110 protein-coding genes, 1 tRNA gene, 1 pseudogene and 1 riboswitch (1 of these 113 cut by a window edge) are annotated in these 112,213 nt (G+C 55.2%); of the genes and pseudogenes, 56 read left to right on the top strand and 56 right to left on the bottom strand.

Annotated elements, in window-relative coordinates:
- Together ABLV12_RS07360 and ABLV12_RS07355 are read right to left on the bottom strand one after the other, a co-directional pair.
- On the bottom strand, positions 1–216 hold the 5' portion of the coding sequence (locus tag ABLV12_RS07360) for a multifunctional CCA addition/repair protein (protein WP_004105877.1). It extends 1,026 nt beyond the left edge of the window; 216 of the gene's 1,242 nt are visible here — the first part of the coding sequence; it begins with the start codon at positions 214–216; its stop codon lies beyond the left edge, outside the window.
- Positions 217–276: 60 nt separating this feature from the next.
- Positions 277–897: a TIGR04211 family SH3 domain-containing protein gene (locus ABLV12_RS07355; RefSeq protein WP_004105876.1), complete on the bottom strand. Its 621-nt coding sequence runs from the start codon at positions 895–897 to the stop codon at positions 277–279.
- 214 nt (positions 898–1,111) lie between these two features.
- Here ABLV12_RS07355 and ABLV12_RS07350 point away from each other — a divergent pair, with 214 nt between their 5' ends.
- From ABLV12_RS07350 to hldE, 3 genes are read left to right on the top strand one after another with little or no spacing between them, the layout of a single operon-like run.
- Entirely contained in the window at positions 1,112–2,410 is a 1,299-nt protein-coding gene (locus ABLV12_RS07350) for an inorganic triphosphatase (protein ID WP_348866948.1), read from the top strand.
- 23 nt (positions 2,411–2,433) lie between these two features.
- A complete protein-coding gene (gene glnE / locus ABLV12_RS07345) occupies positions 2,434–5,268 on the top strand; it encodes a bifunctional [glutamate--ammonia ligase]-adenylyl-L-tyrosine phosphorylase/[glutamate--ammonia-ligase] adenylyltransferase (protein WP_004105874.1) in 2,835 nt (944 codons plus the stop codon).
- A 58-nt stretch (positions 5,269–5,326) separates the two neighbouring features.
- Complete coding sequence (hldE, locus tag ABLV12_RS07340; RefSeq protein ID WP_004115631.1) at positions 5,327–6,760, top strand: bifunctional D-glycero-beta-D-manno-heptose-7-phosphate kinase/D-glycero-beta-D-manno-heptose 1-phosphate adenylyltransferase HldE; 1,434 nt, start codon at positions 5,327–5,329, stop codon at positions 6,758–6,760.
- A 153-nt stretch (positions 6,761–6,913) separates the two neighbouring features.
- On the opposite strand, the gene ABLV12_RS07335 is transcribed toward hldE, so the two are convergent.
- Positions 6,914–7,042 (bottom strand): hypothetical protein, encoded by a 129-nt coding sequence (locus tag ABLV12_RS07335; RefSeq protein WP_306462301.1) that lies wholly within the window; start codon positions 7,040–7,042, stop codon positions 6,914–6,916.
- On the opposite strand from ABLV12_RS07335, the gene glgS reads away from it, so the two are divergent.
- Positions 7,034–7,243: a cell surface composition regulator GlgS gene (gene glgS, locus ABLV12_RS07330; RefSeq protein WP_004105872.1), complete on the top strand. Its 210-nt coding sequence runs from the start codon at positions 7,034–7,036 to the stop codon at positions 7,241–7,243. The genes ABLV12_RS07335 and glgS overlap by 9 nt on opposite strands.
- Positions 7,244–7,296: 53 nt before the next feature.
- On the opposite strand, the gene ubiK is transcribed toward glgS, so the two are convergent.
- On the bottom strand, positions 7,297–7,578 hold the full coding sequence (gene ubiK, locus ABLV12_RS07325; protein ID WP_004105871.1) for a ubiquinone biosynthesis accessory factor UbiK: 282 nt from the start codon (positions 7,576–7,578) through the stop codon (positions 7,297–7,299).
- Between the two features lie 120 nt (positions 7,579–7,698).
- Positions 7,699–7,850, top strand: a riboswitch (FMN riboswitch).
- 105 nt (positions 7,851–7,955) lie between these two features.
- Between ubiK and ribB the strand changes: the two genes are divergently transcribed.
- Positions 7,956–8,609, top strand: a complete 654-nt coding sequence (ribB, locus tag ABLV12_RS07320; protein ID WP_004105870.1) for a 3,4-dihydroxy-2-butanone-4-phosphate synthase — start codon at positions 7,956–7,958, stop codon at positions 8,607–8,609.
- Between the two features lie 61 nt (positions 8,610–8,670).
- Here ribB and zupT read toward each other — a convergent pair whose 3' ends face one another.
- On the bottom strand, positions 8,671–9,441 hold the full coding sequence (gene zupT, locus ABLV12_RS07315) for a zinc transporter ZupT (RefSeq protein ID WP_026055884.1): 771 nt from the start codon (positions 9,439–9,441) through the stop codon (positions 8,671–8,673).
- 195 nt (positions 9,442–9,636) lie between these two features.
- On the opposite strand from zupT, the gene ygiD reads away from it, so the two are divergent.
- Complete coding sequence (ygiD, locus tag ABLV12_RS07310; RefSeq protein ID WP_004105868.1) at positions 9,637–10,428, top strand: 4,5-DOPA dioxygenase extradiol; 792 nt, start codon at positions 9,637–9,639, stop codon at positions 10,426–10,428.
- Between the two features lie 45 nt (positions 10,429–10,473).
- On the opposite strand, the gene ABLV12_RS07305 is transcribed toward ygiD, so the two are convergent.
- The 3 genes from ABLV12_RS07305 to tolC all read right to left on the bottom strand — a co-directional run bounded on the left by ABLV12_RS07305 (position 10,474) and on the right by tolC (position 13,938).
- Positions 10,474–11,634, bottom strand: coding sequence for a glutathionylspermidine synthase family protein (locus ABLV12_RS07305; RefSeq protein WP_004105865.1), 1,161 nt, complete (start codon positions 11,632–11,634; stop codon positions 10,474–10,476).
- A 5-nt stretch (positions 11,635–11,639) separates the two neighbouring features.
- On the bottom strand, positions 11,640–12,308 hold the full coding sequence (locus ABLV12_RS07300; protein ID WP_269776734.1) for a DUF1190 family protein: 669 nt from the start codon (positions 12,306–12,308) through the stop codon (positions 11,640–11,642).
- A gap of 169 nt (positions 12,309–12,477) precedes the next feature.
- Positions 12,478–13,938 carry an outer membrane channel protein TolC gene (tolC, locus tag ABLV12_RS07295; protein WP_023330044.1) on the bottom strand — a complete coding sequence of 487 codons (1,461 nt, stop codon included), beginning with the start codon at positions 13,936–13,938 and terminating at the stop codon, positions 12,478–12,480.
- Positions 13,939–14,133: 195 nt separating this feature from the next.
- Between tolC and nudF the strand changes: the two genes are divergently transcribed.
- Genes nudF through parE form a run of 5 tightly spaced genes read left to right on the top strand, consistent with a single transcriptional unit; the run spans position 14,134 to position 18,538 of the window.
- On the top strand, positions 14,134–14,766 hold the full coding sequence (gene nudF / locus ABLV12_RS07290) for an ADP-ribose diphosphatase (protein ID WP_004105859.1): 633 nt from the start codon (positions 14,134–14,136) through the stop codon (positions 14,764–14,766).
- Positions 14,763–15,185 carry a DUF1249 family protein gene (locus ABLV12_RS07285; RefSeq protein WP_004105856.1) on the top strand — a complete coding sequence of 141 codons (423 nt, stop codon included), beginning with the start codon at positions 14,763–14,765 and terminating at the stop codon, positions 15,183–15,185. The genes nudF and ABLV12_RS07285 overlap by 4 nt, the downstream gene beginning before the upstream one ends.
- A 24-nt stretch (positions 15,186–15,209) precedes the next feature.
- Positions 15,210–16,037, top strand: coding sequence for a 3',5'-cyclic-AMP phosphodiesterase (cpdA, locus tag ABLV12_RS07280; protein WP_023321648.1), 828 nt, complete (start codon positions 15,210–15,212; stop codon positions 16,035–16,037).
- Entirely contained in the window at positions 16,037–16,612 is a 576-nt protein-coding gene (gene yqiA / locus ABLV12_RS07275; RefSeq protein ID WP_348866947.1) for an esterase YqiA, read from the top strand. Before cpdA ends, yqiA begins: the two co-directional genes overlap by 1 nt.
- Before the next feature lie 30 nt (positions 16,613–16,642).
- Entirely contained in the window at positions 16,643–18,538 is a 1,896-nt protein-coding gene (gene parE / locus ABLV12_RS07270) for a DNA topoisomerase IV subunit B (protein ID WP_004105850.1), read from the top strand.
- 42 nt (positions 18,539–18,580) lie between these two features.
- Here parE and ABLV12_RS07265 read toward each other — a convergent pair whose 3' ends face one another.
- From ABLV12_RS07265 to qseB, 4 genes are all read right to left on the bottom strand, one after another.
- Positions 18,581–18,895 carry a putative quinol monooxygenase gene (locus tag ABLV12_RS07265; protein ID WP_004105848.1) on the bottom strand — a complete coding sequence of 105 codons (315 nt, stop codon included), beginning with the start codon at positions 18,893–18,895 and terminating at the stop codon, positions 18,581–18,583.
- A gap of 90 nt (positions 18,896–18,985) precedes the next feature.
- Positions 18,986–19,567: an NAD(P)H-dependent oxidoreductase gene (locus ABLV12_RS07260; RefSeq protein ID WP_004105846.1), complete on the bottom strand. Its 582-nt coding sequence runs from the start codon at positions 19,565–19,567 to the stop codon at positions 18,986–18,988.
- Between the two features lie 106 nt (positions 19,568–19,673).
- Positions 19,674–21,023 carry a quorum sensing histidine kinase QseC gene (qseC, locus tag ABLV12_RS07255; RefSeq protein ID WP_017145413.1) on the bottom strand — a complete coding sequence of 450 codons (1,350 nt, stop codon included), beginning with the start codon at positions 21,021–21,023 and terminating at the stop codon, positions 19,674–19,676.
- Positions 21,020–21,679, bottom strand: coding sequence for a quorum sensing response regulator transcription factor QseB (gene qseB, locus ABLV12_RS07250; RefSeq protein ID WP_004105839.1), 660 nt, complete (start codon positions 21,677–21,679; stop codon positions 21,020–21,022). The genes qseC and qseB overlap by 4 nt, the downstream gene beginning before the upstream one ends.
- A 151-nt stretch (positions 21,680–21,830) precedes the next feature.
- On the opposite strand from qseB, the gene ABLV12_RS07245 reads away from it, so the two are divergent.
- From ABLV12_RS07245 to ABLV12_RS07225, 5 genes and pseudogenes are all read left to right on the top strand, one after another.
- The gene (locus ABLV12_RS07245; protein WP_004105835.1) at positions 21,831–22,238 is read left to right on the top strand and encodes a YgiW/YdeI family stress tolerance OB fold protein; all 408 of its coding nucleotides are present in this window, start codon (positions 21,831–21,833) and stop codon (positions 22,236–22,238) included.
- A gap of 150 nt (positions 22,239–22,388) precedes the next feature.
- On the top strand, positions 22,389–24,647 hold the full coding sequence (parC, locus tag ABLV12_RS07240) for a DNA topoisomerase IV subunit A (RefSeq protein WP_004105833.1): 2,259 nt from the start codon (positions 22,389–22,391) through the stop codon (positions 24,645–24,647).
- 183 nt (positions 24,648–24,830) lie between these two features.
- On the top strand, positions 24,831–25,568 hold the full coding sequence (gene plsC, locus ABLV12_RS07235; protein ID WP_004115619.1) for a 1-acylglycerol-3-phosphate O-acyltransferase: 738 nt from the start codon (positions 24,831–24,833) through the stop codon (positions 25,566–25,568).
- A gap of 84 nt (positions 25,569–25,652) precedes the next feature.
- Positions 25,653–27,065, top strand: a complete 1,413-nt coding sequence (gene ftsP / locus ABLV12_RS07230) for a cell division protein FtsP (RefSeq protein WP_004105829.1) — start codon at positions 25,653–25,655, stop codon at positions 27,063–27,065.
- 30 nt (positions 27,066–27,095) lie between these two features.
- Positions 27,096–29,310, top strand: a pseudogene (locus tag ABLV12_RS07225) (YgiQ family radical SAM protein); the annotation flags it as partial.
- A 153-nt stretch (positions 29,311–29,463) separates the two neighbouring features.
- On the opposite strand, the gene ABLV12_RS07220 reads toward ABLV12_RS07225, so the two are convergent.
- The 3 genes from ABLV12_RS07220 to yqhD all read right to left on the bottom strand — a co-directional run bounded on the left by ABLV12_RS07220 (position 29,464) and on the right by yqhD (position 32,141).
- Positions 29,464–29,919 carry an HIT family protein gene (locus tag ABLV12_RS07220; protein ID WP_004105825.1) on the bottom strand — a complete coding sequence of 152 codons (456 nt, stop codon included), beginning with the start codon at positions 29,917–29,919 and terminating at the stop codon, positions 29,464–29,466.
- Between the two features lie 98 nt (positions 29,920–30,017).
- On the bottom strand, positions 30,018–30,845 hold the full coding sequence (gene dkgA, locus ABLV12_RS07215) for a 2,5-didehydrogluconate reductase DkgA (protein ID WP_004105823.1): 828 nt from the start codon (positions 30,843–30,845) through the stop codon (positions 30,018–30,020).
- 132 nt (positions 30,846–30,977) lie between these two features.
- Positions 30,978–32,141, bottom strand: coding sequence for an alcohol dehydrogenase (gene yqhD / locus ABLV12_RS07210; protein ID WP_017145414.1), 1,164 nt, complete (start codon positions 32,139–32,141; stop codon positions 30,978–30,980).
- A gap of 196 nt (positions 32,142–32,337) precedes the next feature.
- Between yqhD and ABLV12_RS07205 the strand changes: the two genes are divergently transcribed.
- Positions 32,338–33,237 carry an AraC family transcriptional regulator gene (locus tag ABLV12_RS07205; RefSeq protein WP_016808000.1) on the top strand — a complete coding sequence of 300 codons (900 nt, stop codon included), beginning with the start codon at positions 32,338–32,340 and terminating at the stop codon, positions 33,235–33,237.
- A gap of 43 nt (positions 33,238–33,280) precedes the next feature.
- Here ABLV12_RS07205 and yghB read toward each other — a convergent pair whose 3' ends face one another.
- Together yghB and metC are read right to left on the bottom strand one after the other, a co-directional pair.
- The gene (yghB, locus tag ABLV12_RS07200) at positions 33,281–33,940 is read right to left on the bottom strand and encodes a DedA family general envelope maintenance protein YghB (protein WP_004105816.1); all 660 of its coding nucleotides are present in this window, start codon (positions 33,938–33,940) and stop codon (positions 33,281–33,283) included.
- A gap of 132 nt (positions 33,941–34,072) precedes the next feature.
- The gene (gene metC / locus ABLV12_RS07195; RefSeq protein WP_348866946.1) at positions 34,073–35,260 is read right to left on the bottom strand and encodes a cystathionine beta-lyase; all 1,188 of its coding nucleotides are present in this window, start codon (positions 35,258–35,260) and stop codon (positions 34,073–34,075) included.
- A gap of 251 nt (positions 35,261–35,511) precedes the next feature.
- On the opposite strand from metC, the gene exbB reads away from it, so the two are divergent.
- From exbB to ABLV12_RS07170, 5 genes are all read left to right on the top strand, one after another.
- Positions 35,512–36,243, top strand: a complete 732-nt coding sequence (gene exbB / locus ABLV12_RS07190) for a tol-pal system-associated acyl-CoA thioesterase (RefSeq protein ID WP_004105812.1) — start codon at positions 35,512–35,514, stop codon at positions 36,241–36,243.
- 6 nt (positions 36,244–36,249) lie between these two features.
- Positions 36,250–36,675, top strand: a complete 426-nt coding sequence (gene exbD / locus ABLV12_RS07185) for a TonB system transport protein ExbD (RefSeq protein ID WP_335270412.1) — start codon at positions 36,250–36,252, stop codon at positions 36,673–36,675.
- A 145-nt stretch (positions 36,676–36,820) separates the two neighbouring features.
- Positions 36,821–37,315 (top strand): TIGR00645 family protein, encoded by a 495-nt coding sequence (locus tag ABLV12_RS07180; RefSeq protein ID WP_004105804.1) that lies wholly within the window; start codon positions 36,821–36,823, stop codon positions 37,313–37,315.
- Between the two features lie 121 nt (positions 37,316–37,436).
- Positions 37,437–38,324, top strand: a complete 888-nt coding sequence (gene yghX / locus ABLV12_RS07175; RefSeq protein ID WP_023330039.1) for a YghX family hydrolase — start codon at positions 37,437–37,439, stop codon at positions 38,322–38,324.
- A 78-nt stretch (positions 38,325–38,402) separates the two neighbouring features.
- Complete coding sequence (locus ABLV12_RS07170) at positions 38,403–38,690, top strand: DUF2623 family protein (protein ID WP_004105801.1); 288 nt, start codon at positions 38,403–38,405, stop codon at positions 38,688–38,690.
- Between the two features lie 35 nt (positions 38,691–38,725).
- Here the strand turns inward: ABLV12_RS07170 and yghU are convergent, their stop codons facing one another.
- Both yghU and ABLV12_RS07160 read right to left on the bottom strand, forming a co-directional pair.
- Entirely contained in the window at positions 38,726–39,592 is an 867-nt protein-coding gene (gene yghU / locus ABLV12_RS07165) for a glutathione-dependent disulfide-bond oxidoreductase (RefSeq protein WP_004105799.1), read from the bottom strand.
- Between the two features lie 60 nt (positions 39,593–39,652).
- Entirely contained in the window at positions 39,653–40,213 is a 561-nt protein-coding gene (locus ABLV12_RS07160) for a thioredoxin domain-containing protein (protein ID WP_004115608.1), read from the bottom strand.
- Between ABLV12_RS07160 and ABLV12_RS07155 the strand changes: the two genes are divergently transcribed.
- The 3 genes from ABLV12_RS07155 (at position 40,213) to ABLV12_RS07145 (ending at position 43,740) form a co-directional block, all read left to right on the top strand.
- Positions 40,213–40,344, top strand: a complete 132-nt coding sequence (locus tag ABLV12_RS07155) for a hypothetical protein (protein ID WP_306344562.1) — start codon at positions 40,213–40,215, stop codon at positions 40,342–40,344. The two genes, ABLV12_RS07160 and ABLV12_RS07155, sit on opposite strands and share 1 nt — an antisense overlap.
- Before the next feature lie 76 nt (positions 40,345–40,420).
- Entirely contained in the window at positions 40,421–42,292 is a 1,872-nt protein-coding gene (gene gss, locus ABLV12_RS07150) for a bifunctional glutathionylspermidine amidase/synthase (RefSeq protein ID WP_004105796.1), read from the top strand.
- A 266-nt stretch (positions 42,293–42,558) separates the two neighbouring features.
- Positions 42,559–43,740: a PLP-dependent aminotransferase family protein gene (locus ABLV12_RS07145; protein ID WP_064397091.1), complete on the top strand. Its 1,182-nt coding sequence runs from the start codon at positions 42,559–42,561 to the stop codon at positions 43,738–43,740.
- Between the two features lie 329 nt (positions 43,741–44,069).
- Here ABLV12_RS07145 and ABLV12_RS07140 read toward each other — a convergent pair whose 3' ends face one another.
- The 3 genes from ABLV12_RS07140 to ABLV12_RS07130 form a co-directional block, all read right to left on the bottom strand.
- The gene (locus ABLV12_RS07140) at positions 44,070–44,258 is read right to left on the bottom strand and encodes a hypothetical protein (protein ID WP_004105789.1); all 189 of its coding nucleotides are present in this window, start codon (positions 44,256–44,258) and stop codon (positions 44,070–44,072) included.
- A 180-nt stretch (positions 44,259–44,438) separates the two neighbouring features.
- On the bottom strand, positions 44,439–44,777 hold the full coding sequence (locus ABLV12_RS07135) for a hypothetical protein (RefSeq protein ID WP_004105787.1): 339 nt from the start codon (positions 44,775–44,777) through the stop codon (positions 44,439–44,441).
- 106 nt (positions 44,778–44,883) lie between these two features.
- Positions 44,884–45,486: a short chain dehydrogenase gene (locus ABLV12_RS07130; protein WP_348866945.1), complete on the bottom strand. Its 603-nt coding sequence runs from the start codon at positions 45,484–45,486 to the stop codon at positions 44,884–44,886.
- Between the two features lie 98 nt (positions 45,487–45,584).
- Here ABLV12_RS07130 and ABLV12_RS07125 point away from each other — a divergent pair, with 98 nt between their 5' ends.
- On the top strand, positions 45,585–46,484 hold the full coding sequence (locus tag ABLV12_RS07125; RefSeq protein ID WP_348866944.1) for a LysR family transcriptional regulator: 900 nt from the start codon (positions 45,585–45,587) through the stop codon (positions 46,482–46,484).
- 79 nt (positions 46,485–46,563) lie between these two features.
- On the opposite strand, the gene ABLV12_RS07120 is transcribed toward ABLV12_RS07125, so the two are convergent.
- Together ABLV12_RS07120 and ABLV12_RS07115 are read right to left on the bottom strand one after the other, a co-directional pair.
- A complete protein-coding gene (locus ABLV12_RS07120) occupies positions 46,564–47,709 on the bottom strand; it encodes a PLP-dependent aspartate aminotransferase family protein (protein WP_049112486.1) in 1,146 nt (381 codons plus the stop codon).
- Positions 47,710–47,719: 10 nt separating this feature from the next.
- The gene (locus ABLV12_RS07115; protein ID WP_064397229.1) at positions 47,720–49,090 is read right to left on the bottom strand and encodes a cystathionine beta-synthase; all 1,371 of its coding nucleotides are present in this window, start codon (positions 49,088–49,090) and stop codon (positions 47,720–47,722) included.
- Positions 49,091–49,635: 545 nt separating this feature from the next.
- Between ABLV12_RS07115 and ABLV12_RS07110 the strand changes: the two genes are divergently transcribed.
- Positions 49,636–51,024: a DASS family sodium-coupled anion symporter gene (locus tag ABLV12_RS07110; protein WP_348866942.1), complete on the top strand. Its 1,389-nt coding sequence runs from the start codon at positions 49,636–49,638 to the stop codon at positions 51,022–51,024.
- 137 nt (positions 51,025–51,161) lie between these two features.
- Here the strand turns inward: ABLV12_RS07110 and ABLV12_RS07105 are convergent, their stop codons facing one another.
- From ABLV12_RS07105 to ABLV12_RS07090, 4 genes are all read right to left on the bottom strand, one after another.
- Positions 51,162–52,322, bottom strand: coding sequence for a hypothetical protein (locus ABLV12_RS07105; RefSeq protein ID WP_187416161.1), 1,161 nt, complete (start codon positions 52,320–52,322; stop codon positions 51,162–51,164).
- A gap of 50 nt (positions 52,323–52,372) precedes the next feature.
- Entirely contained in the window at positions 52,373–54,853 is a 2,481-nt protein-coding gene (locus ABLV12_RS07100; RefSeq protein ID WP_077266537.1) for a fimbria/pilus outer membrane usher protein, read from the bottom strand.
- An 82-nt stretch (positions 54,854–54,935) separates the two neighbouring features.
- Entirely contained in the window at positions 54,936–55,634 is a 699-nt protein-coding gene (locus ABLV12_RS07095) for a molecular chaperone (protein WP_064397082.1), read from the bottom strand.
- Positions 55,635–55,682: 48 nt separating this feature from the next.
- Positions 55,683–56,201, bottom strand: a complete 519-nt coding sequence (locus ABLV12_RS07090; RefSeq protein ID WP_064397081.1) for a fimbrial protein — start codon at positions 56,199–56,201, stop codon at positions 55,683–55,685.
- A 791-nt stretch (positions 56,202–56,992) separates the two neighbouring features.
- Between ABLV12_RS07090 and ABLV12_RS07085 the strand changes: the two genes are divergently transcribed.
- Positions 56,993–57,358: a RidA family protein gene (locus ABLV12_RS07085; RefSeq protein ID WP_224314498.1), complete on the top strand. Its 366-nt coding sequence runs from the start codon at positions 56,993–56,995 to the stop codon at positions 57,356–57,358.
- 143 nt (positions 57,359–57,501) lie between these two features.
- Here the strand turns inward: ABLV12_RS07085 and ABLV12_RS07080 are convergent, their stop codons facing one another.
- Positions 57,502–57,906, bottom strand: coding sequence for a VOC family protein (locus ABLV12_RS07080; protein ID WP_004105765.1), 405 nt, complete (start codon positions 57,904–57,906; stop codon positions 57,502–57,504).
- A gap of 637 nt (positions 57,907–58,543) precedes the next feature.
- Here ABLV12_RS07080 and ABLV12_RS07075 point away from each other — a divergent pair.
- A complete protein-coding gene (locus ABLV12_RS07075) occupies positions 58,544–59,368 on the top strand; it encodes a transcriptional regulator (protein WP_004105763.1) in 825 nt (274 codons plus the stop codon).
- On the top strand, positions 59,361–59,834 hold the full coding sequence (locus tag ABLV12_RS07070) for a hypothetical protein (RefSeq protein ID WP_004105761.1): 474 nt from the start codon (positions 59,361–59,363) through the stop codon (positions 59,832–59,834). The genes ABLV12_RS07075 and ABLV12_RS07070 overlap by 8 nt, the downstream gene beginning before the upstream one ends.
- 39 nt (positions 59,835–59,873) lie before the next feature.
- On the opposite strand, the gene ABLV12_RS07065 is transcribed toward ABLV12_RS07070, so the two are convergent.
- Entirely contained in the window at positions 59,874–60,422 is a 549-nt protein-coding gene (locus ABLV12_RS07065; RefSeq protein ID WP_004105759.1) for a LuxR C-terminal-related transcriptional regulator, read from the bottom strand.
- Between the two features lie 389 nt (positions 60,423–60,811).
- On the opposite strand from ABLV12_RS07065, the gene ABLV12_RS07060 reads away from it, so the two are divergent.
- On the top strand, positions 60,812–61,678 hold the full coding sequence (locus ABLV12_RS07060) for a nucleoside deaminase (RefSeq protein WP_228262641.1): 867 nt from the start codon (positions 60,812–60,814) through the stop codon (positions 61,676–61,678).
- Positions 61,679–61,833: 155 nt separating this feature from the next.
- Positions 61,834–62,727, top strand: coding sequence for a PHP domain-containing protein (locus ABLV12_RS07055; RefSeq protein ID WP_070556273.1), 894 nt, complete (start codon positions 61,834–61,836; stop codon positions 62,725–62,727).
- A 212-nt stretch (positions 62,728–62,939) separates the two neighbouring features.
- Here ABLV12_RS07055 and ABLV12_RS07050 read toward each other — a convergent pair whose 3' ends face one another.
- The 3 genes from ABLV12_RS07050 to ABLV12_RS07040 all read right to left on the bottom strand — a co-directional run bounded on the left by ABLV12_RS07050 (position 62,940) and on the right by ABLV12_RS07040 (position 65,295).
- Positions 62,940–63,851 carry an alpha/beta hydrolase gene (locus tag ABLV12_RS07050; RefSeq protein WP_348866940.1) on the bottom strand — a complete coding sequence of 304 codons (912 nt, stop codon included), beginning with the start codon at positions 63,849–63,851 and terminating at the stop codon, positions 62,940–62,942.
- A 546-nt stretch (positions 63,852–64,397) separates the two neighbouring features.
- Positions 64,398–64,473, bottom strand: a tRNA-Phe gene (locus ABLV12_RS07045).
- 105 nt (positions 64,474–64,578) lie between these two features.
- A complete protein-coding gene (locus tag ABLV12_RS07040; RefSeq protein WP_004115404.1) occupies positions 64,579–65,295 on the bottom strand; it encodes a DUF554 domain-containing protein in 717 nt (238 codons plus the stop codon).
- A gap of 437 nt (positions 65,296–65,732) precedes the next feature.
- Here ABLV12_RS07040 and ABLV12_RS07035 point away from each other — a divergent pair, with 437 nt between their 5' ends.
- Complete coding sequence (locus ABLV12_RS07035) at positions 65,733–67,871, top strand: ornithine decarboxylase (RefSeq protein ID WP_160886231.1); 2,139 nt, start codon at positions 65,733–65,735, stop codon at positions 67,869–67,871.
- 67 nt (positions 67,872–67,938) lie between these two features.
- On the opposite strand, the gene ABLV12_RS07030 is transcribed toward ABLV12_RS07035, so the two are convergent.
- The 4 genes from ABLV12_RS07030 to mutY all read right to left on the bottom strand — a co-directional run bounded on the left by ABLV12_RS07030 (position 67,939) and on the right by mutY (position 71,883).
- Positions 67,939–69,195, bottom strand: coding sequence for a nucleoside permease (locus ABLV12_RS07030; RefSeq protein ID WP_016807921.1), 1,257 nt, complete (start codon positions 69,193–69,195; stop codon positions 67,939–67,941).
- Positions 69,196–69,388: 193 nt separating this feature from the next.
- Complete coding sequence (gene mltC, locus ABLV12_RS07025) at positions 69,389–70,474, bottom strand: membrane-bound lytic murein transglycosylase MltC (protein WP_004105745.1); 1,086 nt, start codon at positions 70,472–70,474, stop codon at positions 69,389–69,391.
- Positions 70,475–70,521: 47 nt separating this feature from the next.
- The gene (locus ABLV12_RS07020; RefSeq protein WP_004105744.1) at positions 70,522–70,797 is read right to left on the bottom strand and encodes an oxidative damage protection protein; all 276 of its coding nucleotides are present in this window, start codon (positions 70,795–70,797) and stop codon (positions 70,522–70,524) included.
- Between the two features lie 27 nt (positions 70,798–70,824).
- Entirely contained in the window at positions 70,825–71,883 is a 1,059-nt protein-coding gene (mutY, locus tag ABLV12_RS07015) for an A/G-specific adenine glycosylase (protein WP_004105734.1), read from the bottom strand.
- A gap of 136 nt (positions 71,884–72,019) precedes the next feature.
- Here mutY and trmB point away from each other — a divergent pair, with 136 nt between their 5' ends.
- The 4 genes from trmB (at position 72,020) to ABLV12_RS06995 (ending at position 74,953) form a co-directional block, all read left to right on the top strand.
- Positions 72,020–72,739, top strand: a complete 720-nt coding sequence (gene trmB / locus ABLV12_RS07010; protein WP_004115399.1) for a tRNA (guanosine(46)-N7)-methyltransferase TrmB — start codon at positions 72,020–72,022, stop codon at positions 72,737–72,739.
- Positions 72,739–73,065: a YggL family protein gene (locus tag ABLV12_RS07005; RefSeq protein WP_004105731.1), complete on the top strand. Its 327-nt coding sequence runs from the start codon at positions 72,739–72,741 to the stop codon at positions 73,063–73,065. The genes trmB and ABLV12_RS07005 overlap by 1 nt, the downstream gene beginning before the upstream one ends.
- A gap of 50 nt (positions 73,066–73,115) precedes the next feature.
- Positions 73,116–73,835: a DUF2884 domain-containing protein gene (locus ABLV12_RS07000; RefSeq protein ID WP_017145429.1), complete on the top strand. Its 720-nt coding sequence runs from the start codon at positions 73,116–73,118 to the stop codon at positions 73,833–73,835.
- A gap of 110 nt (positions 73,836–73,945) precedes the next feature.
- Positions 73,946–74,953, top strand: coding sequence for a DUF1202 family protein (locus ABLV12_RS06995; RefSeq protein ID WP_016807918.1), 1,008 nt, complete (start codon positions 73,946–73,948; stop codon positions 74,951–74,953).
- A 190-nt stretch (positions 74,954–75,143) separates the two neighbouring features.
- Here ABLV12_RS06995 and ABLV12_RS06990 read toward each other — a convergent pair whose 3' ends face one another.
- The 8 genes from ABLV12_RS06990 to ABLV12_RS06955 all read right to left on the bottom strand — a co-directional run bounded on the left by ABLV12_RS06990 (position 75,144) and on the right by ABLV12_RS06955 (position 81,594).
- On the bottom strand, positions 75,144–76,445 hold the full coding sequence (locus ABLV12_RS06990; protein WP_004105725.1) for a TRAP transporter large permease subunit: 1,302 nt from the start codon (positions 76,443–76,445) through the stop codon (positions 75,144–75,146).
- Positions 76,445–76,948: a TRAP transporter small permease gene (locus ABLV12_RS06985; protein WP_004105723.1), complete on the bottom strand. Its 504-nt coding sequence runs from the start codon at positions 76,946–76,948 to the stop codon at positions 76,445–76,447. The genes ABLV12_RS06990 and ABLV12_RS06985 overlap by 1 nt, the downstream gene beginning before the upstream one ends.
- 45 nt (positions 76,949–76,993) lie before the next feature.
- Positions 76,994–77,980 (bottom strand): TRAP transporter substrate-binding protein, encoded by a 987-nt coding sequence (locus tag ABLV12_RS06980; protein ID WP_335270424.1) that lies wholly within the window; start codon positions 77,978–77,980, stop codon positions 76,994–76,996.
- A gap of 303 nt (positions 77,981–78,283) precedes the next feature.
- On the bottom strand, positions 78,284–79,420 hold the full coding sequence (gene hemW / locus ABLV12_RS06975) for a radical SAM family heme chaperone HemW (RefSeq protein ID WP_160887729.1): 1,137 nt from the start codon (positions 79,418–79,420) through the stop codon (positions 78,284–78,286).
- Positions 79,413–80,006: an XTP/dITP diphosphatase gene (locus ABLV12_RS06970; RefSeq protein WP_004105717.1), complete on the bottom strand. Its 594-nt coding sequence runs from the start codon at positions 80,004–80,006 to the stop codon at positions 79,413–79,415. Before ABLV12_RS06970 ends, hemW begins: the two co-directional genes overlap by 8 nt.
- Positions 80,007–80,018: 12 nt before the next feature.
- Complete coding sequence (gene yggU / locus ABLV12_RS06965; protein ID WP_004105716.1) at positions 80,019–80,309, bottom strand: DUF167 family protein YggU; 291 nt, start codon at positions 80,307–80,309, stop codon at positions 80,019–80,021.
- On the bottom strand, positions 80,306–80,872 hold the full coding sequence (locus ABLV12_RS06960) for a YggT family protein (protein ID WP_004105714.1): 567 nt from the start codon (positions 80,870–80,872) through the stop codon (positions 80,306–80,308). Before ABLV12_RS06960 ends, yggU begins: the two co-directional genes overlap by 4 nt.
- 17 nt (positions 80,873–80,889) lie before the next feature.
- Entirely contained in the window at positions 80,890–81,594 is a 705-nt protein-coding gene (locus ABLV12_RS06955; RefSeq protein WP_016807917.1) for a YggS family pyridoxal phosphate-dependent enzyme, read from the bottom strand.
- A 16-nt stretch (positions 81,595–81,610) separates the two neighbouring features.
- Here ABLV12_RS06955 and ABLV12_RS06950 point away from each other — a divergent pair, with 16 nt between their 5' ends.
- Both ABLV12_RS06950 and ABLV12_RS06945 read left to right on the top strand, forming a co-directional pair.
- Positions 81,611–82,591 carry a type IV pilus twitching motility protein PilT gene (locus tag ABLV12_RS06950; RefSeq protein ID WP_004105710.1) on the top strand — a complete coding sequence of 327 codons (981 nt, stop codon included), beginning with the start codon at positions 81,611–81,613 and terminating at the stop codon, positions 82,589–82,591.
- Positions 82,592–82,939: 348 nt separating this feature from the next.
- A complete protein-coding gene (locus ABLV12_RS06945; protein ID WP_064356378.1) occupies positions 82,940–83,593 on the top strand; it encodes a LuxR C-terminal-related transcriptional regulator in 654 nt (217 codons plus the stop codon).
- Positions 83,594–83,648: 55 nt separating this feature from the next.
- Here the strand turns inward: ABLV12_RS06945 and ruvX are convergent, their stop codons facing one another.
- The 8 genes from ruvX to metK form a co-directional block, all read right to left on the bottom strand.
- Positions 83,649–84,065 carry a Holliday junction resolvase RuvX gene (gene ruvX / locus ABLV12_RS06940; RefSeq protein WP_004105707.1) on the bottom strand — a complete coding sequence of 139 codons (417 nt, stop codon included), beginning with the start codon at positions 84,063–84,065 and terminating at the stop codon, positions 83,649–83,651.
- Positions 84,065–84,628 (bottom strand): YqgE/AlgH family protein, encoded by a 564-nt coding sequence (locus ABLV12_RS06935; RefSeq protein WP_004105705.1) that lies wholly within the window; start codon positions 84,626–84,628, stop codon positions 84,065–84,067. The genes ruvX and ABLV12_RS06935 overlap by 1 nt, the downstream gene beginning before the upstream one ends.
- 176 nt (positions 84,629–84,804) lie before the next feature.
- The gene (gene gshB / locus ABLV12_RS06930; protein ID WP_348866939.1) at positions 84,805–85,752 is read right to left on the bottom strand and encodes a glutathione synthase; all 948 of its coding nucleotides are present in this window, start codon (positions 85,750–85,752) and stop codon (positions 84,805–84,807) included.
- A 20-nt stretch (positions 85,753–85,772) separates the two neighbouring features.
- Positions 85,773–86,504 (bottom strand): 16S rRNA (uracil(1498)-N(3))-methyltransferase, encoded by a 732-nt coding sequence (gene rsmE / locus ABLV12_RS06925; protein ID WP_348866937.1) that lies wholly within the window; start codon positions 86,502–86,504, stop codon positions 85,773–85,775.
- Positions 86,505–86,595: 91 nt separating this feature from the next.
- A complete protein-coding gene (gene endA, locus ABLV12_RS06920; RefSeq protein ID WP_004115375.1) occupies positions 86,596–87,303 on the bottom strand; it encodes a deoxyribonuclease I in 708 nt (235 codons plus the stop codon).
- Between the two features lie 94 nt (positions 87,304–87,397).
- A complete protein-coding gene (locus ABLV12_RS06915) occupies positions 87,398–87,898 on the bottom strand; it encodes a SprT family zinc-dependent metalloprotease (RefSeq protein ID WP_024274713.1) in 501 nt (166 codons plus the stop codon).
- Between the two features lie 77 nt (positions 87,899–87,975).
- Positions 87,976–89,370 (bottom strand): sugar porter family MFS transporter, encoded by a 1,395-nt coding sequence (locus ABLV12_RS06910; RefSeq protein WP_004105696.1) that lies wholly within the window; start codon positions 89,368–89,370, stop codon positions 87,976–87,978.
- A 383-nt stretch (positions 89,371–89,753) separates the two neighbouring features.
- Positions 89,754–90,908, bottom strand: a complete 1,155-nt coding sequence (gene metK, locus ABLV12_RS06905) for a methionine adenosyltransferase (protein ID WP_004115371.1) — start codon at positions 90,906–90,908, stop codon at positions 89,754–89,756.
- A gap of 702 nt (positions 90,909–91,610) precedes the next feature.
- Here metK and yqgB point away from each other — a divergent pair.
- From yqgB to speB, 3 genes are all read left to right on the top strand, one after another.
- Positions 91,611–91,742: an acid stress response protein YqgB gene (yqgB, locus tag ABLV12_RS06900; RefSeq protein ID WP_127472328.1), complete on the top strand. Its 132-nt coding sequence runs from the start codon at positions 91,611–91,613 to the stop codon at positions 91,740–91,742.
- Between the two features lie 8 nt (positions 91,743–91,750).
- Positions 91,751–93,727, top strand: coding sequence for a biosynthetic arginine decarboxylase (speA, locus tag ABLV12_RS06895; RefSeq protein ID WP_004105692.1), 1,977 nt, complete (start codon positions 91,751–91,753; stop codon positions 93,725–93,727).
- Positions 93,728–93,938: 211 nt separating this feature from the next.
- The gene (gene speB / locus ABLV12_RS06890) at positions 93,939–94,859 is read left to right on the top strand and encodes an agmatinase (protein WP_004105690.1); all 921 of its coding nucleotides are present in this window, start codon (positions 93,939–93,941) and stop codon (positions 94,857–94,859) included.
- Positions 94,860–94,862: 3 nt separating this feature from the next.
- Here speB and ABLV12_RS06885 read toward each other — a convergent pair whose 3' ends face one another.
- Complete coding sequence (locus tag ABLV12_RS06885; RefSeq protein ID WP_160887723.1) at positions 94,863–96,074, bottom strand: MFS transporter; 1,212 nt, start codon at positions 96,072–96,074, stop codon at positions 94,863–94,865.
- 425 nt (positions 96,075–96,499) lie between these two features.
- Here ABLV12_RS06885 and ABLV12_RS06880 point away from each other — a divergent pair, with 425 nt between their 5' ends.
- From ABLV12_RS06880 to ABLV12_RS06815, 14 genes are all read left to right on the top strand, one after another.
- Positions 96,500–96,823: a non-heme iron oxygenase ferredoxin subunit gene (locus ABLV12_RS06880; protein WP_004105687.1), complete on the top strand. Its 324-nt coding sequence runs from the start codon at positions 96,500–96,502 to the stop codon at positions 96,821–96,823.
- On the top strand, positions 96,820–97,128 hold the full coding sequence (locus ABLV12_RS06875; RefSeq protein WP_004105685.1) for a recombinase-like helix-turn-helix domain-containing protein: 309 nt from the start codon (positions 96,820–96,822) through the stop codon (positions 97,126–97,128). The genes ABLV12_RS06880 and ABLV12_RS06875 overlap by 4 nt, the downstream gene beginning before the upstream one ends.
- 10 nt (positions 97,129–97,138) lie before the next feature.
- Entirely contained in the window at positions 97,139–98,161 is a 1,023-nt protein-coding gene (locus tag ABLV12_RS06870; protein ID WP_160887721.1) for an aromatic ring-hydroxylating dioxygenase subunit alpha, read from the top strand.
- Positions 98,161–98,910, top strand: a complete 750-nt coding sequence (locus ABLV12_RS06865; protein ID WP_016807911.1) for an SDR family oxidoreductase — start codon at positions 98,161–98,163, stop codon at positions 98,908–98,910. The genes ABLV12_RS06870 and ABLV12_RS06865 overlap by 1 nt, the downstream gene beginning before the upstream one ends.
- Before the next feature lie 13 nt (positions 98,911–98,923).
- Positions 98,924–99,712 carry an IclR family transcriptional regulator gene (locus tag ABLV12_RS06860; protein ID WP_004105673.1) on the top strand — a complete coding sequence of 263 codons (789 nt, stop codon included), beginning with the start codon at positions 98,924–98,926 and terminating at the stop codon, positions 99,710–99,712.
- An 88-nt stretch (positions 99,713–99,800) separates the two neighbouring features.
- Positions 99,801–100,727 carry a VOC family protein gene (locus ABLV12_RS06855; protein WP_032729243.1) on the top strand — a complete coding sequence of 309 codons (927 nt, stop codon included), beginning with the start codon at positions 99,801–99,803 and terminating at the stop codon, positions 100,725–100,727.
- Entirely contained in the window at positions 100,724–101,911 is a 1,188-nt protein-coding gene (locus ABLV12_RS06850) for an FAD-dependent oxidoreductase (protein ID WP_064370406.1), read from the top strand. Before ABLV12_RS06855 ends, ABLV12_RS06850 begins: the two co-directional genes overlap by 4 nt.
- A gap of 26 nt (positions 101,912–101,937) precedes the next feature.
- On the top strand, positions 101,938–103,194 hold the full coding sequence (locus ABLV12_RS06845; RefSeq protein ID WP_032729244.1) for an MFS transporter: 1,257 nt from the start codon (positions 101,938–101,940) through the stop codon (positions 103,192–103,194).
- Positions 103,195–103,204: 10 nt separating this feature from the next.
- The gene (locus tag ABLV12_RS06840) at positions 103,205–103,735 is read left to right on the top strand and encodes a cupin domain-containing protein (protein ID WP_024274710.1); all 531 of its coding nucleotides are present in this window, start codon (positions 103,205–103,207) and stop codon (positions 103,733–103,735) included.
- A 9-nt stretch (positions 103,736–103,744) separates the two neighbouring features.
- On the top strand, positions 103,745–104,515 hold the full coding sequence (locus ABLV12_RS06835) for an alpha/beta hydrolase (protein ID WP_004105657.1): 771 nt from the start codon (positions 103,745–103,747) through the stop codon (positions 104,513–104,515).
- Positions 104,499–105,293 (top strand): SDR family oxidoreductase, encoded by a 795-nt coding sequence (locus ABLV12_RS06830; protein WP_004115344.1) that lies wholly within the window; start codon positions 104,499–104,501, stop codon positions 105,291–105,293. Before ABLV12_RS06835 ends, ABLV12_RS06830 begins: the two co-directional genes overlap by 17 nt.
- Before the next feature lie 9 nt (positions 105,294–105,302).
- Positions 105,303–106,067, top strand: coding sequence for an aspartate dehydrogenase (locus ABLV12_RS06825; RefSeq protein ID WP_004115341.1), 765 nt, complete (start codon positions 105,303–105,305; stop codon positions 106,065–106,067).
- 15 nt (positions 106,068–106,082) lie between these two features.
- Positions 106,083–107,552: an aldehyde dehydrogenase gene (locus ABLV12_RS06820; RefSeq protein WP_004115338.1), complete on the top strand. Its 1,470-nt coding sequence runs from the start codon at positions 106,083–106,085 to the stop codon at positions 107,550–107,552.
- A 14-nt stretch (positions 107,553–107,566) separates the two neighbouring features.
- A complete protein-coding gene (locus ABLV12_RS06815) occupies positions 107,567–109,207 on the top strand; it encodes a thiamine pyrophosphate-binding protein (RefSeq protein WP_004105645.1) in 1,641 nt (546 codons plus the stop codon).
- Between the two features lie 226 nt (positions 109,208–109,433).
- On the opposite strand, the gene ABLV12_RS06810 is transcribed toward ABLV12_RS06815, so the two are convergent.
- Both ABLV12_RS06810 and ABLV12_RS06805 read right to left on the bottom strand, forming a co-directional pair.
- Entirely contained in the window at positions 109,434–110,702 is a 1,269-nt protein-coding gene (locus ABLV12_RS06810) for an OprD family outer membrane porin (protein WP_032726621.1), read from the bottom strand.
- Between the two features lie 378 nt (positions 110,703–111,080).
- A complete protein-coding gene (locus tag ABLV12_RS06805) occupies positions 111,081–111,839 on the bottom strand; it encodes a M48 family metallopeptidase (protein ID WP_017145438.1) in 759 nt (252 codons plus the stop codon).
- Positions 111,840–112,213: the final 374 nt, after the last annotated feature.

The following is a 112,213-nucleotide window of genomic DNA, read 5'->3' as shown; positions in this document are numbered from 1 at the left end:
GGTGTAACCGGAACCGGACTTGCGCTCGGTGCGCGCCAGGGCATACTCTTCACGGCTTTGCGGATGAAGGAACACGGGAAAATCACGGCCTACCTGCTGGTAGCCCGCGTCGAGGAGTTGCTGAGGCGTGGCGCCAACCACGACCCAATCTTTGTCTTTAACCGGTAGCCTTAATAACGCATCTCGTACTGCACCACCGACCAGATAAACCTTCACGCCTTACTCTCCCGTCTTCATTTTCTTACGATGATACGTAAGTCTGGCAGAGAAGACGAATTAGTTCATCCAACGGTCTTTTCGCTTGCGGCTCGGTACCAGGTGCGGCAACACCAGTCCCAGAATCAGGCCGACGCCCAGCACGCCGCCGCCGTACATAAACCACTGCATGATAATGGTGCGCTGTTTGTCATCAAGCTGCAGATTTGCGGCATTCACCTTCTTCTGCGCGACAACCAGCTCATTTTTCAGCTTTTGATTCTCTTCTTTCAGGCCGTTGATGACGGCATCGCTACCGGCGACTTTCTTCTGCATGTCCGCCGTGCGCTGGTTCCAGGTGGTATCAATGTTATTCAGTTTATCGGTCAGGGTTTTGACCTGGTTTTCCAGATCCGGCACGCGAGTGCGCAGGCTGGGCTCGTTGCTCAGCTCTTTCAAGGGGATCCAGGCGGTACGGCCGCTGCTGTCGCGCACCTGAGCATAGTTAGTGCTGTCGTTAGTTTGCAGCACTGCGACTTCTTCGCCGGCGTTGATGGTGCCCACAAGGCGATAGTTATCGCCCGGACCGCTGCGCACCCAGGTATTCAGTTCATCTGAAACGTAACGTTTTTCTTCCGCGTGAACCGCCGTGGCGGCGCTCAGCGCCAGCAAAGTCAATGTAATAAGGCGTAATTTTGGCATCAGGTCATCGTTTGGTCATAAAAAGTTGAACGATAGTAGTGGCATCGCCGAAGCGACGCAAAGTTTTCCGCCACAATCGGAATCATCCATCAGGTGGCCCGGCAAAATGCGCATTGCATGGCGATTCGCCGCAAAATACTATTTACTGACAAGAAATATCGTTGTTAGTTCGCCGCAATTTCCCGGCACAGCATATAAGCGGAAGAATTCAGTCATGGCTCAAGAAATCGAATTAAAGTTTATCGTTGATCAGAATGGCGTTGACGCGCTGCGTCAGCACCTCAATACGCTGGAGGCAAAGCACACGCCCGCGGGTCAATTACTGAATATTTACTATGAAACGGCGGATAACTGGCTGCGCCGCCACGACATGGGGCTGCGCATTCGCGGCGACCAGGGGCGCTATGAGATGACGCTGAAAATCGCCGGGCGCGTCGTCGGCGGGCTGCATCAGCGTCCGGAATATAACATTCCGCTGGAAAGTCCTGAGCTGGCGCTGGAAAAGCTTCCGGCTGAAGTCTGGCCGCAGGGTGAACTGCCGGCGGAGCTTGCTGAGAACGTACAGCCGCTTTTCAGCACCGATTTTGAGCGGGAAAGATGGGTGGTCAAAGAAGGCGACAGCGAAATTGAAATCGCTCTCGATCGCGGCGAAGTCAAAGCCGGCGAGCATCAGGAACCCATTTGCGAGCTGGAGCTGGAGCTTCTGTCCGGTAATACGCAGGATATTCTGACCCTTGCCCGTCGCTTGCTGGATACCGGCGTACTGCGTCAGGGAAGCCTGAGCAAAGCGGCGCGTGGTTATCATCTGGCGCAGGGCAACGAAGAACGCCCGCTGACCGAGTTAACGATCCTTCGCGTCGCGCCGAAAGCCAGCGTCGAACAGGGGCTGGAGGCGGCGCTGGAAAGCGCGCTGGCGCACTGGCTATATCATGATGAAGTCCTCAATCGCGGCAATGCAAAAGCGAAAGCGGAGATTTTGCACGCTATCGCCCGCGTGCGGCACGCGCTGGTACTGTTTGGCGGTATTGTCCCGCGCAAGGCCACCACGCTGCTGCGTGAACGTCTGAGCGAAGCCGAGGCGGCGCTGGCGGAAGCCGAAACGACCCAGGCCGCGCTTTTCAGCGTGGCGACCGTCAGGGCGAAGCTGGCGCTCACCGATCTGCTGGTAAACCGCGGCTGGCGTCCTTTCCTGAACGCAGCCGGAGAGCAGAAAATTGCCGGATCGTTTAAACGCTTTGCGGATATTCAGCTCTCCAGGGCGGCGGCGGAGCTGAAAAATGCTTTTCGTCAGCCGTCCGCTGACGGTTATGCCGATCAGCTTCCGCGTCTGACCCGCGAAATTGACACCGTTCAGCTGTTATCCGGCGCCTATGCCGATGCTGCCGCGCCGTGGCTGGAAAACTGGCAAGAAACCCGCCGGGCGATTGCGCATAATGACAGCAGCGTTATCGAATATTTTCGTCGCCAGGCGCTGGCCGCAGAGCCGTTCTGGCTGCATAGTGGAAAACGATAATTTCAGGCCAGGGAGCCCCTAAGATGCCGCTTTCTTCGCAATTACAGCAGCACTGGCAGACGGTCGCTGGCCGGCTGCCAGCGGATTTTCCCGTATCGACGTTGAGCGATCGGGCGCAATCAGTTATGGCATTCAGCGATTTCGTCGAACAGAGTCTGATCGCGCAGCCGCAGTGGCTGGCGGAGCTTGAAAGTGCGCCCCCCGAGGCGCAGGAGTGGCATCACTACGCCGACTGGCTGCAGGTTCGCCTGGCCGAGGTCAATGATGAAGCCGCGCTGATGCGCGAGCTGCGCCAGTTTCGCCGTCGGATCATGGTGCGTATCGCCTGGGCCCAGGCGCTATCGCTGGTCAGCGAAGAGAGCAGCCTGCAGCAGCTAAGCGCGCTGGCGGAGACCTTAATCGTCGCCGCGCGCGACTGGCTATACGCTGCCTGCTGTCGCGAATGGGGCACTCCATGTAATGCTGAAGGTACGCCGCAGCCGCTGCTGATCCTCGGGATGGGCAAGCTCGGCGGCGGCGAGCTGAACTTCTCCTCCGACATCGATCTGATTTTCGCCTGGCCGGAACATGGCGCCACGCGCGGCGGTCGTCGCGAACTGGATAACGCCCAGTTTTTTACCCGCCTCGGGCAGCGCCTGATTAAGGTACTGGATCAGCCCACCCAGGATGGCTTTGTCTACCGCGTGGATATGCGCCTGCGCCCGTTTGGCGATAGCGGTCCGCTGGTGTTGAGCTTTGCCGCGCTGGAAGATTATTACCAGGAGCAGGGACGCGATTGGGAGCGCTACGCGATGGTGAAAGCGCGAATTATGGGCGATAACGATGGCGTCTATGCCAACGAGCTGCGCGCCATGCTGCGGCCGTTTGTCTTCCGCCGCTATATCGATTTCAGCGTGATTCAGTCTTTGCGCAACATGAAGGGCATGATTGCCCGGGAAGTGCGCCGCCGGGGATTAAAAGACAATATCAAGCTCGGCGCGGGCGGCATCCGAGAAGTGGAGTTTATCGTCCAGGTCTTCCAGTTGATTCGCGGCGGCCGTGAGCCAATGCTGCAGCAGCGGGCGCTGCTGCCGACGCTGGCCGCCATCGAAGAGCTACATCTGCTGCCGGAAGGGGATGCGCAGAGGCTGCGCGAAGCCTATCTGTTTTTGCGTCGCCTGGAAAACCTGCTGCAAAGCATCAACGACGAGCAGACGCAAACCTTGCCGCAGGATGAACTTAATCGCGCCCGGCTGGCCTGGGGGATGGGCGTTGCCGACTGGGAGACACTCAGCGCGCGGCTGACGGAACAGATGGCTAATGTGCGGCGCGTGTTTAATGAACTGATCGGCGACGATGAAACGCAGTCGCCGGATGAGCAGCTTGAAGAGTACTGGCGCGAGCTGTGGCAGGACGCGCTGCAGGAAGATGATACCAGCCCGGCGCTGGCGCATCTTGTAGACAGCGATCGCCGCAGCGTGCTGGCGCTGATCGCCGATTTTCGCAAAGAGCTGGACCGGCGCACGATTGGTCCGCGCGGTCGTCAGGTGCTTGACCAGCTCATGCCGCATCTGCTTAGCGAAATTTGTTCGCGCGCCGATGCTCCGGTACCGCTGGCGCGTATTACGCCGCTGCTCACCGGAATTGTCACCCGCACCACTTACCTGGAGCTGCTGAGCGAATTCCCCGGCGCGTTAAAGCACCTGATTAGCCTGTGCGCGGCGTCGCCGATGGTCGCCAGTCAGCTGGCCCGCCATCCGCTGCTGCTGGACGAACTGCTGGACCCGAATACGCTTTATCAGCCAACGGCCACCGATGCCTATCGCGATGAACTGCGCCAGTATCTGCTGCGCGTACCGGAAGATGATGAAGAGCAGCAGCTGGAGGCGCTACGCCAGTTTAAGCAGGCGCAGCTGCTGCACATCGCTGCGGCCGATATCGCCGGAACGCTGCCAGTGATGAAAGTGAGCGATCACTTAACATGGCTGGCGGAGGCGATGATTGACGCAGTCGTCCAGCAGGCATGGCTGCAGATGGTGGCCCGTTATGGGCAGCCGACGCACCTGCACGATCGCCAGGGGCGCGGTTTTGCGGTGGTCGGCTACGGCAAGCTGGGTGGATGGGAGCTGGGCTACAGTTCCGATCTCGATTTGGTGTTCCTCCACGATTGCCCGATGGAGGTGATGACCGACGGCGAACGCGAAATCGATGGCCGTCAGTTTTATCTGCGCCTGGCGCAGCGCATCATGCATCTTTTCAGTACCCGCACCTCGTCAGGCATTCTGTACGAAGTGGATGCTCGCCTACGCCCCTCTGGCGCAGCGGGGATGCTGGTCACTACCGCCGATTCCTTTGCTGATTATCAACAGAATGAGGCATGGACATGGGAACACCAGGCGCTGGTTCGCGCCCGCGTAGTGTATGGCGATCCTGAGCTACAGGCGCGCTTTGACGCCATTCGCCGGGATATTCTTACTACCCCGCGAGAAGGCGAAAAATTGCAAACCGAAGTGCGGGAAATGCGCGAAAAAATGCGCGCTCATCTGGGGAATAAACATCCCGATCGCTTTGATATTAAAGCCGATGCCGGTGGGATCACCGATATTGAATTTATTACTCAGTATCTGGTCCTACGCTATGCCAGTGATAAACCGAAGCTCACGCGCTGGTCCGATAACGTTCGTATCCTGGAACTGCTGGCGCAGAACGACATTATGGACGAGGCAGAGGCGAGGGCGTTAACTCACGCTTACACTACGCTGCGCGATGCGCTACATCACCTGGCGCTGCAGGAACAGCCGGGGCACGTGGCGCCAGATGCGTTTAGCCAGGAGCGTGAACAGGTCAGCGCCAGCTGGCAGAAGTGGTTGATGGCTTAACTAAAAAACCGGGTGTGCTATTATCGCGCGCAAAGTTTGCGTCTCGCAGGAGAGAGTAATGAAAGTAACGCTGCCAGAGTTTGAACGTGCAGGAGTGTTGGTGGTTGGCGATGTGATGCTGGACCGCTACTGGTATGGTCCCACCAGCCGTATTTCGCCGGAAGCGCCGGTACCGGTGGTGAAGGTGGAAAATATCGAAGAACGTCCTGGCGGCGCGGCAAACGTGGCGATGAACATTGCGTCGCTCGGCGCGACCTCCCGCCTCGTTGGTCTGACCGGGATTGACGATGCCGCCCGTGCGTTAAGTAAGGCGCTGGCTGACGTCAACGTGAAGTGCGACTTCGTATCCGTCCCGACGCATCCGACGATTACCAAACTGCGCGTGCTGTCGCGCAACCAGCAGCTGATTCGTCTCGATTTTGAAGAAGGGTTCTCCGGTGTCGATCCGCAGCCGATGCACGAACGTATTCAGCAGGCGCTGGGCTCTATTGGCGCCCTGGTGCTCTCTGATTACGCCAAAGGCGCGCTGACCAGCGTCCAGACCATGATCAAGCTGGCGCGCGATGCGGGCGTTCCGGTGCTTATCGATCCGAAAGGCACTGATTTTGAACGCTATCGCGGCGCTACCCTGCTGACGCCTAACCTCTCAGAATTTGAGGCGGTAGCGGGTAAATGTAAGGATGAAGAAGAGATCGTTGAACGCGGCATGAAAATCATCGCCGATTTCGACCTCTCTGCGCTGCTGGTGACCCGTTCCGAGCAGGGGATGACGCTGCTGCAGCCGGGGCGACCGCCGCTGCATATGCCCACGCAGGCCCAGGAAGTCTATGACGTTACCGGCGCGGGCGACACGGTCATCGGCGTGCTGGCGGCGACGCTGGCTTCCGGCAATACTCTGGAAGAAGCTTGCTACTTTGCCAACGCGGCGGCTGGCGTCGTGGTGGGTAAACTCGGTACCTCTACCGTTTCGCCTATCGAACTGGAGAACGCGGTACGCGGGCGCTCTGAGACCGGTTTTGGCGTGATGAGCGAAGAAGAACTCAAGCTGGCGGTAGCCGCGGCGCGCAAGCGCGGCGAGAAAGTTGTGATGACCAACGGCGTGTTCGATATTTTACACGCGGGCCACGTTTCCTACCTGGCGAACGCTCGCAAACTGGGTGACAGGCTGATTGTCGCGGTGAACAGCGATGCTTCAACCCGGCGTCTGAAAGGCGAGTCTCGTCCGGTCAACCCGCTGGATCAGCGAATGATCGTGCTGGGCGCGCTGGAGGCCGTCGACTGGGTGGTTTCTTTTGAAGAAGATACTCCGCAGCGGCTGATTGCCGGAATTCTGCCGGATCTGCTGGTGAAAGGTGGGGACTATAAGCCGGAGCAGATTGCCGGCAGCGAAGAGGTGTGGGCAAACGGCGGCGAGGTGCTGGTGCTCAACTTCGAAGATGGCTGCTCAACGACCAATATCATCAGGAAGATCCAGAAAGATAACAATCAGTAATGTTTTCTCTCTTCACTGGAGCGGCTGCTAATCCGGATCTGGTAAGCGAAAATAAGCGTAACCAGCGATAACGCTGCAAATTCGTACAACAGAGGCCCGCGATCGTCTAATCGTGGGCCTCCTTCTATTTAATGACGGCATAAATGATTTGGCTCAATAAATAGCCATTTCAGGCGCATTTTTCGTACAAAAAAAGTTAAGGTAAGGATAAATACTGAAGTCAGTAAAAAGCATATGACCAATCAGAACACCAACGGCTGAAGGAGTATGCGTATGAAGAATAAAGACATGTATTTAATGAAGAATTTTGATTTTCTGGCCCGGAGTTTCGCCAGAATGAACGCACAAGGTCAGCCCGTCGATCTTCAGGCCATTGTCGGCAATATGGATGAAGAGCATCGTGAATGGTTTTGTCAACGCTATGAACTTTACTGCCAGCAGGCGAATAAAGCCATGACCCCTGAAGCGGAGCTGGAGCACTAATCTACTTACCCTCAACCGATACGACAACGGGCCTGACGGCCCGTTGCTTGTTTTTAGAGCTTCTCTTCGGCGTCCGGCGCCGCCGGCGCGTTTAGAGGACGATTTTCCAGCTCGCTCAGACGTTGCTCCAGAAGCGCCAGCTTTTCACGCGTGCGCAGCAGCACCTGCGTCTGCACGTCGAACTCTTCGCGGCTTACCAGGTCCAGGCGAGTTAACTGCGACTGGAGCACCTGACGAATTTTTTTCTCCACGTCTTCCCCCAGATCGCGGAGCCCCTTCGGCATCGATTCATGAACCTGGCGGGCGATTTGTTCAATTTTTTTCGGGTCAATCATGGTGGTTTCCTGCTCTGGTCGGTTATTCGCTCATTGTAGTGCGATCGGCGGTACCTATAAACCATAAATGTTTGAAGCTTATGCATTGCCGACGATAGTCAATAGCGTTATAGTTACTTCGCTTATTCTCAGGGCGGGGCGAAATTCCCCACCGGCGGTAAATCAACCATAGCGTTGAAAGCCCGCGAGCGCTTTCTGTAAATGCAGAAAGGTCAGCAGATCCGGTGTAATTCCGGGGCCGACGGTTAGAGTCCGGATGGGAGAGAGTAACGGCTCAGTCGGGTTTTCGCCCGCTTGCGTTGACTTTTGCCGCTAAACCGGCGCTCCTAAGACTGCCCTGATTCTGGTAACCATACAATTAATGAGGTTTATTTACCATGAATCAGACGCTACTTTCCTCTTTTGGTACCGCTTTTGAACGTGTGGAACGTGCTTTAGATGCACTGCGCGAAGGCCGCGGTGTGATGGTACTTGACGATGAAGACCGTGAAAACGAAGGCGATATGATTTTCGCCGCAGAAACCATGACCGTTGAGCAGATGGCGTTGACCATTCGCCACGGTAGCGGCATTGTCTGCCTGTGCCTGACGGAAGATCGTCGTAAACAGCTCGACCTGCCAATGATGGTAGAGAACAACACCAGCGCCTACGGTACCGGTTTTACCGTCACCATCGAAGCTGCTGAAGGCGTGACTACCGGCGTTTCCGCCGCTGACCGCGTAACGACCGTACGTGCGGCAATTGCCGATGGCGCGAAGCCGTCAGACCTGAACCGTCCTGGCCACGTTTTCCCGCTGCGCGCTCAGCCGGGCGGCGTTCTGACCCGCGGCGGCCACACCGAAGCTACAATCGATCTGGTCACCCTGGCTGGCCTCAAACCGGCGGGCGTACTGTGCGAACTGACTAACGACGACGGCTCTATGGCGCGTGCGCCGCAGTGCATTGAGTTTGCTAAACAGCACAATATGGAAGTGGTCACCATTGAAGATTTAGTGGCTTACCGTCGCGAACACGAGCGTAAAGCCAGCTAATTGCCGCTGGTTGCTGAATAAAGCCCGCCTTATGGTGGGCTTTATTGTTTTTAGCTTTTGTTTAGCCAATCCCTACCGTTTGCAAAACCACCAGGCTTAATCCCATTACCGACATTCCGCACAACACGCCATAGCTCGGGTTGCTTTGCGGATCGAGTTCTTTCGCCAGCGGCATGAGCTCATCAACCGATAGCGCAATCATAATACCGGCAACCGCGGCCATGACCGCGCCCATCATCACCGGAGAGATCACGCTGCCCAGTACCAGCCAGGCCAGCACGCCGCCGAAGATTTCCGCCATCCCGGAAAGCCCTGCCCAGAATACCGCTTTACTCCTGGAACCCGTGGCGGCATAGACTGGCCCTGCTACTGCCAGCCCTTCCGGGATGTTATGCAGTGCGACGGCTAACGCGACCCCCATGCCCAGCTCAAGGTTATTGCTGGCCGTCACAAAAGTGGCAATACCTTCAGGAAAGTTATGCAGGCTAATACCTAACGTCAGCAATATCGCCGTACGTCGCAGATTTCGCGGGCGGGAGATGCCGGGGGTCATCAGATCTTGCGCATGGGCGTGAGGCAGCATGCGGTCAAGCGCAAAGTAGCCCAGAAGGCCGATGATAAACATGCCGTAGCCGAGCAGCGGCGACATGCCTTCAGTCGCCAGCGCAGCGGGCAGCATCTCCATTAAGGAAATGAGTAGCATGATCCCGGCGGCGAAACCCAGAGAGAAACCCAATAAGCGGTTCGAGGGTTTCTGGCCGAGCACGCCGAATATTGCCCCAATAAAGGTGGCGCTCCCTGCCAGCAGAGTCAAAATGATGGGTGAGGACAACATTCACCTCCTTATGAAAATGATTCTTATTGAGAATATCGCTATTCATAGACGATCGCGAGTGCACGGATTCACTCTTTACCGCCCCTTACATTCAAATTTTCTGACGATCATCATCATGCTTATCTGAGTTTATCCTGAATCAAAAGCGCGTAATGTAAATACATCAACTCTCTCTCAATCAAGGATATCACTATGTCCCGTATCCGCATGCCCGCGCTATTTTTAGGCCATGGCAGCCCGATGAACGTGCTGGAAGATAACATCTATACTCGCGCCTGGCGGCATCTGGGCGAGACTTTACCGCGGCCGAAAGCCATCGTGGTTATCTCCGCTCACTGGTTCACTCGCGGTACGGGAGTGACGGCGATGGAAGCGCCGAAAACGATTCATGATTTTGGCGGTTTTCCACAGGCGCTATACGATATGCATTATCCGGCTCCGGGTTCACCTGAACTGGCCCAGCGCCTGGTTGAGCTTCTGGCGCCGGTGCCGGTGACGCTGGATAAAGAAGCCTGGGGCTTTGACCATGGTTCATGGGGCGTGTTGATTAAAATGTATCCCGACGCCGATATTCCGATGGTGCAGCTAAGTATTGATAGCACGAAACCTGCCGCATGGCATTTCGAAATGGGGCGTAAGCTGGCTCAGCTGCGCGATGAAGGCATTATGCTGGTGGCAAGCGGCAACGTGGTGCATAACCTGCGCACCGCACGCTGGCACGGCGAGAATACGGCCTATCCCTGGGCGGAGTCGTTTAATAACTACGTGAAGGCGAACCTGGCATGGAAAGGCCCCGTGGCGGAACATCCGCTGGTGAATTACCTGACGCATGAAGGCGGATCATTATCTAACCCAACGGCCGATCACTTCCTGCCGCTGCTGTACGTACTGGGGGCCTGGGACGGCGAGGAGCCGATTACGATCCCGGTAGAAGGAATGGAAATGGGATCCCTGAGCATGCTGTCAGTGGTGATTGGCGCTTGAGAACAGATAAACCCCGGCCGTACGCGATACTGCCGGGGTTAGAGGTTACTCAACGAAAATGTGCGGATAAAAACGCGATAGATCCTGGGTGATCATTGCCCGGTCTTCGCGAATGCCAATACCCGCCGGCTGGTCGTTAATCAGCCAGCTGCCGATGAGCGTGTAGCTGTCGCCAAACTTCGGCAACGGATAGAACTCCTGCACGATGGTGCCTTCTTCACCGTACGGACCTTCTACCGCCTCCAGCACTTTGCCGTTTTCAACAATAGAAATGTTAGCGCCTTCGCGGGAGAAAATGGGCTTGATAACGTACTTGTCCATTTCCGGGTGCGCATCTTCGCTGAAATAAGCGGCCAGCAGGTTCGGATGGTTGGGGAACATCTCCCACAGCAGCGGCAGCAGCGCTTTGTTGGAGATGATGCTCTTCCAGGCCGGCTCCAGCCAGCGCACGCCTGCGTCTTCCAGCTTGGTGGAGAACACCTCGCGCAGCATGTATTCCCACGGATAGAGCTTGAACAGATTACCAATCACCTGATCCTGCAGGTCGGTAAACTGGCCTTTTTCACCCAGTCCAATGTCTTCGATGTAGAGAAACTCAGTAGCCACGCCCGCTTCTGCGGCGCAGTCCTGTAAATACTGCACGGTGCCACGGTCTTCAACGGTATCGCGGCAGCAGGCCATGTGGAGCAACTGGAAGCCGAACTGCTCGCGAAGCTCGCTGAAGCGATCGATCAGCTTCTCCTGCAGGCTGTTAAACTGATCGCTGCCCGCAGGCAGCTGACCGGCGTTCAGCTGATCTTCCATCCAGATCCACTGGAAGAATGCCGCTTCGTACAGCGAGGTCGGCGTATCGGCATTGTTCTCCAGCAGTTTCGGCTCACCGACGCCGTCCCACGCCAGATCGAGACGCGAATACAGCGAGGGCTGATGGGTTTTCCACGACTGACGCACGAATCCCCAGGTATGTTTGGGGATGCGGAATTTGGTCATTAAATCATCGCTGGCGATGACTTTTTCAACCGCCTGCAGACACATCTGGTGCAGTTCTGCCGTGACGTCTTCGAGCTTCTCAACCTGCGCCAGCGTCAGTTTGTAATAAGCTTCTTCGCTCCAGTACGGCTCGCCGTACATGGTGTGAAAGTTAAAACCATATTCTGTCGCTTTTTCACGCCAGTCCGGGCGCTCGGTAATGCTGATTCTTTCCATGTCGCTTAGCCGCCCATCGAGCGTGATGAAGAGGAGCTCGCCGAGCTGCGCTGCATCGTTGACTGCTTGGCGACCGAGTCGCCAAATCCGCCGCGCGTCACGGTGCTGGTGGTGGCCGGTTTTGGCGCCATTGCGGTTTTCGGCACGTTCATGGTACGGCCCGGCTGCGCTGCGCCGTAGCTCTTACCGCCAGCGTCGGTATATTTACCATAGGCCGGGCTGGCCGGGTTTTTTGAGCTGAACAGCGGCTGCTGAGCGCCCATTCCGCCGCCCATCATCCGGCCCATCATGTAGCCAGCCATCAGCGGCATCCAGAAGCTGCCGCTGCTTTGCGCCTGAGCCTGGTTTTCCGGAGCCATACCGGCCTGAGCCGGCGTCTGCTGGCACTGACCTTCACCGAACTCGGCGACGCAGTCTTCGCGGGAGGCGTATTTAGGGGCTGTACGTTCCGCTTCTTTAAGCGCGTTATTGTAGGCAGTGGTGCACTCTGCGGCTTTGCTCGGGTTGGCGGCAGAGCAGTCATCGGCGTTTTGATAAAGAGAAACCGTTTCATCGCTTTGTTCACAACCGGCGAGCATAAACACGGCCGTAACGGCAAGCGCAACGGGAGTTAAATGGCGCGCGCTCCAGCTTTTGCGAAAGGAGGCGTGATTAATATTTTTTGTCCGTTTCATGATTGTCTTCCTGGACCCAGTGGTATGCGTTTTGTTAACGCTCAGGATAGAGGATGAGTGGTGGAAAATGAAGCGAATAGGGGCGGAAAGCGGGAGATCTTTACGTTGCCTTACGTTTAACGCTTCGCTTACCCGTGTGGGTAAGCGAAGCGCGGACGACGCAAGCGGACTACTGGCGGAACGGGTTGCTGCCGCTGGTGCTGCGTGCTGATGCTGGTTTTGCCGCGGCGGTGTTGCTGTAGCCGTCGGCGCTGGCATCCTGCTGAGGATTTTCCGGCGCGACGCTATCCGGTGAAGTCGGAATAGACTTGCCCAGCGTATTGTTCAGCGCAACCAGATCCTGCTCGTTCAGCGTACCGAGTGCGGATTTGATGTTCAGCTCGTTAATCAGGTAGTTATAACGCGCGTTGGACAGCTGCTGTTTTGCGTTATACAGCGTAGTGGTCGCGTCCAGTACATCGACGATGGTACGCGTACCTACCGAATAACCTGCTTCCATAGCATCCAGGGAACTTTGCGCGGAAACCACGGCCTGTTTGTAGGCATTAATGCTGCTGATAGACGCGTTCACGTTGTTAAAGGATGAACGAACGGTCTGCACCACGCTGCGGTGGGCGCTTTCCAGCTGTTCGCTGGCGCCGACAAAGTTGTACTGCGCCTGTTTAACCTGAGAGTTTACCATTCCGCCCTGATACAACGGCAGGGAGAAGCTAAGGCCGATTTTGTTTTGACCGGCATCGTTATCTCGGTATTGCGCATTATCACGGGTTTTTGAGCCGTCGTAGCTGGTGTTTGACACGCCGCTTGAGGCGGACAAGCTTAACGTCGGCAGATGGCCATCCTGCGCCTGGCGAATCTGCTCACGCGCCAGATCCTGGCTCAGACGCGCCTGCAGCAGCGACAGGTTACGGCTTTCCGCTTCTTTCAGCAGCGCGTTAACGGCTGACGGTTTGTTGGTTTTAAAACCATCCACGTTGAGCGACGCCAGTTCTGGATAGTAGTTGCCGGTCACCTGGCGCAGTTCTTCAACGGCGTTATCGAGATCGTTGCGCGCGGTGACTTCATTCGCCAGCACAGCATCGTACTGCGAGCGGGCGTTTTGTACGTCAGTGATGGCAACCAGGCCAACGTTAAAGCGCTGGGTGGTCTGATCTAACTGACGATAAATCGCCTGTTTCTGCGCTTCGGTATAGGAGAGCGTGTCGATCGCGGCCAGCACTTTAAAATAGGCGGTTGCGGTGTTCAGAATCAGCGATTGCTGATCCGTCTGGTAGGTGACGTCCTGAATACCCGCTTGTTTTTCCTGCAGCGTCAGCGCTCGCCATTTTGACATATCGAACAGGACCTGCGTGAGCTGCAGCGAGCCGCTGGTGACGTTGGAGTTAACGCCGTTGCTGTCGCGAAATCCGTTGGTATAGGAATAATCCGCACCCAGACCGAGCTGCGGCAGTAATGGGCTACGCGCTTCGTTGATCTTCTCGAATGCGGCATCACGATCGGCTGCTGATTTACGCAGATCAGGGTTACTGATACGCGCCTGCTGATAAACCTGCAGCAGGTTTTCTGCCTGGCTCATGGCGCTGAAGCCAGTCAGGCCCAGGCCGATAAGGATGGGAAAGAGTTTCTTCATTTGCATTCCTTGTTGTGAAGCATTTAGCGCTACTCAAATTCTAAAAATAATCGCTGATTGTATAGAGTCTGTTACCGTAAAAAGTTGGCGTTATGTGCCATGGGGCGGTAATTTGCACCAATCTAACATACGCGCCATAAAACGGTAGCCACACCGTCTATAAATTCATAACTTCATATTCTACAGGATATCGAAATGAGTAATGTCAATCAGCAGGAGATTACCTTCTCTAAAAACGATGTAGAAATTATTGCACGCGAAACGCTATATCGTGGTTTTTTTTCGCTCGATTTATATCGTTTCCGCCACCGCCTGTTTAACGGTGAGATGAGCGGCGAAGTGACCCGCGAAATTTTTGAGCGCGGTCACGCAGCAGTCTTGCTACCCTTTGACCCGGTGCGTGATGAAGTGGTGCTCGTCGAGCAGATCCGTATTGCGGCGTATGATACCAGTGAGAGCCCGTGGCTGCTCGAAATGGTCGCCGGCATGATTGAAGAAGGCGAGTCGCCTGAAGATGTCGCCCGCCGTGAGGCGGTAGAAGAAGCCGGGCTTAATGTCGGCCGTATTAAGCCGGTCCTGAGTTACCTGGCCAGCCCCGGCGGCACCAGCGAAAGGCTGTCTATTATGGTGGGTGAAGTCGATGCAACGACGGCAAAGGGGATTCACGGACTGGCCGATGAAAATGAGGATATTCGTGTCCATGTGGTAAGCCGGGAACAGGCTTATCGGTGGGTAGAAGAGGGGAAAATCGACAACGCAGCCTCTGTCATTGCGCTGCAATGGCTGCAACTGCATTATCACAATTTACGAAACGAGTGGACAAAATGAAGCGTTATACACCTGACTTCCCTGAAATGATGCGCCTGTGTGAAACCAATTTTGCTCAGCTGCGCCGCCTGTTGCCGCGAACGGATGCAGCGGGAGAAAAGGTGAGTTACCAGGTGGGCAATGCGCAATACCGATTAACGATCGTCGAATCGACCCGCTACACTACCTTAGTGGCGATTGAACAGACTCTGCCAGCGGTGAGCTACTGGAGTCTGCCGTCAATGACGGTACGGCTCTATCACGATGCAATGGTCGCTGAAGTGTGTTCAAGCCAGCAGATCTTTCGCTTCAAAGCGCGGTATGATTATCCTAATAAAAAGTTGCATCAACGCGACGAAAAGCATCAAATTAATCAGTTTCTGGCCGATTGGCTGCGATACTGTTTAGCACATGGAGCGATGGCGATTCCGGTTTGTTAGCGTCGTGAAACCTAAGGACACCATTTGGAAAGCCTGTTAAACCTACCTTTGGCTGGTGAGGCCAGAGTCAGGATATTACAAATTACTGATACTCACCTGTTTGCTGAAAAACACGAAACGCTGTTAGGTATCAATACCTGGGAAAGCTATCAGGCTGTACTGGATGCTATCCACGCCTCTCAGCGAGAATGCGACCTGATTGTTGCCACAGGCGATCTGGCGCAAGATCACTCCGCCGCGGCCTATCAGCATTTTGCTGAAGGCATCGCGAGTTTTGCTGCACCCTGCGTCTGGCTACCGGGCAATCATGATTTTCAACCGGCGATGTACAGCACGCTGCAGGAATCAGGCATCTCCCCCGCTAAACGCGTATTGCTGGGCGACCACTGGCAGATATTGCTGATGGACAGCCAGGTGTTCGGTGTGCCGCACGGCGAGCTGAGCGATTTCCAGCTGGAGTGGCTTGAGCAGAAGCTGGCGGAGGTTCCTGAGCGTTACACGCTGCTGCTGTTACACCATCATCCTCTGCCGTCAGGCTGTAGCTGGCTGGACCAGCATAGCCTGCGCAATGCCGGGGCGCTTGATTGCGCGCTGGCCGCTTTTCCTCGCGTTAAGCATCTGCTGTGCGGTCATATTCACCAGGAGCTGGACCTTGACTGGAACGGGCGGCGAATGATGGCCACGCCATCCACCTGCGTGCAGTTTAAGCCGCACTGCGCTAACTTCACGCTCGATACCGTCTCCCCAGGCTGGCGCTGGCTGGAACTGCATCCTGACGGCACCTTGACCACTGAAGTTTGCCGCCTTGAAGGCGTGAAATTTCACCCGGATATCGCTTCAGAAGGATACTGATGTCTACGCTTCTCTACCTGCATGGTTTTAACAGCTCACCGCGGTCGGCAAAAGCGACTGCGCTGAAAGAGTGGCTGGCGCGGACTTATCCCCACATCTCTATGGTGATACCTGAGCTCCCGATTTATCCTGCGCAAGCGGCGGAATATCTGGAGGCCCTCGTGCTGGAACACGGCGGCGAACCGCTGGGCGTTGTCGGCTCCTCGCTGGGGGGATATTATGCGACCTGGCTATCGCAGTGTTTTATGCTGCCCGCGGTGGTAGTGAACCCTGCGGTGCGCCCGTTCGAGCTGCTGAACAATTTCCTGGGCCCCAATGAGAATCCATACACGGGGCAGCAATATGTGCTAGAGTCACGCCATATTTACGATCTCAAAGTCATGCAAATTGACCCGCTGGAAGCGCCGGATTTAATCTGGTTATTACAGCAAACGGGCGATGAAGTGCTTGATTACCGCCAGGCCGTTGATTATTTCGCCTCCTGCCGACAAACGGTAGAGGAGGGCGGTAATCACGCATTTGTTGGCTTTGAAGATCATTTCACTCAGATTATCGATTTTCTGGGCCTGCGCTAAGCGGTTCGGAACGACCTACGAATACACACCATGACGCAATCTTCATATAACGCTGATGCCATTGAGGTACTCACCGGGCTAGAGCCGGTTCGCCGCCGTCCGGGAATGTACACGGATACCACACGACCAAACCATCTTGGTCAGGAAGTTATTGATAACAGCGTGGATGAGGCTCTGGCCGGTCACGCGAAACGCGTGGAGGTCATTCTCCATGCCGATCAGTCGCTGGAAGTTATCGACGATGGACGCGGAATGCCGGTGGATATCCACCCTGAAGAGGGGGTGCCGGCAGTTGAACTGATTCTTTGCCGCCTGCACGCGGGAGGGAAGTTCTCCAATAAGAACTACCAGTTCTCCGGCGGCCTGCACGGCGTCGGGATTTCAGTGGTCAACGCCTTATCGAAACGCGTTGAAGTGAATGTGCGCCGCGACGGTCAGGTCTATAGCATCGCCTTTGAAAACGGCGACAAAGTGGAAGATCTCCACGTGACCGGCACCTGCGGTAAGCGCAATACCGGGACCAGCGTCCATTTCTGGCCGGATGAAAGCTTTTTTGATAGCCCACGTTTTTCCGTCTCGCGCCTTTCGCATTTGTTAAAAGCCAAGGCCGTTCTTTGCCCGGGCGTAGAGATTGTTTTCCGCGATCTGGTCAACGACAGCGAGCAGCGCTGGTGCTACGCCGATGGCCTGACCGACTATCTTAGCGAAGCGGTTAACGGCCTGCCTCTGCTGCCGGAAAAACCGTTCGTCGGCACCTTCTCTGGCGATACCGAAGCGGTCGACTGGGCGCTGCTGTGGCTGCCGGAAGGCGGCGAGCTGCTGACCGAAAGCTACGTCAACCTGATTCCTACCATGCAGGGCGGAACCCACGTTAACGGCCTGCGCCAGGGCTTACTGGACGCCATGCGCGAGTTTTGCGAATACCGGAACATCCTGCCGCGCGGCGTGAAGCTGTCGGCGGAAGATATCTGGGAGCGCTGCGCCTACGTACTCTCCGTGAAGATGCAGGATCCGCAGTTTGCCGGGCAAACCAAAGAGCGCCTCTCTTCGCGCCAGTGCGCCGCGTTTGTTTCCGGAGTCGTCAAAGATGCCTTCAGCCTGTGGCTAAACCAGAACGTCCAGTCGGCAGAGCTGCTGGCGGAAATGGCGATCTCCAGCGCCCAGCGCCGCCTGCGCGCGGCGAAAAAAGTGGTGCGCAAAAAGCTAACCAGCGGTCCGGCGCTGCCCGGCAAGCTGGCGGACTGCACCGCCCAGGATTTGAACCGAACCGAACTGTTCCTTGTGGAAGGGGATTCGGCGGGCGGTTCTGCCAAGCAGGCGCGCGATCGCGAATATCAGGCGATCATGCCGCTGAAAGGTAAAATCCTTAACACCTGGGAAGTCTCTTCCGATGAAGTACTGGCTTCACAGGAAGTGCATGACATTTCTGTCGCCATCGGTATCGACCCGGATAGCGACGACCTGAGCCAGCTGCGCTACGGCAAGATTTGTATTCTGGCGGATGCCGACTCCGACGGTCTGCATATCGCAACCCTGCTGTGCGCGCTGTTCGTCAGACACTTCCGTAATCTGGTTAAACACGGCCATGTTTACGTGGCGCTTCCGCCGCTATACCGTATTGACCTCGGTAAAGAGGTGTATTACGCGCTGACGGAAGAAGAGAAAACCGGCGTGCTGGAACAGCTTAAGCGGAAGAAGGGTAAGCCAAACGTACAGCGCTTTAAAGGGCTGGGCGAGATGAACCCGATGCAGCTGCGTGAGACGACGCTGGATCCTAATACCCGCCGTCTGGTGCAGCTGATTATCAACGATGAGGACGAACAGCAGACGACTGCCATGATGGACATGCTGTTAGCGAAGAAGCGTTCTGAAGATCGGCGTAACTGGCTACAAGAGAAGGGCGATCTGGCTGAGCTGGACGGGTAATAAAAAAATCGGCCAGGGAACTGGCCGATTTATTTTGTGCGCTTAAATACCGGATTCCAGAATACGGATATTCATCTCCAGCACGTCGCCTTTAACGGCTTCACCGTAGGCTTTCATGTGCGGAGTCTGCAGGTGCGCTTCAAGATGCGCGACGCTTTCCCACTGCTCGACCATGACGATGGAGTCCGGCGAGGTGGTCTGAAAACTGACGCCAGCGGCGTGATCCACCAGCGGCGCATAGCCGTGACAGCCCTCTTCCTGGAGAACGGTCGGGGTAATTTTTGCGAACTGATCCAGCACCGCCTGACGATGGTGTTGCCCCGGACGAGTGCGAATTTCAGCAATCACTGTCAACATGGTTAACTCAACTCCTTCTGTGTATTCTCATCATACTTCAAGCCGCCGCCAGAGTAGCCGCGCTTGTCGTCTTTTCATAACTCAGTACAGTTAACCAAAAATTTCCGCCAGATGCTTGCGATATTCTGCCGTATAACGCGGAACATCGGGCATTTTGATCACATCGTTGGCGATGAAGGTCGGCAGGGCGCTCATCCCAAGGAACTGGTTAGCCTTATGGAACGGCAGGTAAACGCCGTCGACGCCGACGCCGTGGAAAAACTGATCTTTCTCGGTGAAGGCTTCCATCGGCGCATTCCAGGTCAGGGACAGCATATATTTTTTGCCCTGAATCAGGCCGCCGGAACCATATTTCTTACTGGCATCGGAGCGGGTGCGGCCATCGCTGGCGTACAGCGCTCCGTGACCTTCGGTAAAGACATCGTCGATGTACTTTTTCACCGTCCAGGGCGCGCCCATCCACCAGCCCGGCATCTGCCAGATAACCACGTCAGCCCAGAGAAAATTCTGCACCTCTTCTTTGACATCGTATTCGCTCTCGGCGCGGACGACCTTAACATCATGCCCGGCGTCGCGCAGATAACCATCCGCGACCTCGGTCAGGGTGTCGTTCAGTTGGCCGTTAGAGTGGGCGAATTTTTTCGCACCGTTGATAATCAGAATGTTGCTCATTTTTTATCCTCAACCTTTCAATTTTGTGAGTCATGTTACCCCGTCGGGCAGAGCGGTAAAATGAGCAAAATGTGCAAAGTCTTTTGCTTTTTTAGCAATAATAGCGCTACCAGCGAATGCGCGCTTCGAATCCGCCGTCCCGGGCGTTGCCGAAACTGGCCGTCATTCCGTGCAGCGCGGCGATACGTTTGACGATGGATAGCCCAAGACCGCTGCCGGGTTGTTCCTGTCCCGGCGGGCGATAAAAGCGCTCGCCGATACGCGCCAGGGCTTCGGCGCTAATGCCCGGGCCGTTATCGCGCACGCGAAATTCACCAGCTTCAAGCGTGATATCGACCTGGCTTCCGGCGGCGCTATAGCGTACGGCGTTATCTAAAAGATTGCGCACCAGCAGGCTTAACAGCAGCGGCTGGCCGGTGCGTGCGACGTTATCCGCATTCAGATGCAGACGCAGCTCAACGCCGGCCTGCTGAGCGGGGTGGTACATCTCCATCACCGCCGACTGCAGCAGGTCGTCCAGGGCGACGCGCTGGATATCGTCCAGCTGCGCCAGCGAATCCAGGCGCGACAAAGTCAGAAGCTGATCGACCAGGCGGGTTGCGCGATCGATACCCTGGTGAAGCTGCGCCAGCGCTTTATCCAGCCCCTGCGGATCGTCCTTCGAAAGCTGGGCTACTTCAGTTTGCACCTTCAGCGCCGCCAGCGGACTGCGCAGTTCGTGGGCCGCATCGGATGTGAAGCGACGCTCGCGGATCATGGCATCATGCGTGCGGATAAACAGCTGATTTAGCGCGTCGACCAGCGGGCGAACTTCATTGGGCACGTTTTTATTATTCAGCGTTTCGGCGGAATCCGGCGCCCGGGCGCGCAGCGTGTTGGCCAGCTTTTTCAGCGGCGCCAGTTCCCGGCTTAACAGCACGATGAGTAGCAAAAACATAAGCGGCAGCGCAATCAGCCAGGGCGTGAGCTGGCTGGTGACGATATCCAGCGCCATCTCGCGACGGTAATCCCACTCCTGGCCGACAACGATACGATGGCGGCCGTCGCGGGTGGTGAGCCACAGAAAACGCCACTCGTCGTCATCGCCGCGCAGATAGCCGTCGCTGAATCCCTCCCGATTGCGGCCCCACGGGATATCCTGGCCATTCTCGCCATCGTTAAGCACCATCTTGCCATCGGTGGTAAAGATAGCGAAAGCCAGCGCGTCGTCGTCGAGATGACCGTGCTTGACCTTCTTCTTCTCTCGCACCTGCGAAGAGAGAGTGTGAAGCTCGTCAAAATTCATTGCGCTAAGGCGGCGGGCGAATAGCAGCTGCTGGGTATCGAAGAGCTTATCCAGCTTATCGGTCGTTTGTTGCCAGGCCACAAAGCTGGCGATGCCCCATGCGGCGCTGGTCAGCAGCAGGAAAAGGAGCGTCAGGCGAACGCGCAGGCTCAGTTTGCCCAGTCGTTTCATGCGTCCCCCAGGGTGTAGCCGATACCGTGAACGGTGCGAATGAAACCGCTGCCGAGTTTACGGCGTAGATGGTGGACGTGCACCTCTATCGCATTGCTGGAAACGTCGTCATCCCAGCTGTAGAGTTTTTCTTCGATCAGCTTACGCGGCAGCACGCGTCCGGCGTTACGCATCATCAGCTCCAGCAGAGCAAACTCCTTTGGCTTGAGCGCCAGGCTTTCGCCGTTCAGGGTGGCCGTGAGCCGGCCCGGGTCGAGAACCACGCTGCCGTGCCGCAGCTCGCTGCTGCTCTGGCCGTGGGCGCGGCGCATCAGCGCTTCCAGACGGGCGGCGACTTCAATCAGCGCAAAGGGTTTGCATAGATAGTCATCGGCGCCGAGCCGAAGCCCTTCAACCCGCTGGCTTAGCGCGTCGCGGGCGGTAAGGATCAGTACCGGTTCATGGCGGCCTTTGTCGCGCCATTCGCGCAGGATATCCAGCCCATCAATGCCGGGAAGGGTCAGGTCCAGAATAATGGCGTCATAGGGGGCGTTGTACAATGCGGCTTTTCCTTCCTCACCGCGGGTAAACCAGTCGACGCTGAATCCCATTTTTGTCAGCCCTGCCTTGAGGCCGTCACCGATCAGTTTATCGTCTTCCACCAATAAAATACGCATTCTCCTGCTCCTGTATCCCTCGGCTATTCCAGCAGTAAAGCGCGTTGCGGCGCGCCCTGTACAGGAATAAAATTTATTTTTTCCGCTTAAGAAGTTGTTAAGTTTTGCCCGGTGTAATAGTGACGATATAAACACAAAGGGAGAACACATCATGAAGAAAATCGCCGCAATGACCGCCATCATCGCTTTAGTTTCCATGCCGGTACTGGCTGCTGAACAGGGCGGATTTTCCGGCCCTGGCTCCACGCAAACCAGCCAGACAACCTCGCAAAATGGCGGGTTTATTGGCCCGAACGGGAGCGTAACGACGGTTGCGAATGCGAAAAGCCTGCGTGACGATACCTGGGTGACCCTGCGCGGTAAAATCGTGGAGCGTATTTCCGATGATCTGTATAAATTCCAGGACAGCTCCGGCACCGTCAACGTCGATATCGATCACAAGCGCTGGAACGGCGTGACCGTTACCCCGCAGGATACGGTAGAGATCCAGGGCGAAGTCGATAAAGACTGGAACTCAGTGGAGATCGATGTAAAGCAGATTCGTAAAATCACCCCCTAATTTGCGAATCGCCTTCAGCCATAACTGAAGGATGCTCACGGAATTCCTCAACCGGCCTAACGCCCTGTGACTCAGGGCGTCAGATAGGGTATTATCGCCGGTAGTTTTGCCGTCCGAACGGCCGGTACGCAGATTGAGGATTCACGATTAATGAGCGATATGGCAGAGCGCCTTGCGCTGCATGAATTTACGGAAAACGCCTACCTTAACTACTCCATGTACGTCATCATGGACAGGGCGCTGCCGTTTATTGGCGATGGCCTGAAGCCGGTCCAGCGTCGCATCGTCTATGCGATGTCTGAACTGGGTCTGAACGCCAGCGCGAAGTTCAAAAAGTCCGCCCGCACCGTCGGTGACGTGCTGGGTAAATACCATCCCCACGGCGACAGCGCGTGCTATGAAGCCATGGTGCTGATGGCTCAGCCCTTCTCCTACCGCTATCCGCTGGTTGACGGTCAGGGAAACTGGGGGGCGCCGGACGATCCTAAATCCTTCGCCGCAATGCGTTATACCGAATCCCGTTTGTCGAAGTATGCTGAACTGCTGCTGAGCGAACTGGGGCAAGGCACCGTTGACTGGGTACCAAACTTCGACGGCACTTTGCAGGAGCCGAAGATGCTGCCTGCGCGCCTGCCCAATATTCTGCTAAACGGTACTACCGGCATTGCCGTTGGGATGGCGACGGACATTCCGCCGCACAACCTGCGTGAAGTGGCCCGGGCGGCCATTACCCTGATTGAAAAGCCGCAAACTTCGCTGGATGACCTGCTGGATATCGTGCAGGGGCCGGATTACCCGACCGAAGCGGAAATCATTACCCCCCGTGCCGAAATCCGCAAAATCTACCAGAATGGCCGCGGTTCGGTGCGGATGCGCGCGGTATGGGCCAAAGAAGACGGCGCGGTGGTGATTAGCGCGCTGCCGCATCAGGTTTCCGGCGCCCGCGTGCTTGAGCAGATCGCCGCCCAGATGCGCAACAAAAAGCTGCCGATGGTGGATGATCTGCGCGACGAGTCGGATCACGAAAACCCGACTCGCCTGGTGATCGTCCCGCGCTCTAACCGCGTCGATATGGAGCAGGTGATGAACCACCTGTTCGCGACGACCGATCTGGAAAAGAGCTATCGTATCAACCTGAATATGATCGGGCTCGATAACCGTCCAGCGGTTAAAAACCTGCTGGAAATCCTCTCGGAATGGCTGACCTTCCGTCGCGATACCGTGCGCCGTCGTCTCAGCTACCGTCTGGAAAAGGTTCTCAAGCGCCTGCATATTCTTGAAGGTTTGCTGGTGGCGTTCCTGAATATCGATGAAGTTATCGAGATCATTCGTCACGAAGATGAGCCGAAACCGGCGCTGATGTCTCGCTTCGGCCTCAGCGAGACCCAGGCGGAAGCGATTCTGGAGTTAAAACTGCGCCATCTCGCCAAACTGGAAGAGATGAAGATTCGCGGCGAGCAGAACGAGCTGGAAAAAGAGCGCGACAACCTGCAGGCCATCCTGGCCTCTGAACGCAAGATGAATAACCTGCTGAAGAAAGAGCTGCAGGCCGACGCCGACGCCTTTGGCGACGATCGCCGCTCGCCGCTGCGCGAGCGCGAAGAAGCCAAGGCGATGAGCGAGCACGATATGCTGCCGTCTGAGCCGGTGACTATCGTTCTGTCGCAGAGCGGCTGGGTACGCAGTGCCAAAGGTCACGATATTGACGCGCCGGGGCTGAACTATAAAGCGGGCGACAGTTTTAAATCGGCCGTGAAAGGGAAGAGCAATCAGCCGGTGGTCTTTATTGACACTACCGGGCGCAGCTACGCGATTGACCCGATTACCCTGCCGTCCGCGCGCGGTCAGGGCGAGCCGCTTACCGGTAAGCTGACGCTGCCTCCGGGGGCGACGGTTGAACATATGCTGATGGAAGCCGATGATCAAAAACTGCTGCTGGCTTCCGACGCAGGCTACGGATTTATCTGTACTTTCAACGATCTGGTGGCGCGCAACCGCGCCGGTAAGACGCTGATTAGCCTTCCGGATAACGCGCACGTGATGCCGCCGCTGGTAATAGAGGACGAATCGGACATGCTGCTGGCCATTACCGCTGCCGGCCGCATGCTGATGTTCCCGGTCAGTGACTTGCCGCAGCTGTCGAAAGGTAAGGGCAACAAGATTATTAATATTCCGTCGGCGGAAGCGGCTGCGGGCCAGGATGGCCTGGCGCATCTGTTTGTCCTGCCGCCGCAAAGTACGCTGACGATTCATGTCGGTAAGCGGAAAATTAAACTCCGTCCGGAAGAGCTGCAAAAAGTCACCGGCGAGCGCGGCCGCCGCGGCTCTCTGATGCGCGGATTGCAGAAAATCGATCGGATAGAGATTGATTCTCCGCGTCGCGCCTCTGCGGGCGGTAGCGAAGAGTAAGATGCACCTCCCTCGCGGTGAGGCGGGGAGGTGAATATTTACCGCAAAAACGTTGTTTATTCAGGCATTGCGATTAACAATGTGCTCCCAGGGAACCTGTGCCCGGCCTGAATTGCGCTATGGCGTCAATCATTTGCTAAACAGCGAGTATAATTCTAAGCGGTTTGGGTTTTAGAGGTAGCTATGCTATTTATTTTTCGACTAATTATCGTTGTCATTTACTGTATTCTGGTGTGCATCTTCGGCTGTATCTATTGTCTGTTCAGTCCGCGTAATCCTAAGCACGTCGCCACCTTCGGTCACCTTTTTGGCAAGCTGTCGCCGGTCTTCGGTCTGAAGGTTGAACTCCGCAAGCCTGCCGATGCCGAAAGCTACGGTAACGCTATCTATATCGCTAACCACCAGAATAACTATGATATGGTGACGGCATCGAATATCGTACAGCCGCCGACCGTTACGGTAGGTAAAAAAAGCCTGGCGTGGATCCCTTTTTTCGGCCAGCTCTATTGGTTGACGGGGAATCTACTGATTGACCGCAATAACCGGACAAAAGCGCACGGCACCATTGCAGAAGTCGTGAACGCATTTAAAAAGCGCAAAATCTCTTTTTGGATGTTTCCGGAAGGGACTCGCAGCCGCGGTCGCGGTTTGCTGCCTTTTAAAACCGGTGCCTTTCATGCGGCTATCGCGGCGGGCGTACCCATTATTCCGGTATGCGTGTCTAATACTTCGAATAAAATTAAGCTCAATCGCCTGAATAACGGTCTGGTGATTGTCGAAATGCTGCCGCCGGTCGACACCAGCCAGTACGGGAAAGAGGGCGTCCGCGCGCTGGCGACGCACTGTCGCGAGCTGATGTCCGCGAAAATTGCCGAGCTGGATAAAGAAGTTGCCGAACGCGAAGCGGCCGGCAAGAAATAACACCGGAAACGCCGCAAACGGCGCGCGTATTGCTGGCGGGAAACGAATTCCCTTATTCATTAGTCAGTGTCTCATGGAGTTAATATGTCACTCAGTCGGCGTCAGTTCATTAAGGCTACAGGCGTAGCGCTGTGCGCAGGCGCCGCGCCGCTGAAGGCACAGGCTGCTGGTCAGCAGCCCGCGCTGCCGATTCCTCCTTTGCTTGAGTCCCGCCGTGGGCAGCCGCTGTTTTTGACGCTACAGCGTGCGCACTGGTCGTTTACGCCGGGCACCCGCGCATCGGTGTGGGGGATTAACGGCCGCTACATGGGGCCAACCATCCGCGTCTGGAACGGCGATGATGTGAAGCTGATCTACAGCAACCGCCTGACGGAAAACGTCGCGATGACGATACGCGGTCTGCAGGTTCCCGGTCCGCTGATTGGCGGCGCGGCGCGTATGATGTCCGCCAACGCCGACTGGGCTCCGGTGCTGCCGATCCGCCAAAGCGCGGCGACGCTGTGGTATCAGGCCAACACGCCAAACCATATGGCGAAACAGGTTTATAACGGTCTTGCCGGGATGTGGCTGGTAGAAGATGAGGTTAGCAAGAATTTGCCGATCCCTAACCACTACGGTGTGGATGATTTCCCGGTGATTATTCAGGACAAGCGCCTGGATAACTTCGGTACGCCTGAATATAGCGAACCCGGCAGCGGCGGCTTCGTTGGCGATACGCTGCTGGTGAACGGCGTGCAGGGGCCTTTTGTTGAAGTGTCGCGCGGCTGGGTGCGCCTGCGTCTGCTGAATGCGTCTAACTCCCGGCGCTACCAGCTGCAGATGAGCGATGGTCGGTTGCTGCACGTCATCTCCGGTGACCAGGGGCTGCTTCCGGCGCCGGTTTCGCTAAAGCAGCTGTCGTTGGCTCCGGGCGAACGGCGCGAAATCCTGGTCGACATGACCAACGGCGATGAGGTGTCGATAACCTGCGGGGAAGCGGCGAGTATCGTCGATCGTATTCGCGGTTTCTTCGAACCGTCGAGCATCCTGATTTCAACGCTGATTCTGACTTTGCGCCCGACGGGCCTGCTGCCGCTGGTGACCGATAGCCTGCCTGTGCGCTTGCTGCCTACGGAAATGCTGGCCGGCGCGCCGATCCGCAGCCGCGATATTACGCTTGGCGACGATCCGGGAATCAACGGCCAGCTGTGGGATCCGCAGCGTATTGATATTACGGCGCAGCAGGGAACCTGGGAGCGCTGGACGGTGCGCGCCGACCGGCCGCAGTCGTTCCATATTGAAGGCGTCATGTTCCAGGTGCGTAACGTGAACGGTTCTGCGCCGTTCCCGGAAGACCGCGGCTGGAAGGATACCGTCTGGATCGACGGGCAGGTTGAGCTGTTGGTCTATTACAACCAGCCCTCCTGGCCGCACTTTCCGTTCCAGTACTTAAGCCAGACGCTGGAGCTTGCCGACCGCGGCTCCATTGGCCAGATTCTGGTGAATCCGGCGCCGTAATTTATTTTGCCCGGCCTGCTGCTGGCCGGGATTGGAAAAACCTCCTTCATTTCTCCCATCGTTCCGGCTTATAATCGCCGCCCTTTTTGATTATTTTTTTATCATTTTCCCCGGAAGCAATATGAGCGCAATATCCCTGATCCAACCGGATCGTGACCTTTTCTCCTGGCCGCAGTATTGGGCCGCCTGTTTTGGCCCCGCGCCTTTTCTGCCAATGTCGCGAGAAGAGATGGATCAACTTGGCTGGGATAGCTGCGACATCATCCTGGTGACCGGCGATGCTTATGTCGATCACCCGAGCTTCGGGATGGCGATTTGCGGACGCATGCTGGAATCCCAGGGATTCCGCGTGGGGATTATTTCCCAGCCGGACTGGAACAACAAAGATGACTTTATGCGTCTGGGTAAACCGAACCTGTTCTTCGGCGTGACCGCCGGTAACATGGACTCGATGATCAACCGCTACACTGCCGACCGTAAGCTGCGCCATGACGATGCCTACACGGCGGGTAACGTGGCCGGTAAACGCCCGGATCGCGCTACGCTGGTCTACACTCAGCGCTGCAAAGAGGCGTGGAAAGATGTCCCGGTGATCCTCGGGGGCATCGAAGCCAGCCTGCGCCGTACCGCGCACTATGACTACTGGTCCGATACCGTGCGCCGTTCGGTGCTGGTGGACTCTAAGGCCGATATGCTGATGTTCGGCAACGGCGAGCGTCCGCTGGTGGAAGTGGCGCACCGTCTGGCCGCCGGCGAGCCTATCGGGCAAATTCGCGATGTACGCAACACCGCCATCATGGTGAAGGAAGCGCTGCCTGGCTGGAGCGGGGTGGACTCCACGCGTCTGGACACGCCGGGGAAAATCGACCCGATCCCGCATCCGTATGGTGAAGATCTACCGTGCGCGGATAACAAAACCGTCGCGCCGCCAAAACAGGAAGCGAAGCGCGTTACCGTCCAGCCGCCGCGTCCGAAACCGTGGGAGAAGACCTACGTTCTGCTGCCCTCGTTTGAGAAAGTAAAAGGCGATAAAGTTCTCTACGCGCATGCCTCGCGCATTTTGCACCATGAAACTAACCCCGGCTGCGCCCGGGCGCTGATGCAGAAGCACGGCGAGCGCTATATCTGGATTAACCCGCCCGCCATTCCGCTCTCAACCGAAGAGATGGATAGCGTGTTTGCGCTGCCCTATAAGCGCGTTCCGCATCCTTCTTACGGCGATGCCCGCATTCCGGCCTATGAGATGATTCGCTTCTCCATTAACATCATGCGCGGCTGTTTTGGCGGCTGTTCGTTCTGCTCGATTACCGAGCATGAAGGTCGGATCATTCAGAGCCGTTCCGAAGATTCGATCATCAATGAAATCGAAGCGATTCGTGATACGGTGCCCGGCTTTACCGGTATTATTTCCGATCTTGGCGGCCCGACGGCCAACATGTATATGCTGCGCTGCAAGTCGCCGCGCGCCGAGCAGACCTGCCGCCGCCTGTCATGCGTTTATCCAGATATCTGCCCGCATATGGACACCAACCATGAGCCGACGATTAACCTTTACCGTCGCGCCCGCGATCTTAAAGGCATCAAAAAGATCCTCATCGCATCCGGCGTTCGTTACGACATTGCGGTTGAAGATCCGCGCTACATCAAAGAGCTGGCCACCCACCACGTAGGCGGTTATCTGAAGATTGCTCCTGAACATACCGAAGAGGGGCCGCTGTCGAAGATGATGAAGCCGGGTATGGGCAGCTACGATCGCTTTAAGCAGTTGTTCGATACTTATTCGAAGCAGGCGGGTAAAGAGCAGTATCTGATTCCATACTTTATTTCCGCCCACCCGGGGACGCGAGATGAAGATATGGTGAATCTCGCGCTGTGGCTGAAGCAGCATCGTTTCCGCCTGGATCAGGTGCAGAACTTCTATCCGTCGCCGCTGGCGAACTCCACCACCATGTATTACACCGGCAAGAACCCGCTGGGTAAGATTGGCTATAAGAGTGAGGATGTGGTGGTGCCGAAGGGCGACAAACAGCGCCGCCTGCACAAGGCGCTGCTGCGCTATCACGATCCGGCCAACTGGCCGCTGATCCGTCAGGCGCTGGAAACGATGGGTAAAAAGCACCTGATCGGCAGCCGTCGCGATTGCCTGGTACCGGCGCCGACGCTGGAAGAAATGCGCGAAGCGCGTCGCCAGAACCGCCATACCCGACCGGCGCTGACGAAGCATACGCCGATTGTGCACCAGCGTTCGAACGGCGGGGCCACGGCGAAGAAGCCCGTAAAACGCGGCAAGGTTGCCGGTCGTTAAGCCTGCAGTATTGCCCGGTAGTGCCTCGCTGACCGGACCTGATCATTCCGGGCCCGGTCAGCCGCTTGCCAAACGGCAAAGCAAATTCTATGGCTATGCTTCTCTGATTCTGGCCGCCAGCGCTGCCAGCTTTTCATCATCCGCCCGCTCGTGATCGTGGGAGGAGAGATAGCCTTCATATTGCGCAAAAAACTTAGTCTGACGCGACTCGATCGGCCGCCATTGGGACATATCCCCGGTGCCGTGCATCGGACTGAGTTTGCTGTGGACATGGTCAACGCCATAGCCTTCAAAAAACATCCCCGTACGTCCCACGTCATCGAAGGATTTATCCAGAAGCTTTGCCACCTTCTGCGTCGCCAGCACCAGGTCGGCCAGCGCCTGCGGCGGCATATCAAACGCATAGCTGGGATAGTGCTTCTTCGGGATCACGACCGTAAAACCGTCGGTATTTGGATAAATGGAGAGAAAGGCGAGGTGGTGCTCATCTTCCCACACCTTGTGGCAGGGGGCTTTCCCCTCAACAATTTGACAGAAAATACAGCTCATCAGCACGCATCCATTTGATTGCAATAAGCCATAAATGTACGTGGTTTTAGCCGGACTGCAAAGCGATGCTCCGCCGGGATCCGACGGAGCAGGAAGGATTAGCCGCCGAACTGATCCGGGTCAGGCCCGAGGCGTTTGTTTTTGTCCAGCTTAGTGATTTCACTCAATTCATCTTTATCAAGACGGAAGTCCCAGACGTTAAAATTCTCGGCGATGCGCGACGGCGTTACGGATTTCGGGATCACCACCAGGCCGCTATCGAGGTGCCAGCGGATGACGATTTGCGCCGGCGTTTTGCCGTATTTGTCCGCCAGTTGGTGAATAATTTTCTGATCGAATACCCCTTCACCGCCCTGTGCCAGCGGGCTCCAGGACTCGGTCTGAATTTTATGCGTCGCATTCCAGGCATGAAGCTGACGCTGCTGCAGCAGAGGATGCAGTTCAATCTGGTTTATCACCGGGGCGACGCCGGTTTCATCAATGATTTTTTGCAGATGGTGGACCTGGAAATTACAGACGCCGATGCTTTTTGCCAGCCCTTGCTGCTGTAGCTCAATTAGGCTTTTCCAGGCATCAACGTAATGGTTCGTAGCCGGCACCGGCCAGTGAATGAGGTATAAGTCGACGTAGTCGAGTTTGAGTTTTTTAAGGCTTTCCTGCAGCGCTTCACGGGGCTGCTTTTGATCGTCATTCCACAGCTTCGTGGTGACGAACAGCTCATCGCGGGCAACGCCTGCGCTGCTCAGTGCATTGCCGACGCCGGTTTCATTCTGGTATACGGCGGCGGTGTCAAATGAGCGATAACCGACTTCCAGCGCCTTATGAATGGCGGAGACGACTTCCTCGTTGCCTGCTTTCCACACGCCGAGCCCCAGCTGCGGCATCAGGTTGCCGTCGTGTAGTTTTATAACGGTTGGATGTGTCATGCCTTCCTCCTGTTAATGAACTCAGCGGGACAGAATCCGCTGAGGGGTAGCATTAAGTCTGGACGAAATAGCTAAAAACGGTAGTTAAACTCCTCTCCTTTGCGCGAGTTTACGCGTCGGAGAGGGCGTTGATTAGCGTGCAGCCTCGTAAATACGGCGGCTGACGTCCAGAGTAATATCCTGATTTTCACCCAGTTGGGTCATACCGTGCTCTTCCAGTTTCGCCAGCAGCGCCGGGATGGAGCTACCATCCAGACCGTAGGCGGAAAGGCGAGTCGGGACGCCCATGCGTTCGAAGAAATCACGCGTTGCGGCGATGGCGGCGTCAATACGCTCTTCTTCAGAACCTTCGGTGATGTTCCAGACGCGAGCGGCGTACTGCAGCAGTTTAGCGCGTTTAGCCTCGCGTTTTTCATTCCACAGCGCCGGCAGAACGATGGCCAGCGTCTGCGCGTGATCGAGCCCGTGCATGGCGGTCAGTTCGTGGCCCAGCATGTGGGTCGCCCAGTCCTGCGGTACGCCTGCGCCGATCAGGCCGTTCAGCGCCTGGGTGGCGGCCCACATAATATTGGCGCGAACGTCGTAGTTTTCCGGCTCTTTCAGCGCCTTCGGACCGTCTTCCACCAGGGTCAGGAGAATGCCTTCGGCGAAACGGTCCTGGATTTTACCGTCGACCGGATAGGTGACGTACTGCTCAACGGTATGGACGAATGCGTCAACGACGCCGTTAGCCACCTGGCGCGGCGGCAGGGTGTAGGTGTAAACCGGATCCAGAATAGCGAACACCGGCTGGACGTGGGTGGACATAAACGCGCGTTTGTCGCCGGTGGTTTTACGCGAGATCACCGCGCCTTTATTAGATTCGGAACCGGTCGCAGGCAGCGTCAGCACGGAGCCCATCGGGATAGCGCTGGCCACTTTGCTGCCGTAAGTTTCGAGAATTTCCCACGGATCGATACTGGCATCGTAGTGGGCCGCCGCGGCGATGAATTTAGTGCCGTCGAGAACGGAGCCGCCGCCCACCGCCAACAGGAAAGTGATCTTTTCATCACGCGCGATTTTCACCGCGTTCATCAGCGTTTCGTAGGACGGGTTTGGCTCGATGCCGCCAAATTCCCGAACGTCAATGCCGTTCAGCGCGCTGAGAACCTGATCAAGCACGCCGGTTTTCTTCACGCTACCGCCGCCGTAGGTGACAAGCACACGTGCATCCGCCGGGATTTGATCGCGCAGATTTTCAATCGCGCCTTTACCGAACAGAATGCGGGTTGGGGTATGTAGGTCGAAATTATTCATGGCTGGTGCCCTCAAATAGATAAAACCGCCAACAGAGACAATACCTCTGCCAGATGACGGACATTGTGTTCCCGCGGGCCGTTCCCCTCAATGCACATTCCTGCCGTTGTCTTGCCCATTTCTCTTTGTAGCTGGAGAAATTCGCCGGAAGTGCGCACAATGCGAAGGTATAAAAACGTTCGGAGAAGCACGATAAATGAACCGCGCTGAGATATGCCAGCTATTAACGCATAAGGTTAATCAGCTGAAAAATAAAGAAGAAATGCTTAATGGTCTGCTGCCGGATATCCGCCTGCTGTACGGCACTCAGCCGGGGACGCGTACGCCGGTCATGTACCAGCCGGGGATCGTTTTTCTCTTTTCCGGGCATAAAATTGGCTATATCAATGAGCGTACCTTCCGCTATGACACCAATGAGTATCTGCTGCTGACGGTTCCGCTGCCGTTTGAGTGCGAAACTTTTGCCACCCCGGAAGTACCGCTGGCGGGAATAAGGCTGAATGTCGATATTCTTCAACTGCAAGAACTGCTGATGGATATCGGGGAGGATGAGCAGTTTCAGCCGTCCATGGCGTCAAGCGGGATCAACTCTGCGGTGCTGTCCGAAGAGATTCTGTGCGCGGCGGAGCGGCTGCTGGATGTGATGGAACGCCCGCTTGACGCGCGCATTCTTGGCAAACAGATCATCCGCGAAATTCTCTATCACGTGCTGACCGGGCCGTGCGGGGGAGCGCTGCTGGCGCTGGTCAGCCGTCAAACCCACTTCAGCCTGATCAGCCGCGTGCTGAAGCGCATTGAAAGCCAGTACACTGAGAACCTCAGCGTCGATCAGCTGGCGGCTGAGGCCAATATGAGCGTCTCGGCGTTCCACCATAACTTTAAATCAGTTACCAGCACCTCCCCGCTACAGTATCTGAAGACTTATCGCCTGCATAAAGCGCGCATGCTGATGATCCACGACGGCATGAAAGCCAGCGCGGCGGCGATGCGGGTAGGGTATGAGAGCGCATCGCAGTTCAGCCGCGAATTTAAGCGTTATTTCGGCATGACGCCGGGAGAAGATGCGGCACGCATCAGGACAATACAGGGGATGTAATAACGATCTCAGGGCGGCAAATCCTCGCCGCCCTGGCACCCTATCAGGCGTTGCAGTATTTCTTTTTAATCACCACGATAACCGTACCGAGCAGCCCGGCTATCAGCAGCGCGATAGGCAGAATCATCAGGCAGGTCATGACCTGATCTTCATGACGTTTTACGAAGGGAATCATACTCAACGCATAGCCCAGACCGGTAACTACCCCAACCCACAGCAGCGCGCTCAGCCAGTTGAAAAACTGGAAGCGGCGGTTCGGCAGCCCGGAAATGCCCGCCATGGTTGGCAGAAGGGTGCGAACAAACGCCAGGAAGCGTCCGGCCAGCAGCGCCAGCAGGCCGTGCTTGTCAAACATGCAGGTTGCCCGCTGATGGTATTTATGCGGCAGATGCCCAAGCCAGCGCTTAACCGTGGCGGTATTACCCAGCCAGCGCCCCTGAATATAGCTGAGCCAGCAGCCGAGGCTGGCTGCAGCGGTTAAGATAGCGACAGTCGGTACAAAGTCCATCACGCCTTTGGCGATGAGCGCGCCGGCGAGCAGCAGCAGGCTATCGCCCGGTAAAAACGAGGCGGGCAGCAGACCGTTTTCCAGAAACAGGGTTGCGAACATGACCAGATATACAACGCCCACAACGTGGGGGTTTGCCAACGCGGCAAAATCATGCTGCCACAGAGCGGCGACGATTTCTTGAATGACAACCATGGACTTTCCTAAGTGGTACCGTGTTTTTTATTTAGTGTACTCCTGAAGAGGCCCGAGCACCTTGATCCCGGGCGCAACTAAAGCGGCCGCTTTTCTTAAAAACGTCCGCTATTGTTGCCACTGACTGTCACTTTACACGATACGCGCGAAGCCCGCCGCTAAATCATCCAGCAGATCGGTAACATTTTCTAACCCGATATGTACCCGAATTAGCGTGCCGCTGAAGTCAACTTCAGCATCAGGACGGATTGCGGCAATGTGTTCCGGCTGATTGGCTAAAATCAGCGATTCAAAGCCGCCCCAGGAGTAGGCCATGCTGAACAAGCTGAAGTGGTCGAGGTAGGCGGACAGCTCGGCATCGCTCAGGCGTTTGTTCAGCACGAAAGAGAACAGACCGCTGCTACCGGTGAAGTCCCGCTTCCAGTACTCATGGCCTTTGCTGCCGGGCAGGGCGGGATGATTCACGCGCGCTACCTGTGGATGCTGTGCCAGCCATTCGGCAATCTGCAGGCTACTCTCATGATGCTGACGCAGGCGGACGGCCAGGGTGCGCAGGCCGCGGCTGGTCATGTAGGCGGTATCGGCATCCACCATTTGCCCCATCAGGTAGGCATTTTCCCGCAGCTGCGCCCAACAGTGCTCATTGGACACCGCAGTGCCGACCATCGCATCGGAATGGCCGATCAGGTACTTGGTTCCGGCCTGAATAGAGATATCGATACCAAACTCCAGCGCTTTGAACAGTACTCCCGCCGCCCAGGTGTTATCGATCATAATGATGGCTTGCGGAGCGACGCTGCGCACCGCCGCGACGATCGCCGGGACATCATGAACTTCCATGGTGATGGAGCCGGGCGATTCGAGGAATACCACTCGGGTATTCGGCTGTACCAGACGGGCAATATCGCCGCCGATAAGCGGGTCGAACCAGCCGGTGGTTACGCCGAGTTTGGCGAGGATTTTAGTGCAGAAATCCTGGGTCGGCTCGTAGGCGGTATTGGTCACCAGAATATGGTCGCCCTGCTCGACGAACGCCAGGATAGTATTTGCGACCGCCGCTGCGCCGCAGGGGAAGAGGGCGCAGCCGGCGCCGCCTTCCAGTTCGCACATCGCTTCCTGCAGGGAGAAGTGGGTTAGCGTCCCGCGACGACCGTAGAACAGTTCGCCTTTGGCGCGGTTGCGGGTGGCGTGCTTTTTCGCTTCGACGGTGTCGAAAACCAGCGATGACGCGCGCTGAATCACGCTGTTGACCGAGCCCTGAGTATATTTTTTGCTGCGCCCGGCATGAACCAGCGCAGTATCAAGATGTTTATCAGCCATGTTCAGATAACCTGTTTTTATACGTCTGGACGTCTAAACTATCATGAATGCCCGTTGATGTACCGGGTCACGGCGGATACAGGTAAAAATTTTACTAACCGCGGGGTCAGCAACTTTTTTACTGCGTAAGCGCAAGGAAAATAAACGTGATTTGCTGCACAGTGTAAATACTAATGAGAACCACTATCAATTCGATGTCGTTTTGATATTATTGTGCGCAGATTTTGTGATTTACGTCCTGGAGATACAGTGTGGGTAATAATTTGATGCAGGCGGATCTCTCCGTTTGGGGTATGTATCATCATGCCGATATTGTCGTTAAGGTAGTGATGATCGGCCTGATTCTGGCGTCGGTCGTTACATGGGCTATCTTTTTCGGCAAAGGCGCAGAAATCCTGGCCAGCAAGCGCCGCCTCAAGCGCGAACAGCAGCTGGTTGCTGAAGCACGCTCTCTCGACCAGGCCAGCGATATCGCTAACGGTTTCGATGCGAAAAGCTTGACCTCGCAGCTGATCAACGAAGCGCAAAATGAGCTTGAGCTTTCTGCGGGTTCTGAAGATAACGAAGGCATTAAAGAGCGTACCGGTTTCCGACTGGAGCGTCGCGTCGCGGCGGTAGGTCGTTACATGGGACGCGGCAACGGTTATCTGGCGACCATCGGCGCGATTTCCCCGTTCGTCGGCCTGTTTGGTACCGTCTGGGGCATCATGAACAGCTTTATCGGGATTGCCCAGACCCAGACCACTAACCTGGCGGTTGTTGCTCCGGGCATCGCGGAAGCGCTGCTGGCCACAGCAATCGGCCTGTTCGCTGCGATTCCGGCGGTCGTCATCTATAACATTTTCGCCCGAATGATTGCCAGCTACAAAGCGTCCCTTGGCGATGTCGCCGCCCAGGTTCTGCTGCTGCAAAGCCGCGATCTGGACCTGAGCGCCAGCGGCGTTAAGCCGGTACGTACCGCCCAGAAATTACGCGTAGGTTGATGCTCTATGGCGATGCATTTTAACGAAAACCTCGATGATAACGGCGAAATGCACGACATCAACGTGACGCCGTTTATCGACGTCATGCTGGTGCTGCTGATCATCTTTATGGTGGCGGCGCCGCTGGCGACCGTTGACGTGAAGGTCAATCTGCCTGCGTCCTCCAGCCAGCCGCAGCCGCGTCCGGACAAACCGATCTATCTGTCGGTGAAGGCGGACAAAACCATGTTCCTCGGCAATGACCCCATTACTGACGAGAACATGATTGCGTCTCTGGATGCGCTGACCGAAGGTAAGAAAGACACCACGGTCTTCTTCCGTGCGGATAAAACCGTGGACTACGAGACGATGATGAAAGTTATGGATACCCTGCATCAGGCGGGTTATCTGAAGATTGGTCTGGTGGGCGAAGAAACCGTCAAAGCGAAGTAATCCCCCCTTTCCACGCATCTCCTCAGGCTGGCCTTGCGCCAGCTTTTTTTATCTCCTTGAATCGCCCTCTTGTTGGACGCCTGTTGCTATAACGTTACCCTGTTGCGATATAATGGCGGCCGTTTATGTTAACTGACAGGATCTTATGGAACGCTTTCTGGAAAATGCTATGTACGCCTCGCGCTGGCTGCTGGCGCCGGTTTATTTTGGCCTCTCGCTCGGTCTGATTGCGCTGACCATCAAATTTTTTCAGGAGATCTTCCACATACTGCCGCATATTTTTAGCGTCAGTGAGTCGGATATGATTCTGACCCTGCTGTCGCTGGTGGATATGACCCTGGTGGGCGGTTTGCTGGTGATGGTGATGTTCTCCGGGTATGAAAATTTTGTCTCGCAGCTGGATATTAACGAGGGTAAAGAAAAACTCAGCTGGCTGGGAAAAATGGACGCGACGTCGCTGAAAAATAAGGTTGCCGCCTCCATCGTGGCGATCTCCTCCATTCACCTGCTGCGGGTGTTTATGGATGCGAAAAACGTCCCGGACAATAAGCTGATGTGGTACGTCATCATCCACCTGACCTTTGTGCTCTCGGCCTTTGTTATGGGCTACCTCGATCGTCTGACCAAAGTGAAACACTGATCCCTTCTCTCCCGGCGGCGTTAGCCGCTGGGCTTTTTTCTCCCCGTTTCTGCTTTTCTGCGCTGGCGTATGTCCGGGCTTCTGCTTTGCTTAAAGGGCGCTTAACAACGGAGGCAGGGTGATGACGCGATTAACGGCCAAAGATTTCCCGCAGCAGCTGCTCGAGTATTATGACTACTATGCCCACGGCAAAATCAGCAAACGCGAGTTTCTCCAGCTGGCGGGGAAATATACCGTCGGCGGGATGACCGCGCTGGCGCTGTTTAATCTGCTGAAGCCCGACTATGCCCTGGCAGAGCAGGTACCGTTCACCGACCCGGATATCCGCCCGGAGTATATTCATTATCCCTCTCCTGATGGCCACAGCGAAGTGCGGGCTTACCTGGTGACGCCGACGAAAATAGCCGACAAAGCGCCCGCCGTGGTGGTGGTTCATGAGAACCGCGGCCTGAACCCCTATATTGAAGACGTAGCCCGGCGGGTAGCGAAAGCGGGGTATATCGCGCTGGCGCCGGATGGCCTGAGCTCCGTCGGCGGCTATCCGGGGAATGATGATGAAGGCCGCGCGCTACAGCAGAAAGTCGATCCCGTGAAGCTGATGAATGACTTTTTTGCGGCGGTCGAATTTATGGCGAAGCATCCGCAGGCGACGGGGAAGGTCGGTATCACCGGTTTTTGCTACGGCGGCGGCGTCAGCAACGCGGCGGCGGTGGCGATCCCGGAGCTGGCCTGCGCGGTGCCGTTTTACGGTCGCCAGCCGCCGTTGAAGGAGGTCGATAAAATTAAAGCGCCGCTGCTGCTGCATTACGCCGGACTCGATAGCGGCATTAATGAAGGCTGGCCCGCCTATGAACAGGCGCTGAAGGCGCATAATAAAGTCTACGAGGCCTATCTCTATCAGGGCGTGAATCACGGCTTTCATAATGATTCCACGCCGCGCTACGATCGGGCTGCGGCTGACCTGGCCTGGCAACGTACGCTGGCGTGGTTTGAAAAGTATTTACGCTAGCGCAAACGCCATAAATAGCGCTACCGCTCGCTCAAAAAATCGCTATATAATTTATTATATAACGATTGGGAGAGCGCGATGGAAAATCATTTTGGAAAAGGCTTAATGGCGGGGCTACAGGCATCCCATGCTGACACCGCCGCGCATGCGGCGAATTTTTGCACCGACTATAAACGCGGGTTTGTGCTCGGCTACTCGCACCGCATGTTTGAAAAAACCGGCGACCGCCAGCTCAGCGCCTGGGAAGCGGGGATCCTCACTCGTCGCTATGGCCTGGAAAGAGACATGGTGATGGACTTCTTCAAAGAGGGCGGTTCTTCGACCGCGATGCGCTACTTTATGGCGGGCTATCGGCTGGAAAGCTAAAAACCGGAGGCGGGCGCCTCCGGTGGGCCAGAGCGTTACGCCTGGCGCTTATCTTCGGTTTGCGTTTCGAAGTCGCTGGCGGCATGGCGCTCATGAAGCTGCTCATTGAGCGGGCCAGAGGTACGGTTAACCATGCGTCCACGCTGTACGGCGGGGCGATTGCCAACATCCTGCGCCCAACGCAGCACGTTTTTATAGCTTCCGGCATCAAGGAATTCGGCGGCATTATAGACATTCCCCAGCACCACGTTGCCGTACCACGGCCAGATGGCCATATCGGCGATGGTGTACTCTTCTCCCGCCACAAAACGACCGCGGGCAAGCTGCTTGTCCAGCACGTCAAGCTGGCGTTTGGCTTCCATCGTAAAGCGGTCTATCGCGTATTCGATTTTCACCGGCGCATAGCTAAAGAAGTGGCCAAAGCCGCCGCCGAGGAACGGGGCCGCGCCCTGCAGCCAGAACAGCCAGTTGAGGGTTTCAGTGCGGCCTGCCGGATCTTTTGGCAGGAAGAAACCGAACTTTTCCGCCAGATAGAGCAGGATGCTGCCGGATTCAAAAACGCGGGTTGGCGGGGTGGTAGAATGGTCGCGGAGCGCCGGGATTTTTGAGTTTGGATTAACCTCGACAAAGCCGCTGGAGAACTGATCGCCTTCACCGATGCGAATCAGCCAGGCGTCATATTCCGCGCCGCTAACGCCTAACGCCAGCAGCTCTTCCAGCATGATGGTCACCTTCTGGCCGTTGGGCGTCCCCAGCGAATAGAGCTGAAGCGGATGCGCGCCCACCGGCAGCTCCCGCTCGTGCGTTGCGCCGGAGACCGGGCGGTTGATATTGGCGAATGCGCCGCCGTTGTTTTGCTTCCATTCCCACACTTTAGGTGGCTGGTAGTTATTCTCTGACATGCTGATCTGCCTTTTTAGTGAGGTGTTGAAGTCGTGACGTTACCGTGCCGGAGCGCCGGTCTAAGCCAGAATCCGCGCGGCCCATACGCTGACGTCGTCGCCGCTGCCGAGATCCGCCTGCACCAGGCCATTAACCATAAAGGTCGGCGACACGTGGATGCCGTTCTGGCGGGCGTATTTGCTATGCCATTTGATCTCGTTTTGCAGCTCGGGGCGGGCAAACGCTGCGGCCAGCGAGACGCGGCTGTAGCGTTCGAGACGTTCAATAATCTGCTGCGGCGTGGCGTCCATATTCGGCCCGCTACAGTGGTCGGTAAACTCAAACTCTTCGCGGTGGTCGGCGACGGCTTTAAGCACCTTATGCGCCTGCTCGCGGCCGTGCGGGAGAGTTGACGCGGCGAGAATACAGCGGACGATGACGCCGGAAAACAGATGCCACGGTTGAGACTGCAAACGTATTTTGATCGTCACGTTATCTGCGCCAACTTCATCCAGCAGGTCATCAAGCTTATTAAAGGCGCGAACGGAATAGGGGCATGTGGGTTCAAGGAACACCTCAAAGGTGCGTGGCCCATGACCCCAGACCAGCGGTTGGGCGGTCAGATGCGAAGGTGTGCTCATTGTCGGCTCCTGATAATTTTTTTATCTCAAATAACGATATCACTTTTGCCCGGGGGCGCAGGCTTATTTTCCTTAAGGGCACGATTAGCGAATCGAATGAGTGGTATCATCACTTCACCTCTGTCTGGTAAGTGCCTGCGGCAGGATAAGAAGAGGGAGTTTTGTTTCGCCAACTGCCCGGGCTGCATTAATTTGAGGTCAGGCTAAATGAGCAAAGGTTCGACAAGCAGTGACGCCCCGTTTGGTACACTATTAGGCTACGCACCGGGCGGCGTGGCGATTTATTCATCTAATTACAGTAGCTTAAATCCGCAAGATTATCCGGATGACGCCACGTTCCGCAGCTATATCGGTAATGAGTATATGGGGCATAAATGGCAGTGCGTGGAGTTCGCGCGCCGCTTTCTGTTCCTCACCTACGGTTTTGTTTTCACCGATGTCGGCATGGCCTACGAGATTTTCTCCCTGCGTTTTTTACGCGAGGTGGTCAACGACAATATTCTGCCGCTGCAGGCGTTCGCCAACGGCTCTCGTCGTCCGCCGATCGCCGGCTCGCTGCTGATCTGGCAGAAAGGCGGCGAGTTCAAGCACACGGGCCACGTGGCGGTCATTACTCAGCTGGTAGGGAACAAGGTGAGGATCGCCGAACAGAACGTGATTCACTCGCCGCTACCGCAGGGGCAGCAGTGGACCCGCGAGCTGACGCTGGAAGTGAAAAATGGCCTCTACACGATTAAAGACACCTTTGCCGATACCGAAATCCTCGGCTGGATGATCCAAACCGCCGATACCGAACACAGCCTGCCGCAGCCAGTGCTGCCGGGTGAGGCGATGGCGATAAAAGGCGCGCGGTTGCCGAACAAAGGCCAGTTTCGCGGCAACTGGCTCAACGAGAAAGATTCCCTGCAAAAAGCCTATGTCGAAGCCAACGGCCACGTCATCAATAAAGACCCTTACCAGTATTTCACTATTACCGAAAGCGCCGAGCAGGAGCTCATCAAAGCCACCAACGAGCTGCATCTGATGTACCTGCACGCTACCGACAAGGTGATGAAGGACGATAGCCTGCTGGCGCTGTTCGATATTCCGAAAATTCTCTGGCCGCGCCTGCGCCTCTCGTGGCAGCGCCGACGCCATCATATGATTACCGGTCGTATGGATTTCTGTATGGATGAGCGCGGGCTCAAGGTGTATGAGTACAACGCCGACTCCGCGTCCTGTCATACCGAAGGCGGGCTGATCCTCGAACAGTGGCTGAAGCAGGGCTACTGCGGCACCGGCCATAACCCCGCGGAAAACTTGCTCGATGAGCTTGCCGGAGCGTGGAAGCACAGCCGGGCGCGCCCATTCGTGCACATCATGCAGGATAAGGATCTGGAGGAGAACTACCACGCGCAGTTTATCCAGCGTTCGCTGACGCAGGCCGGTTTCGAGAGCAAAATTCTTTACGGCCTTGATGAGCTGCGCTGGGATGCCGCCGGGCAGTTAATTGATGCCGATGGACGCCTGGTCAACTGTGTCTGGAAAACCTGGGCATGGGAGACCGCCATTGAGCAGGTGCGCGAAGTCAGCGCCGACGAGTACGCGGCGGTGCCGATCCGTACCGGGCACCCTGATAATGAAGTGCGTCTGATTGACGTCCTGCTGCGCCCGGAAGTGTTAGTCTTCGAGCCGCTGTGGACGGTTATCCCCGGCAACAAGGCGATTTTGCCGGTGCTTTGGTCGCTGTTCCCTAATCATCGTTATCTCCTGGATACCGATTTTGTGGTCAACGAGCAGCTGGCGGAAAGCGGCTATGCGGTTAAGCCAATCTCAGGCCGCTGCGGCAGCAATATCGATCTGATTGGCCCGCAGGATGAAGTGCTGGATAAAACCAGCGGCCAGTTTTTCGATCGCAAAAATATTTACCAGCAGCTGTGGTGCCTGCCGAAGGTGGATGGCAAATACATCCAGGTTTGCACCTTTACGGTTGGCGGTAACTATGGCGGTACCTGCCTGCGCGGAGACGATTCTCTGGTGGTCAAAAAAGAGAGCGATATTGAGCCGCTAATCGTGCTAAAAGACAACGATAGCCGTTAAATTTTATCCCGGATTACGGCGGTGAGCGCCTTATCCGGGCTGCGGTTCTCGTCACCTGCGGCATTTGTAGCCCGGGCAAGGCGCATCGCGCCGCTCCCGGGGGAAGGCCGCAGGATGCTGAAGAATATCCCGGAGGCGATGCTGCGCATCTGTCCGGGCTACCGAACATACGAACCCGTAGCCCCAGTGAGCATAGTGCGACCGGGGGAGTTATCGGTAAAAAACAGATAAAACATCACAACAACAAGACAGAAAAGGAAAATAGTATGCACGATCGGCGACTCGCCGCCCGCGCGGGTGAACTTAAGCCCTCCGCCGTCCGCGAACTCCTCAAGCACAGTAAACTGCCCGGCGTGATCTCCCTGGGCGGCGGCATTCCGGCTCCGGAGCTTTTTGATACCGAAGGCCTGAACCTGGCGGTGCAGCAGGTGATGAACGGGCGCTTTAACGATGCGTTCCAGTACGGTTTGACCGAAGGTTATCCGCCGCTGCGTCAGGCCGTCAGCGAACTGTGTCACGCGCGCGGCGTGGACTGCCCGGCAAGCCACGTTTATATCACTTCCGGTTCGCAGCAGTCGCTGGATATCGTCGCCCGCACGCTCCTCGATCCGGGCGATGCGATTGTCGTTGAGCGCCCGACCTATCTGGCGGCGCTGCAGGTCTTCCAGCTGGCGCAGGCCAATATTCTCAGCGTGGATACCGATGATGACGGCATGCTGGTGGAACAACTGGCCGATCTGCTGGAAACCACGCGCGTGAAAGCCGTTTACCTGGTGCCGACGTTTGGCAACCCAGGCGGGAAGACCCTCAGCGAAGCGCGCCGTCGTCGCCTGGTTGAGCTGGCGAAAAAGCACGACTTCGTGATCATTGAAGACGATCCGTACGGTGAAATCAGCTTCACCGATGAAGTGCGCCGTCCGCTGTATCAGCACGCGGTTGAACTGGGCTGTGTCGATCAGGTGGTGTATACCTCCACCTTCTCCAAGATCCTCGCGCCGGGGATGCGTATTGGCTGGATCGTGATGCCGGACTGGCTGGCGCAGCAGACGGTGATCGTCAAGCAGGCGGCGGATCTGCACACCAACATGCTATCGCAGGTCATCACTGCGGAATACCTGAGCATGAACCGTCTGGAAAAGCAGATTGCCCTGATCCGCGAAGATTACCGCAAGAAGTGCGTGGCGCTGGCCGACGCGCTGGAATCGCAGCTTGGCGAGCATCTGGAGTTCAGCCGTCCTAAAGGCGGTATGTTCCTGTGGGCTCGCTTCCGCTATCCGTTCGATACCATGGAATGGATGAAGAAAACGCTGGAAAACGGCGTGGTCTACGTGCCTGGGGAAGCGTTCTATAACGACAACCCGGATACCCGCACGCTGCGTCTCTCCTACTCTACGGTATCGGCTGACGGTCTGATGACCGCCGTCGAGCGCCTGGCGAAATCGCTGTAATCGCCTTGCTTCGCGCCGCTGGTCGGCGCGGAGCGCTCTCCGCCCACGTTTCTTCTATTAACGGCCTGAATTCAGGCTAATCTTTGCCTGTCCGGCGAGCGCAATGAGGGGAACTGAAGTTGAATGGCGTGAGCGGTTTTGGCATCGCCCGTCATCGCTGACGACGGGCGAGAGAAACGTAGTGCTGGGGTTCTGGCGGCTTATCGCCAGCCCGGGGTTTAATCCTGGTCGGCAATGCGATCGTCAAGCCAGATCAGCATCAATGAGGAGAGAAAAGCGACAGCGATGGTACCAATAGCTAACAACATAAGAAGCCTCAGGGGTTTTTATTATTTTTCTGCTTTTACCGATGAGCGATTGTTTCTGTCCGTAATGGTCACTTTTGTGGCTGATTGTGAGGTGGCGAGGGTGAAGAAATCGTCAGCATCAATATCGAAATTGAGAACGATTTCTCTGTATTTGCCACAGTTCATTAACTCTTTTGCTTCTTTCATACTACTGGCGGTAATAGTAGGCATCAGTTTCATCTCGTTTAAAAACTGAGAAGCAAAATAAGAGCTAGACGCTACCAGATCAACTACTTTTTCTGGTAAAGGCAACCGCAGTCGTCATGAGGGCTGCGGCTGTCCATCATCTTGTGAAACATCATTTCTGTTTTACCTTTCCTTTCAGCGCTGCGTTTTACGCCGCGCGCCTGTTTAGCGTGAACGCTGTTTTTCGCTCATCAGCTGGCGGCAGCGCTGCTGATCCTGGCCGAGGCTTTTCTGCTCTTCCGGAGTGAGCTGCTGCCAGGTGTCCAGCATCCGCTGGCCCAGCGCGGGAACGTAATGGGCTTTATGCAGCGCATAATCTGAATTGCCGCCTTCAATGATATTTTCCATATCGCGGAGAAATGTCTGGCTATCCTGGTGGTCGATCACGCAGAAAACGGAGCGGTAGTACGCTTCGTCCTCTGCGGAGTAGCGCGGCGTGAACCACCAGATAAGCAGGGCGATAAGCGCGATAAGCGGGATAATAAAAGCGAGTTTCTTCAGCATGAGTGATTCAATAAAGCAAATTGAAGAACCAGTGTAACCGCTGCAGGCACAGGATGTAAGCGCCGTCGCGGGCCGGCAGCCTGACTCCAGCCCGCTGCGGTGTCGGTCAATAGCCGACCCGATAGATCCGCCCGCTCTGAACGCCTTCCACGCTGCGGCGGTAGGCCTGAGCCACGCTGGCGGCAGGGACGCTGGCAAAGCCGGGGAAGAAACCGTCGTAGGCTGCCGCCGATTCCGTTAATACAGTGGGGCTAATCAGGTTAATACGGATCCCGCGCGGCAGTTCACAAGCGGCGGCGCGAACAAACCCCTCCAGCCCGGCGTTCACGGTGGTGGCATTGACGCCCTGAGCGATAGGCTCATGCGCCACGATCCCGCTAATCAGCGTAATCGAGCCGCCATCGTTAAGATAATGCTGGCCGGTCAGCGCCAGGCGAATCTGCCCCAGGAGCTTATCCTGTAAGCCCTGGTTGAAATCGCGATCGGTCATGGTCGCCAGCGGGCCAAAGAACAGATTACCGGTGGCGGAAACAATCGCGTCTACCTGACCGATTTTCTCAAACAGGTTCTCTACGCTTTGCTGTGAGGTGATATCCACCTGATAGTCGCCCTGAGTGCGGCCGACGTGAATAACCTCATGACGCTGACTTAACTCTTGCGCAACCGCGCGGCCAACGGTACCGCTGGCGCCAATAACGATGATTTTCATAGCAGATTCCTCTCTCGGATGAGAGGCTATTCTTTAATAAAACAAATATCGGATAAACTGGCTAAAAGTTAAATGATTACTAACCAGGAGTTTGTAATATGGATAAGCTGCGGGCGATGGAGACCTTTATTGCGGTGGTGGAGTGCGGAAGCTTTACCGAAGCCGCATCGCGCCTCGATATGTCGGCGGTGATGGTCGGGAGATATATCGCGCTGATCGAACGGCAGCTTAATACCCGTCTTCTTGAGCGCAATACCCGCCGCCAGAGCCTCACCGACGCCGGGCGGGTCTATTTTGACGAGGCGAAACGCGTCCTTGAACAGGTTTCAATCGCCGAGAGCGCGGTGGAGAGGCTGCGGATCGCGCCCGCGGGGACGCTGCGGGTAAGCGCGCCAACGTCGTTTGGCGCCTGCGTCATTGCTCCGCTGGCCGCCACTTTTCTCCGGGCCTGGCCCGACGTGCGCGTGGAGCTGGATCTGACTAACCGGATGGTCGATCTGGTGGATGAAGGTATCGATTTGGCGATCCGCATCGGCGAGATCCGCAATAACGATCTGGTAGCAAAGTATCTCGCGCCCTACCGGATGACGATCTGCGCCGCGCCCGGGTATTTAGCCCGCTACGGTACCCCGATGACGCCTGCGGACCTGGCCGATCACCTCTGTTTGTCGCATACGGTGTGGACCGCGCGCAATGAGTGGAAGCTGCCGGGCGCCGAGGAGGGCGTCCGCTGGAAGCGCGATGCCGTCCTGCGCTGCAATGATGGCTATGCCCTGCGAACGGCGGCGATCGCCGGAGCTGGACTGCTGCTGCAGCCGGAAGTGCTGCTGGCGGATGCGCTCGAGTGCGGCAAACTCGTGCGCGTGCTGGAGGCGTATACCCCGCAGCCGAGGCCGGTTCATTTACTCTGGCGGCAGGATCTGCGGCCGCTGCCGAAGCTGACGCGGTTTGTTGAGCATCTTTTGCAGGGGCAGCGCCACAACGGGCAGAGTGCTTAAGTCTCTGCCGGGCGGCGGGCCTGATGTGATGGGGGGCTTGTCGGCCCGGCAAAGCGTTAGCCGCCGCCGGGCAATCTGCTTAGTCGCGCAGCGCGTGGCGCCAGTCGGCGATCAGATCCTGCGGATCTTCAATGCCTACCGACAGACGAATCAGCTGAGGAGTAATGCCGTTGGCTAACCGCTGCTCCAGCGGGATCGACGCGTGGGTCATGCTAAACGGCTGGCTCACCAGGCTTTCCACGCCGCCGAGGCTCTCCGCGAGGGTAAACAGCTTCAGCTTACGGATGATCCGTTCGGCGTAGCCATCATCGCCTTTGACCACCACGGAGATCATCCCGCCGGGAAGCGCCATTTGCCTGCGCGCCAGCTGATGATGCGGATGCGAAGCCAGCCACGGGAACCAGACTCTTTCGACCTGCGGCTGCTGCTCCAGCCACTCGGCAAGCAGCAGCGCATTGCTGCTGTGGCGCTCCATACGCAGCGCCAGGGTACGAATACCGCGCAGCGTCAGGAAACTGCTGAACGGATCGAGCACGCCGCCAACCGCGTTTTGTAGATAGCCCAGCTTTTCCGCCAGCGCGGCGTTGTCGCCGACCACCGCCAGCCCGGCGACCACATCGGAGTGGCCGTTAAGATACTTGGTCGCCGAATGCACCACGATATCAAAGCCCAGCTCCAGCGGACGATGGATGGCCGGCGAGGCGAAGGTGTTGTCGGTAACGCTGATAATATTGTGCCGCCGCGCAATGGCGGCGATGGCGCTGAGGTCGGCCAGCTTAAGCAGCGGGTTGGTCGGCGTTTCAACCCAGATCATGCGCGTATCGGGCCGAATAGCTGCTTCGATGGCCGCCAGATCGTCGGGCTTCACCCAGCTTACCCGCAGGCCGGCGCTGCGGCGGCGAACGTTTTCAATCAGCCGGTATGTGCCGCCGTAGACATCGTCGACGGCGACCAGGTGACTGTCTTTATCCAGCAGTTCCAGCACGGTTGAGATGGCCGCCAGACCGGAAGCAAAGGCGTAACCGCGCGTGCCGCTTTCCAGGTCGGCAATCGCCGTCTCCAGCGCGTGACGGGTCGGGTTGCCGCTGCGCGAATATTCGTACCCGGTATGCTGGCCCGGCGCGGGCTGAGCAAAGGTGGAGGTGGCATAAATAGGCGGCATCACCGCGCCGTGTTCATCGGTAAATGCGCCGCTATGTACGCTCAGGGTATGCAAATTTGTCATTGAGAAGTCCTTACTGTTCGAGTCGGTTACGCCAGGTGGTCAGCACATCGCTGCGGGTAATGAGGCCAAGAAAACGATCGTTGTCGGCGATAACGGCCACCAGGCCGCGATCGAAAATGGCCTTCAGCGCGCTTTCCGGCGCGTGCTTATCCAGGGTCTCCACGTTACGCGTCATTGCTTCCCTGACCGGCAGAGAAAAGCGCTGACTGTCGCCCTGGACGTGGCTAATCAGATCCCATTCGTCGACAATGCCGACGACCCGGCCGTTTTCCAGCACCGGCAGCTGCGAGATGTCGTAGAGGCGCATACGCGCGAGGATGGCCGCCAGGGTATCGTCCGGCGCGGCGGTGACGGTTGCCCCTTCGTCGTGGCGCAGAGCGATAAAATCGCTGAGATCGCCGCGCGATGGACGGCTTAAAAAGCCCTGCTGGCGCATCCAGTCATCGTTAAACATCTTTGATAAATATTTATTGCCGCTGTCGCAGGCGAAGGTCACCACGCGTTTCGGGGTTGTCTGCGCCCGGCAGTAGCGCAGGGCAGCGGTGAGCAGCGTTCCGGTAGAGGAGCCCGCGAGAATGCCCTCAACCTGCAGCAGCTGGCGGGCGGTGGCGAAAGCTTCGCTATCGGTGACGCGGTATGCGCTGCGGACGCCTTCAAGATGGGCCAGCGGCGGAATAAAGTCTTCGCCGATCCCTTCCACCAGCCACGAGCCGGTTTCGCCGTAGCGTCCGGTTTCGACCTGGTCCGCCAGAATGGAGCCCGCCGGGTCGGCGAGGATAAATTCCGTTTTCGGGGAGTGCTCAGCAAACCAGGCCTGTAGCCCTCCGAGCGTTCCGCCGGAGCCGACGCCGACGACAATCGCGTCGATATCGCCTTCCAGCTGCTGGAAGATCTCCGGGGCGGTGGTGGTGGCATGCGCCAGCGGGTTAGCTTCGTTATTAAACTGGTCGATATAAAAGGCGCCAGGCGTTTCGTCGGCAAGACGCCGGGCGTAGTCCTGATAGTAGGCGGGATGGCCTTTGTTAACGTCCGAGCGGGTAAGCTGCACCTGCGCTCCCAGCGCGCGCAGGTGGAAAATCTTCTCACGGCTCATTTTGTCCGGCACCACCAGGATCAGGCGATAATTTTTCTGCGCGGCGATCAGCGCCAGCCCGAGGCCTGTATTGCCGGCGGTGGCTTCGATAATCGTGCCGCCGGGTTTTAATTTTCCTTCGCGCTCTGCCTGGGCAATCATGGATAGCGCGACGCGGTCTTTTATCGAACCGCCGGGATTTTGATTTTCCAGTTTTAGAAACAGGCCGCAGGGGCCGGTATCCAGCTTATGAAGCTGCAGCAGGGGAGTATGACCAATCAGGTCGCTAACGGAATGAAAAACTGACATAACATTTTGCCCATTCGTATCGAGATGATTTGAATGGTAGGGCTGCAAAATTGGCATTTTAAAGAACTTTTGTCTGCCGCTAAGAGCAAAAAGGAATATAAGATGCTTTTTAGCCGTCCGGAGGGAAAGGTTGTTAGCCGCCTGGGCGTGTTGATTTCCAGAATAGCGCGCTTTTGCCCGGTTTTTCACCGAATTATCCGTTTTTACGCGCTGCTTTATCTCTATTTCAGAAATAGATTGCCGAAAATATTCGATGGATCTCTGGGGTTAGTTTAGGTGTTGGTGAAACTATCAATGCCGCGTATACCGGCAAAGTAGCCAACGATCTAAATTCAGGTGCAGGAAATTAAAGCTAATAAAGTCGGCCTGCTCGCTTCAATAAATCGTCTATATCAGGAACCTCTTTCCGGAAATATCCTGACCTGGGTGTCATTCAGCCGGGAAATTGTCTGGTACGATCCAGTTAACAGAACAGGAACATAATTTATACCTGATAGACATATACATGTAATGATTCAGTCGTAACCAGTTACAAGGAAGCTACTATGAATAAAAACGACATGAGTCCTTTACCTACCAATACCCACGAGTGGTTTTTTAATCGTAACAGCATCATCATTTTGCTCGATATTGTTCTGTTTATCGTTCTCTACAACACGCTACCCTATGAGCCGAAGGTGGTCATGGGACTGAGTATGCTCGCTTTTATCGCCGTATTATGGTTAACGGAAGCGCTGCACGTGACCGTTACGGCAATAATGGTTCCCGTCATGGCCGTGCTGTTGGGGGTATTTAATACCCAGGCGGCGCTAAACAGTTTCGCTAACTCTACGATATTCCTTTTCCTCGGCGGCTTTGCTCTGGCGGCGGCGATGCATGTGCAGGGGCTGGATAAAGTCATTGCCGATAAAGTATTAGCGATGGCGAGGGGCAAAATGCGCCTCGCGGTCTTTATGCTGTTTGGCGTGACGGCGCTGCTGTCAATGTGGATCAGTAATACGGCGACGGCCGCAATGATGATGCCGCTGGTATTGGGGATCCTGAGTAAAGTCGATGGCAAAAACAGCCATTCGACCTATGTGTTTGTGCTGCTGGGGATTGCCTATAGCGCCAGCATTGGCGGAATGGCGACCATCGTCGGCAGTCCACCGAATGCGATTGCCGCCGCTGAGGTGGGGCTCTCCTTCTTTGACTGGATGAAGTTCGGTTTCCCGGCAATGATCGTCTTACTGCCAGTCGCTATTGCGATTCTTTACCTCGTGTTCAGGCCGGAACTTAAGGGGACCTTCGAAACGAATAGTGAACAGGTCGATTGGGATAAAGGCAAAATAGTCACCCTGGCTATTTTTGGCCTTACCGTATTCTTCTGGATTTTCAGCGGACCCATTAACGATCTGCTGGGCGGTTTTAAATCCTTCGATACCATTGTGGCTTTAGGCGCCATTATATTAGTCAATTTCGCTCGGGTAGTTCACTGGAAGGATATAGAGAAAACGGCTGACTGGGGCGTGCTGTTATTATTCGGCGGCGGTATCTGCTTAAGTAATGTGTTGAAAGAGACGGGTACCAGTCTGTTCCTGGCAAACCAGATTAGCGGGATGGTGGCTCATATGGGGATATTTATTATTATCCTGGTGATTGCAACATTCGTGGTGTTTCTGACCGAGTTTGCCAGTAATACGGCCAGCGCCGCTTTGCTTATTCCCGTATTTGCCTCAGTGGCCGAAGCGTTCGGCATGTCGCCTGTGATTCTGTCGGTATTGATTGCCATTGCGGCTTCATGCGCTTTTATGCTGCCCGTGGCGACGCCGCCAAACGCTATCGTTTTCGCCACCGGCCATATCAGGCAGCAGGAGATGATGCGCGCCGGCCTGTTTTTGAATATTGCCTGTATCGTCGTTTTGACCGGATTTAGCATGTTATTTTGGATGTAACTTAAACGCAGCGCGGCGGTCATTGCTGGCCGCCGTGTCGGGATTACTCTCTTTGAGCGACAGGCGGGGCGCGCTCTGGCCATCGGCGGCATCGCCAGTATAAAGCGATGCCGGGCGTTAACGATTAAGCCAATGTTCTAGGGCAGCGTAAAGGTCACTGTAGCCCTGGCGCTCCAGGCGCCTGAGGCGCTCGAACTTTGCGCTTTCCACTGTGCCGTCAACGACTGTGGCGTCTGCACGGGGTGGGTATAGGTGGCGCCCGAACAGACGTTGGCGTTGGTATTGTCGCGCATTATTCGAAAATCGATTTGCCCTGTTGTCGCGCAGGTCCAGGATTCAAGAACGTTAAAGTTTCTTGTACTGTTAATCATAAACGGGCGGATTACATTGCCCTGCCCGGTTACGGTAAGCGGTTGTTCCATATAGGTTGTGCGCCAGGCGGAGATAGTTCCAGTGTTAAATACCGTCCCGGGGAGAATATCAATCGCGGCAATATTGCGGATATTTACGGTGGTAGTATTGATGATAGGGAGTGCCGGCGAGTAACTAATCGTCGGGGCATAAGCGGGTTTACTGGTCGCAGGCACTATCGTAAAAGAAAGGGGAAATGCAGTCCCATTGTCCAGCCTGGAGACACCACCTTGCAATACGCTGCAATAAAGATAGGTATAAGGCGGCGTTTTGGCAGATAGTGTCGCCTCCAGATTGATATCGAAAGTTGGCCAGGTGTAACTTGCTTTTTGAGTCATACTTGGATAGGTGAAAGAGGTCGTATTGACGTCTATTATACCTGTCTTGTTCAACTGGACAGAGCTTGTACCAGGGCCAAAATTAAGCCCAACAAAATCGCCAAAAATCGTTAAAGAATTTACATTACTCGATGCACTAAAAAAGGATTTACAAGAGGCGCTTTTCCCCATATAGAGTACGTCAGCATCTAAAAAGCTAAAACATCCGTTTACGGTAAGAGAAGTTCCGCTGGCGGTTGCTGTACAAGCTAATTCGGCATTAATTTCAGCGGCGGCTGATGTGGCAATAGCGGCACTCCCAGTGGCGTAGGTATGCGCTCCCCAGTACAACAAGCCTCCTCGTGCGGCAGACGTAGTAGTGCTAAGGAGAACTTTTTCACCGTTAGGAATTACCGACGCGCTGGCCGTAACGGTCTTTGGCGTCAGCGTGACGGTTATCGGATCCGTAGTATAAGCGCCGGTTACCGGATCAAACGATCCGCTATTGGCCTCAGGGGTGACCATCAGCGTTGCCGCGATGGCAACGAACATAAAAACAAACCACTTCATTCTGTTCTTCCTCGTAAGGAGTGCTATTTACTTCGCCCAAGGGCGCAGAATTATTGACAGACGCTCGTCGCGTTCCAGAGACCGGACGCGCCAGCAGATTTATGGGCTATATAATCCGCCCGGCAGGCGGTTTCCTGCCCCTGGCCATTCCCCCATTTCACCTGCAGCGTCCCTTTTTGCGGTAAACCGCTCAGCAGCACTTCTCCGCCATCACCGACAATTGACGCGTTTTCTTCACTTTTAAGCAGTGACGCCATTGCGCCAAAGGGGACCGGTTTGCCGCCGGGCAGCGTTAATGTCATCAGGACACGGTGGCCAATGGCGGTTTTATACTCCGCCCTGACGATAGCCCCGCGGGTGGGAACAACTTTATTGGTCATATAGGTGATATCGGTATCGTTCCGCAGGGTCTTGCTATTCAGGCTAATATCATTGCGGCGATAGGGGGTCAGATAAGGAACAACCGCATAGCCCCGGCTGTCCGTAGAGATACCGGCGTAGTTATTGATGCCAATGCCTTCAGCGCCAGGAGCCTTAACTAACCCAATGGTTTCACCCAGCGATTGGGACAGCGTGATACCATTCTCATGAATCACTACCCCACCGGCTATGCCATACCCCAGCTGTTGACTGTCGCGACTGCGGCTGTAGGAACCATTTAACGTTCCGTAGCTTGCCTTCCAGCTGACGTTGCCCCCGACGACTTGTTGTTCGCTGCGCCCGGCGTGCGTCGCGTTTATCCCCCAGTCAAGACTGGCATCCTCAAAGGCTGAACCATTCAGTCGCAGGTTGTGGCTGGTCCCGTTTCCACTCGCATGGGTTGTCCCGTATGAGGCGTATGTCCGGTTGAGGAATTTATCCAGCGGCACATTGATTTCAAAGGAGACCACATTATCCTGTTCGGCATGGCCATACAGTCCGGTATTCCGGTTCCAGGAGTAGTTCAGACTGATACCAATCGCGTTGAAATTTTTGTAATACCCCAGGTTTGCCGACAGGCTGTTACGTTCTTTCTGCCAGTAATCTTCGCTAATCAAGGATGCATTCAACGCCCCAAAGTTATCGCCAAGATCCTGATTCAGCGACAGCTCTGCACGGTTGCGCCGGCGATCGGTGATATAAGAAGGAATGTTATTATCGCTGCGGTAAGTCCCCAGCGTTTCTTCCAGCGAGCGAAATCCGGAGGTGGAGTAGCGATAGCCGGCGATGGTAAAGTTCGTTCCCGTCTGCAGGAAATTTTTGCTATAGCGTACCCGGAGCGACTGGCCCTGTTGCCTGCCGGTATCGGTCGAGATGGAGCGGGAATGGATGGCGTCGGCGGAAAAGGCGCCCCAGCTACCGATATTCTTACCCACACCTAACGCATATGACTGATATTTATTGCCTGCGTTTTGCACGCCGCCGTAGAGCGTAAAGCCCCATGGAAGGCCGTAAATTCCGGTCCCCTGAACAAACAGGTTTTTTTCCGTGCGAGTATCGTAGGAGCGGAATTGACCGCCCGTTACGCTATAGCGAAACTTACCTTCACGCTGTAGAACAGGCAAAGATGCGTAGGGGATGCGCAAGTGCTGCTCGCTGCCGTCGGCTTCTTTGATGGTCACGTCAAGATCGCCTGCTCCCCCGGTGGAGGCCAGATCGGAGATCTCAAACGCCCCCGGCGCCACTTTGGTCTCATAGACCACGTAGCCGTTCTGACGGATGGTGACCAGGGCGTTGCTGCGGGCAACCCCTCGAATCACAGGCGCGTAGTTACGTACGCTGGAAGGCAGCATGTCGTCGTCCGAGGCCATCTGAAAACCACGAAACGGCACGCTATCGAAGACATCAGCTGGTGCTGAACTGTCGCCTAACGTCAGCTGGCTGCGCAAAGAGATAATATTCCGCTGAAGATAGCTATAGACGTTGTCCCATTTACTTCCACTCTGATTACTATGCTCAAAGGTGGTGTAGTTGCGCAGACGCCAGGGACCGATATTGAGACCGGGACGCAGGTTCAAATACGTGCTCTCATAAGTCTCTGCACCCTTAAATCGGCTCTGATAGCTATTCATGTTGTAATTGAGGAGGAGGGCTGGAATACCTTCATCCCAACGTTCAACGGGCACTTCATCCAGGCTGCGCGTATTCATTGCCGCATGAGGGATACTCAGATTCAGCTTTTGGCGGTTAAACTGAAAGTCGGCAAATGCATCCGGTATACCCGCAAGATTGGCGCATTCGCTATCATTGACGGCAAGTTCTGGAAATGAGGCGATATCAATTCCCCATTGGCTAAGTTCTGCCAGGGTGACGCAGGGATCCAGCTTTCCATCCTTGTTCTTTGAAAACATCACATCGCGGGCATCTGCGGTCACCATTTCGTTATTGACGTAGATATCTACACGGTAGTTTCCTGCTGGCTGCCCATTGACGACTTCAAATACCGAGAGGTCTGTCGTCGGCGCGCCATCCCCTTCGCGAACCTCAAGCAAAGCAGGGTTAAAAAACTCATCTGCAAACGATATGGCTGGAGCATTGAATAGCGCAGACATAATCAAGAGGCATGTATATTTCATATTGAAATTGAACTGGCGCAAAATCCCATACCTATTAATCAGATGTGATCAGTAAAAATTAATATTTTGAGTGGAACTCTTTGCCACTCGTACCGTAATCATTAATTATTTTCCAGCTAACGGTGTTACCGACTGCCCCTGCGGGAATAGTAAATAGTCGTTCTGTTGCTGGTGCCACATAGGTCTGTTCTGGTAAGGTGGGTTTAAATATCTTTCCGCCCACCGTAATGACGCTGAAGTTCATATAAAACGGCGTTGGGTTAGTCACCTGGATCTGGTTACCGACTTTTTTCCAGATAAGTTTATCCCCGCTTTCTTCAGGTAAACCTTTCACAGCTGAAGGACGATAAATAAATTTCAGCCTTTTTTTGATCGCCAGCTGCAATGTATTAGCCTGTACCTCATTTTTTTTAACTGAAGGGATAGTCTTAATGTTTAGCCAGAATAATGACTCGCGGTCTTGCGCAAGGTTTGTACCTGTGAAGACCGCGCGCAAAGTATTGTCCTGGCCTGGCTCAAGACGAAATAATGGTGGGGTAATCATAAACGGGGCCTTAGCTTTGCTATTCTCCCCTTCGTCCACCCATGACTGAATAAGAACGGGAATGCCCTTGTTCGTATTGCTTACAGTAATCGATGCTTCTTTTTCATCGCCATGAAAAACCAGGCGAGTCCCGCCGACCGAAACCGCCGCATGACTATTTATTGAAAAAGTCAAACATGACGTCATTAAAGATAAAACAAGTAACGCTTTCATTAATACTCCGGTAGCGGAGGTGTTACCACCTCCGCTGTATGTCAAAAATTACATATACGAGATGTTTACCTGGGCTACGGCGTTAGCAACGCCTGCGGTGACAGAAGCCGCAGTACTGATGTAATTAGCCGTAAAGCGGAGCTGTTGGGTCGCGGCGCTAGTCAGCGCAATACCTAAATCGGTAGAGTTAATATCGATATTGGTGCCGTCAGCCTTTTTGATATTAATAGATACGCCGGTTGCGCCGCCGCCGGTCAGCGCCAGGTCGCCTGCCGCATCCGCTGCCCCTGAAAAGGTCACCAGCGCGGCAGTCGGACCACCTGATGCCGGACAACCCGTTAAGTTAATGGAAAAAGGAACCGGGAGGGTCGTTGTTCCTACCGTCGGAAATTGAGCAACACCGTAGGTGCCTAGCGGAACGTTCACAGTACTGTCAGAAGTGTCTACACTGCAGGCTTCCTGAAGAATGGTTCCGCTGAAGTTAACGGTGGCATCTGCAGCCAGTGCCTGAGATGCAGACACAGATAACAGACCAAATGCAAACGCAACTGCTGATAATTTTTTCATACATCATTATCCTTAATATAAGCTACCGAAGTCATTCGGCGCATATTGCTATAAAGTTTCACAGAGCCATATCACATGAATGGCCTTGGGTAACAACATAACGATTCCGTTATTTCTATGCACCTGAAAACGTCTTATTAAGAATGTTTGAACGTTCATGATTTACGCCTGGAAAAATCCCTATCCCGGCATATAAAAGCTGCAGCATGACTTTTTGCTGCCGGTTAAAAACGGCACAAAGCGTACTTATCAAAATGCTTAATAACATTACCTCTTCATTTATCTGGTTTTTTATTATCGAACCACAGGGGGGGGCGGTTGAGGGCGGGCTTTATTACAGGTTATTGTCCTGGGTTTTATGTTGTAATTTTGTTTAAAAATTCCGCTTAATTTAAATGGATATTAACAAGGTGCCTTGTCTTGACTGTTTATTAATATTTCATAATACCTGTTGTTATTATTTTAATAGCGAGGGATGAAATCGATAATGTTCTTTCTAATCAATCTGTTGTGATGTTCTGTTTTAGGGTTTTAAATGTATTTAAGAACCTTTAAGGTTTTTTAAGGGTATTTCATGTAGCAGCACGTGACAGTTTTTAGCATTAAATGAGATGATTTCCTTGAGAAAACTGTATTTTACCTTCACGTCCCGGGTTTATCCCTGACACAGGAAAACCAGGATATTACGCTATGGCTTTTTTATGATACGTCACGGGACGCGCGTTTTTGCCATGCACTCACAAATTGTGACCTGATTTTGGCTTTCAGTCATATAAAATTTAAAAGGATCAATGATGAGTAAGATTATAAGGCACGAAATTAATGAAAGCTGGGCAATATCCGGAGTGGTCGAATCCTGTGGTTTGGTCTTTGTGGGTTATTGTATTGGTAACATCGGGAAGCCCATCGAGGAACAGATAAATGGCGCTTTCGATAATTTGAGCGAAAGGCTTAACGCTATCGGCCTGACGCTGGAGTCAGTCGTAAAAATTGATGCTCTGTTTCGCGACGTATGGAATATCCCATTAATGGAAAAAGTCATGCGTCAGCGATTCAACGGCCATTATCCCGCCAGAAAATCAATTCAAACCGAGTTTGCCCATGCTGGCGGGGCCACAGGTATGCTCTTTCAGCTTGATGCGATTGCCTGCCGTTAATCGATGTCGCCTCTTCTGTAATTGACAGGGGCGCGCCGTTTCGCTGTTCAACCGGGAAGCCATTGCATCGACCTCCCGGCTTGCTGACCCGCTAAAATAAATCGCTATCACACGAATAGGCATTTTATTCGGATGAACTGATTTTAAACCATCGCTTTTTTTGCCGGGTCGTAAAAAACAAAAGCGATTTTGTTTTTGTCAGGATCGCGAACGTAGGCACTGTAAAAATCAGCGCCGTAGTGCGGACGAAAAGCCGGTGGGCCTTCATCTTCGCCACCATTCTCAATCGCTAATCTATAAAGTTCCTGGATCATTTCAACGGATACCGCATTCAATGCAACCATGACGCCATTACCTCGGGTGGCGGGGAGATTATCAAACGGCATTCCAACGCATAATCCGGTAGTATGATTATCTTTGAACGTTCCCCATGCGGCGCCTTTTTCGCTACGCCCATCGAGAGGATGGCCAAGCACGCGCATCAAAGGCGCATAAAATTTATAGGAAGCTTGAGGGTCATTGGTTCCCAGCATAATATAAGAAAACATAGCATCTCCTTTTTAAAAATAGAGCATAACATAGCTAAGATATAACGAATATTTACCGGGTGTGAATTCAGATATTACATGAAAAATTCCCGGATAAGGTTGGCGATAATGAATAAAGAAGAGGTAAGGATCGTGCTTAACTTATGCTGTGCTGACGCTTCCCCTCAGCGTGGCAGGCTGGAATGATAAATATTTGTTATATCCAGTCAGAAGGGAGCCACGGGCTCCCGACAGTAAAAAACAATAGACTTAACGGGGATAAAAAAGATCGACGCCCGGGCGCTATGTTCTTTTGACGCTAAGGATAGCGTTGACCATTAGCGCTAACACGCCGACGGGACTGATAAAAAACACCTTAGTTGGGCAATAACTGATTGTAGTTGCAGGGTTTATTCTTTTTAAACCCACTTTTTTAATCACGACGTTCCGTAAATTTTTAACCATGACCCGGCTAATACGTTTATGGGCGCGGACGTTTTTGGTGAAGTTCGACAGCCGAAAAGACTCAGCATTAAAAATTAAAACGTCACATATGTTTTTTCAATCATATAATTAGCTATAATGCATGTAATTCCAGCTACACTGATCACCTCTTTACCCTTTTAACCTCTTTTAACATATCAACCGCGAATAGCATATGTATTGGATCATAAACAAAAATATAGAATTTTGGCCTGAAAATAAGCGGTTAATCTCGTTGAAAAACCCGGCGCTGAGCGTCACATTGACGGCTCCGGCAAGCCACTGTCTTGTTCTTTTACTGGAAGCCTCACCGGAGCTGGTCAGCCAGCAGACTTTTTTTAAAAAAGTTTGGGAAGATGAGGGGATCCTGGTTCCTGCAAATACCTTGTATCAAAACATATCGATTGTCAGGCGCGGACTGCGCGATGTCGGAGAAACGGATAACTCATTAGTCGTGACGGTGCCGCGTAAAGGTTTTCATATCAATGCCAACGTTAACATTGAAAAACGTGAAAAAATATCTTTAGATTCAGTAGGTTCTGCTGATGCATCTCTCGCGGTGCAGGATAGCGTTGCGGGAAAAAAAGCAACCACTGAATCTGTGGCTACCGTGCATACGGCTGATAAGAAAAACGCCCGCTCAAAGGCTGTCACACTCTTGATTATGGCATTGAGTTTACTGGCGGGCTTTTTTTCTCTGCATTACCTCTGGCACTTTAATGATGAAAAGCCCTTTTTTAGCAGCTATACATTAGTTGAAAGCGATCGCGGTTGTCATTTTTATACCATAGATGATAATCATGCCAGCATTGATAAATTTAATAGTTATAAGTCTTTGATTTTCAAATCCGGACTGGACTGTAAGAAGTATCCCTTTGTTTATTTTTCCATGTCGCAGATGACTCCAGGTTTTATAGTGTTTATTTGCAGGAAAAGCTACACCGCGAAGGCTTCTGCCGGATGTGTTACTCTCTCTTTTCGTGGAATTGTACATGAATAGAATAAAAATTGTGATTGGCTTTTTTATTTCTGGCGCTCTGGCAGGGGGGATCTATAATTTTGTGAACGATAAAATACATCATAAGGAAGAGTGTACGGCATCGCTCGTGGTCTTCAAGGATAATACACAAACTAATTTGACCTTAAATTTCATGTATTCACTTGCTGAAGGTAAGGGTACCGTTGCGGTCAGCGGTAGCTATCTGGATGGCGGGAAACTGCAGGGCCATATCAGAAGAGATGTCATCTATGATATGGTCAAAAATCATGAAACTCACCATTTCCACTCCAGAGAAATAAACCGATACGGTAACATTGACTCCGTGTCGGATGAGTTCCTGGCCAGCATCCTGCCTGACTTTTACGTTTATCCAAATGAAAAAATAAGCTATATTATTTCAAAGCAAAATGAGCATAGCTTTCTGATAAAAATTGGGTCACGACCGCTACTGTATTGTGCTAATTAACGGTATGGATGATGAGTCAGGCTTGCTTATCATCCACAATTATCTGGCATAATCGTCCTTTAAATGGTCTTTTATAATGAGTAAATCAGTTAGCTTCCCTGCGCCAATTTTTCGACAGGCCACATATCTGTAATTGCTGACGATCTTACTGGTGAGCGATAGAGATTCAGCGATAACATGCGTATCTTTACCTTCAAGGCTTTTGTTGAGAATGATTTTTTCAATTTTGCTTAAGCGCTGGTTTTTGGTCGGTTTACACTTAACCCGTCTGATCAGGCAGCGGAGCGCTTTCATTATGACTTCCGGCGGCGCTTTAGCATTTATCACGGTATCTGCATCACAGATGAGTGCATGCTGCGACGAACTCAGAATCAGTAATACTTTGCATCGCTGGTTTAACGAGGAAAGTTTGCTGGCGTTGCATTTGTTTTCTAAACTCAGATGCAGGATAACAATATCTTCATAGTTTAAACGATCGAGTTGCGGGTCGTCACACTGACAGCTTTTGATTTCCATCGCGTTATATTGTCCGACACAGATAATGCCATCTCGAAGATACTGGTTATTGCTGATGATGAAGATAGCCATGATAACTCCCGTAAGCATTTCACTCATGATGTGTCGTATTCAATGACTATATCTGATTGTTCAGAAATTCAAACTTATCTCGTCTTAAATTTTCTTATTTACTCATATTAAATGGTAAAACTTATAGTAAACAAGGAGTTGTGTGATTTTCTTGAGGTGTCTGATAAGATATAAATAACATTTGGAAAATTCCTTATTAAATAATAATCGTCTTTTAATGTGCTTGGAATAATCTTAACGTTGATTTGCGTCATTATATCGTGGTTGTGATTAGTGCTTTACTAATCTCATGCGTATTAATCATCTTATCTATTTGCGCAGCGTATAGCACTTGTCACCAGGTGCCATAAATAAATTCACTTGCGGGATGTGGTTTTATGAATGGGGTTATGGAACTTGAATTCTGGATGCGTGTTGCCATTGGTGAAGCTGAAGAGAGTTTGTGTGAGGGGAATAAAGGTTTTGGCACCGTTATCATCAAGGATGGTGAGATGGTTGCGGCGGCGCATGACTATGAGGAAACAGAGGGAGACGCAACCTCACATGCTGAAATCAACGCGATTAAAATTGCCAGCCAAAAAATTGGCAAAAATTTAAACGGGGGCATACTGATATCCACCAGTGAGCCTTGTCCTATGTGCGCATTTGCCATCGCCTGGTCCGGGATAAGCGAAATAGCTTTTGGTTTTTCTATTCAGGATGCACTTGCTCAAGGGCGGCGGCGGATTGCATTTCAGTGCGTCGAGGCTTTTGATAAGGCGGGCATAGAGGTTATTGTTCATAAAGGTATTCTGCAGCGGGAATGTGCAATTCTCTATCGTGCTGACGTTCGCAGCGAAATTAATCATCTGCGCAACGCAACCGATGAAGACCTTAAGGCGCTGAACGCGGATTCCATTGCCCGCCGTACTGCATGGTTCTGCCAAAATAAAGCCGGGTTGAATATTGGCGATAGCCATTTGTTAGATACCGCACACCGCTTACTTATAACGCGATTCCACGCTGCAGAGGTTGAAATGCCCGTGGTGAACAGAACTGAGAAGCAAATTACTTTCCACTCTATGAATTTCTGCCCAACGCTTGAGGCATGCAGAATTCTGCGCCTCGATACCCGGCACGTTTGCAAACTCCTGAATGAAGAGTCCACCGATATGTTAGTGAAAAAGATAGATAGCCGACTTCGCTTCTCTCGAAATTATAATAACCTCAGACCATATTCCTCTTTCTGCGAAGAATCTATTTCTATTGAGGATTGAACGTGTGTTGCCATAAGCGATGTGCCTGATTGTTCCAGGGGCCGTTAACGGACTTTAGCTTCCTGAAAAACAAAGCTATCCGTTAACCATCGGCGATTCAACAGGGCAAAGCAGGCGATCAGCGGCGTAATGTTAAAACTTTTAAAGGAGAAGTCATGAAATTAATCGACTTGCACATGCATTCGGCATATAGCAACGATGCCGATTTCCCCGTCAGCGATCTGCTTACCATGGCTAAAGCGGCGAATCTTGCGGCCCTGGCGATAACCGATCACAACTCGGCGCGATCCGTTGAGGAGTCTATTCGCTATGGCAGAGCAAATAGCGTAAGCGTGATGACCGGGATTGAAATCGACTGCGCGTTTGCGGGCAATAATTATCATCTGCTGGGCTACGGTTTTCGTCGAGACAGCCGGGATTTTGACGCCGTCGAACACAACTTCCTTCGTCTGGAAACTGCCGCGACGCCGCTAAAGCTGGAGAAACTGCGGGCGCTGGGGTTCCAGCTTGATGAAGATCGCCTGTATGCCATGGCCGGCGATCGGGTCCCGCAGGAAGAGGAGATGGCAGAACTTATTTTAGAGGATGCGCGCAACCTGAATCATGATCTGCTGCTGCCTTACCGCGCGGGGAATGCGCGCAGCGATATGCCGTTAATTAACTTTTTTTGGGACTTTTTTGGCCGAGGCAAACCCTGCCAGGTGACGGTGGAATTGCCGCCGATGGCGGAGATGGCGGCGCTGATAATCGACAACGGCGGCATTCCGGTCATTGCGCATATCGGCGCTAACGTGAAGGAAAAGCCGTTGGCGGTGATTGAACAGATGTTGCCACTTGGCGTACGCGGCGTGGAAGTGTTCTCCAGCTATCATGATGAGGAGCTATGTCGCGAACTTTATCACTACACGCAGGATAAATCGCTGCTGGCGACCTGCGGCAGTGACTTTCATGGTAAAAACAAACCCAATATTAAGCCTGGCGACTGTAGACCATGGCGTGACGCGCTACCGAAAACCCTGGAAATCCTCGAGCAGGTTGATCTTTATTGACGCCTGAAATCTACCGGCTGTGGGCGAGTTATTAAATAACAAGGACAACTGATTATGCGTAGAGGTATTATCGGGCAGGATAAGAGGCACAGGAAGAGGTATCTGCTGTCAGTCAGAGAAAGAGATGGACCACCTTCGTTGTGCCTCTAAATAGAGAGTCACAAAATCGCGTATATTTTATGGGGGCGCATAGTATTGTTGAGAGCCACGTTTCACGACAATGACTCTCTGCTTCGGATAAATTTAGCTACGGCTTGTAACGCCTCATCCGCTTCAGGTACCTTTCCCACCGATGACTGAAATACATGCCAGAGCCCGTCCCATATCTCAAGCTCAACTTGCATCCCAGCCTTTTTAGCATATCGGGAGAGGCGTAATGCATCATCGCGCAATAACTCCTCGCTTCCCACCTGAATAAATACGGGAGGAAGTCCAGACAAATCACCAAACAGGGGAGAGACAAGAGGATCGCTTCGTTCACTGTCCGAACAGTAGTATTTCACGGTCATTATCAGGTCTTCTATGCAAAGCAGCGGATCGAGATCCTTACACAGCGTTATGCTCTTACCAGAAAGTGTGAAATCTAACATGGGAGACAGCAGAACAGACGAGTCCGGCAAAGGATCTTGATGCTGTTTTAACAGGAGTAAAAGCGACATGACCAGTCCACCACCGCTGGAGTCTCCCGCGAGGATAATGTCCTCTGCTGAATAACCATTAGCAAGCAGCCATAAATAGGCCTGATGACAATTTAATAAGGCCGCAGGAAATCGATTTTCTGGCGCCAGAGGATATTCCAGTACCAGAGTTCGGCAACCAAAATATTGTGTGAGACAGGCAGCGAGTTTTCTGTGAGTCAGACACGATCCCTGAGAATTTCCACCGCCGTGGAAATAGAGAATAATCCTGGTATTTATCGAATCGGGATATGAAATCCATTCCGCAGTTATCTCTGTATCGTTAACCGTTTCGATGCACACACCCGCAGGTAGTGTTGCCTTTATGGCTGCAGACTCCCAGACCTGGCGCTGAAGGGAGTGTGGGGTATTCAAAAGAAAATGAATATTTTCATCATGATTTTCAAATAGCTTAGCTTTATAATCTTTTGCTCCGTTACTCAGCATCTTCATTCCTTTTGCTGCTTACGCCAGAAATAATAATTGTCGGTAGTGCTTTTTTTGCATTTTAATAGGCATTAATTTATTTACTCATTCATAAACAATCTGAGAAATACGCCACATTATAAGTTTATTAAAATTCTTCGGCTTTTTTTTATCTTTCCCTACTAACCGACAAATAGCTTATTTTTTCAACGACGCTGGTGATAAGGCTTTTCCCGCAAAACAAGCGGACCTACGCTCAGGCAATTGATGCGAGAGAGCGTGGGGCAGGCAAAATCCCTGGCAATGAATTTTTTCTGGCAGAGAGGGGGAGGGGACTTTGAAGGGAAGCTAGTGCTGGCTCCCCAAAAGCAAAAAACCGCCTTGTGGGCAGGTTCTTTAAATAGTGGTGCCCGGACTCGGACTAACGCCGCAGGCGTTGAACAGCGCGCTTGTCGCGCTGGCCCCGAAGGGGTGAGCCGCCGTGCGGCGAATAATCGAACGGAGTTCGATGGAGAGTCCGCTCGCAGAAAAGCAAAAACCCAGCCATAGGCTGGGTTCTTTAAATAGTGGTGCCCGGACTCGGAATCGAACCAAGGACACGGGGATTTTCAATCCCCTGCTCTACCGACTGAGCTATCCGGGCAACGGGGCGCATTAAACCTGATTCGCCGCACCTCGTCAACGAAATTTATCTGTTTCGCAGCAGACTGGACAATCTATCACCACATTGCGTCAAAAGCACGCATCTTCAGGCGAAAAACGCCGTCCAGGCTACCGAAATCGGCATCGCCAGCACCAGGGCCGGCAGCATATTCACCACGGCGAACATTTTAATTCCGCAGATGCGCAAACCGGTGGCAACCAGCAGCATCCCGCCGACAGCGCTGAAATCCGCCATCATCATCGGCGTGGTCAACGGCATAATCAACGATGCGCAGGCCGCCAGCGCCAGCTGGATGGCCAGCATCGGCACGCTAATGGCCGAGACCGCCAGCCCCAGGGTGCAGGCGAAAATGGTGGCGGTAAAGAAGTCGAGAAACGCTTTGGCAATGAGAATGCTGGCGTCACCGGTCATTCCTTCGCGCATCGCGCCGAAAATCCCGGTTCCGCTGGCGCAGAACAGGACGATAATCGCGACGTAGCTTTGAATATACGACTCATGCGCCGAACTCTTTATCTGGCCCTTTTTTGGCGAAAGCAGCTGCTGAAGCTTACTCACCAGCGTATTAATGCCTTTCTCCATATTACATACTTCGCCGAACAGCGCGCCCACCAGCGTTGAAAGCACCATCACCGGCAGGTTGGCGCATTTGATCACCAGTAGAATACCGATGCCCAGCGACGCCAGCCCAAAAATAGAGGTCATTGATGTCCGAATCCGTTCCGGCAATCTTTGACTTAAGAGTGCGCCAAGTACGCCGCCCAGAAGGACCGCACCGGCGTTAATAAATGGCCCTGTAACCAAAGTATGACTCCTGTTAATTATCCCTAATGACTGCATTATTATGGCGCGAAGCTGGCCAAAAGGCTTGCGCATCCGTGGGGTCGCTGCATACGTAATTCATCTTGCACGGTACATTTAAAGGTGACATGATTGCGCGAATTTTCTCCTCCCCTGAATGAGGCCGCCGGGATGACGACATCGCCACTACATCACCAGTGCCGCTGCGTACAGATGCGCAGGCTGCCTCGTCTTGCTACCCTTACTCTGCAACTTCTGCCCGTCATGCGGTGAGCGTAACGCAGGCTCACTGCAGGACAACAGTAAGATCGGACGCGGTCTGCTTTTACTGATGTCTGGCGGTCGGAGCTGGGATCCAGCCAGACCCTGACAGTTCGTTGGCCAGAGCAGAGATGCCCTGGCCTAAGCCTTTTACTCTCCGGAAACGGGTATCCGCGCTCATGAAATCAATGCACATTGCCGCCAGCCGCGAGCTGGTATCCCACCTGTCCACCCACCGTCGCGTGGTGGCCCTGGACAGTACTGATTTTACCGATGTGGCGGCAGTCGTCATTACCGTGGCGGACAGCCGCAGCGGCATCCTTGCGTTGCTGAAACGCACGGGCTTTAACCTGCCGGTCTATCTGTTCAGCGAAGCTGAGCACGAAAAACCAGAAGGCGTGACGGCCATCGTTAGCGGCAAAGAGCAGGAGTGGCTCGAACTGGAAGCCGCCGCCTGCGACTATGAAGAGAACCTGCTGCCGCCGTTCTTCGATACGCTGACTCAGTACGTAGAGATGGATAACAGCACCTTCGCGTGCCCTGGCCATCAGCACGGCGCCTTCTTTAAGAAGCATCCAGCGGGGAGGCAGTTCTTCGACTTCTTTGGTGAGAACGTCTTTCGCGCCGACATGTGCAACGCCGACGTTAAGCTTGGCGATCTGTTGATTCATGAAGGATCGGCCAAACACGCGCAGAAGTTCGCGGCGAAGGTCTTCAACGCCGATAAAACCTATTTTGTCCTTAACGGTACCTCGGCGGCGAACAAAGTGGTGACTAACGCGCTGCTGACCCGCGGCGATCTGGTGCTGTTTGACCGTAACAACCATAAATCAAATCATCATGGCGCGCTGATTCAGGCAGGCGCGACGCCGGTCTATCTCGAAGCATCGCGCAACCCGTTCGGTTTTATCGGCGGGATTGACGATCGCTGCTTCGATGAAAAATACCTGCGCGATCTGATTCGCGAGACGGCGCCGGAAAAAGCCGATACGCCGCGCCCGTTCCGCCTTGCGGTGATCCAGCTCGGAACCTATGACGGGACGGTATACAACGCCCGCCAGGTGGTCGATAAAATCGGCAGCCTGTGCGACTACATCCTGTTTGACTCGGCCTGGGTCGGCTACGAGCAGTTTATCCCGATGATGGCCGACTGTTCGCCGCTGCTGCTGGACCTGACGCCGGATGACCCGGGCATTTTTGTTACTCAGTCGGTGCATAAACAGCAGGCCGGTTTTTCTCAAACTTCGCAGATCCATAAAAAGGATAACCATCTGCGAGGGCAGGCGCGTTTTTGCCCGCATAAGCGGTTGAATAACGCCTTTATGCTGCATGCCTCGACCAGCCCGTTTTATCCGCTGTTCGCGGCTCTTGACGTGAATGCCAAAATCCATGAAGGGGAAAGCGGGCGCCGCCTGTGGGCCGAATGCGTAGCGCTGGGTATTGACGCGCGCAAAGCGATTATCGCTAACTGCAAAATGATCCAGCCGTTTATTCCGCCAATGGTCGCGGGACGCCCGTGGCAGGATCACCCCACCGAAACCATCGCCCGCGAGCGGCGCTTCTTTAGCTTTGAACCGGGCGCGCGCTGGCACGGCTTTGAGGGCTATGCCAGCGAACAGTACTTCGTTGACCCCTGTAAGCTGCTGCTGACGACGCCAGGAATCGATGCGCAGAGCGGGGAATATACTGATTTTGGCATCCCGGCGACCATTCTGGCCCACTATCTGCGCGAAAACGGCATTGTGCCGGAGAAGTGCGATCTGAACTCTATTCTGTTTCTGCTGACCCCCGCCGAAAGCGCGGAGAAGCTGGCGCAGCTGGTGGCGATGCTTGCCCAGTTTGAGCAGCATATCGAATCGGATACGCCGCTGGCCGAGGTTCTGCCGAGCATCGTTAACAAATACCCGGTGCGCTATCGGGACTACACCATCCGCGAGCTGTGTCAGGAGATGCATAACCTGTACGTTAGCTTTGAGGTGAAGGATCTGCAAAAAGAGATGTTCCGCAAGCAGAGCTTCCCGCGGGCGGTCATGAACCCACAGGACGCCAACCGCGAGTTTATTCGCGGTAACGTCGAACTGGTGCGCTTAAGCGAAGCGGAAGGGCGCATTGCGGCGGAGGGCGCGCTACCGTATCCACCGGGCGTGCTGTGCGTCGTGCCTGGCGAAATCTGGGGCGGGGCGGTGCTGCGCTATTTTCTGGCGCTGGAGGAGGGCGTCAATATGCTGCCGGGCTTCTCGCCGGAGCTCCAGGGGGTCTATAGCGAAACGGACGCTGACGGCATTAAGCGTCTGTATGGTTATGTGCTGAAAGCATAAAAAAACGCCCCGTTGATATCACCGGGGCGCTTTTTTTTATTCGTACATCTCGGGTGAAGCCGTTTATTTAATGTACGACGGTCTGCGCACCGGCTGGTACGCGAACGTGCTTGTATTTAAACAGCGCGACGAAAGCAAACGCCAGAACCAGCGAATAGCCGGCGAAAATCAGCCATACGGTTTGCCAGTCGGTAATCCCTTCGACGGTAAAGTGCTCCACCACTTTGCCGCTCACCATCCCGCCAAGTATGCAGCCGAAACCGTTGGTCATCATCAGGAACATTCCCTGGGCGCTGGCGCGGATTTCCGGGCGAACCTCTTTTTCCACAAACACCGACCCCGAGATATTGAAGAAGTCGAAGGCGCAGCCATAAACGATCATCGACAGCACCAGCAGCACGGTGCCGAACGGAGTCGGGTCGCCGTAAGCGAACAGGCCGAAGCGCAGCATCCACGCCACGATACTAATCAGCATCACGTTCTTGATGCCGTAGCGGCTGAGGAAGAACGGGATGGTCAGAATGAACAGGGTTTCCGAGATCTGCGAAATCGACATCATCACCGAGGCGTGCTGCACGATAAAGCTGCTGGCGAACAGCGGATCTTTATCAAAGCTGTGCAGGAAGGTGTTGCCGAACATATTGGTGATTTGCAGTTCGGCGCCAAGCATCATCGAGAAAATAAAGAAGATCGCCATACGTTTGTTTTTAAACAGCGCGAAGGCATCAAGGCCCAGCATGGCGGTCCAGCTCTGGTTTTTCTGCTGATTGGCCACCGGAATATGCGGCAGCGTCAGAGTGAAGAGCACCAGCAGCAAGGAGAGCGCCGCGCCGATATAGAGCTGCATATGGCTCAGCTCAAAGCCGGAGAAGCTGACGCCCCACATGGCGAGGATAAAACCGATGGTGCCCCAGATACGAATCGGCGGGAAATCGGTCACGATATCCATGTTCGCAGACTGCAGGCGGTAGTAGGAAATGGTGTTAATCAGCCCCAGCGTCGGCATATAGGCCAGCGAGTTAAGCAGGATGACGAGGAACATCTCGCCCGGCGTAGTGACCTGGGCGGCGAGCCACAGCGTCAGCGCGCCGACCAGATGGCAAATGGCGTAAACCCATTTGGCGCTGATCCATTTATCGGCAACGATACCAAGCAGCGTCGGCATAAATACCGCAGCGATACCGAGCGAGCTATAAACCGCTCCGATGGCCGCACCGTCAAACTTCAGGGTAACGAACATATATGAGCCGAGCGTGGTCAGCCAGCTTCCCCAGAGGCAGAACTGCAGGAACGACAGTATTTTGAGCTGCAGCTTAAGATTCATGTTTTGATCCTCACGGATATAGAATTGTTTTGTGTTTTAAATAACATTTGTAGCGTTATTTTGGTTGGATTCTATCATTCATGGGGTGGATACTTTTGTTAACTGCCGCAGAAAATCGCAAAACAGTTGCGCAACTCTATTGTGTATAGCAGAAGGAAGGCGCCCTTGAGGAAACAAGGGCGTTGGCAGAGGATTACTTGCGGCGGTAGCCTTTTTGCGCGGTGTTTACCTTGTAGAGATAACGGCGCGATTCGGCGGACGGGTGACGGCTGGTGATGGTCTGATAAACGTCGCCCGGCGTCATATTATTGATGATATTCGCGGCCTGAATCTTATCGCTGGAGAAGACCCGCAGCACGCTGCCCGCGCCGCCGTTATAGGCGGTAATCACCGCATAGCGACGCGAGGTGGGGTTAGCAATACCGGCCAGATAGACGTTGTTCAGCATGGCCAGATAGGCGGTCCCTGTATCGATATTATTGGCCGGATCGAACAGATAGCTGCGGCTCGGCAGGCCGGATTTCCCCTGCGAGCGGAACACATCCTTCCCGGCACTGTGCTGCACCACCTGCATCAGCCCCAGCGCGTCGGCATGGCTGACTGCATAGGGGTTAAAGGACGATTCGGTTTGCATAATCGCCAGGATCAGCGACTCATCAACGCCATATTTGCGCGACGCCTGACGGACCATGCCAATGTATTTATGCGCACGTTTGTCGAGATGGTTCGGCACCAGGTTGATGGTGATGCTGTAGATCATGCGCGGACCGTTGCTGCGGCTTTTCAGACGCGTTTGCAGCAGGTAGTCCGCAAAGCGTGAGGCGCGCCACTCCCAGCGAATCGACTCACCGGTGTTATCCACGACCTGACCATACAGGAACGGTTCTTTTGAGATCTGAATGTCATCGACGTCGGAATAGAGGTCGATGGAGTTAGGGTCGTCGCCCATCAGCAGGGTTTTAATAATCGCCTGGCGCAGACGCCCGGCCGGGTCGGTGCCGGCGATGGTTTCGACGGTAATCGTCCCGGCGTCAAAGTTGATGTGGCTGCGGGTTTGATACTGGTCGGTGTATTTGACGTAGTCTTTCGGCCCGGCGAGCAGAACTTCGTTATAACCCCAAATGTTCTCGATGTTATGGGCGAACTGGCCCATCAGAATATCAAAGCCGTTGGTGTCCTTCACCCACGCCTCGTTATACTCGGCGCCTTTTTTGGTTGAGCTGGAACACGAAACGAGCAAAGGCGCAATCAGCGCTAGCGCTAAGTATTTTTTCATCATTCCGGGAGTGCGTGTTGTGTTTGTTGTGGTAAAGGGCCGTCAGGCCCTTACTGTTTTTCTGGCGGCGTATAGCCTTCGATGTGTACGTCTTTACCTTCAAACAGGAACTGAACCATCTCCTGCTCCAGCAGTTTGCGATGCTCGGGGTTCATCATGCTGAGTTTTTTCTCGTTGATCAGCATCGTCTGTTTATGCTGCCACTGGGCCCAGGCTTCTTTAGAGATTTCGTTATAGATACGTTTGCCCAGTTCGCCCGGATACAGCTGAAAATCCTGGCCATCGGCTTCACGCTGCAGGAAAGTACAAAAAATCGTTCTGCTCATTCTTAATCCTCTTTAATCGCCAGAAAGCTAAACCGGTGCTCCGGCTTTTAACTGTTGCAACAAGCGCTCCACGGGGGCCGCCAGACCGACGGACGGCGGCTGCGCTAAGTTATACCAGAGTGCGCCCCCTTCATCCATGCATGCGCCGGATGAGTGCACTGTAAGCCACATCGGCACAATATCCAGATGGAAATGGCTGAAAGTGTGGCGAAACGCGGTTAATTGCGTCAGATTATCGGCCTTAATCTGGCGCTGCGCCAGCCACTGCCGCAGCGCATCTTCATCTTCAAACTGCGGGAAGCAGAACAATCCGCCCCATAAACCCACCGGCGGGCGCTGGCAGAGAAATACCTCATCGCCGTGCTGCATCAGCAGGAAATAGCCGGTACGTTCCGGGATCGTCTGTTTCGGTTTTTTGCCTGGATATTGAGCCCATGAATGACTGGCGTAGGCCACGCAGCCGTTATTCAGCGGACAGAGCTCGCATTTGGGCTTAGAGCGGGTACACACCATCGCCCCGAGGTCCATCATGGCCTGGTTAAAACGCTCAACCCCTTTCGCTGGCGTCACGTCCTCACTAATATCCCACAGGCGTTTCTCAACCTCTTTTTTCCCCGGCCAACCGCTGACAGCATAGCAGCGCGCGAGCACGCGCTTCACGTTGCCGTCGAGAATCGGATAATGCTGACCGAGAGAAAGGGATAAAATCGCCCCGGCGGTGGAACGACCCACGCCCGGCAGCGCGGCGACTTCATCAAAAGTTTGCGGGAAGTTTCCGCCGTGCAGGGTGGCCACCTGCTGCGCCGCTTTATGCAGATTGCGCGCGCGGGCGTAATAGCCCAGCCCGGTCCACAGATGGAGGACTTCATCGAGTGGCGCATTGGCCAGATCGGTAATTGTTGGGAAACGCGCCATAAAGCGCTCAAAATAGGGGATAACCGTCGCCACCTGCGTTTGTTGCAACATCACCTCGGAGAGCCATACTTTGTAGGGCGTCTTGCCGATTTGCCAGGGCAGGGTTTTACGTCCGTATTTGTCGTACCAGTCCAGTACCTGGGCTGAAAATTGCGCGGCGAGAAAAGTCAAAGCTACGGCTCCGGGATAGCGATTATAAGGTGGCAGATTGCAGCACAAGGGCGAGAGGCTGTAAACCCTTGCATCCGCCGGGTAACTTTGGATAATGCCCGTTTTCCGAACACTCTCACAAGCAGACTTAACTTTTATGAAAAACGACGTCATATCTCCGGAATTCGATGAAAACGGCCGTCCGCTGCGCCGTATTCGCAGCTTCGTCCGTCGTCAGGGCCGCCTGACTAAAGGTCAGCAGCACGCGCTGGACACCATTTGGCCGGTGATGGGCGTTGAATTTAACGATGCGCCGCTCGATTTTGCCGCGCTGTTTGGCCGTGAAGCGCCCATCACGCTGGAGATTGGTTTTGGTATGGGCGCTTCGCTGGTGGCGATGGCGAAAGAGAAGCCGCAGCAGAATTTCCTCGGCATTGAAGTGCACTCTCCTGGCGTCGGCGCCTGTCTGGCGTCTGCTGAAGAAGAGGGCGTGCAAAATCTGCGCGTTATGTGCCACGATGCGGTAGAAGTGCTGCACGCGATGATCCCCGATAACTCCCTGAGCATGGTGCAGCTGTTTTTCCCTGACCCGTGGCACAAAGCGCGTCATAATAAGCGCCGGATCGTTCAGCCGCCTTTTGCCGAACTGGTGAAAAGTAAACTGAAGCTGGGCGGCGTTTTCCATATGGCGACCGACTGGGAGCCCTATGCCGAGCATATGCTGGAAGTGATGTCCTCGCTTGAAGGATATCGCAACCGGTCAGAAAGCAACGACTATGTGCCGCGCCCGGAATCGCGCCCGGTAACCAAATTTGAACAGCGTGGCCATCGTCTTGGCCACGGCGTATGGGACTTAATGTTCGAGAGGGTGAAATAATGGCAACGAATCGTAGCCGTCGTCTGCGTAAAAAAATGCATATCGACGAATTTCAGGAAGTGGGTTTTTCCGTCGCGTGGCGTTTCGCGGAAGGAACCAGCGAAGAGCAGATCGACCAGACCGTTAACGATCTGATTGATGAGGTGATTGAGCCTAATAAGCTGGCCTTTGACGGCAGCGGCTATCTCTCCTGGGAAGGCCTGATCTGCCTGCAGGAAATCGGTAAATGCACCGAGGAGCACCAGGCCATTGTGCGTAAATGGCTGGAAGACCGCGGGCTGGCCGATGTACGCACCAGCGAACTTTTTGATATCTGGTGGGACTAAGTTTGACAAGGGTCGGCAACTGCCGGCCCGTTTTGTCTGAAGGGAGTTAAATGATGCGCAAAACGCTGTTAGCTGTGGCGCTTTCCGTCACCGCTTTGTCCGCGCATGCGGACTACCAGTGTAGCGTCACACCGCGTGACGATGTCATCCTCAGCCCGCAGCAGGTGCAGGTGAAAGGCGAAAATGGCGATCTGGTGATTAAGCCGGACGGCAGCCTGAGCTTTAACGGGAAAGCGTATTCTCTGAACGCCGCTCAGCGCGAACAGGCTCAGGACTATCAGGCCAGCCTGCGCAGCAGCCTGCCGTGGATTGATGAAGGCGCACGCTCGCGGGTAGAAAAAGGCCGCGCCGCGCTGGATAAAATTATTACCGAACAGGTAGGGGCCAGCAGCAGCATGCATAGCCGCCTGACCAAGCTTGATGCGCAGCTGAAAGCGCAAATGAGCCGCATAATTGAACATCGTAACGATGGCCTGACGTTCCACTATAAAGCTATCGATCAGGTGCGCGCCGACGGCCAGCAGCTGGTAAACCAGGCGATGGGCGGCATCCTGCAGGACAGCATCAACGAGATGGGCGCGAAGGCGGTTCTCAAAGGCGGCGGTAACCCGCTGCAGGGGATCCTCGGCAGCCTTGGCGGCCTGCAAACCGCCATTCAGGATGAATGGAAAAATCAGGAAGCCGATTTCCAGCAGTTTGGTAAGGATGTCTGCAGCCGCGTGGTTTCCCTTGAGGATAGCCGCAAAGCGCTGGTGGGGTCGTTAAAGTAAGTTTTATTCCGCTACCTGCGTCCGCAGGTAGCAAAATCAGATTTCATTTATCCTGCCTGCGGTGGCGAACTCCTTATGATGCCTGCTGTATTCATAAAAGGAATTTGCTGATGAAATATGCATGGAAAACGCTCACCGTCCTGATGATCGCTTCCCCTTGTCACGTGCTGGCGGATGCCAACACGCCAACAGACGACGTGGTAAAACAGCAGTTTGCTGAACAGACTGGCGGGATTATGCGCTTGCAAAACGTGACGCTGAAGCAGCTAGACGCCAGGGGAAATCAGGCGACCTATATGCTGGAAGGCGATATGGCCGCCGCGGAAGATCTCTATATTCGCGTCGGCGTCGCGGGAGATTACTTTTTTTATGAGCGAGTCTGGACCAGGGGGCGGCCGGTAAAGTTCTCCGCCATGATGACCGCGGTAGGGACCAAAGACTCCGGCTGGCAGACCGAATTCTTTTCGCTGCAGATGGCGGCGAAGAGGGGCGGGAGAACCTTTAAGGAAATCGGAGGGGATGAAAGTAAAACCCTGATCGTCAATGACCACAAGTTTATGGCGCAATTTGCCAAAATTGACGCCAGCTTTGCCGCCAGCAAAGCCACGATGAAGACGCTGCAAGGGCAACAGGATGCGCTGAAAACCGAGATCGCCGCGTTAGAGGAGCGGATTAACCGTTCATGGGGTACGGATGCGAACGGCAAGCCGCTCGATCGCAGCGACGTGCAGCAGGCGATGCTGGAAAAAATGTATGAAGTAGACCGGCAAAACGATCCGCTGAAGTTCGAGAATCATTACTACAAAACTCTCTATGAACCCGCACTGGCCGCCTGTCAGAAAAAAGCGGTTTGCGATGCCGCGCCGCTGCGCGCCGAGCGCGATGCCGTGCTGAATGAGCAGAAGCGTAACTATTATCGCCAGCATAAAGAGATGAGTGAAAATATCAAAGCGGAGATGGCCGCGCGCGATAAAAAGATAGCGCCGCTGCAGAAGCAAAAAGGCGAACTGAACGCGCAGCTGATGGCGCTGGAGATCCGCTACCGGGAGTTGGCTCGCGACGAAAAATACTGGCAGGAGGGGCTGGAGAAGATGCGCCGCAACGGGGTTCTAAAGTAGCCGGGTCAGGTTCGGAATGGCCCGGCTGCGCCTGGCGCGTATGAGCTTGTCGGATGACAGAATATTTTGCTATTGAAGCTTTTGTCGGCCGGGCACGGCGCTAGAGCCGTCGCCCGGCAGAAGCGTTAGCTCAAGGTCTAACGCCCATTCTTCCTCAGGAATGCGTCCCCTCCTTTCCAGGGCAATAACGCTACATCAGCCCCAGCAGCTGCGGAATAAACAGCGAAATCTGCGGGATATAGACAATCATCATCAGCGCGATCAGCAGGGCGGCGTAGAACGGCAGCAGCGGTTTGATCAACTGCTGAATTTTGACGCCAGAAATAGAACAGCCAACGAACAACGCGCTGCCAACTGGTGGGGTGAGCAGCCCGATACACAGATTGGCGACCATCATAATACCGAAGTGCACCGGATCCATCCCCAGGTCCTGCGCGATTGGCAGGAATATTGGAGTGAAAATCAGCACCGCTGGGGTCATATCCATAAAGATCCCGACGATTAACAGCACGATATTTATCAGCAGCAGAATCACCACCGGGTTTTCAGAAACGCCCATTAGCGCGTCGCTTATCATGTAGGGAATGTCGGCGTTGGTCATCGCCCACGACATGCCCACGGAAAAGCCAATCAGCAGCAGCACAATAGAGGTCATGACTACCGATTCCAGAATCAGCTTCGGCAGATCGCGCCACTTCACTTCCCGATATATCAGTACCGACAGGATAAAGGTGTAGACCACGGCGATGGCAGAGGCTTCCGTCGCGGTAAAAATGCCGCCAAGGATCCCGCCCATCACAATGATGACCAGCAGCAGGCTGGGCAGAGCATCGAAAAACGCTTTTGCCGCCTGGGCGCAGGTCGGACGCTCGGAAACCGGATAGCCGCGACGTTTAGCAATGACGGCACAGACCACCATAATAGCCAGGCCCATCAGGATGCCCGGCAAATAGCCGGCCATAAACAGCGAGGCCACCGAGACGCCGCCTGCGGTCAGGGAAAAGACGATCAGTACGTTTGACGGCGGAATAAGCAGACCCGTGATGCAGGATGAGACGTTCACCGCCGTAGAGAAGGCCGGATCGTAGCCTTTCTGCGTCTGTATGGGGTTGAGCGTGCCGCCGACCGCGGCGGCGGCGGCGACCGCTGAGCCTGAAATCGAGCCGAACATCATATTGGCCAGCACGTTGACGTGGCCCAGAGAGCCCGGCACGCGTCCGACCATCACCTGGGCCAGATTGATTAAACGTATGGCAATCCCGCCGCTGTTCATCAGGGTTCCGGCAAAGATAAAGAATGGAATCGCCAGCAGCGCGAAGTTATCGAGGCCGTTTGCCAGGCGCTGAGAAACGGTAATCACTGCGATATCCCAGGGGAACATCAGCAGCATCGAACCGACGGTAGCGATGCCAATGGAGAAGGAGATAGGTACGCCAATAAAAACCAGAATAAAGAAAGAGCCAAATAGCATCAGTGCGATATAGCTGTCCATCAATTTGCCCCCGCTGCAGAGTGCTTCATGTTTTTCAGTCCGGTGCTGATAAAACACAACGCGTAGAACATCATAATGATCCCGGTTAGCGGCAGGATCAGATACACGTAGCCCATGGGGATTTGCATCGCCGCTGAGACCTGGGACGTCGATAGCGTTTTCTCAATCAGCTTCACGCCGCCGGTCACAATTACTGAACCAGCAAAAATAAAGATCAGCAGATTAATGATGACGCTGAGAAGCGCCTGCCTGCGAGGAGGGAGCGTCATCGCCAGTAAATCGATAGCCAGATGACGCTGGGCGCCGACGGTATATGCCGCACCCAGCAGCCCGACCCAAATCATTAAAAAGCGCGCCAGTTCGTCGGTCAGGGTGCTTGGCTGGTTTAGCACGTAGCGGCTAAATACCTGCCAGACGACGCAGACCACCAGCGCAATCATAACGGCGACGGAGAATGCGGCGATCGTGCGGTCCACCGCCAGCTTTATGCGGTTAAGTATCATCTTTGAGTTCCCGGTGAAAGGGGCCAGCGGCTGGCCCGCTAAGTGTTATTCAGCAGCAGCTTCAAATTTGGCCAGCAGAGCCGCCTGCTTCGGATCTTTTTTGAAGTCATCAAAGAGCGGTTGAACGGCGGCGCGGAACGGTGCTTTATCAACTTTGATAATTTCGCCGCCCATGGCTTTGGCCTGCGCGCGGGTGTCGGCGTCAATTTTGTCCCACAGTTTTTGCTGATAGGCCTCTGAGGCTTTCGCCGCCTCGTTCAGGATTTGCTGCTGCTCCGGCGTCAGCTTGTCCCAGGTTTTGCTGGAGATAACGAGGAAGTCCGGGATGGAGGCATGTTCATCTTCTGAGAAAACCTTAGCGATTTCGATATGGCGCGTTTGCACCCAGGAAGGTACGTTATTTTCCGCGCCGTCCACTACGCCCTGCTGCATCGCGGTATAGACTTCACCAAACGAAATTGGCGTTGGCGAACCGCCCATTAATTCGATCATTTTCAACGTGGTCGGACTGGCCTGGACGCGGATTTTCAGCCCTTTTAAATCTTCCGGTTTAGTAATGGGTTTTTTAGCATAAAAACTTCGGGTCCCGGCAACATAAGCGGAAAGGGCAAAGAATCCTTTATCTTTCGTGGACTCCATTATTTCTTTACCCACTTCACCGAAGACGACTTTATTGAAGTGATTCTGATCCTTGAACAGGAACGGTAAATTATATATCGCGTAGACGTTATCAAATGACTCCAGGTCGCTGGCGGAACCTTTCGTCATATCCAGTGCGCCGTTTTGTAATAACTCCATCGTTTCACGCGCGCTGCCCATCTGGCTACTGGGGTAAATGCGGATTTTCATATTGCCGTTGGAAAGTTGGTTAACCTCTTTCGCCATCTGCTCAAACGCCTGATGAACAACGTGGCTGCGTTCAAGGTTATGTGCCAGTTTTAACGTAACTTTTTCAGCTCCGCTGGCGCCCGCTGAGAGCAGGGCAAGCAAAGAAACACACACCAGAGAACGAGAAAACGAGAGTTTTTTCATGAGTCGGCTCCATGCACTTAGGTTAATTGGTCAATATCTAAAGAGTCATTCTTTGTTTCTGTATGACATATTATCCTGGTTGTCGTACACCTTTAAGCTGTCTGACTCACACTTTTTCCCAATGAGACGATGAAATGCGTATTTTGTGCGTTAGGTTATATTTATTTTCTATAAATGAATGTGAATTAATTTTTATTAAGAATGCTGAACTGAGATTCTTCGGGAATTACGATATTAATATTTCGGGAAAAACGAATAATTAATTATCCCGCTATTTATATAACGGGATAATCAGGGAGAGGTTTATTCGCTGAGGAATAATTCGAGAAGGGAGTTCAAAAATAGCTTACCGTGCTCGGTAATCTGCCAGCAGCCTTCATCTTCCGTCAGATAGCCCTGGGCAATAGCGGCATCGATTTGCGGGCGGATCGTCCGCTCGTCGAGGCCGGTAAAGCGGCTGAATTCATCCCGTGGCGCCGCTTCGAGCAGGCGGAAACGGTTCATAAAGAACTCAAACGGTTTATCTGCGTTCTCTACATCATGCTGGCGCTCCAGGTAACGGCCTTCCATATAGCCGCGCGGGTGGCGGGTTTTCGCCGTCCGCAGAATGCGTCCGTCCGCAAACGTCACTTTACCGTGCGCGCCGCAGCCAATGCCCAGGTAGTCGCCAAAGCGCCAGTAGTTCAGATTATGCTGGCACTGATATCCCGGTTTTGCATAGGCGGAAGTTTCATATTGCCGGTAGCCCGCGGCGCTAAGCAGGCTATGCCCCTGTTCATAAATATCCCACAGCGCATCGTCGTCAGGCAGGACCGGCGGTCGCGAACCAAACAGGGTATTTGGTTCAATGGTCAACTGATACCAGGAGAGATGCGGCGGATTGAGCGCAATCGCCTGGCGCAGGTCGTCCAGCGCCTCTTCCAGAGACTGGTCCGGCAGACCATGCATTAAATCGAGGTTAAAGCTGCGCAGTCCCAGACCGCTTGCCAGGTTTGCCGCGCGTTTGGCTTCCTGTGGCCCATGAATGCGCCCCAGACGCTGCAGCTTTTGCTCGCTAAAGCTCTGTACGCCGATGGAGATGCGATTAATGCCGGCGCGCTGATACTCCACGAAGCGATCCGCTTCCACGGTGCCGGGGTTGGCTTCCATCGTGATTTCGGCTCCGGCCGCCAGCGGAAGAGCCGCGCGTACGCCATCGAGTAGGGTTTGCATCGCCGGGCCGGAGAGCAGGCTCGGCGTACCGCCGCCAATAAAAATCGTCCCGATTTCACGTCCCTGCGCATAGTGGACGTCGGCGCGCAGATCGTTCAGCAGATGCTGGACATAGTCATCATGCGGCACTTCGCCCTTCAACGCATGCGAGTTGAAATCGCAGTACGGGCATTTCTGCACGCACCACGGGATGTGAATGTAGAGGCTCAGGGGCGGCAAATTAGCCATTACGTAAGGCTTCCAGTAACAGTTTCAGCGCTCGTCCGCGGTGGGAAATGGCGCTCTTCTCTTCACGGCTCAGCTCCGCTGCGGTTTTACCTTCCGTCGGAACAAAGAAAATCGGATCGTAACCAAAGCCGCCGCTGCCGGCGGCCTGGCGAGCGATGATGCCTGGCCAACTGCCGTGGCACACCAGCGGCGTGGGATCTTCCGCATGGCGCAGATAGACCAGCACGCAGTGGAACTGCGCCTGGCGCTTATCGTCCGGCACGTCGCGTAGCGCGTCGAGCAGTTTTTCCAGATTGCGCTGGTCGGTCGCATCTTCACCGGAATAGCGGGCAGAATAGATGCCAGGCGCGCCGCCTAACGCATCGACGGCCAGACCTGAGTCATCGGCGATAGCCGGAAGGCCGGTAATCTGCGCGGCGTGGCGCGCTTTAAGAATGGCGTTTTCGATAAACGTGAGGCCGGTTTCCTCTGCGGAATCCACGCCCAGTTCGGTTTGCGCCACGATATCGAGGCCAAAATCTGCCAGCAGCGAGGCCAGCTCGCGCACTTTACCGGGATTGCCGGTGGCGAGAACAACTTTTTGCATAAGAGATCCTGTCTATTCTGTCAGCGCAGCGACCCCGTCGGGGATCTGCTGCGGATGAATGATTTTTATCTGTTTGTGGCGACCCAGTTCGCCCTTCTCAATAAGCACCTGGCTTTTTGCTACGCGAAACTGTTTGGCGAGAAATTTTACCAGATGGGCGTTGGCCTGGCCGTCAACGGGTGGCGCGGTAATGGCGACTTTGAGCTCGTCGCCATGTAAACCAACGATGCTGTCGCGGCTGGCCTTAGGCTGAATATACAGCCTTAAGACCAGACCGTCAGCGCAGGCCTGGACAGCACTCATAGCGCCATCCACAGCCCCGGAAGCAGAACGTTACCGGTAGCCTGCAACAGTTCGGCGATACCCATATTGATCACGTACAGCAGCAGAACCAGCACCATCGGCGAGAAATCAATTCCGCCCATTGAGGGCAGCAGCCTGCGGATAGGGCGCAGCAGCGGGTCTGCCAGCTGCATCAGAACATATTCCACCGGGCTACGGCCCTGGCTTACCCAGCTCATAATCGCCATTAACAGAAGAACCCAGAAGATCAGCGAGCCGACGGTTTTGATAAGGATCAGCAGCGCGGAGATCCAGATAATCGGCTGGAAGGTGACGACCATAAACAGGACGATAGCTTTCACGACGCAGAGAATAAAGGCGACCAGCAGGGAGGCGCTGTCGAGCGGCCCCATCGCCGGGATAATGCGGCGTAGCGGCCCAACGACAGGCTGCGTAGCTTTGACCACGAACTGCGAAAACGGGTTATAAAAGTCGCAGCGCGCCCATTGCATCCAGACGCGTAACAACACGACCATTGTATAAAGCTCAATGACCGTTGAGAGCAGGAAAGTCAACGTCTTCATGGCGTTCCTCAGATTCCTTATTTTTTGCTGTAGTCGCGCGCGCCGAAAATTGCGGTTCCGATGCGCACCATAGTGCTTCCCGCCGCGATGGCGGCTTCCATATCATCCGACATTCCCAGCGACAACGTATCGACGGTAGGGTAGTGCGTTTTTAGCCGCGCAAATGCTACCGCCATTTGTTGGGCGACGGCAAACTGCCTTACATATTCTGACTCAGGCGCGGGGATGGCCATTAAACCGCGCAGCTGCAGATTCGGCAATTTAGCGATCTCTGCCGCCAGCGCGTCCAGCTCTGCAGGCGGAATACCCGACTTGCTCTGCTCATCGCTAATGTTGATTTGAATCAGCACGTTGAGCGGCGGCATGTCGGCAGGGCGCTGTTCACTGAGGCGAGCGGCGATTTTGAGTCGATCGACGGTATGACACCAGTCAAAATGTTCGGCCACGAGGCGGCTTTTGTTGGACTGCAGCGGACCAATAAAGTGCCACTGCAGCCCGCTTGCCCCGGTCTCCTGAAAGTAGCGGATTTTTTCCACCCCTTCCTGAACATAGTTTTCGCCAAACGCGACCTGGCCTGCGGCCATCGCTTCTTCGATAGCGCTCGCAGGTTTCGTTTTACTGACTGCAAGCAGCGTAACTTCTTCTGGAGCACGGCCGCAGCGTGCGGCAGCGGCTGAGATTTTGTCCCGGACCTGTGCCAGGTTATGCGCAATATCGTTCATATACCGAGGATGAGTTATGGAACTGGAAGAAATAGTGGCCCTTAGTGTAAAGCATAACGTCTCCGATCTACACCTGTGCAATGCTTCAGCGCCGCGCTGGCGTCGCCAGGGAAAGCTGGAGCCTGCGCCTTTTACCTCCCCTGATATCAGCAAAATACTCCATGACTGGCTCAACGCCGAGCAGCTCGCGCAGTGGCAGGCCAGCGGGCAGGTCGATTTCGCTTTAGCGCCGGCTGGCGGGCCACGCCTTCGCGCCAGCGCATTTGCCCACAGCCGCGGCCTGTCGCTGGCGCTGCGTCTGCTGGCGGAAACCTGCCCGCAGCTGGAGGCGCTCGGTGTACCAGCCGCCTTAAGCGAGCTGCTCAATGAGGAGAGCGGGCTTATCCTCGTCACGGGCGCCACCGGCAGCGGGAAATCAACTACCCTGGCGGCGATGGTGGGCTATCTTAATCAGCGCCTCAATGGTCATATCCTGACGCTGGAAGATCCGGTCGAATTTATTCACCACAGCGAGCGTTGCCTGATCCAGCAGCGGGAAATCGGCCGCCACTGCCCCTCCTTTGCCGCGGCGTTACGCGCTGCGCTGCGTCAGGATCCGGACGTCATTCTGTTAGGGGAACTGCGCGATAGCGAAACTATCCGCCTGGCACTTACGGCGGCGGAGACCGGACATCTGGTTATGGCGACGCTGCATACGCGCGGCGCGGCGCAGGCGGTTGAAAGGCTGGTGGATGTTTTTCCCGCCCAGGAGAAAGAGCAGGTTCGCAGCCAGCTGGCGGGAAGTTTGTGCGCGGTACTGGCACAAAAATTGTTTCCGGATGCTGCAGGCGGCAGAGTTGCGCTATACGAGCTTTTAGTTAATACCCCAGCAGTGGCGAATTTGATCCGGGAGGGAAAAACGCATCAGCTGCCCGGCGTGATGCAAACCGGGCAGCAATCTGGCATGCAAACATTTACGCAAAGCTTTCAGCAACGTACGGCAGCGGGTCTTTTATAGCTGCATTTTTTATATTCAGACATCTTACCAATGGCTTGTTATGATAATGTTTTATTAATGTTCGGTATTATTATTTTATATTACAAAGAACCATATGGAATTAAGCCGAATAATGTAGGCTATGAAAAACGAATTGACATAAACCTCCCATAACCAGGAAAAAAGTTTGATAATCTTTTGACTCTCTCAAGGTATTCGATTTATGCTGTTTACAGGGATAGGAAAATTCCCATGGAATATTGTTTCAAAGTGTAAATTTGGTTTTTATTTATAAATACACCGGCGATGGTATTCTTGTTAATTCATTTAACCGCTATGAAGGCGGGTATCAACTAAGGAGAGTTTTAAGTGATTAATTTTTCTGAGGATTCAGTTCTTTCTCATCAGGTTACCTTTATTACTCACCCCTCAATTCAAAGCAAGGCATTTGCAACCTGGCTGGCTGACAGGTTATCTGCTACAGTGATCCTGCAAAATATTAACAAACCCCTCGCGCAACGACTTGTGAAAGATTCTGTAATATTATTTGATATTGCGGTTTCAAATAAAAAGTTGAATAGCGTGTGGCGTGATATTATTCGCCTGCAGGTAGATAACCCCCGTTTATTGATTATCAACAGCGCACAAAAGTATGAGCTCTACGAAATGGCACAGTGGCCAGCGCTTTATGGCGTTTTCCGTCACGACGATGATGAATTGCGCTTAATTGAGGGCGTTAAAGCTGTGCTTAACGGCGAACAGACGGCTGAATTGAGCGTAATGCACCCGGCTATGTACGCAGCGGATCATCAATCGGTGCCTGTGGAAAGTTCGCCGCTGACCGAGCGCGAATGTGAAATCCTTAATGAACTTCGCTGCGGGGCGACCAATATGGATATTGCTCGCGCGCTGTTTATCAGCGAAAACACGGTGCGTACCCATCTGTACAACGTGTTCCGTAAGCTAAGCGTGAAGAACCGAACCCAGGCGGTCAGCTGGGCGAATGAGCATCTGCGTCACTAAAAACTGAATCAGGATGATGGCGCCTGTCGCTGCGATGTGGCGCCAGCATTCAGGATCAGAAGCCCTGCTCGAAGTAGCTTTCCAGAATAATGACAGCGGACGCTGAATCAATGCTGCCTTTATTGAGCGCACGGAATCCACCGTGTTCAAATAACCCGGCTCTGGCTTCCACCGTGCTCAGACGCTCATCGTGCAGGATTATCTGCACGCCGAAACGGCCATGGATTTTATTCGCGAAGTTGCGCGCGCGCGCGGTCAGAGGTTGCTCCGTACCGTCCATATTCAGCGGCAGGCCGACAACCACCTTTTCGGGCTGCCACTCTTTGAGCAGCTTCTCGATAATATTCCAGTCAGGTTTGCCGTCCTGCGCCTTCAATGCGGGCAGGGGGCGGGCAGTGCCGGTGATGCGCTGCCCTACGGCGACGCCGATGCTTTTGGTACCAAAATCAAAGCCTAAAAACGTTCCGCTCATCAGGCATGCCCCGCTGCGGCCGGCATGGTGACGATATCGATGCCGATCAGCTTCGCAGCCTCGCGCCAGCGGTCGGCTATTGGCGTATTGAACAAAATGTTCCGATCCGCCGGTGCGGTGAGCCAGGCGTTATCCAGTATCTCTTGCTCCAACTGACCTTTCTCCCAGGAGGCATAGCCCAGCGCAACCAGCACGTTGTCCGGCTGTTTATCCGTGCCCAGCGTTTCGAGCACGTCGCGGGAGGTGGTGATCACCGTATTATCGGAAATACGAATGCTGGAAGAAAAGTCAGAGGGCGGCGAGTGCAGTATAAAACCCCGGTCCTCGGCCAGCGGGCCGCCAACCATCACCGGTTTATCCAGGCGGATCTCGGGATTGCGCGGCTCAGGCGTGATTTTTAACTTCTCCAGGATCCCTTCAACCTGCAGATTTTCCATCGGCTTATTGATGATGATGCCCATGGCGCCGTCATCGTTATACTCGCAGATATAGACTACGGAGCGACGGAACATCGGGTCCTGGAGAGCAGGCATGGCAATCAGAAAGTGATGCTGTAAATTCATTGTCAGAGGTTCTGTTCCTGGTTCAAAAAAGCAGCACCCAGTATGCGGGTAAAGCAAGAGAGTGTCGATTCACTTTATCTTGCAGGCGTCACGGCCATTGCCTGTCTGAGCCTGAAAGTGAATCTCTGAAGCGAGCTTCAGGCTACAGGCGTTGGCCCATAGCCTGAATGAGCGCGTTATTTATTGAGGCGCTTTTCGATGGCGTCCATCAGCATCCCGGTGATGGAAATCGGGAAGGCGGCTTCGATTTCACGTACGCAGGTTGGGCTGGTGACGTTAATTTCCGTCAGGCGATCGCCGATGATATCCAGGCCGACGAAGATTAAGCCTTTGGCCTTCAGCGTCGGGCCTACGCGGCGGGCGATAGCCCAGTCGCTTTCGGTCAGGGGGCGCGCTTCGCCACGGCCGCCGGCGGCGAGGTTGCCGCGAGTTTCGCAACCCTGCGGAATACGGGCCAGGCAGTAAGGAACCGGCTCGCCGTCCACGACCAGTACGCGCTTATCGCCGTCTTTAATGGCCGGCAGATAGTTCTGCGCCATGCAGTAGCGGCTGCCCAGCTCGGTCAGGGTCTCGGTAATCACGCCGAGGTTAGGGTCACCCTCTTTCACGCGGAAAATGGAGGTACCGCCCATGCCGTCCAGCGGCTTGAGGATGACATCGCCGTGCTTTTCCCAGAAGGCTTTCAGCTGAGCTTTATTGCGGGTGACCAGCGTTTCCGGCGTCAGCTCGGAGAACCAGGCGGTAAACAGCTTTTCGTTACAGTCGCGCAGGCTCTGCGGCTTATTGACGATAAGCGTGCCTTTCTCTTCGGCGCGTTCGAGGATGTAGGTCGCATAGATAAACTCGGTATCAAACGGCGGATCTTTACGCATCAGAATGACGTCCAGGTCCGCCAGAGGCAGATCCTGCTCGCCGTTGAACTCGTACCATTTGTCGTAGTTCTGCTCGACGCTCAGCTTGCGCGTACGGGCGCGGGCTTCACCGTTGATTAAGTACAGATCGTTCATCTCCATATAGTGGAGTTCATAGCCGCGACGCTGCCCTTCCAGCAACATAGCGAAGCTGGTGTCTTTCTTGATGTTGATGGTTGCGATGGGGTCCATCACGATGCCGAGCTTAATCATTGTTCTTCTCCGTTAACGCTTCAACCTAAGTCGCCAAAACGCACCTGCAGGGCGGTAATGGCAGTGAGCGCAGTTGTCTCTGTACGCAGAACGCGCGGTCCCAACAGGATATCAGTAAACTGGTAGCGAGCGGTCATCGCTATCTCTTCTGCCGAAAGCCCGCCTTCCGGACCGATCAGCAGTCGGATACGTTCGACCGGCAGCGGCAGCGTATTGATGCTGGCGCTGGCGCGAGGGTGTAAATTGAGCTTCAGGCCCTCGTCCTGCTCCGCGCACCAGGTTTCGAGCTGCATTGCCGGGCGGATCTCCGGCACCACGTTGCGGCCGCTTTGCTCGCAGGCGGCAATGGCGATTTTCTGCCACTGCTGAATCTTCTTGTGCAAACGTTCGGCGTCCAGTTTAACGCCACAGCGTTCGGAAAACAGTGGCGTTATGAGGCTTACGCCAAGTTCGATCGATTTCTGGATGGTGAATTCCATTTTTTCGCCGCGTGACATCACCTGGCCTAAATGGATATGCAGAGGGGATTCGCGGTTATCGATTTTGCCGCTCTGTACTTCAACCAGCACATGTTTCTTACCTGCCTCGACAATGACCGCCTCGAAGACCTGATTGCTGCCGTCAAAAAGCTCGATTGCCTGGCCTTTACCCATCCGTAAAACGCGACCGACATGGTTGGCCGCGTCGTCGGAGAGGGCTATCTGGCTACCCGTGGTAATGAGTTCCGGGTGATGGATGCGAGGGATGCGCATGCTTGATATTCCGTTCTTCGCGCAGATATTGTCTTCCCTCATTAAAGAGGGAAGCGTGAAGCTGCAAATTAACAATTGCCGCTAGTGTAGGTTAGCTCTTTTGCGCCTGGCAAGCCTGCAGAACGTAAGGATTATGGTTGCCCTGAACTTTTGCAATACGCGCGTCGCGTTCGCATTCCCAGCGTGTTACCGGGTACAGCTTATTCCAGGCGGTAAACAGCTGGGTTTGCTGGCGGGAAAGATTGAGCTGGTAGCGGTCGCGCATATAGAAGTAGGTGCGGGCAATCGCGCCCCGGGCGCGAGCCGGCGGCTCGGCAACTTTATCTTTAAAATCAACCTTCATCGCGCACTGGCCGTACTGGCCTTCGCCACCGTTCCACTGGCTGTACATAAAGTTGGCGCGATCGCCGTTGACCTCGCCAACCGCCGGCTGCAGGTTATGCATGTCGCTTTCCATCTTGCGATAGACCGGATCTTTGGCGCAGTTTTTCCGCCCGCCGTCCTGCCAGCATTGAAGCTGGTGACCAAACTGCCAGGCCGGAACCACGTGTTCCCACTCTACCCGGCTGGCGCGGTTCTCATTTTTACGCACTTTATAGCCGCATGATTCCAGATCGATAACGCCCTTTTTCCCCTGCCAGTTGATTTTACAGCCGCAGTAGAAATCGCCGGGGACGTCGGCGTTGACCTTGACGCCAGCGGCTTTGGCCTGAGAAAAACTGTTGATTCCCTCCGCAGCAAGCGGGGCACACGCCGCCGCGCTAAGAAACGCGGCAGCAAAAATATAAATACGGGACATCGTTAACTCCGTGTCAAAACGAGCCCGCAACGTAACGAATGTGATTGCCTGATGCAATCAGTCAGATCAGAAAATTTCCAGTTATTTCCGGAGATTACTTTTCCGCCACCAGCACGTCGCCGCAGCGCACGCAGCGATAGGTGGCCTCACCGCGCATCACGCGGTTGTGGCGGCGAACGGTAAGCTGATGCTGCTGACACTGGCAGCGGTAGGGGAAGGTATTTTTACGGACAGAATCGAGTTCGAAACGATGAGTACGCAGCGCCGGTACGCCCAGTACGCTCTCCATCATCCATTTCCACTCTTTTCCGTGCGGCGCCACGCGGCCAAAGTGTTTCCATACCAGCAGATGGGCCAGCTCGTGCGGCACGACTTCGTCGATAAAAGCCTGCTGGTTTTCCAGCAGCAGCACCGGGTTAAGGCGAATTTCGTTTTTCTCCAGCCAGGCGGTACCGGCGGAGGTTCCCCGCTGCTGATAAACCAGCACCGGTTCAGGGTAATGTCGTCCCAGCTTGAGGTTCGCTTTGGCAAGATTTTCCCGCAGGCTGCGCATAACGGCCTGTTGAAGGGCAATGGGAATTCGGGGTGTTTTCATAGCGCCAGAGGATAGTGCGGCGGGATGAGGAGAGCAAGAAGAAGCTTCCTCCCGGAGGGGAGGAAGCGTGTATCGTACTAGTCGCGCGCGCCGATTTCGCGCAGTTTACGGCCTTTCATCAGATTACGTTCAATATGTTCCAGCGAAACGTTTTTGGTTTCCGGGATCAACCACAGAGTCAGGAAGATGAACAGGATGTTAAGGCCGCCATAGACCCAGAAGGTGTTGGCGCTGCCCAGCGAGTTCAGCATCGTCAGGAAGGTCGCGCCGACGATCATGTTGGCAATCCAGTTGGTCGCCGTTGAGCAGGTGATACCGAAATCACGCCCTTTCAGCGGCTGGATTTCGGAGCACAGCACCCAAATCAGCGGGCCGGCGCTCATCGCAAAACCCACGATGAACATCAGCAGCATCAGGACGGCAAAGTACTGCGCCGTGGCGGAGTGGATGCCGATATGCATCATGCTGCCCAGCACGCCCATGCCGAGTGCCATGACGATAAAGCCGAGGATCAGCGTCGGTTTACGGCCCCAGCGGTCAACCAGTCCGATGGCGATAAAGGTCGCCAGAACGTTGGTCAGACCGACGATGACGGTCCCCCACATCTGTTCGGTGGTGTTGGCATAGCCCGCCAGTTCAAAAATCTTCGGCGCGTAGTACATGATGACGTTCATACCGGTGAACTGTTGCATCACCTGCAGCAGGACGCCGAGGAACACCGCGCGGCGGAAGTTGCTGTTTTCTTTGAACAGCGACCAGCCGGACTGTTTTACCTTCAGGCTTTCGCGGATCTCATCCAGCTCGCGTTTCGCTTCAGCGCTGGTGTCGCGCAGGCGCAGCAGGACGCGTTCGGCATCGACAAAGCGGCGCTTAGCGGCAAACCAGCGCGGGCTGTCCGGCAGGAAAACCACGCCAATCAGCAGCAGCACCGCCGGGATAATGATCACCCCGAGCATCCAGCGCCAGGCGCCGCTGTAGCTGAAAGCGGTATCCGAAAGATACGCCCCGAGAATACCAATGGTGATCATCAGCTGGTACATCGAAATCATGCTGCCGCGGATTTTTTCCGGCGCAATTTCCGACAAATACAGCGGGGCCGTGTAGGAAGCGACGCCAACGGCGAGGCCGAGCAGCACGCGGGAAATGAGCAGGACTTCCACATTCGGGGCGGCGGCGGAGAACAGGGAACCGGCAACGAACAGGATGGCGCCAATCATCAGGCTTTTTTTACGCCCGAGTTTGAAGGAGAGCCAGCCGCTGCCGACCGCGCCGACGGCGGCGCCGAACATCATGGAGCTTACTACCCATTCCTGCGTATGAGCGCTTATCTGGAACTCGTTGGCAATAAAGGGTAAGGCACCCGCAATAACACCAATATCCAGGCCAAATAGCAGGCCTGCCAGTGCGGCGAGGAAGCAGACAAAGAACGTCATCGTCTTGTTTGAACGCCCTTGTTTTTTGTTGTCAGGCATAACGCCCTCCGGTTGAGTTATTGATTCTGTCGAGGCATAGGGTAGGTAAATGCGTAGTAAAAAAATGTGATAATAATCACGCTGGTGTAATCGGTTACACTATCGTAAAGAAAGGTAATCACATTTAATTTATTTAAATCAGCATTTTAATAAAGTTTAGCTCAAGAAATTTAAAGCGCTAATCAGAGTTTGCTGAAATATTGTGTAACAAAGCCAAGGGTTATTACATTTTTCGCGCACGTCGGGGAAAAGGATGTTGCACATGGGATGTAATCGCTTCCATAGGAAGCTTTGCAAAGGGCTGGATGCAGAGGCTGCGGTTATACGGTTGAAAATAAAAAGGCCAGCGCGAGGCTGGCCTTAAGAGCGAGAAGAGCAGGGGCTTATTTCAGGCCGGCCGCTTCGCGCAGCTGAGCTGCTTTGTCGGTTTTTTCCCAAGGGAAATGTTCGCGACCAAAGTGACCGTAAGCCGCCGTCTCTTTGTAGATCGGGTGCAGCAGGTCAAGCATCTGGATCAGACCATACGGACGCAGGTCGAAGAACTCACGAACAAGTAGCGTCAGCTGCTCGGACGGTACTTTTTCGGTACCGAAGGTTTCAACCATAATCGAGGTCGGCTCTGCGACGCCGATGGCGTAGGAAACCTGAATTTCGCAACGATCGGCCAGACCGGCGGCAACGATGTTTTTCGCCACATAGCGCGCCGCGTAGGCCGCAGAACGGTCGACTTTAGACGGATCTTTACCGGAGAACGCGCCGCCGCCGTGGCGAGCCATGCCGCCGTAGGTATCAACGATGATTTTACGCCCGGTCAGGCCGCAGTCGCCCATCGGGCCGCCGATAACAAAACGGCCGGTTGGGTTGATAAAGAATTTGGTCGCGCTGTTCAGCCACTCGGTCGGCAGCACCGGTTTGATGATCTCTTCCATTACCGCTTCCTGCAGCGATTTCTGATCGATGCTTTCGGCGTGCTGTGTGGAGAGAACGACCGCATCAATACCGACAACTTTGCCGTCGTCGTACTGGAACGTCACCTGGCTTTTTGCGTCCGGGCGCAGCCACGGCAGGGTGCCGTTTTTGCGTACTTCAGCCTGACGCTGCACCAGACGGTGAGCGTAGGTGATCGGCGCAGGCATCAGCACATCGGTTTCGTTAGTCGCATAGCCAAACATCAGGCCCTGGTCGCCCGCGCCCTGCTCCAGCGGATCGGCGCGGTCAACGCCCTGGTTGATGTCCGGAGACTGTTTACCGATAGCGCTCAGCACCGCGCAGGAGTTGGCGTCAAAGCCCATATCGGAATGCACGTAGCCAATTTCACGGACCGTATTGCGGGTGATCTCTTCAATATCAACCCAGGCGCTGGTAGTGATTTCGCCACCCACCAGAACCATGCCGGTTTTGACGTAGGTTTCACATGCTACGCGCGCTTTTGGATCCTGTTCAAGGATCGCATCCAGCACGGCGTCGGAGATTTGGTCAGCAATTTTGTCGGGATGCCCTTCGGATACGGACTCTGACGTAAAGAGGTGTTTTGCCATGTTTTATTTCACCTGTGGACGATTCGGGTAGCTCATACTGTTGTGTAGAATGGCTTTGACGGATGACTCTACCAAAGCTTGCAGGTAGTGACACGAGCAGTCTGAGTGTTAATCAGTATAGATGGATTAACTTCTGGACGGCTATTTTAGGGCAGTTCTTGACCCCATTTCCAGCCTTTTTTGATATTCGTCGCATTTATAGAAAAAGGGCGGTGGCAATTTTTCCTGACAATGCCCGGCAACGCGCATATTTTTATTTTGCTTTTTACCCCGCTTATCGGTATAAAACGCCGCGCGCGGCTCATTAAAACAGCGCACGAGCACTCACCTCGTGACGCCACTTCCAGCCGGGTTAAGCAGTCTGTATTGACAGAGTCCCGCAGCGGCGTTTTTGCTGGCTGTCCGGAACCTATAGCTTTGGCTTGTCGCTGGCCCGTACCGGGGCAGTGTGGAGGTGATACCAGATAATGAACCCACGTTTTTCGCCTGACTCGTCGCGTCGTTCCGTCGCGCGTCACTATTCCTCAATCCGCATCTCTCTCATGCAAACCAGCCGATGTTCTACCCATCTCGGCGCTTCTCAGGATTCCAGGGCCGGCAGGCTACAGGAAAACTGAACAAGGGCGCTCTTGCGATAGCAAGGGTTTTCTCGTGGTTTCTCCGGACTGTCATACTCCGTTCGGGTACGTGTTTTACGATAATATGAATAAGAAACCGGTCGCTCAGCCGCAAGTCCAGCACTATCTACTGGGATTTCGGACTGTTTATGGGTTGTTATCGCTTCTTCGGATTGCGATAGTAGTCAACTGTTTTACACTTGTTACTAAAATTTGAGGTTCGCTATGTCTGACGACATGTCTTTATCTTCGCCTTCGTCAGCAGGCGATCACGGTGTACTACGTTCCATGCAGGAGGTTGCGATGAGCTCCCAGGAAGCCAGCAAGATGCTACGTACTTACAATATTGCCTGGTGGGGTAATAACTACTACGACGTTAACGAACTGGGCCATATCAGCGTCTGCCCGGATCCTGACGTTCCGGAAGCGCGCGTTGACCTTGCCGAGCTGGTGAAAGCGCGTGAAGCTCAGGGGCAGCGTCTGCCTGCACTGTTCTGCTTCCCGCAGATTTTGCAGCACCGCCTGCGTTCGATTAACGCCGCCTTTAAACGGGCGCGTGAGTCTTATGGCTATAACGGTGACTACTTTCTGGTTTATCCCATCAAGGTTAACCAGCATCGCCGCGTGATTGAATCGCTGATCCACTCCGGCGAACCGCTGGGTCTGGAAGCCGGCTCGAAGGCCGAGCTGATGGCGGTACTGGCGCACGCCGGTATGACCCGCAGCGTGATTGTTTGTAACGGTTATAAAGACCGTGAATATATCCGCCTGGCGCTGGTGGGTGAAAAGATGGGCCATAAGGTCTATCTGGTCATTGAGAAAATGTCGGAAATCGCCATCGTGCTGGAAGAAGCCGAGCGGCTGAACGTGGTGCCGCGTCTTGGCGTGCGTGCGCGTCTGGCTTCGCAGGGCTCTGGCAAGTGGCAGTCCTCCGGCGGCGAAAAATCCAAATTCGGCCTCGCGGCGACCCAGGTTCTGCAGCTGGTTGAAATTCTGCGCGCCGCAGGGCATCTCGACAGCCTGCAGCTGCTGCACTTCCACCTTGGCTCGCAGATGGCCAATATTCGCGATATCGCCACCGGCGTGCGTGAATCGGCGCGTTTCTACGTCGAGCTGCATAAGCTGGGCGTGAATATTCAGTGCTTCGACGTTGGCGGCGGTCTCGGCGTTGACTATGAAGGGACCCGTTCGCAGTCCGACTGCTCGGTGAACTATGGCCTGAACGAATACGCCAACAACATTATCTGGGCAATTGGCGATGCCTGTGAAGAGAACGGTCTGCCGCATCCGACGGTGATTACCGAATCCGGCCGTGCGGTCACCGCGCACCACACCGTACTGGTATCCAACATCATCGGCGTTGAGCGTAACGAATATACCGAGGCGACCCCGCCCGCGGAAGATGCCGCGCGTCCGCTGCAAAGCATGTGGGAAACCTGGCTGGAGATGCAGGAAACCGGCAACCGCCGCTCGCTGCGCGAATGGCTGCACGATAGCCAGATGGATCTGCACGATATTCATATCGGCTACTCCTCCGGCACCTTTAATCTTCAGGAACGCGCCTGGGCCGAGCAACTGTATCTGAATATGTGCCATGAAGTGCAGAAACAGCTCGATCCCAGCAACCGCGCGCATCGCCCGATAATCGATGAGCTGCAGGAGCGTATGGCGGATAAGATTTACGTCAACTTCTCTCTGTTCCAGTCGATGCCGGATGCATGGGGTATCGATCAGCTATTCCCGGTGATGCCGCTGGAAGGGTTGAACAAGGTACCGGAACGCCGCGCGGTGCTGCTGGATATCACCTGCGACTCCGACGGCGCAATTGACCACTACGTCGATGGCGATGGCATTGCGACCACCATGCCGATGCCGGAATACGATCCGGAAAATCCGCCGATGCTGGGCTTCTTCATGGTAGGCGCCTACCAGGAGATTCTGGGCAATATGCACAACCTGTTCGGCGATACGGAAGCCGTAGACGTGTTTGTCTTCCCTGACGGCAGCGTCGAAGTGGAGCTGTCGGATGAGGGGGACACCGTCGCGGATATGCTGCAGTACGTCCAGCTGGATCCGAACACGCTGCTGACGCAGTTCCGCGATCAGGTGAAAAAGACCGATCTCGACGCTGACCTGCAGCAGCAGTTCCTTGAAGAGTTCGAAGCGGGTTTATACGGCTACACTTATCTGGAAGACGAGTGATATACGTCCTCTCCGTAGCGGAGAGGGAAGAGAGAGGGGAAGGCTCATTACGCCATTCGCCAGACTCACTTGAACACGTAGACATTTGCGGCGATAATTCGCCCAATTAAGCAGCAAACTTATTCAAACCCTTCCTCGTCGGGCCTAACGACGCGGAGGGGTTTTTTTATATTTGTATTTCAATACAACGACTGTAAAAGAGGTCATACCCATGAGCACCTTAGGTCATCAATACGATAACTCCCTGGTATCCAACGCATTTGGCTTTCTGCGTCTACCGATGAATTTTATGCCGTACGACAGCGATGCGGACTGGGTCATCACCGGCGTACCGTTTGATATGGCGACCTCCGGACGCGCGGGCGGGCGTCATGGCCCGGCGGCGATCCGTCAGGTGTCGACTAACCTTGCGTGGGAGCATAACCGTTTCCCGTGGAACTTTGATATGCGCGAGCGGCTGAACGTCGTGGACTGCGGCGATCTGGTTTACGCTTTCGGCGATGCGCGTGAAATGAGTGAAAAGCTGCAGGCGCACGCGGAAAAACTGCTGGCGGCAGGTAAGCGCATGCTTTCATTCGGCGGCGACCACTTTGTGACGCTACCGCTGCTGCGCGCTCATGCTAAGCACTTCGGCAAAATGGCGCTGGTGCATTTTGATGCCCACACCGATACCTACGCCAACGGCTGCGAATTTGACCACGGCACCATGTTCTATACCGCGCCGAACGAAGGCCTGATCGACCCGCACCATTCAGTGCAGATCGGCATTCGCACCGAGTTTGATAAGGACAACGGGTTTACCGTGCTGGATGCGGGTCAGGTTAACGACCGCAGCGTCGACGACGTGATCGCTCAGGTGAAACAGATCGTCGGCGATATGCCGGTATACCTGACCTTTGATATCGACTGCCTGGATCCGGCGTTTGCGCCGGGCACCGGTACACCGGTGATCGGCGGACTGACCTCCGATCGCGCGATCAAGCTGGTGCGCGGCCTCAAGGATCTGAACATCGTCGGTATGGACGTGGTGGAAGTCGCTCCGGCCTATGACCAGTCCGAAATCACCGCCCTGGCGGCGGCGACGCTGGCCCTGGAAATGCTCTACATTCAGGCGGCGAAAAAAGGCGAATAAGCCTCAGACGCTGACTGCTGCTGCGCGACGCATGCGCAGCAGCAGCATGCCTCCGGCGCAAAGCGTTATCAGCTGCGATACCACCAGTACCGAGAATCCTGAGCTTACCGATCCCGCCGATTTCATGACCATTCCCATCAGCAGCGGGATAAACGCCGCGCAGATATTACCGATGCCATTAATAATGCCATAGGCGCTGCCTACCGCTTCGCGCGGCGCATGATGCTGCACGACCGCCGGGATCGCCGCGCCCTGCAGTCCCCAGAAAACGTTCGCCGCCAGCATAAACAGCGCCAGCATCGCCTGCTGGTGGCTGAGCATCAGCGCCAGTACCGACAGGGCGGTCAGCAGGCCGCCGATAATAAACAGCACCGGCGCCTGCTCCGGGCGCATTTTATCGAGAAGTACCCCTCCGAGAAATTTTGAACCCAGGCTCAGCAGAAACGGAACCGCCGCCAGCAGGCCGGTAGCCTGTAGCGAGAAGTGATGCTCGTCGCGCAGCCAGGCCGGCAGCCAGGCGCTGCTGCCCCATAGATAGCTGAGGGTGGCGATCTCCACCAGCAGGATCCAGCCCAGCAGCGGCGTGCGCCAGGCGAGGGTCAAGGTTGTAATCATACCGAGCCTGGCGCGGCGTTCATTGACGACTGGAGCAGGTAAAAAGCGCCAGACTAAGCCGCCGCCGAGCAGCAGGTTGAGCAGCGCCAGGGCGTAAAACGATCCCATCCAGCCGACGTGCGCCATCAGCCAGGTGACCAGCGGAAAGCCTGCCGCCAGCCCGAGCGAAACGCCGAGAGCGGTCACGGCGTTAGGTTTACCGACCTCATCGGCGGCGAAGCTATCGCTGATAAAGCGGGTTTTCAGCGAGAATAGCGGCCCCTCGGCAACGCCGAGAACGATGCGCGCGATTAACATTCCCAGCAGGGAGCCCAGCAGCGGAGAAACCGCGCAAACCAGCGCCCATATCGCTACGCTGCTTAACAGCCCCTGGCGATAGTTGAGCTTACTTTCTATAAGGGGAGTTAATATTAAAGCCGATAAACCATAACCAAGAAGAAAGCATGTCATCAGCATGCCTTGTAACATTCTGTTTTCATTTAAATGAAAGTGAGCGGCAAATTCGGGGTTCAGAATCATCACTGAGATATTTACCCGATCGACGTAAGAAATAATTATTAACAGAAGTATTGCGATAGTACCTTGCCATCTTGCCGCCATGATTTACCTCTTTTTAAATTTAATACATTTTGGTTATTATTTTTTTGACGCCAGAAATAATCACTTAACTAAAATGGTTCACCTATGAAACTCATTGTTTATTAAGGTTTAATTTTCTTTTTGTTTCATATGTGAAACACCGCAAGCTCCCTTCCTGTTCATTTTTAACGATCTTCATGAAAAGAAGTCAATAGCGCATTTTGTTTCTGAAGAGATAGCGTTTTTTATAATGAAAGGGCGCTTTAAATATCATCATTTCATCTGGCTGCTTTTTTTCGTGATCAATTCCACAGTTAGCTAATTAAAAAGCCATTCATTAACAAATTAGTCACATTGCTGCTTGACGAAAGATTCATCGCTTTTATATTGACCGTATTAAATAAGAAACAGAGTTTCATATATGAAACAAAGCCCGGAGGAATGCGATGAGCTGGATTGGCGTGTGTGACGCGGAGCAAGTACAGGAAGATTTCCCCTATAGCGGCAGTATCGACGGTAAAGAAATCGGTATCTATCTGATTGATGGCGAATATTACGCGCTGGAAGACGTTTGTCCCCATGCGTATGCGCTGCTGAGCCAGGGCTTTGTCGAAGATGGCAAGGTGGAGTGCCCGCTGCATGAAGCGGTATTCGACGTCAAAACCGGCCAGTGTCTGCACGGCCCCGGCGGGCGCAACCTGCATCGCTACCCGGTGCGGGTATACGACAAGCAGATCCAGATTTCTTTTATCGAGGAGAACGTGGCATGAGCGAAACCCTGGACTTTAACCCGGCGCTGCCGGAAAGCCGTCAGTTTACGCCGCCGGCGGAAGGCGGAAACGGCAACATTCACAAACCCGGCGACTACACCAATCTGATCTGGCAAACCCGCAGCCGGGTGCCGGAAAGCTGGGAGCTACAGCTTATCGCCACCCTCGAGACGCTCTTTGAACAGGGCGCGGAAAGCCTCGGTGAGCTGGTGAACGGCCTGAACGGCGTCAGAATGCACGACCAGCAGGGGGAACCGTGGAGCGAGAGCAGCTTCCAGGCATTTCTGCAGGTAAACGGATACTGAGGACACAGCGATGACAACAACGGTACAAAACTATCTTGATAAAGGATTACGCGGCCTGTGGTATCCGGTGCTGGCGAGCTGGGAAGTGCAGTCGGCGCCGGTGGGGATTACCCGCCTCGGCGAACAGATTGTGATCTGGCGCAATAAAGATGGCCAGGTGCAGGCGCTGGAAGACCGCTGCCCGCACCGCGGCGCGCGCCTGTCGATGGGCTGGAACCTGGGCGATCGCATTGCCTGCTGGTATCACGGCGTGGAAGTGGCCGGTAACGGCGAAGTGAAAGACGTCCCGGCGGTTGACCGCTGCCCGCTGGTGGGTCAGCAGTGCGTTCGCAGCTACAGCGTTCAGGAAGCGCATGGCGCCATTTTCCTGTGGTTTGGCGTCACCGCCGACCAGCAGCCTGATGAGCTGAGCTTTCCGGAAGAGCTGGCCAATAGCGACAAATTTAGCCACTTCCTGTGTACCGCAGCGTGGAAATGCAACTACCAGTACGCGCTGGAAAACGTGATGGACCCGATGCACGGCACCTATCTTCACTCCTCCTCGCACTCGATGGCGGAAGGCGATCGCAAAGCCGACATGGTGCTGCAACCGACGAAAACCGGGTTTATTTTTGAGAAGAAAGGGCAGGTTGGCGTTAACTTCGACTGGGTCGAACTGGGCAGCAGCGGGGCCTACTGGATGCGCCTCTCTATTCCGTACAAAAAGCGCTTCGGGCCGGGCGGCCACTTCTGGATTGTCGGCATGGTGGTGCCGGAAGATAACGACAACTGCCGCGTCTTCTTCTGGCGCATCCGCGGCGTACAGGGCTGGCAGCGCGATCTATGGCGATTTATGTACCGCAACCGCCTGGAAAAACTGCACTGGGAAGTGCTCGAACAGGATCGCGTGGTGCTGGAAAGCCTGGCGCCGAATGCCCGCGATCGCGAATATCTTTATCAGCACGACGTCGGCCTTTCCCGCCTGCGCCGCATGATGCAGAAAGCGGCAAAAGAGCAGCTGGCGGCCCTGGAAGAGCAGCAGGGAGCCGCCTGATGAACGGTCTGTTGAACGGGAAACGTATCGTCGTCACCGGCGCGGCGCGCGGCCTGGGCTACCACTTTGCCGAAGCCTGTGCCGGGCAGGGAGCGGCGGTAGTGATGTGCGACATTCTGCGGGGCGAACTGGCGGAAAGCGCTCATCGTCTGCAGGAAAAGGGCTACTGCATTGAATCCCATGAGATCGATCTCGCCGATAGCGAGTCGATCGACCGGGTATTCAGCGCTATCGGCGAGCGGGGGGCGATCGACGGGTTAGTGAATAATGCGGCGATGGCCACCGGCGTCGGCGGGAAAAACATGCTCGATTACGATCCGGATCTGTGGGATCGGGTGATGACGGTTAACGTCAAAGGCACCTGGCTGGTGACCCGCGCGGCGGTGCCGCTGCTGCGTGAAGGGGCCGGGATCGTCAATGTCGCTTCGGATACCGCTCTGTGGGGAGCCCCGCGGCTGATGGCCTACGTGGCCAGTAAAGGTGCGGTGATAGCGATGACCCGCTCGATGGCCCGCGAACTGGGGGAGAAACGGATCCGCATAAACGCCATCGCGCCGGGGCTGACCCGCGTTGAGGCGACGGAATACGTGCCCGCGGAACGCCATCAGCTGTATGAAAACGGTCGCGCGCTCAGCGGCGCGCAGCAGCCGGAAGACGTCACCGGCAGCGTAGTCTGGCTGCTCAGCGATCTGTCGCGGTTTATCACCGGCCAGCTGATCCCGGTCAACGGCGGTTTTGTTTTTAACTAATAAGTGAGGCGGTATGGCGAACGAGCAGGAAGTGAAGTATCTGGTGCCGGGGCTTGAGCGCGGCCTGCAGCTGCTGCTGGCTTTTGGCGAACAGCATCGCGATCTGACCTTCGCCGAGCTGCACCGGCTGGTGGATATGCCGAAAGCGACCGCCTATCGCGTGGTGCAAACGCTGGAGTATATGGGCTTTCTCGAACGCAACGCGCGCACCAATACCTTTTCGCTGGGGATGAACGTGCTGCGGCTGGGCTTTGAATATATTGCCTCGCTGGATATCGCCCAGGTAGGTCAGCCGGTTATCGAGCAGTTGCGTGATGTCAGCCAGTGCAGCAGCCATCTGGCAATCCGCGATGGCCGGGACATCATCTACATCGCTCGCGTCAGCGCGGCCGGTTCGCGGATAAACCAGGTCAGCGTCGGCACCCGGCTGCCGGTGCACTGCACCTCGCTGGGCCGCATGCTGCTGACCGATGTTTCACGCAGCGAGTTTGAACAGCTGTTCCCCAACGAGCGGCTGCCGGGCAACACCCCGGGCCAGCTGCACGATCGCGAAGCGCTGTGGCAGATGGTGCAGCAGGATAAAGCCCGCGGCTATGTGATTGGCGAGTCGTTCTTTCGCCACGGCATTTCGTCGATTGTCTACCCGGTGTATGACCGCAGCGGCCGGGTGGCGGGAGTCGTCAGTATCCTGGTGCCCTCCGATGAGATCCCGCAAAGCGATCGCGAGCGGCTGCAGAACGACGTCAGCCTGGCGGCGGACAAAATTTCCGGTTTCCTGGGATATTTGTCTCAGGCAAGTTAAATCAAACACTTAACGGCAGGCGCTTGAGTGCGTCGGGCATGTTTTACGCCCAAATTCGGGCGACTGAACGGTAAAGAGGCGACGAAAAATGAGTATTACCGGAATTGAAAAGCTGGAATTTGGCGTAGATGACCTGAACCATAGCGCCAAATTTATGCACGATTTTGGCCTGGCTGGCGACGCCAGAGGCCGCGTGTTCACCACCCTCAGCGGCGCGCGCATTGAGCTTAACCCGTTGGAGGCCGCCGACCTGCCGCCGGCTTTTGAAACCGGCAATACGCTGCGCCGTATGACCTGGGGCGTGGCCGACCAGGCGGCGCTGGAAGCGCTGCGTCCAAAGCTGGAACGTCAGCCTGGCTTCCGCAGGGTCGACGGCGCGCTGGAGTGCCTCGACCCGAACGGCATGACGCTGCGAGTGCAGGTCAGCCAGCAAAAGGCGGTGGAGCTGAACGTCGAGCCAATTAATCAGTGGGGCGATATTCGTCGTATCGACACGCCGAGTCCGGTTTACGACCGCGCGCAGCCGATCAACGTCGGCCACGTGGTGTTCTTCGTTGAAGAGCTGGCGGCGGTCGAAAGCTTCTATCGCGAGGTGCTCGGCTTCCAGGTGTCAGACCGCTACATTAACCGCGCGGTCTTCCTGCGCTGCGGCGCGCGCGGTGGCCATCACAACCTCTTCCTGCTGCAGCTGCCGAACCGTAAGCGCGGGCTGAATCATGTTGCTTTCACCGTCCGCGATATTCACGAGGTGATCGGCGGCGGCATCGCGATGAACAAAAATGCCTGGAGCACTTTCATCGGCCCCGGTCGCCACCCGGTCTCCTCGGCCTACTTCTGGTACGTCAACAGCCCCACCGGCGGCGCCTTCGAGTACTACACCAACGATGATTATCTGACGGAAAACTGGCAGCCGCGCGAACTGGAGCACTCGTTGGTCTCCTTTACCGAGTGGGCGGTGGAGGGCGGAATCGACCACGATACCCGCCGCCAGCAGAAAAAAACGGAGGCGGTATGACGGCGCGGATCGTGATAGTCGGCGGTGGCCAGGCGGGCGGCTGGGCGGCGAAAACGCTGCGCGACCAGGGCTTCGGGGGCGAGATTTGCGTAGTGGCGGAAGAGGAATGGGATTTCTATGAACGGCCGCCGCTGTCCAAAGCCGCGTTGCTGGATACCGATGCGCAGCTACCGCGCTTGTTTTCGCACGAGGCGCAGCAGGCGCTGAACCTGACCTGGTACCGTCCGCTGCGTGCAGAGCGGATTGACCGACTAGCTAAAACGGTGATTTTAAGCAACGGCGAACGCCTGAGTTACAACGTCCTTTTAATCGCCACCGGGGGGCGAGCGCGTCTACCGGACGAGTCGTGGGCGGCGCATCCCCAGGTTTATACCCTGCGTCACTGGCAGGATGCGCAGCGTCTGAAAAGTCGTCTGGCGGCAAGTCAAAAACTGGCGATAGTCGGCGGCGGCTGGATTGGCCTTGAGATTGCCGCTTCGGCGCGCAAATGCGGCGTGGCCGTAACCCTCTATGAGCAGCAGCCAGCATTGTGCATGCGTTCGGTGAGCGCGGAAGTTTCGCAGGCGCTGGCGCAGATGCACCGCGAGCAGGGTGTCGATATTCGCTGCGGCTGCGGCGCGCTGGAGCTGGAAGAGGATAACGCTCTGCCAACGCTGCACTGCGACGGCCGGCGGGAAACCTTCGATGCGGTGGTGGTGGGGATCGGGGTCGATCTTAATCTCGAACTGGCGCGCGACGCGGGGCTGAAAACCGAGCGCGGGATCGTTGTGGATAGCCAGGGGCGAACGTCGGATCCGTTCATCTTTGCTGCCGGGGATGTGGCGCAGCATCATCATTATGGCCTGTGCATCCAGTCCTGGGCCTTCGCCCAGAATCAGGCGGTGGCGACGGCAAAAGCGATTCTCAACCCCGATGCGCCAGGCTACGACGACGCGCCGTGGCTGTGGTCGGATCAATATCAGCACAATATCCAGATCCTCGGTATTCCGCAGCCGGGCAGCAGAACGATAGCGCGTGAAGATTCGCTGTACTTCTCGCTGGACGAAAACGGGCGGCTGACGCAGCTGGTGGCGTTTAATGATGCGCGCACCGTCAAGCTGGCGAAGCGCTGGATGGCGGCGGGGCGAGATTTATCCGCTGTACCGCTCGCCGACCCGGCTTTTTCACTGATGTCATTGCGATAGCTAACCCGCACCCTTAAGGGGGAGAAATGACCACATTAGAGACTAACGCCGCGCCTGCTGAGGCGAGCGGCGAGGGCATCCGCACGCCTGAAAAAGCGGTTCGCTGGGCCATTCCGCTGTCGCTGCTGGCCTGCGTACTGCTGGCGTTCTTCGACAAAATCAGCATCGCCGCGCTGTTTTCCGATAGCCACTTCCAGCAGGCGATGGGGATCGATTTCGACACCACCCGTCTGGGCATACTGATGAGCGCTTTTCTGCTGAGCTATGGATTCTCTTCGGTGCTGCTAAGCGGCCTGGGCGACCGTATTGCGCCGCTGCGCCTGCTTACCGGAATGATGGCGGTGTGGTGCGTTTTGATGCTGGTGATGGGCTTTACCCATAACTATACGCTGATGGTGACGCTGCGAATTTTGCTGGGTATCGCCGAAGGGCCGCTGTTCCCGCTGGCGTTCGCTATCGTCCGCCATACCTTTCCCCAGCATTTGCAGGCGCGCGCCACCATGCTCTGGCTGCTCGGGACGCCGGTCGGCGCGGCGATTGGCTTCCCGCTGTCGATTTGGTTGCTTAACACCTTCGGCTGGCAGAGCACCTTCTTTGTGATGGCGATGCTGACGGTACCGGTACTGATTTTTGTGCGCATCGGGCTGCGCGGCATCACGCTGGGGGCAAAAGCCAGCGGCGGGCAAACGTCGCAGGAGGCACGCCGCAGCGCGCGCCGCGAGCTGTTTGTCAGCCCGCACTTCTGGATGATCTGCATCTTCAACATCGCCTTTCTCGCCTATCTGTGGGGCATCAACGGCTGGCTGCCCGGCTACCTGATTAAGGGTAAAGGCATTCATCTCGAACACGCCGGCTGGCTGTCGTCGATGCCGTTTATCGCCATGCTGCTCGGCGAAATTATCGGCGCCTGGCTGTCTGACCGCGTCGATAAGCGCGCCGCCGCCTGCTTTATTTCCCTGGCGGGCGCAGGCATTGGCCTGGCGGCGGTGATGCATTTCACCACCCCGCTGCCGGTGATTGCGGCGATGAGCTTTAGCACCTTTATGTGGGGGACCGGCGCGCCGAATATCTTTGCGCTGCTGGCCAAGGCAACCCATCCGCGAGTCAGCGCCACGGCGGGCGGGATTTTCAACGGGCTGGGAAACTTTGCCGGGGCGCTATCGCCGGCGGTGATGGGCGCGCTGATCGCCTTCACCCACAGCATGGATTCCGGGCTGATTTTTCTGGCGGTGATGGCGGCGGTGGGCTGCGTCCTGTTACTGCCGCTGCTAAGACGTTACTGAGGATAAAACGATGACTGATTCAACCGTAACTGCAAAACCGAGTCTCAAACCTGAACATCTGACGATGGAAGAGTGGGTCGAGTCGCGTATCGCGCGCTTTGAAGGCCGTAAATACGACTGGAATGCGCTGAAGTTCCAGGCAGATTTCGACCCGAAATATCGTCGCGCGCAGATGCGCTACATCGGCACCGGCGCGACCGGCGTCGCCAGCGATAGCAATACCGTCCAGGCGGAACACTTTACCTTCTCCACCATGGTACTGCCGTCCAAGTGCGAAGGCCCCCTGCACCTGCATGATGATGTGGAAGAGGTGTTCTTCATGCTCAAAGGGCAGATCACCCTGATGATTCAGGATGGCGACAACTACACCGAGACCGTTCTGCGCGAACGCGATCTGATTTCTGTTCCTGCCGGGATTTATCGCGGGCTATTCAACCACGGCGAGGAAGAAGCGCTGATGTGCGTGATGCTCGGTACGCCAAAGCCGCATATTCCGACCTACCCGGAAGATCATCCGCTGTCGAAAGTGAAGCGTAGCTAAGGGGGGATGATGACGGGTTTTCGTGAACAAGGAAGCGGTACGCCGCTGACGCTGCTGCACGGCATCAGTTCCGGCGCGGCCTCCTGGCATAAACAGATGGCGCTTCCCGGCTACCGCGTGCTGGCCTGGGATATGCCCGGTTATGGCGAAAGCCCGATGCTTGCGACGGCGAGGGCGGATGCCGGCGCCTACGCCGATGCGCTGGCGCGGATGCTTGACCGCGCCGGGGTGCAGAAAACCGTTCTGCTCGGCCATTCGCTGGGCGCGCTGGTCGCCGCCGCTTTCGCCGCCAGATATCCCCAGCGCGTGCGGTATCTGGTGCTGGCCGACGTCGCCCAGGGCTACGGCCAGGCGGAGGCCGCGCAGCGGGAAAAAATCTGGCAGGGACGTCAGCAGCAAATGGCTCTGGGCGGCGAGGCGATGGCCGAGGGGCGGGCGGCGAAGCTGCTGCGCGCCGGCGCGCGCGAAGCCGATGTGGCGACGGTCGCGGCAGGCATGCGCAGGCTGCGCAGTGAAGGCTATCTCGCCGCCGCCTGGATGCTGGCGCACGACGACATCCACCGCTGGCTTGCCGGGTATCGCGGCCGCTTCGCCGTGTGGTGCGGCGAGCAGGATGCCATCACCCAGCCCGAGCTGGTGCAGGGGGTGGCACTACGCTACGGCATGCCGTATCTCGCCATCCCGCAGGCCGGGCACGCCAGCTATCTCGATAACGCTACGTTTTTTAACCAACAGCTTTTACGCATAGGGGAAGAGGTGCGCGATGAATGCACAAATTGAAGGACGCGTCGCGGTGGTCACCGGCGGCTCGTCAGGGATTGGCTTCGAAACGCTGCGCCTGCTATTGGGCGAAGGGGCGAAAGTCGCCTTTTGCGGCCGCAACCCGGACCGGCTGGCCAGCGCTCACGCGGCGCTGTTAAACGAATATCCCGCAGGCGACGTGTTTTCCTGGCGCTGCGACGTTCTGAACGAACAAGAGGTTCAGGCCTTTGCAGATGCGGTCGGGGCCCACTTTGGCGGCGCTGACATGCTGATAAACAATGCTGGCCAGGGCTATGTCGCCCATTTCGCCGATACGCCGCGCGAGGCCTGGCTGCACGAAGCCGAACTGAAGCTGTTCGGGGTGATTAATCCGGTCAGGGCGTTCCAGCCGCAGCTTGAACGGTCGGACATCGCTTCAATTACCTGCGTGAACTCGCTGCTGGCGCTGCAGCCGGAAGAGCACATGATCGCCACCTCAGCCGCCCGCGCCGCGCTGCTTAATATGACGCTGACCCTGTCGAAGGATCTGATTGGCAAAGGAATTCGCGTCAATTCCATTCTGCTGGGCATGGTCGAATCCGGGCAGTGGCAGCGCCGTTTTGCAGACCGCAGCGATAAGAGCCAGAGCTGGCCAGAGTGGACCGCCGACATAGCCCGTAAGCGCGGGATCCCGATGGCGCGGCTTGGCAAACCACAGGAACCGGCGCAGGCGCTGCTGTTTCTCGCTTCGCCGCTGGCTTCGTTTACCACCGGCGCGGCGCTGGATGTGTCCGGCGGCTTTTGCCGTCACCTGTAAGGAAAGATGATGAAAAAGGTGATGTTAATCGGCTATGGCGCGATGGCGCAGGCGGTCATTGAGCGGTTACCGCCGCAGGTGTCGCTGGGCTGGATCGTGGCTCGCGAGCCGCATCATGCGGCGATCCGCCAGCAGTTTGCCGGGGCGGTTACGCCGCTGAGCGATCCGCAGCAGTGCGATCGGACGCCGGATCTGGTGCTTGAATGCGCCAGCCAGCAGGCGGTAGCGCAGTACGCCGAGGCGGTGCTGGCCCGCGGCTGGCATCTGGCGGTGATCTCCACCGGCGCGCTGGCGGATAGCGAACTGGAACAGCGCCTTCGCCAGGCGGGCGGCAAGCTCACGCTGCTGGCGGGCGCGATAGCCGGTATTGATGGCCTGGCGGCGGCGAAAGAGGGCGGCCTTGAGCGCGTGACCTATCAGTCGCGTAAAAGTCCGGCCAGCTGGCGCGGCAGCTACGCTGAGCAGCTTATCGATCTCAGCGCGGTACATGAAACGCGCATTTTCTTTGAAGGCAGCGCCCGCGAAGCGGCGCGGCTGTTTCCGGCGAATGCCAACGTGGCGGCGACCGTGGCGCTGGGCGGTATCGGTCTCGATGCCACCCGGGTGCAGCTGATGGTGGATCCGACGACCCAACGCAACACCCATACGCTGCACGCCGAAGGACTGTTCGGCGAGTTTCACCTGGAGCTGAGCGGTCTGCCGCTCGCCAGCAATCCCAAAACGTCGACCCTGGCGGCACTGAGCGCGGTACGCGCCTGCTGCGAACTGACATAACGCAGAGAGGCTGAGATGGACGAGTTAGACATTTTTATCGGCGGTCAGTGGCGGCGCGGCGGCGGCAACCTGATGCACAGCCGCTTTCCGGCTGATGGATCGCTTAACGCTTCATTATATGCGGCCAGCCTGGACGACCTGCAGGAGGCGATCGACTGCGCCGATCGCGCATGGCGGGAACCGACGTGGCGGACCATGCTGCCGCATCAGCGGGCAAAGATCCTGCATAAGGTCGCCGATCTGATTGAAGCGCAAATTGACGAGTTAACCCGTAAACAGAGCCGCGACAACGGTAAACCGCTGGCGGAAGCGCGGGGCCTGGTCATGAGCGCGGCGGGCACCGCGCGCTATTTTGCCGCCGCCTGCGAACTGCTGGAAGGCGAGCTGCCGACGCCGCGTCAGGCGGATCTGCTGACCTTGAGCCGCTATGAACCGCTGGGCGTAGTGGCGGCGATTACGCCGTGGAACTCGCCCATCGCCAGCGAAATGCAGAAGGTGGCTCCGGCCATCGCCGCCGGTAACGCGGTGATCCTCAAGCCGGCGGAAGCGACGCCGCTGATGGCGCTGGAGCTGGCGAAGATTTTTGCACAGGCCGGATTACCTCCCGGGCTGCTGAGCGTTCTGCCCGGAAAAGGCTCGGTCATTGGCGATGCGCTGGCTCGCCATCCTAAGGTGCGCAAAATTTCCTTTACCGGCGGTACCGCTACCGGGCGGCATCTGGCGCACGTGGCGGCGGAAAAGCTGATCCCGGCGTCGCTGGAGCTGGGCGGCAAATCGCCAACTATTGTGCTGGAAGATGCCGACATCGAACAGGCGGCGCGGGGTATCTGCTACGGCATATTCAGCTCCGGCGGCCAGGCCTGCATCGCCGGATCGCGTCTGTTCATTGATGAAAAAGTCTATCCGCAATTAATGGCCCGCCTGCTGGAATTAACCCGAGGGCTGCGGGTGGGCCACCCGTTTAGCGCGGATACCCACGTCGGACCGCTGATTAACGATAAGCATCGTCAGAGCGTGCTGGAGTATGTCGAGCTGGCGAAGCGCGAAGGCGGTAGCGTGCTGTGCGGCGGCGAGATCCCGGCGGATCCGGCGCTGGCGGCGGGCAGCTACTTCCTGCCGACGATCGTCGAGGGACTCAACAACCGGGCTCGCGTCTGTCAGGAAGAGATCTTTGGGCCGGTACTGGTGGCGATGCGCTTTCGCGACGAAGCGGCGCTGATCCGCGAGGCCAATGATTCGGTGTTCGGGCTGGCCGCGGGGATCTGGACGCGCGATACCGGCCGCGCCCTGCGCCTGAGCGAACAGCTGGAGGCCGGTACGGTGTGGATCAACACCTACAAGGTTTTCTCTATTTCGTCCCCGTTTGGGGGTTTTAAAGAGAGCGGTCTGGGCCGCGAAAAAGGTATCCAGGGCCTGAAGGCCTGGATGCAGCAGAAGAGTATTTATCTGGCGACGGGTAATAGCGTCAACCACTGGTGTGATTGAGAGAAGGGTGAGCAATGAGTGAAATGATAACCGTCGGCGACGCCATCGCCAGAACGCTGGAGCAGTATCACGTTGAAGCCATATATGGCGTCATTTCTATTCACAATCTGCCGATCGCCGATGCCGTCGGCCAGCGGGAAAAAATCCGCTTCGTCCCGGCGCGCGGGGAGGCGGGATCGGTGACCATGGCCGACGCCCACGGGCGTTTTTCCGGGCTCGGCGTGGCGCTGACCAGCACCGGCGCCGGGGCGGGCAACGCCGTCGGCGCGTTGGTTGAGGCAATGAACGCCGGCACGCCGCTGCTGCACCTGACCGGTCAGGTCGAAAAGGCCTGGCTGGATGCCGACACCGGGTTTATTCACGAAACCCGCGATCAGCTGACCTTCCTGAAAGCCAGCTCAAAGCGCGCATACCGTATCAGTAACGCCAATCAGGCGGTAGCGCTCCTGCATAAAGCGATTCAGGATGCGCAGACGCCGCCGTGCGGTCCGGTCTCGGTTGAAATTCCGATCGATATTCAAAGCGTGAAAATTCCGCTTTCGCTGCTGACCACGCCGCTGAAAACGCCACCGGTGGCGGAAGCTGAAGAGGCAATGGTTGATGCGCTGTGGGTTCAGCTTAAGCAGGCGAAGCGGCCGCTGCTGTGGCTCGGCGGCGGCGCTTTAGAAAGCGGCGAGGCGGTGAAGACGCTGGCCGATGCCGGGATGACGGTGATTTCCAGCACCCATGGCCGCGGTATTCTGCCGGATAGCCACCGCGCCAGCCTGCGCGCATTTCACAATTCCCCATCGGTTGAAGCGTTGATTTCACAATGTGATTTCACACTTGTCGCTGGTTCACGTCTGCGCAGTAACGAAACGCGCTCATGGACGCTGGAACTGCCCGCGCCGCGGGTGCAGATTGATATCGACCCGGCGGCGGCCAGCCGTAACTATCTGATGGACAATACGCTGGTGGCGGACTGCCGCGCGTTTTTAGACGCGCTGGCGGAACGAGCGCAGGGGCGAATATGGGGCGACGCGCGCTGGGATAGCCAAATAAAAGAAGCGGTGGCGATGGCGGAGCAGGGGCTGCGCGAACAGTGCGGTGATTACGCCAGATTAAATGACGCTATCGCGCAGGCGCTGCCGGAGAACGGTATCCTGGTTCGCGATATTACCGTGTCCGGCAGCCTGTGGGGGAGCCGCCTGTTTCGCGCCCACGGTCCGCTGATGAATATTCATTCTCTGGCCGGTGCTATCGGTATGGGGCTGCCGATGGCGATCGGCACCGCAATTGCTAATCCGCAGCGTAAAGTGGTGGGGCTGGTCGGCGACGGCGGACTGAGCCTGAACCTCGGCGAGCTGGCGACGTTGGCACAGGAGAAGGCTAACGTGACGCTGCTGATTATGAATGACGGCGGCTACGGCGTGATGCGCGGTATTCAGGATAAGTACTTTGGCGGCCGCCAGTATTATAACGAGCTGCATACGCCGGACTTTACGCTGCTGGCGCAGGCCATCGGTCTGCAGGCGTGGAGCGTCGATCGGGCGGATGATTTCCAGGCGGTGATGACCGAAGCGCTGGCGATGCCGGGGCCGTCGGTGGTGGAAGTGAAGATGGGACAGATCGGCGCGCTGCGTTTTGCCGGGCCGCCGCAAAAGACGCTGTATTAATCATCATCGATAGCGCCATTGCCGGAGAACAACCCGGTTTACACAGCGTGTAGCCGGGCGACATACTTCCCCGGTCTTTTGGGAAAAGTCTGCGACTCCATGACCCAAAACCCTCTCCCTTCCATGGAGAGGGTACCGCACCGCACAGGGGGTTAATCAAGGCGTCGGGCGGCGGCACCTGCGCGCCGGGAGAGGGCCAGGCGGCAGGGTCGGGTTCATGACAGGGTTAAAATACGTTAAACGGATATTCGACGTAAAAACGCACTTCATTGCCGCTGACGTTATAGTCGCTGGCATTGCTGGAAACCCGCAGCACCGAGTAGCGCAATCTGAACTTCAAATCTTTCGCCACGCCGTTCTGAACCTGATATTGCAGCTGGTTGAACCATTCGTGTTCTTTACCATTGCTGGTTTCCGCAGTTTTAATGTTATCGCCGCGCACGTAGGCGGTAGTCCAGGTCAGTCCTGGTAAACCCAGCCCGGCAAAATCCAGTCCATAAGAGGCCTGCCAGGAACGTTCATCTTCGCCATTAAAATCAGACCAGTAGGAGTTAGCCAGCCAGATGGTATTGCCGCCGTCGCCGACGCCGCCCTGGTTGCGATAGCCGCCGTAGTGATAGCCCGTACTACCGCTGCTTTGCTGGTATGCAACTTTAAAGGTATGGATATCCCGGATATAGCTGGCGGCCAGACTCCAGATGCTGTTACTGCGTCCGGTGTTCTGGGCATCGGCGTATTCTTGCTCCAGACGTGAATTATAGCCGTTAAAATCGAGTATCAGCTGCTGGCCAGTAGCGAATGGCTGCTTATAGTTAAGGCCGAGATATTGCTTGTTCAGCACGTCTTCGACGTGAGAGGCATAAAGCGCGCCGCTGAACTGGTCGCTGAACTGATAGCTGGCGCCGCCGAAAGTCAGGCTTTTCAAACCGCTGTCATGACTGTCGTCGCTCTTACGCTGTTGATCGGTTAGATAGCCCGCGTTGATTTCCAGACCGTCAATTTCTTTCGAAGTTAGCATGGTACCGGTATAGCTCTCGTACAGCAGACGAGAATCGTCGGCGTAGACGATCGGCAGCATGGGGCGTTGGTTGCCGTAGCTGAGCACGGTATCAGAGAAGCGCATTTTGGCGGTGGCGCCGAATTTAGCGAGATCGGATTTTGCCCGGCCGTCGTTGTCCTGGGCGAAAAAGTCGATGCCCCCCGCGCCGCTGCGCCCCCGGCCACCGTCAAGCCTTACGCCATACTGGGCAATACCGTCTACGCCGAAGCCGACCGGTCCCTGAGTAAAGCCGGACTCGAAGGTGGCGATAATCCCCTGTCCCCATTCGGCTTTATCCGCCAGCCCATCGCGATAATCACGTTTGATATAAGCGTTGCGTAAAAACAGATCCAAATGACTGTCTTCGATAAAGCCCTGACTCGTTGATTGTTGGCTGGCAAAGGTTGGCGCGGTGGCAATAAAGCCAAGTGCGATTAACGATAATTCTTTTTTCACTGATGGGACTTCTCTGCTGTCGATATATTCAAGGGAATCACTGCAGCCCGGATATTCTCCTGAAATAATGTTGAAAGCAATCATTGTGTGAGCAGGTGTATCGACAGGAAACAAACGGTATACCCATGTTGCCGGCCCGCAGGACGACAGGGGTGGACTATTTAATTATTTGCTGCAAAGCGCAACTCAAAGAGGGATCGGGTGTCGCGTTTTAAATTTACGAAATAATATTTTATTGAGTGAATGGATATAAAATAATTGGCTGTCATGAACGCTAAAAATAATTAACGGTTTGTGCGCTTAAATTATCAATTAATGCGGCTAACTATTTTTCGCTAACCGATAAAAAAGGGAGGCGATAAGGCCTCCCGCTGTCGATTATTTAATCCCGTCGGCCTTCATGCGATCGCGGATATGCTGAGCGCGTTCTTCCGATGCCGGGTGGTCATCAAACATTGAGCTTTGGCGTCCGGCTTCCAGCTTCGCCAGTTTTTCGAAGCTGGTCGCGAGGCCCGCAGGATTAATTCCGCGTTTGCGCAGCAGATCGTACGAGTAGTCATCCGCCTCGGACTCCTGACGCTGGGAGAACTGTGAGTTCACCAGCTTCTCGCCAAGATCGCCCAGCTGCGACTGCGACAGGCTGCCGACGATACCGCCAGCGGAGGCCGCCGCCGCGCGTACCGCGTTGGTGCCTAATGCCACCTGCATGCCTTTCTTCACATGGCCCAGCGCGACGTGACCCATTTCGTGGCCGATAACCGCTTCGACTTCATTATCATTCATCAAATCCATCAGTCCGCTGTAAACGCGGATACAGCCGTTAGCCATGGCGAAGGCGTTAACGTCCTTGGTCTGGTACACCTTATAGTTCACCGGCTGGCCGTTGATGTTGTCCCCCAGCGCGGCGGCGATTTTACTCAGACGTTTGCTGTATTCACTGCTGGCAGGCGCGATAGTCGCTTTCGCATCCATCTCCTGACAGGCTTTGTCGCTTAGGGCCTTGACCTGCTCATCGCTGAGTGAATAAGCCTGGAAAGCTTCTGCGCCGGAGCTAAGCAGACCATTGGAGTCCATGTTCTGACATCCGGTAAGCGTTGCTGCGATCCCAAGGGCAAGAAGAGCTGAGCGAATTTTCATTTTTTTATCATCCACAATCTTATGGTTCTTTATCCGAAAAAACGGCGATGGCTGACCTGCCGTATCCTGTGCAAATTATAAATACTATATGAGAATGCGGGCGAGAGGATTACGCCGTAGCACAACGTGTTCCAGAGATTTCTTAAACGGCAAAAGGATGCTCCATGTACATGCTTTGCCGCTTAGGTTACATTGTTCACACTTTTTTCCGGCGTAGCCCAAAACGCGCTGTCGTCAAGTCGCTGCGGGCATGGCCTTCATTATCCGATCTGGAGTCAAAATGTCCTCACGTAAAGAGCTTGCTAACGCTATTCGTGCGCTGAGCATGGACGCAGTACAGAAAGCCAAATCCGGCCACCCGGGTGCCCCGATGG

This window comes from Klebsiella sp. CN_Kp100 (assembly GCF_040065315.1).
Classification (GTDB): domain Bacteria; phylum Pseudomonadota; class Gammaproteobacteria; order Enterobacterales; family Enterobacteriaceae; genus Klebsiella; species Klebsiella oxytoca.
The sequence above is the reverse complement of the archived record's forward strand: the minus strand, read 5'-3'. Positions and strand labels throughout refer to the sequence as shown.

What these genes read in the sequence shown, in the direction of transcription:
- ABLV12_RS07355 (WP_004105876.1), bottom strand. Translation starts at nt 897, where the DNA reads ATGCCAAAATTACGCCTTATTACATTGACTTTGCTGGCGCTGAGCGCC.
- ABLV12_RS07350 (WP_348866948.1), top strand. Translation starts at nt 1,112, where the DNA reads ATGGCTCAAGAAATCGAATTAAAGTTTATCGTTGATCAGAATGGCGTT.
- glnE (WP_004105874.1), top strand. Translation starts at nt 2,434, where the DNA reads ATGCCGCTTTCTTCGCAATTACAGCAGCACTGGCAGACGGTCGCTGGC.
- hldE (WP_004115631.1), top strand. Translation starts at nt 5,327, where the DNA reads ATGAAAGTAACGCTGCCAGAGTTTGAACGTGCAGGAGTGTTGGTGGTT.
- glgS (WP_004105872.1), top strand. Translation starts at nt 7,034, where the DNA reads ATGAAGAATAAAGACATGTATTTAATGAAGAATTTTGATTTTCTGGCC.
- ubiK (WP_004105871.1), bottom strand. Translation starts at nt 7,578, where the DNA reads ATGATTGACCCGAAAAAAATTGAACAAATCGCCCGCCAGGTTCATGAA.
- ribB (WP_004105870.1), top strand. Translation starts at nt 7,956, where the DNA reads ATGAATCAGACGCTACTTTCCTCTTTTGGTACCGCTTTTGAACGTGTG.
- ygiD (WP_004105868.1), top strand. Translation starts at nt 9,637, where the DNA reads ATGTCCCGTATCCGCATGCCCGCGCTATTTTTAGGCCATGGCAGCCCG.
- ABLV12_RS07305 (WP_004105865.1), bottom strand. Translation starts at nt 11,634, where the DNA reads ATGGAAAGAATCAGCATTACCGAGCGCCCGGACTGGCGTGAAAAAGCG.
- ABLV12_RS07300 (WP_269776734.1), bottom strand. Translation starts at nt 12,308, where the DNA reads ATGAAACGGACAAAAAATATTAATCACGCCTCCTTTCGCAAAAGCTGG.
- tolC (WP_023330044.1), bottom strand. Translation starts at nt 13,938, where the DNA reads ATGAAGAAACTCTTTCCCATCCTTATCGGCCTGGGCCTGACTGGCTTC.
- nudF (WP_004105859.1), top strand. Translation starts at nt 14,134, where the DNA reads ATGAGTAATGTCAATCAGCAGGAGATTACCTTCTCTAAAAACGATGTA.
- ABLV12_RS07285 (WP_004105856.1), top strand. Translation starts at nt 14,763, where the DNA reads ATGAAGCGTTATACACCTGACTTCCCTGAAATGATGCGCCTGTGTGAA.
- yqiA (WP_348866947.1), top strand. Translation starts at nt 16,037, where the DNA reads ATGTCTACGCTTCTCTACCTGCATGGTTTTAACAGCTCACCGCGGTCG.
- parE (WP_004105850.1), top strand. Translation starts at nt 16,643, where the DNA reads ATGACGCAATCTTCATATAACGCTGATGCCATTGAGGTACTCACCGGG.
- ABLV12_RS07265 (WP_004105848.1), bottom strand. Translation starts at nt 18,895, where the DNA reads ATGTTGACAGTGATTGCTGAAATTCGCACTCGTCCGGGGCAACACCAT.
- ABLV12_RS07260 (WP_004105846.1), bottom strand. Translation starts at nt 19,567, where the DNA reads ATGAGCAACATTCTGATTATCAACGGTGCGAAAAAATTCGCCCACTCT.
- qseC (WP_017145413.1), bottom strand. Translation starts at nt 21,023, where the DNA reads ATGAAACGACTGGGCAAACTGAGCCTGCGCGTTCGCCTGACGCTCCTT.
- qseB (WP_004105839.1), bottom strand. Translation starts at nt 21,679, where the DNA reads ATGCGTATTTTATTGGTGGAAGACGATAAACTGATCGGTGACGGCCTC.
- ABLV12_RS07245 (WP_004105835.1), top strand. Translation starts at nt 21,831, where the DNA reads ATGAAGAAAATCGCCGCAATGACCGCCATCATCGCTTTAGTTTCCATG.
- parC (WP_004105833.1), top strand. Translation starts at nt 22,389, where the DNA reads ATGAGCGATATGGCAGAGCGCCTTGCGCTGCATGAATTTACGGAAAAC.
- plsC (WP_004115619.1), top strand. Translation starts at nt 24,831, where the DNA reads ATGCTATTTATTTTTCGACTAATTATCGTTGTCATTTACTGTATTCTG.
- ftsP (WP_004105829.1), top strand. Translation starts at nt 25,653, where the DNA reads ATGTCACTCAGTCGGCGTCAGTTCATTAAGGCTACAGGCGTAGCGCTG.
- ABLV12_RS07220 (WP_004105825.1), bottom strand. Translation starts at nt 29,919, where the DNA reads ATGAGCTGTATTTTCTGTCAAATTGTTGAGGGGAAAGCCCCCTGCCAC.
- dkgA (WP_004105823.1), bottom strand. Translation starts at nt 30,845, where the DNA reads ATGACACATCCAACCGTTATAAAACTACACGACGGCAACCTGATGCCG.
- yqhD (WP_017145414.1), bottom strand. Translation starts at nt 32,141, where the DNA reads ATGAATAATTTCGACCTACATACCCCAACCCGCATTCTGTTCGGTAAA.
- ABLV12_RS07205 (WP_016808000.1), top strand. Translation starts at nt 32,338, where the DNA reads ATGAACCGCGCTGAGATATGCCAGCTATTAACGCATAAGGTTAATCAG.
- yghB (WP_004105816.1), bottom strand. Translation starts at nt 33,940, where the DNA reads ATGGTTGTCATTCAAGAAATCGTCGCCGCTCTGTGGCAGCATGATTTT.
- metC (WP_348866946.1), bottom strand. Translation starts at nt 35,260, where the DNA reads ATGGCTGATAAACATCTTGATACTGCGCTGGTTCATGCCGGGCGCAGC.
- exbD (WP_335270412.1), top strand. Translation starts at nt 36,250, where the DNA reads ATGGCGATGCATTTTAACGAAAACCTCGATGATAACGGCGAAATGCAC.
- ABLV12_RS07180 (WP_004105804.1), top strand. Translation starts at nt 36,821, where the DNA reads ATGGAACGCTTTCTGGAAAATGCTATGTACGCCTCGCGCTGGCTGCTG.
- yghX (WP_023330039.1), top strand. Translation starts at nt 37,437, where the DNA reads ATGACGCGATTAACGGCCAAAGATTTCCCGCAGCAGCTGCTCGAGTAT.
- ABLV12_RS07170 (WP_004105801.1), top strand. Translation starts at nt 38,403, where the DNA reads ATGGAAAATCATTTTGGAAAAGGCTTAATGGCGGGGCTACAGGCATCC.
- yghU (WP_004105799.1), bottom strand. Translation starts at nt 39,592, where the DNA reads ATGTCAGAGAATAACTACCAGCCACCTAAAGTGTGGGAATGGAAGCAA.
- ABLV12_RS07160 (WP_004115608.1), bottom strand. Translation starts at nt 40,213, where the DNA reads ATGAGCACACCTTCGCATCTGACCGCCCAACCGCTGGTCTGGGGTCAT.
- gss (WP_004105796.1), top strand. Translation starts at nt 40,421, where the DNA reads ATGAGCAAAGGTTCGACAAGCAGTGACGCCCCGTTTGGTACACTATTA.
- ABLV12_RS07145 (WP_064397091.1), top strand. Translation starts at nt 42,559, where the DNA reads ATGCACGATCGGCGACTCGCCGCCCGCGCGGGTGAACTTAAGCCCTCC.
- ABLV12_RS07140 (WP_004105789.1), bottom strand. Translation starts at nt 44,258, where the DNA reads ATGCCTACTATTACCGCCAGTAGTATGAAAGAAGCAAAAGAGTTAATG.
- ABLV12_RS07135 (WP_004105787.1), bottom strand. Translation starts at nt 44,777, where the DNA reads ATGCTGAAGAAACTCGCTTTTATTATCCCGCTTATCGCGCTTATCGCC.
- ABLV12_RS07130 (WP_348866945.1), bottom strand. Translation starts at nt 45,486, where the DNA reads ATGAAAATCATCGTTATTGGCGCCAGCGGTACCGTTGGCCGCGCGGTT.
- ABLV12_RS07125 (WP_348866944.1), top strand. Translation starts at nt 45,585, where the DNA reads ATGGATAAGCTGCGGGCGATGGAGACCTTTATTGCGGTGGTGGAGTGC.
- ABLV12_RS07120 (WP_049112486.1), bottom strand. Translation starts at nt 47,709, where the DNA reads ATGACAAATTTGCATACCCTGAGCGTACATAGCGGCGCATTTACCGAT.
- ABLV12_RS07115 (WP_064397229.1), bottom strand. Translation starts at nt 49,090, where the DNA reads ATGTCAGTTTTTCATTCCGTTAGCGACCTGATTGGTCATACTCCCCTG.
- ABLV12_RS07110 (WP_348866942.1), top strand. Translation starts at nt 49,636, where the DNA reads ATGAATAAAAACGACATGAGTCCTTTACCTACCAATACCCACGAGTGG.
- ABLV12_RS07105 (WP_187416161.1), bottom strand. Translation starts at nt 52,322, where the DNA reads ATGAAGTGGTTTGTTTTTATGTTCGTTGCCATCGCGGCAACGCTGATG.
- ABLV12_RS07100 (WP_077266537.1), bottom strand. Translation starts at nt 54,853, where the DNA reads ATGTCTGCGCTATTCAATGCTCCAGCCATATCGTTTGCAGATGAGTTT.
- ABLV12_RS07095 (WP_064397082.1), bottom strand. Translation starts at nt 55,634, where the DNA reads ATGAAAGCGTTACTTGTTTTATCTTTAATGACGTCATGTTTGACTTTT.
- ABLV12_RS07090 (WP_064397081.1), bottom strand. Translation starts at nt 56,201, where the DNA reads ATGAAAAAATTATCAGCAGTTGCGTTTGCATTTGGTCTGTTATCTGTG.
- ABLV12_RS07085 (WP_224314498.1), top strand. Translation starts at nt 56,993, where the DNA reads ATGATGAGTAAGATTATAAGGCACGAAATTAATGAAAGCTGGGCAATA.
- ABLV12_RS07080 (WP_004105765.1), bottom strand. Translation starts at nt 57,906, where the DNA reads ATGTTTTCTTATATTATGCTGGGAACCAATGACCCTCAAGCTTCCTAT.
- ABLV12_RS07075 (WP_004105763.1), top strand. Translation starts at nt 58,544, where the DNA reads ATGTATTGGATCATAAACAAAAATATAGAATTTTGGCCTGAAAATAAG.
- ABLV12_RS07070 (WP_004105761.1), top strand. Translation starts at nt 59,361, where the DNA reads ATGAATAGAATAAAAATTGTGATTGGCTTTTTTATTTCTGGCGCTCTG.
- ABLV12_RS07065 (WP_004105759.1), bottom strand. Translation starts at nt 60,422, where the DNA reads ATGGCTATCTTCATCATCAGCAATAACCAGTATCTTCGAGATGGCATT.
- ABLV12_RS07060 (WP_228262641.1), top strand. Translation starts at nt 60,812, where the DNA reads ATGGAACTTGAATTCTGGATGCGTGTTGCCATTGGTGAAGCTGAAGAG.
- ABLV12_RS07055 (WP_070556273.1), top strand. Translation starts at nt 61,834, where the DNA reads ATGAAATTAATCGACTTGCACATGCATTCGGCATATAGCAACGATGCC.
- ABLV12_RS07050 (WP_348866940.1), bottom strand. Translation starts at nt 63,851, where the DNA reads ATGCTGAGTAACGGAGCAAAAGATTATAAAGCTAAGCTATTTGAAAAT.
- ABLV12_RS07035 (WP_160886231.1), top strand. Translation starts at nt 65,733, where the DNA reads ATGAAATCAATGCACATTGCCGCCAGCCGCGAGCTGGTATCCCACCTG.
- ABLV12_RS07030 (WP_016807921.1), bottom strand. Translation starts at nt 69,195, where the DNA reads ATGAATCTTAAGCTGCAGCTCAAAATACTGTCGTTCCTGCAGTTCTGC.
- mltC (WP_004105745.1), bottom strand. Translation starts at nt 70,474, where the DNA reads ATGATGAAAAAATACTTAGCGCTAGCGCTGATTGCGCCTTTGCTCGTT.
- ABLV12_RS07020 (WP_004105744.1), bottom strand. Translation starts at nt 70,797, where the DNA reads ATGAGCAGAACGATTTTTTGTACTTTCCTGCAGCGTGAAGCCGATGGC.
- trmB (WP_004115399.1), top strand. Translation starts at nt 72,020, where the DNA reads ATGAAAAACGACGTCATATCTCCGGAATTCGATGAAAACGGCCGTCCG.
- ABLV12_RS07005 (WP_004105731.1), top strand. Translation starts at nt 72,739, where the DNA reads ATGGCAACGAATCGTAGCCGTCGTCTGCGTAAAAAAATGCATATCGAC.
- ABLV12_RS07000 (WP_017145429.1), top strand. Translation starts at nt 73,116, where the DNA reads ATGATGCGCAAAACGCTGTTAGCTGTGGCGCTTTCCGTCACCGCTTTG.
- ABLV12_RS06995 (WP_016807918.1), top strand. Translation starts at nt 73,946, where the DNA reads ATGAAATATGCATGGAAAACGCTCACCGTCCTGATGATCGCTTCCCCT.
- ABLV12_RS06990 (WP_004105725.1), bottom strand. Translation starts at nt 76,445, where the DNA reads ATGGACAGCTATATCGCACTGATGCTATTTGGCTCTTTCTTTATTCTG.
- ABLV12_RS06985 (WP_004105723.1), bottom strand. Translation starts at nt 76,948, where the DNA reads ATGATACTTAACCGCATAAAGCTGGCGGTGGACCGCACGATCGCCGCA.
- ABLV12_RS06980 (WP_335270424.1), bottom strand. Translation starts at nt 77,980, where the DNA reads ATGAAAAAACTCTCGTTTTCTCGTTCTCTGGTGTGTGTTTCTTTGCTT.
- hemW (WP_160887729.1), bottom strand. Translation starts at nt 79,420, where the DNA reads ATGGCTAATTTGCCGCCCCTGAGCCTCTACATTCACATCCCGTGGTGC.
- ABLV12_RS06970 (WP_004105717.1), bottom strand. Translation starts at nt 80,006, where the DNA reads ATGCAAAAAGTTGTTCTCGCCACCGGCAATCCCGGTAAAGTGCGCGAG.
- yggU (WP_004105716.1), bottom strand. Translation starts at nt 80,309, where the DNA reads ATGAGTGCTGTCCAGGCCTGCGCTGACGGTCTGGTCTTAAGGCTGTAT.
- ABLV12_RS06960 (WP_004105714.1), bottom strand. Translation starts at nt 80,872, where the DNA reads ATGAAGACGTTGACTTTCCTGCTCTCAACGGTCATTGAGCTTTATACA.
- ABLV12_RS06955 (WP_016807917.1), bottom strand. Translation starts at nt 81,594, where the DNA reads ATGAACGATATTGCGCATAACCTGGCACAGGTCCGGGACAAAATCTCA.
- ABLV12_RS06950 (WP_004105710.1), top strand. Translation starts at nt 81,611, where the DNA reads ATGGAACTGGAAGAAATAGTGGCCCTTAGTGTAAAGCATAACGTCTCC.
- ruvX (WP_004105707.1), bottom strand. Translation starts at nt 84,065, where the DNA reads ATGAGCGGAACGTTTTTAGGCTTTGATTTTGGTACCAAAAGCATCGGC.
- ABLV12_RS06935 (WP_004105705.1), bottom strand. Translation starts at nt 84,628, where the DNA reads ATGAATTTACAGCATCACTTTCTGATTGCCATGCCTGCTCTCCAGGAC.
- gshB (WP_348866939.1), bottom strand. Translation starts at nt 85,752, where the DNA reads ATGATTAAGCTCGGCATCGTGATGGACCCCATCGCAACCATCAACATC.
- rsmE (WP_348866937.1), bottom strand. Translation starts at nt 86,504, where the DNA reads ATGCGCATCCCTCGCATCCATCACCCGGAACTCATTACCACGGGTAGC.
- endA (WP_004115375.1), bottom strand. Translation starts at nt 87,303, where the DNA reads ATGTCCCGTATTTATATTTTTGCTGCCGCGTTTCTTAGCGCGGCGGCG.
- ABLV12_RS06915 (WP_024274713.1), bottom strand. Translation starts at nt 87,898, where the DNA reads ATGAAAACACCCCGAATTCCCATTGCCCTTCAACAGGCCGTTATGCGC.
- ABLV12_RS06910 (WP_004105696.1), bottom strand. Translation starts at nt 89,370, where the DNA reads ATGCCTGACAACAAAAAACAAGGGCGTTCAAACAAGACGATGACGTTC.
- metK (WP_004115371.1), bottom strand. Translation starts at nt 90,908, where the DNA reads ATGGCAAAACACCTCTTTACGTCAGAGTCCGTATCCGAAGGGCATCCC.
- yqgB (WP_127472328.1), top strand. Translation starts at nt 91,611, where the DNA reads ATGAATAAGAAACCGGTCGCTCAGCCGCAAGTCCAGCACTATCTACTG.
- speA (WP_004105692.1), top strand. Translation starts at nt 91,751, where the DNA reads ATGTCTGACGACATGTCTTTATCTTCGCCTTCGTCAGCAGGCGATCAC.
- speB (WP_004105690.1), top strand. Translation starts at nt 93,939, where the DNA reads ATGAGCACCTTAGGTCATCAATACGATAACTCCCTGGTATCCAACGCA.
- ABLV12_RS06885 (WP_160887723.1), bottom strand. Translation starts at nt 96,074, where the DNA reads ATGGCGGCAAGATGGCAAGGTACTATCGCAATACTTCTGTTAATAATT.
- ABLV12_RS06880 (WP_004105687.1), top strand. Translation starts at nt 96,500, where the DNA reads ATGAGCTGGATTGGCGTGTGTGACGCGGAGCAAGTACAGGAAGATTTC.
- ABLV12_RS06875 (WP_004105685.1), top strand. Translation starts at nt 96,820, where the DNA reads ATGAGCGAAACCCTGGACTTTAACCCGGCGCTGCCGGAAAGCCGTCAG.
- ABLV12_RS06870 (WP_160887721.1), top strand. Translation starts at nt 97,139, where the DNA reads ATGACAACAACGGTACAAAACTATCTTGATAAAGGATTACGCGGCCTG.
- ABLV12_RS06865 (WP_016807911.1), top strand. Translation starts at nt 98,161, where the DNA reads ATGAACGGTCTGTTGAACGGGAAACGTATCGTCGTCACCGGCGCGGCG.
- ABLV12_RS06860 (WP_004105673.1), top strand. Translation starts at nt 98,924, where the DNA reads ATGGCGAACGAGCAGGAAGTGAAGTATCTGGTGCCGGGGCTTGAGCGC.
- ABLV12_RS06855 (WP_032729243.1), top strand. Translation starts at nt 99,801, where the DNA reads ATGAGTATTACCGGAATTGAAAAGCTGGAATTTGGCGTAGATGACCTG.
- ABLV12_RS06850 (WP_064370406.1), top strand. Translation starts at nt 100,724, where the DNA reads ATGACGGCGCGGATCGTGATAGTCGGCGGTGGCCAGGCGGGCGGCTGG.
- ABLV12_RS06845 (WP_032729244.1), top strand. Translation starts at nt 101,938, where the DNA reads ATGACCACATTAGAGACTAACGCCGCGCCTGCTGAGGCGAGCGGCGAG.
- ABLV12_RS06840 (WP_024274710.1), top strand. Translation starts at nt 103,205, where the DNA reads ATGACTGATTCAACCGTAACTGCAAAACCGAGTCTCAAACCTGAACAT.
- ABLV12_RS06835 (WP_004105657.1), top strand. Translation starts at nt 103,745, where the DNA reads ATGACGGGTTTTCGTGAACAAGGAAGCGGTACGCCGCTGACGCTGCTG.
- ABLV12_RS06830 (WP_004115344.1), top strand. Translation starts at nt 104,499, where the DNA reads ATGAATGCACAAATTGAAGGACGCGTCGCGGTGGTCACCGGCGGCTCG.
- ABLV12_RS06825 (WP_004115341.1), top strand. Translation starts at nt 105,303, where the DNA reads ATGAAAAAGGTGATGTTAATCGGCTATGGCGCGATGGCGCAGGCGGTC.
- ABLV12_RS06820 (WP_004115338.1), top strand. Translation starts at nt 106,083, where the DNA reads ATGGACGAGTTAGACATTTTTATCGGCGGTCAGTGGCGGCGCGGCGGC.
- ABLV12_RS06815 (WP_004105645.1), top strand. Translation starts at nt 107,567, where the DNA reads ATGAGTGAAATGATAACCGTCGGCGACGCCATCGCCAGAACGCTGGAG.
- ABLV12_RS06805 (WP_017145438.1), bottom strand. Translation starts at nt 111,839, where the DNA reads ATGAAAATTCGCTCAGCTCTTCTTGCCCTTGGGATCGCAGCAACGCTT.